Below are 111337 nucleotides of genomic sequence, written 5' to 3'. Positions count from 1 at the left end.
GTGTACGGCGCGCGCGAGCGTAGCGTCTACATGCCGAAGGGCGCGGACTGGTATGACTTCTACACCGGCGCGCTGCACAAGGGCGGCAGCACGGCCGTGATCAAAGCACCGGAAACGCGTATGCCGGTGCTGGTGAAAGCCGGTGCGATTCTGCCTATCGGCCCTGTGACGCAATACGTGGACGAGAAGCCGGATGCGCCGATCACGCTGTACGTGTACACCGGCGCCGATGGCAAATTCAGCCTGTACGAGGATGATGGCGTCAGCAATGGCTATCTGCGTGGGGAAGCCAGCCGCATCCCGTTGAGCTATAGCGACAAGACGGGCGTGGTCACCATCGGCGCGCGCGTGGGTGAGTACAAGGGCATGGTGGCCAAGCGCCAGTTCAAGGTGCGCTTCATCAAGCCGGGTGTGTCGAGCACTGACAATTTCGACGTGGCCGACAAGGTAGTCAGCTACGACGGCAAAGCGATCATGGTGACCAAATGAAGAAGCCTGCCGCATTGTTGTTGATGATGTTGGCCGGTATGGCCGCTGCTGCCGATACCCGTCATATCGTGGTGGATGCCGCCGCACCGACCACGCCACGCGACCGCTTTGCCGATCTGTCGGTCGGCTCGGATTATCCGGGTACGCTGATCCGCGACGACAGCTTGGCGCAGCTGAAGACTGCGAAGGACGAATTAGGCTTCCGCTACATACGCTTCCACGCCATCTTCCACGACGTGCTGGGCACCTACAAGGAGGTGGATGGCAAGCCGGTCTACGATTGGACGAAAATCGATTACCTGTATGACCGTTTGCTGAAGATGGGCGTGAAGCCTTTCGTGGAACTGGGCTTTACGCCGCTGGCGATGCGCAGCTCTGACCTGAGCATCTTCTACTGGAAAGGCAACACCTCACATCCTGATCCGAAGAAGTGGGCAGGACTGGTGGATGCCTTTGTGCGCCACGTGCAGGAGCGCTACGGCAAAGAGGAGGTGCGCACCTGGTTCTTCGAAGTGTGGAACGAACCGAATCTGGATGGCTTCTGGGAGAAGGCTGACCAGAAGGCCTACTTCGATTTGTACGATAACACCGCGCGCACCATCAAGGCGATTGATCCTGCGTTGCGCGTTGGCGGGCCTTCGACTGCTGGCGCGGCGTGGGTGCCGGAATTCCTGGCGCATGCCAAGGCTTCCGGTTCGGTGGTGGACTTTGTCACCACGCATACCTACGGCGTCGATGGCGGCTTCCTCGACGAAAATGGCAAGGACGATACCAAACTGTCTCCTTCGCCGGACGCCATCGTTGGCGACGTGCGCAAAGTGCGCAATGAGATGAAGGCTGCTGGCCATGGCGATATGCCGCTGTACTTCACCGAATGGAGCACCAGCTACACGCCGCGCGACCCGGTGCACGATTCCTACATCAGCGCGCCGTACATCTTGAGCAAGCTCAAAGCTACCGAAGGCATCGTGCAGGGCATGAGCTATTGGACTTACAGCGATTTGTTCGAGGAGCCGGGCCCACCGACCGCGCCGTTTGAAGGCGGTTTTGGCTTGATGAATCCACAGGGCATACGCAAGCCATCCTGGTTCGCTTACAAGTATCTGAATCAGCTGGGTGATGCGGCGATCAAGACGGCCGATGCGCAAAGCTATGCGGCCAAGGATGGCAGCGGCGTGCAGGTGTTGGCTTGGGACTTCCAGACGCCGAAGCAGGGCCGCAGCAATCGCGGCTTCTACACCACGGTGCAGCCGACGCGCGATGGTGCGCCGATCAGTGTGGATTTGAAGGGCTTCAAGCCTGGTGCTTATACAGTCAACGTTTATCGCACCGGCTTTGAGGCCAATGATGCGCATACGGCTTATCTGAAATTGGGATCGCCTAAGACCCTGACGCCGAGGGTAGTGGAGCGCTTGCAGGCCTTGACCATGGATAGACCGCAAACCAGCACGGTGCGCGTCCCTGCATCTGGTGCGGCTTCGGTAAAGGTGAAGATGCGCGTCAATGATGTGGTGCTAATTAAGATTATTCCTCAATGAAGCCATTGATTTTTGCGGCGGTGTTTATTGCCGCCAGTGCTTCTGCTTCACCGGATTTGACCTTGCGCTATTCGCAGCCTGCGCCGGATACGGCGGCGGGCTGGGAGAGGGAGGCGCTGCCTATCGGGAATGGCCGCATCGGTGCGATGATCTTTGGACAGTTGGCGCGCGAGCGCTTGCAGTTCAATGACATCACGCTGTGGACGGGCGACGATAAAGCAATGGGTGCGTATCAGCCGTTTGGCGATCTGTATATCAATCTGCCGGGGCATGAGCAAGGAACCACGGCGTATGCGCGCCAGCTGGACTTGGGGCGCAGTGTGCACACGGTGAGCTATACGCACAACGGCGTGAAGTTCAAGCGCGAGGCCTTAGCCAGTTATCCGGCGCAGGTGATTGCGGTACGGCTGACGGCGGATAAGCGCGGGCAGTACACCGGTTCGATAGAGCTGACCGATATGCACGGTGCGCAGATTCGCGCGCAGGATGGCAGCATTGTGGCGACTGGCGCGCTGCCGAATGCGATGCAGTATGCGAGCCAGGTGCAGGTGCTGAACGAGGGCGGCAAGCTGACGGTGGAGGGCAGCAAGATTACCTTCACCGGCGCGGACGCCATCACGCTCATCCTCGGCGCGGGCACCAGCTATGTCAACGATGCCGCCCGCCGCTTCGCCGGGGAGCCGCCGCTCCCTCGCGTCGCCGCGGAAGTCGCCGCCGTGAGCGCAGTGCAGCCGTCGGCCAGCGCCGAGCCAGGCGCAGACGTCGCGCGCGCGCCTGGCGCGTGGGCGTCGCTTCTTGCTGCCCATGAACGCGATTACGTTGCGCAGTTCAAGCGCGTCGCGGTGGACTTCGGCGCTGCGCCTGCCGCTCGCCGCGCGCTGACGACCGACAAGCGCATCGAGGCTTACACCGCTGAAGGTCTTGATCCCGAACTGGAAGCGCAGTTTTTCCAATTCGGCCGCTACCTGCTGATCTCCAGTTCACGCGGCTCGCTGCCCGCCAACCTGCAAGGCCTGTGGAACAATAGTCTCACGCCGCCGTGGAACTCGGACTACCACACCAACATCAACATTCAGATGAACTACTGGCCTGCCGAACCGGCCAACCTTTCCGAGCATGCAAAGCCGTTCTTCGACTTCGTGCAAGGCATGGCGCCGGTCTATCGCAAGCTGGTGGCTGACACTGCCGCCAAGGCCATCGCTGATCCATCCTCGGTGAAAATGTCGGCGCCCGACCTGAGCGGCGAAGCAGTGCAGCGCGAAGAAACCTTCGTCAGCAAATCCGGCAAGCCGGTACGCGGCTGGACGGTGCGTACCGAGTCGAATCCCTTCGGCGCCATGGGCTACGTGTGGAACAAGACCGGCAACGCATGGTACATGCAGCACTTCTGGGAACACTACGCGTACACACAGGACAAAGTCTTCCTGCGCACCGTGGCCTACCCGATGATGCGGGAGGCCGTCGCCTTCTGGGAAGACTACCTGAAAGAACTGCCGGACGGCCGCCTCGTCGCGCCACTCGGCTGGTCGCCAGAGCACGGCCCGATTGAAGATGGCGTCAGCTATGACCAGGAAATCATCTGGGACTTGTTCAACAATACCGTGGAAGCCGCCGACGCATTGGGCGATACCCAGTACCGCGACCGCATCGCCGCCATGCGCGACAAGCTGGCCACGCCGGGTATCGGCAGCTGGGGCCAACTGCTGGAATGGATGGAAGAGAAAAAAGACAAAGTGCTTGATACGCCGGGCGATACACACCGTCACGTGTCGCACCTGTTCGGCGTATTTCCTGGTCGCCAAATCTCGCCAACCAAGACGCCTGAACTGGCCGCCGCTGCGCGAAAATCGCTGGAAGCACGCGGCGATGCGGGCACCGGCTGGTCGATGGCGTGGAAGACTGCATACTGGGCGCGCCTGCTGGATGGCGATCACGCTTACAAAATGCTGCGCGGCCAACTCGCCAAGCCTGGTGCGCGCGCCGCCCAGCAAGCCAGCCAAGGCACGGAGAGTAACAACGCCGGCGGGACGTATCCGAACATGTTTGACGCCCACCCTCCGTTCCAAATCGATGGCAACTTCGGTGCGACGGCGGCCATCTGTGAAATGCTGCTGCAGTCGCAGACTGGTGAAATCCATCTGCTGCCTGCACTGCCGTCGGCATGGGGCAGCGGCTCGGTGCAAGGCTTGCGCGCACGCGGCGGCTACGAAGTTGATCTGAGCTGGGCCAACGGCAAGCTGACCTCCGCCACCATCCGCCGCACTGCGGGCGAGGGTGCAGGTAAGGTGCGTTACGGCGGCAAGGTGGTGCCGCTGAACTTGAAAATCGGCGAAAGCAAACAATTCGGAAGGAGTTTGTAATGCGTTGGCTGCTGAGTGCTTTCTTACTGGCGCTGAGCAGCCAGTGCCTTGCTGACCCAACGCAGATTCAATACCTGAGCGGCACCGATAAAGACCATCGCGTCGAGTGGGACTTTCAAGTTAACGGTGGCCGCAACGCCGGTGCGTGGAAGAAGATTCCGGTTCCATCCAATTGGGAGATGGAGGGCTTCGGCACCTACCGCTACTACAACGATTGGCAGAAAGATCCCGCGCCGGATAGCATGGGCGTGTATCGCCACCAGTTCAATGTGCCCGCCACGTGGCGCGGCAAACAGATTGAGATCGTATTCGGCGCGGCGATGACGGACACGCTGGTCAAGATCAACGGCCTGCCAGCAGGTCCGGTGCATCAGGGGGGCTTTTACGAATTCCGTTACGACGTCACGCGCTTGCTCAAGCCTGGCGAGAGCAATCAGCTGGAAGTGACGGTGAACCGTTACTCCGCCAACGAATCGGTCAACCGCGCCGAACGTAGCGCGGACTTCTGGCTATTCAGCGGCATCTATCGGCCGGTGTGGCTGGAGGCTAAGCCGCTTGCAAACATTGAGCGCATCAGCCTCGATGCACGACACACCGGTGAGTTTAATGCTGACGTTTTCCTCGCTGGCGAAAGAAACGGCAAGGTCAGTGCGCGCGTCACCACGCTATCCGGTGCGTCGCTGGGCAAGGAGATAAGCGCGGAGGTCGTCGACGGCAAGGTGCATTTGCGCGGACGTGTAGATCGCATCGTGCCATGGTCGGCGGAGAATCCGCAACGCTATCAAGTACGCTTCCAATTGCTCAATGGCGGCAAGACGGTTCACGAGGTGAGCAAGATCATCGGCTTTCGCACGATTGAGCTGCGGCCGCGTGACGGCGTCTACGTCAATGGCCGCAAGGTGCGCTTGAAAGGATCGAATCGCCACTCGATCTGGCCGACTTCCGGCCGCACTACCAGCAAAGCTCTTAGCTACCAAGACGCGAAGCTGATGAAGGAAATGAACATGAACGCGGTGCGCATGTCGCACTATCCGCCCGATCCTCATTTCCTCGACGTGGCTGATGAAGTAGGGCTGTACGTGATCGACGAGTTGACGGGCTGGCAGAAGGCTTACGATACGGACGTTTCTACTCCGCTGGTGAAAGAACTGGTGAAGCGAGACCAGCATCATCCATCGATTCTGTTTTGGGCCAATGGCAATGAGGGTGGCTTCAATCGCGACCTGGATCGCTTGTTCGCCAACTGGGATGTGCAGAAGCGGCCGGTGATTCATCCGTGGGAAAACTTTGGCGGCATCTATACTGCGCACTACCCAACCTATAACTGCTGCGCGACTTCGCTGTTCAACGGCCGCGATGTGTTTATGCCGACCGAGTTCCTGCATGGCTTGTACGATGGCGGCGCAGGTGCAAGCTTGAACGATTGGTGGAGAGCGATGCTGGCTAATCCGCTTAGTGCTGGCGGTTTTATTTGGGCCTTTGCCGATGAGGGCATTGTGCGCGATGACCGTGGCGGTGCCATTGACGTTGCAGGTAATCTCGCACCGGACGGCATCGTAGGGCCGTACCGCGAGAAGGAGGGCAGCTTCTTTGCAGTGAAGAAGATTTGGTCACCGGTGTATTTGCCGTTGTCGGAGATGGCATCGCTGCCGCCGAGCTTTGATGGTGCGATCACGCTGGAGAATCGGTATGACTTCAGCAACCTCAATCAGCTGAAATTCAGTTGGCAGCTGGTGCGCTTTGGCGCCGATGCTGGTCACACCGTTGTCGCCCAAGGAAGAGCCAAAGCGCCAGACGCCGCAGCCGGCATGCGTGGTGTCACCAGCATCGCTTTGCCACGTGATTGGAGCAAGCAGGATGCCTTGTACTTCACCGCGATCGACCGCGATGGCCGCGAGATCTATACGTGGTCGTGGATGATCGCCAGCCCGCAGCAAGTCGCAGAACGCATAGCCGTGGACGCAGCGGTCGCCAGCGGGCAGACCGCGCCAGCCACGCTGACTGAGCTGGCCGATAGCTATCGCCTGCGTGCCGGCGCACTGAGCGCCATCATCGACAAGTCCACCGGCTATCTGCGCGAACTGAAACAGGGCGACATCATCTCGCCACTGACCAACGGCCCGCGCCTCGTTGCCGGCAAGGCGGAACTCAAGCGCATACAGGCCGAACGTGATGGCAACGATGTCGTGGTATCCGCTGAATACACCGGTAACCTGCGCGAGGTGAAGTGGCGACTCAACGCAGCCGGCAAACTAAGCGTGAACTATGGCTACCAAATGGAAGGCAGTCGCTATGTCGACGCGCTTGGCGTCACCTTCGACTATCCTGAAAGCGAAGTGAAATCCATGCGCTGGCTGGGCCGCGGCCCTTACCGCGTATGGAAGAACCGCACGCAAGGCGTGGAGTTCGACGTCTGGCAGAAAGACTACAACGACACCGTCACCGGCTTGTCGTGGAACTACCCTGAATTCAAAGGCTTCCACGACAAGGTTTACTGGGCGACGCTGGTGACCAAGAACTTGCCGATCACGTTCATCAATCACGCCGACGACATCGCGCTGCGCGTGTTCACGCCGAAGGAAGCCAGCGGTGAAGGCTCCGAGCCGAAAGGAACGCATATGGATTTCCCGCCCGGCGACATCTCCTTTCTCAACGCGATCCTCCCGGTCGGCACCAAGTTCAATCCACCGGGAGAACTAGGGCCATCAGCCCAGCAAGCGCGTACGCCTAATCTGGGCATCTGGCTGGAGAACACCATCGACATCGTTATTGGAGAAGCCACTTCCGGTAGCGGCGCGTCAACACGCTAGCGCGAAACTGATCGGCAATCAGCGTCCACAAAGGACTGAAGCTGCCGCCGCTGCTGCCACCCGCGCCCAGCGTACGCATGCGACGCCGTACCAGCGCCATGGTGGCGATGCTGCCCAAGGTCTTGTCCTTCCAGTTGACCGGCGCCGCCGCCGCGTTCAATGCGTGGCCGCTGCGCCATTGCTGCGGCAGATCCGGTGCAACGGATAGCGCGGTGGCTATACCCACTACGGCCACGCCACTGGCCAGCACCTGTTCCGCAATCGCCGGACGGGTGATGCCGCCGGTAGTCATCACCGGCATCCGTGCAACGGCGGCCAGCGCCTGTGCGAATTCGAGGAAATAAGCTTCGCGCGCCAGCGTGCGGCCATCAGCCGTACGGCCTTGCATGGCAGGGCTTTCGTAGCTGCCGCCTGAGAGTTCGATCAGATCAACCGCTTGCTCATTCAACAGCAGCACCACTTGCCGTGCGTCGTCTTCCGAAAAACCGCCGCGCTGGAAGTCTGCGGAGTTGAGTTTGACCGCGACGCTAAATCCAGACGACACGCGTGCCCGCACCGCGCGCACCACCTCCAGCAGCAAGCGTGCACGGTTCTGCAAGCTACCGCCCCATTCGTCGTCACGGCGATTGGTCAGCGGCGACAGGAATTGCGACAGCAGATAACCATGCGCCGCATGTATCTGCACTCCGTTGAAGCCCGCTTGCTCGGCGGCGTAGGCGGTATCTGCAAAGCGCTGAATCACTTCTGCGATATTCGCCGCGCTCATGGCCACCGGCTGTGCAAACAACTTACTGTGCTTGCCCAGATCTAGCGCCACGGCCGATGGCGCCCACGCCAAGCCGCCCATATTCGCCATCACCTGACGGCCGGGATGATTAATCTGCATCCAAACTTGTGCGCCGTGCGAGCGCGCGGCTTGCGCCCACGCCTGGAACGGCGTAAGTGGCGTGCCAGCTTCCAGCGCAATGGTGCCGGGGCCAGTGAGCGCGCGGCGGTCGACCATGACGTTGCCGGTAATGAGCAAACCGGTGCCGCCTTCGGCCCAGCGCTGATACAAACGCTGAATGACGGCGCCCGGCAACTGGCCCGGTTCGGCCAGGCTTTCTTCCATGGCCGCCTTGGCGAGCCGGTTGGGCAGGGTGCTACCGTTCGGCAGCGTGAGTGACGTAAAGAGCATAGATATTCCCAAATTGGTAAAGGCGATAAGCTATGCTAGGATTAAAGTACACTTTAAGGTCAAGCAGAAAATGAAAATTGGCGAACTAGCCGAACGCACGGGCATTGCGGCGTCGGCGATCCGATACTACGAGCAGGCGGGCTTGATGCCCAAGGCGGAACGCGGCTCTAACGGCTATCGCGCGTACAGCGACACGGCGCTGGAGCGCATCAATTTGATTCAGATCGGGCAGAAGCTGGGCTTCACGCTGGAAGCGATACGTGCCGTGATGGCGCTGGAAGGCGACGCGCTGCACGAAGGCCTGATGAAGAACCTCGACGCGCGCTTGCAGGATATCGAGCAGATGATGCAAACCTTGGCCGAGCAGCGTGCATCGCTGCTCGAGACCAAGGCGAAAGTGCAGGCTACGTGGGAGCGGGGCGAGTGCCCGCATAGCCTTTAAGACAGTGTGACTTCCTCGCCGCTTACGAAGCTGGCGATCACCGGGTTGACGATATCGCCGTGCGTGATAGGCCCCATATGGGCGCAGCGTGCCTGCAGCGCGGTGGCGTTAGGCAGCGACTCGCCCAGCTGCTCTACCAAGAGGCGAGTGGAGCCGGGGCTACGCTCACCGGCCATTACCAATGCCGGCATGGTCAACATGGACAAATCTGCCAACGTTGCCTGTTCGCCCAGTAGCGCGTCGAAGTCCAGACGCACTTTGGCGATCTGCGCTACCATTTTGTCCTGCGCCGCTGGCGGTGCGGCGTCGAAAGCGCCGGCGCGGTTCCAGTAATCGATGAAGATGCGGGTGGCGTCGCGGTCGGAAGCGCTAGCGCGGATGCTGGCGACCACGTTGACGATTTCCTGCTTGGCCGGGTGCTGCTCCGGCAGCAGGTGGAAGGCCACCGGCTCGAACAGCGTGAGCGACAGCACCCGTTGCGGCATGCGGCGCGCCATGTGCAGTGCGCAAGCTCCCCCAAAGGAGTGACCTACCAGGTGAAACGCTTCGCCCGGCTCCAGCTCGGAGGCGACGGAGGCGATCACCGCGTCGACTTCGTGCGCCAGCGTGTGGGTATAGCCTTCGCCCGCTTCGGCAGGGAAGGGCGAGGCGCCGTAGCCCAGTAGATCGACAGGGATGCAGCGGTAGGCATCGCCCAGTTGCGCTTTCAGCGACGACCACTGGGACTTGGAGCTCATGGAGCTATGCAGCAGGACGACAGCAGGTTTCATTGCCAGCTAAAGTTAAAAAATTTGAAGCGCAGATTATACCGGGTTGTATGGTCTATACCACGCAACCCGCTTTTTCGCGCGGCATAGTAGCAACTGAGGAGTAAAGTAGAAGCTATGAATAATTCTAAAAAAATCGCCGGCTTGGCAGGTCTCGCCAGCGTTCTGTGGATGGGTTTAACCGCAGCGGTGGCCGCGAATCAGAAGCGGCTATTGTTCAACCCTCTGGGCAGCAAACGCGAGGTGCTCAAGCCTTATAGCAGCGGCCATCGCACCCGTCCTATCGTGGTGCGGGCCAAGGACGGTACGCGCCTGGCCGGCTGGCTGATGACGCCTCCGGTGGCCGGCCCGCATCCGGGCGTGGTCTATTTCGGCGGCCGTTCGGAGGAGGTGTCGTGGGTGGCGCGCGACGCCGGCAAGCTATTCCCCGGCATGGCGGTGCTGGCGGTGAACTACCGCGGCTACGGCGATTCCCATGGCGACCCGGCGGAAGAACATTTTGTCGATGATGGCCGCATGTTGTACGACTGGCTGAGCGAGCGCCATCACGTCGATCCTAAGCGCATCGCGGTGGTGGGCCGCAGCCTCGGTTCCGGCGTGGCGGTGCAGGTGGCGATGGAGCGCGATGCGAATTCCATCGTGCTGATTACGCCGTACGACTCCATCCTCGCCATCGCCAAGCGTAAGTTCAAGGCGATTCCGGTGGAGTATGTGCTCCAGCATAAATTTGAATCGATCAAGTACGCGCACCAGATCAAGGCGCCGACCTACGTGCTGCGCGCGGCGTTCGATGATATCGTGCCGCATTCGCATACCGATCTGCTGGTCGAAAAATTGGGGACGCTGCATGCGGATGAAATCGTGCCCGATTCCGACCACCTCAACATCCCCTATCTGGAGTCGACGCAAGCGCGCATTGCCAGTTTCCTTGCTAGCCGTTTCAGTGCTTAGACGACAGCTGGTGGTGCAGGCGGCGTAAGCCCAGCCACACGGCACCGATCACCAGCGGCACGGCGATGCCGGTCATCAGATCAGGATTGACCGGCGTGCCGCTTGCTTTCAGGGCTTTGCCGACGTAGCCCACCAGTCCCAGCGTGTAGTACGAAATCGCCGCGACCGACAGGCCTTCCACGGCTTGCTGCAAGCGCAGTTGCTGCGCTGCGCGCGCGTCCAGCGATTGCAGGATTTTGCGGTTCTGCTGTTCCTGCTCTATGCCGACGCGCGTGCGCAGCAGGTCGTTGGTGCGGGCGATACGTTTTGCCAGCGCTTCCTGCCGTTGTGCCACCGAGGTGCAGGTGTTCATCGCAGGTGCCAGGCGGCGGCCCATGAACTCCGCCAGTGTCGGCGTGCCGGGAATACGCACTTCGCGCAGTTCCTGTATGCGCGACTGCACCAGATTGAAATAAGCCTGCGAGGCCGCAAAGCGGTAGCTGTTGTTGACCGAGATTTTCTCCAGCTGCGCAGCGAGGCTGGTAATCCGGTGCAGCATGTCTTGATCACCGTTGGCGTTGTTCTTCACCAGCGTGGCGGTGAGGTCGGCCAGTTCGCTCTCGATACCGTTCAAGGCTGGCTGCGTGGCCTCGGCTTGCGGCAAGCCGAGTAGGGCCATCATGCGGTAGGTTTCGATTTCCAGCAGGCGGCCCGCCAGACGGCCCGGCTGGAATTCACGCAGGTGCTGGTCGCGCACCACGAAGCGGCTGAAGCCATCGGGATGGATCAGGAAGTCGGTCCACACTTCCGCATTGCCGCCGGTACTGCTTCCGACCAGCGATTTGCCCTGGTACAGATCGCGCAGGCTTGCTGCGAATTCGGCATCATCGTCGGCGGCTTTGCACAGCAGGACGTGGGCGGCGACGATGATTTTTCCATGCAGGCCGGCCAGCCATTCATGCGGCACATGCTGCACCGGCATGCGCTCAAACGCGGTGCGGCAATCCAGATCGGGATCGCCGCGTTCAACAAAGGTGTAGGTGGCGAACTCGGTGTGGCACTCCCACTTCAGCCGGAAACGGCCGAAGTCGTGGAAGAAGTAGCGCGCTTGCGGATGTGGCACCGCTACGCCGTAATGCATGCAAAGCTGCTCCAGAATCTGGTGCTGGCTGCTGCGATGATTCTGGCGCGAAGGCTGGTCCTGTTGCAGGTACAGGGCGAAATGGGTCAGGCTCTCGGGCGGCTGCAATTGCAGGAAGGGGCGAGAGTGGATTTCCGCCGATAGCGGCACCCGCATGGGGTGATTGAGCTTGGCGAAATCGGCGTTGGCGCGATAGGCGAGCGACATGAAACGTCCTTAGAACTAATTGAGGGAATCCGGTAACCACACCAGCAGATCGGTGACGCCGATATCGATGCCCGCTTGCGTTAGCAGCGTGCTGGCTTGTCCACGATGATGTGTTTGATGGTTGAAGAAGTGCAGCAGCACACCGCCGAAGTGCTTGCGGTACAAGTCACCGCGCATGCTGCGGTATTCGAGGTGATGCGCTAAATCGGCTTCCGTGATCTGCGGAATCCATGCCTTGATGATGGCGTCTAATTGTTCGCGGTAGGTGCGCAGGGTGGCGAGATCGTCGCCGAAGGAGTGCGTGAGACCGGTCGGCTGCGGCAGATCGCGCGCGGCCTGCAATGCAGGGAAGCTGGCAGGATGTGTGCTGAATCGCTTGAGCCAAATTGTATCCGCCGCCAGCAGGTGGCTCATGGTGCCGAGCAGCGAGCCAAAGAAGGCCTTGCGGTCGGCTGCCAGTTCGCCAGGCGATAGCTGGACTGCTGCGTCGTACAGCTTTTGATTCATATCGGCGTTGTAGCGCGCCAGCAGGGCGAAGTACTCAGGTGTGCTCATTCAGTCAGCTCAGGATTGCGGCAGGATTCGATTTCAGGAACATCTTGTCGTTGATCTTGGCCAGCGCTTGCGCGTTATCGGCTTTGTCGAGTTGCGACAGCAGATCGTAAGAATGCGCATTCCCCGACGGCGTGGTCTGGTCGTCTTTCAGCTTGCCCAGCGTGTATTTGAGCACGCGGCTGGATTGGTTCGCCTGCATATCCAGCGTGGCCTTGGTCAGTACGCCCTTGTCGTAAGTGACGCTGGTGGTGCTGTTGGCCGAGTCGTCGATCAAGTTGTACTTGTAGTTTTGCGACTGCGGCGACAGGTCGAGCGCCAATGCCGCATCCGCAGATACCGGCGAGTGATAAGCCGCCTTCAAGTGCGACTGCTGCTGTTGCGAGATGCTGCGATCCAGTTGCGAGTGGCCGCTGATAAAAGTCTTCTGCGACAGCTCGTAAGCAAAAGTGTCCTTCTCCGTAACGCGCGCCGGATTGGACGCCACCTCGGTCTGTGCGAACGATGCGCTGAAATCGGCCAGCCCGGTGGTCATGGCGCGATCGCGGTCGGTCAGCAGGATGCTGCGCTGTGGAACCGCTGGCGTGCCGTAATCGCTATTCATATCTTTGAACGCGTCTTTGAACATATCGACCATGGCGCCGTTGGCTTGGCCGCGCGCGCCGGCTTGATCGACTTGCTGCATGTAGTTGTTCAAGGCCTTGGCCTGCTGTTCCTTGCTGCCCCACGCCGCAGGCTGGGTCAGATCGACGTTGATCTTGGCGCTGCCCGCAGGGCCGGCGAAGCTGAGCGTGCGCTGCGTGCCATCGGCGTGGAATTCCAGTTGCTGCGTTTCTTTCGGATTGATCTTGATCTGGCCTTTCAAATCCACCGCTGACAAAGCGCTGTGATCGAACTGCGTCAGGCCGGATAGATCGATGCGCGGCGGATCTTCGGTCAGGCCATCAATCGATTTTTGGAACGCCTCGGCCAACTTGCCCAGCGCCTTGCGCTCGCTGTCATTGAGTTTGCCGTCGCTGTGCGCTTCGATGGCGATGCTGCTATCACCCGCATCCAGCTTCAATTCCACTTTCACGCCGCTGCGAGTGGTGATGGTCAGCGCGATCTGGTTGTCGCCCATGCCATGCTGCGAAACCTGCGACGGCGATACCAGCATGTCGTAAGTATTGGCCTGCACGCCGTTGGGCGCTTGCTGCACCGATTGCGAAAAATCTTCGCCGTCGTACGCTACCTGCTTCAATAGCTCGCCGCCGATATTCTTCAAGCGTCCGGCGAGCGCTTGCTCGTTGAAGTTCTGCGCCATCATGGTGGCGGCGGTGCTGCGCGTGCGGTTTTCCCACACCAGCGCTTTGGCCGGCGCTTCGCCGGACGCGCCGCCCAGCGATACCACGGTGGATGAGCCGCCGCCTGCCGCATTGGCCGCGCCGGAAGTGGACGTGTAGGCGCCGGCGGTCGCGGGATTGGCGACAGCCGGCGTAGCCCGGTTCAGAGAAGTGATGGTCGTCATAGACCCATTATAGGCCGGTTTTAGCGGTGCAGTCTCACCGGCGGCAGCACACGCGCCCGCAGCCAGTCGGCCAGCGTGTGCGCCAGCATCGGCACCGTGCCATGCAGCTGCAGCAGGTGCTTTTGATATAGGAGCCGATACAGCACGCTGGCCATTGGCCCGGCGACGCGATAGCGCTTGCCGCTCACTGGCCCGGTCAGTGCGCCGACTGCCGCTTGCTGGCCGAGAGAAATCAGCGAGCCGTAGTCGTGATAGCGGAAGTCCGGGCGCGGCGTGTCTTCTTTGCGCGCCAGCAGATCGGCCAGGAACATGGCTTGCTGATGCGCGACTTGCGCGCGCGGCGGCGCCGGGCCTTTGACCGGACAGACGTAGTTGGCGCAATCGCCCAGCGCGTAGATGCGGCCATCGTTGGACGAACGCAGGCTGGAATCCACCATGATCTTCCTCAGGTGATTCACGCTGAGGCTCAAGGTGGCGCACAGCGGCGGTGCTTCCACGCCGGCGGCCCACAAGGCCAAGTCGGCGGGATAGACCGTGCCCTCGGCATCGGTCACCGCATCGGCGCTGACGCTGGCGACGCTGGTGGAAGTCATTACGTTGATGCCGAGCGAGCGCAGATGGCGCGCTGCACGCTGCGCTTGCAGCGGATCGAGTTGCGGCAGCAGGTGCTGGCCGCGTTCAATCACGGTGATGCGGATGTCCTGCTCGGGATCGAGTTCGTGCACGCGATAAGCGGCCAGCGTGCGCGCGGTGTTGCTCAACTCCGCCGCCAGTTCCACGCCGGTCGCGCCGCCGCCGACGATCACTACGTTGACTGGTTTTTTCCGTTCGCCGGCGCGGATGCAGGTATCGAAGAAGCGGCGGCGGAAATCTTCTGCATCGGCTACGCTGTCCAGCGTCAGCGCGTATTCCTCTGCGCCGGGCACGCCGAAGAAATTGGTGACGGAGCCCAGCGCCAGTACCAGCTTATCGTAAGCGAGAACGCGGCAAGCGCCATCGCCGCCGTCGCGTGGCGACAGGGTGATGGTTTGATGCGCGCGGTCGAGGCACAGCATATCGCCCTGCACGAATTCAAAATCGTGATCGAGCGCTTGTGCGCTGAACGGCAGTTCGTTCACTTGCGGATCGCACTTGCCGGAAGCGACGGTGTGCAGCAACGGCTTCCAGAAGTGGCCGGGCCAGCGATCCACCAGCAGCACGCGTGCGCGCTTTGCTGCGCCTAGCGTATCTCCAAGACGGGTGGCGAGTTCGAGCCCGCCCGCACCGCCGCCGACGATGACGATGGTTTCCATGATGCGCCTCCTGTATGAGTTAAAAAAACTATGCCGCTCGATGCAGCCCCGGTGCGGGGCGCTGCTGATCCGGCGTGTAGGGGCTGGCCTGCAATTCGTGCAGGGCGTCGAAAGTGATGAATTGGCGCGGGCGCACCACGTCGCCGCCATACGGTGCGACGGAGACAGTCCACAGGCCCGCATCGGCCGCCACACGCAGTGCGGGAACGGCGGTGTCGATAGCGATGGCGTCGTGCGGCGCTGCGCCGATAGCATGCAGTGCGTGAGCATACGGGCCTGCGCCGGCAGTGCTGTCGAAATTAACGCCGCCCGCGACCACGCTGAACAAGCTATTCACATCGGCGCCGAAGTAGCGCTCCAGCAGCGCGGAGGCTGCGGGTGCAGGTAGATCGGTCAGGATGCAGATTTTGCAGCCGGCTGCAGTGGCGTCTTCAATCAGCGCCAGTGCAGCAGCTTGCGCTTGCGGCGGGCGCGCGAGGATCAGTTGATGGAATTGGCGATGCTTATCTTCCAGCAGTTTCGCCACGCGCTGCTTATTGCGCGACAGCGGCGGCATGGCGACAGCGGAGCCGATGGCGCGGGCGTAACCGTGGGTAACGGCGGCAGCGCGCAGCGCCGGCAAAGTCCAGCGCACCGACAGGCCGGCGTTGGCAAACGCTGCGTTGCAGGCTGCAAGGTGCAGCGCTTCGGTATCGAAAAGAACCCCGTCCAAACCCATGAAGATCACGTCTATGCTCATCTCATTCTCGCTCAACGATGTCAGATGATTATGAATATAGAGGTAGAATCTGCAAAAGAAAAATTAAAGATTTTGGATTATCGATAAGGATTGTTTATGTATCACGCGAGTTTTCGCCAGCTACAGTCGCTGGTCTTGGTTGCGCGGCACGAGAGCGTGTCGCGCGCGGCGGATGCCATGCATCTCACGCAGCCCGCAGTGTCGTTGCAAATCCGCACACTGGAGGAGATTGCGGGCATTGCGCTCACGCGTAAAGTGGGTCGCAATATCCAGCTGACGGCGGCGGGCGAGGTGATGGCCGAATTCTCGGAGCGCATCCTGCGCTTATGGGAGCAGGCCACCGACGAACTGGCGGCGCTGCAGGGCGTCACCTCCGGTACGTTGCGCATCGGCGCGGTGACCACGGCGGAGCACTTGCTGCCGCCGATGCTGGTGCCGTTCACGCTGGAGCGCCCGGACGTGCGCCTCAAGCTCCAGGTGGGCAACCGCACGGAGATCATCAACATGCTGGCGCGGCACGAGATTGAGCTGGCCATCATGGGCACGCCGCCGCGCGAATTGCGCACCAATGCGGCCAAGTTCGCGCGACACCCGATGGCGTTTGTGGCCAGTCCTTCGCATCCGCTGATGAAGAAGAAAAAACTCACCCTCAATGACGTGATGGCGGCCAACCTGCTGGTGCGTGAACGCGGTTCGGGTACGCGCACGGCAGTGGAGAAGCTGCTGCGTGAACAAGGCCACGCGGCGGAATTCGGCTCCGAGGTATCGAGCAACGAGGCGATCAAGCGCATGGTGTCGGCGGGCCTTGGCGTAGGCTTCCTGTCGGTGCACGCCTGCGGTCTGGAGTTCGAGACCGGCTTGCTGGCAACGCTGCCGATCGGCCCGGTGGAGGGCGACTGGCACATCATGCACCTGACCGATCAGCCGATTCCCAAGGTGGCGGCGGCGTTCCAGGATTTCGTGATCGAAAACGGCCAGGATTTGGTGGCGCGCGAGCTGGAAGGCTTCTACAAAAAGCTGGGTAAGCGTAAGCCGTACCGGTAAAGCGACCAATACAGTGGTGCTAACTGTTTGCTAAAGTGTACTGGTGTGTGCCAGTACACTTAGCCGTACAATGCAAGCACACACTCCACACACGGATCTGCCATGTCGCCCGAATTGCTGCTGCCACTTTGTACCTTTGCCGCCGTCAGCTCCATCACGCCCGGCCCGAACAACACCATGATTCTTGCCTCGGGCTTGAACTACGGCTTCGTGCGTTCGCTGCCGCATTTGTTCGGCATTACCTGCGGCTTCACCTTCATGATTTTTGCGACCGGCATGGGCTTGCATGTGGTGTTCGAACAGTTCCCGATGCTGCAAACCATCCTCAAATACGGCGGCGCGATCTATCTGCTTTGGCTGGCGTGGAAGCTGGCGCATGCGGCGCCGATGACTGGCGAGCAGGCCAGCCTGTCCAAGCCGATGGGCTTTTTCGGCGCGGCTGCGTTCCAGTGGATTAATCCGAAGGCGTGGGTGATGGCCTTGAGCGCTTTGACTACCTATCTGCCGCAGGGCTTCACCGTGCTGGATGCGGCCACGCTGGCTGGCATCTTTGGCGTGATCGGCGTGTTCTGCGTCGGCGCGTGGGCCATGTTCGGCGTGGCGATGCGCCGTGTACTGCAAGACCCGCGCTCGGTGCGCATCTTCAATATCGTGATGGCGCTGCTGCTAGTGGCAACGCTGTATCCGATGCTGGCCTAGTGACGGGAGTGCGGCAGTCGCAATGCGTGCAGGCGGTTGCGGATCGCGTTTAGATCGGCAGCTTGCGTAGCCTGCTGCGCTAATAGATAGCCGCGCGCGAATTGAATCGCGCCGGAAGATTGCGGATGCTGCTGCGCCAGTTCTTGCAGCAGATGATCCGCCACCGCCAGGTCATTATGCTGCCCCAGTTCTTCCTGCACTGCGGCCAGCGCTTTTAAATAGGTATGCGTGCCTTTGCTGCGATACAGCGCATGGAAGAACTCCAGCGCGTAGCGGCTACGCTTGGCGGCGATGCGGGTGCGGTGGGCGCTGGCGGCGTCGCTGTCGTTCATGCGGTTGGCGCGCTTGATCAAGGACTTGTGCAAATGTTGCAGGCTCTGACGCGAAAACTGCATGGCCGAGCCGTTAAGCAGCGGCGCGGTCTGCAGCATCCATGATCCCATGGTCAGCATCAAGCGCGTGTAGCGCGGCGACAGCAAGGCTTGCGCAGCCTCGCTCCGTTTGGCGTGAGCCGTTTGCAGCGCCAATGATTGCAGTTCCATTTGCGAGGCATCCACGCGCGCCAGTGTGGAGGAGACCAGTACGTCCCAGTCACGCGCCGCGCCCAGTTCCGCGCCTAGCCAGTTGATGTCCTCTTGCAGCGCGGGCGGGCAGGGCGCCACCGTGTCGAACAGCTTGAGGGCAGAGCGCAATCGACGCACGCCCACGCGCATCTGGTGCAGTGTTTCGGGATCGTGGCCGTCGATGACTGCTATTTCGTTGCGTTGGATTTGTTCCAGGCAGTTGCCTAGCACGGCGGGCAGCGCGTCGCTCAGCGGCGCATCCACTTCCAGTGCCAAAGCCTGCGCGCGGAACGGTGCGTTGCCGGTTTCGCGCACCAGCATATAGCCGCGCTGCGCTTTGTTGATATTGCTGATGCGGAGCGGGATGTCGTCCAGCAGTTGCAGCGCGAACGCGTACAGGCCTGCGGGATCGCCTTCCTTCAATTCCAGTTCAATTTCGTTGACCGGCACCTTGTGCGCTTTGCGTTCGATGTGGCCGACGTCCAGCACCACCTCGATGCGGTTGCCGCCGATTTCCACATCCCACGAGTGGCGCTGCACGTCTACCACGAACAGCGGTTCGAGGCGATCCTTTAACTCCGGCACGTCCAGCATGGATAGCCAATGTTCGTCATCACCTACCATCTTGCGCAGCTTGCCGAGACGCGGCCATGGGCGATCAACCGGGCCTTCCCACTCGTTGCGGCTATGCAGGCCGCTTTGCACGCTGCCGCCGGCCTTCATGGTTTGTATCCACTCGCCGTCCACCTTGCGCACGCGCAGGCCTGCGCCGTGACGCAGCAGATGCAGATCCGGCGTATCGAAATAACGCGCAGTCAGTTGCTGCACGCGCGCGGGCGTGTCCAGCAGCGGGTGATGCAGCAGCTTGTCGTTATCCTCGGGCGCGAGTAACAGTTTGAGTTCGACTTCCATAAGACCAGTGTAGGCAAAAGCGATGTAACGCGGCGCACGCCTTCAAGCGCCGCGCGGCAAGGTTTGCAGCAACTGCGCCCATGCCGGGATGGCGGCGCGCCAGAAAGCATCGATACTTTCCGCTTGCACATCAAGGCCGAGGAAGCGGGCCGCTGGCAGCATGGCTTTTTGCAACAGCTGTTGCGGATCGCTACCGTCGTCGAAGGCGATAGCGCCGGTTTGCTTGGACATCTTGTCGCCGGCTTCGTTCAGCACCACCGGCACGTGCAGGTAGCTCGGCTGCGGCAGGTTCAGCACCTGTTGCAGGTACAGCTGGCGCGGCGTGGAATCCAGCAGATCAACGCCGCGCACGATGTCGGTGATGCCTTGCGCGCCATCGTCCACCACCACCGCCAATTGATAGGCCCAGTAGCGGTCGGCGCGCACGATGATGAAATCGCCCACTTCGGCGGTCAGGTCTTGGCTGGTGTGGCCGAACCAGCGGTCTTCAAACGACAGCACGCAGTGCGGCGATTGCGGTACCTTCACGCGCAGCGCGCGGCCCACCTTTCCGGGCGCGAGGCCGTGGCGGCAGGTGCCCGGATAGATCAGCGCCTGATTCGGGCCGGCGGCTGCGTTCACTTGCGAATCGGCGATCTCGCGGCGCGAGCAGCCGCAGGGATAGACCAGGTCGCCCAATTGCTGCATCGCTTGTTCGTACAGCGCGTAGCGCCTGGTTTGCCACGTCACTTCGCCGTCCCACTGCATGCCGCAGCGCAGGAGCGAGGCGAGGATATGTTCATCGGCGCCGGCGACATTGCGCGCGCCGTCCACGTCTTCAATGCGCACCAGCCATTGGCCTTGGTGCACCTTGGCGTCGAGATAGCTGGCGATGGCGGCCACCAGCGAGCCGATATGCAGGGGGCCGGTGGGCGAAGGGGCGAAGCGGCCGATGTAGGGAGAACGAGCAGTCATGCCCGCATTTTCGCATACAATGCGGACGCGGAAATCCCGCAACGATTACTTACGCCCACAGGACATCATGAAAAAAATGACAAAATCCTTCGCTGCCTCCGTGCTGGCCATGAGCTTTGCGCTGGCATTCCCTGCTCACGCCGACGCCGGCAAGACCGCCGTGGTGCAGGAAGCGCCGCTGCGCGCGCACCTCGCCTTCCTCTCCAGCGACTTGCTGGAAGGCCGTGGCACCGGCCAGCGCGGCGGCGATTTGACTGTGGCGTATCTGGAATCGCAGGCGCTGGCCTTGGGACTGAAGCCCGGTAATGGCGACAGCTTCCGCCAGTCGGTGCAGATCGCCGGCGTGAAAACGCAGCCGGCCGAGAGCACGCTGAAACTGGAAGCGGGCGGCAAGGCGCTGGATATCGCATTTGGCAAGGATTGGGTGTTTGCGCCGGGCGATGCGACTGCGTCGCACAGCTTTAACGCGGAGCTGGTGTTTGCTGGTTACGGCATCACCGCGCCGGACGAGAAGTGGAATGACTTTAAAGGCGTCGACGTGAAGGGCAAGATCATCGTCGTGATGGTCAACGATCCGCAGCCGACGGCGGAGCAGCCTAGCCGCTTCAACGGCAAAGGTCTGACTTACTACGGCCGCTGGAGCTACAAGTTTGAAGAAGCGCAGCGCCAAGGCGCGGCTGGCGTGCTGCTGATTCACACCACGCCGACGGCATCGTATGGCTGGAGCGTGATTCAAAATAGCTGGGCTGGTGTAGAGCGCTTCCAATTGGCGGCTGGTACGCTGGGCACGCCGCTGCAAGGCTGGATCACTGACGATACCGCGCGTGCGCTGTTCACGGCCTCAGGTCAGGATCTGGATGCGTTGCGCGCAGCGGCGGAGAAGGCTGACTTCAAGCCAGTGCCGCTGGCGGCCAAGCTCAATGGCGAGATGAAAGCGGCGGTGCGCAAAGTGGAGCAATTCAACGTATCGGCCGTGGTGCCGGGTACCGATCCTAAGCTGAAGGACGAAGTGGTGATTTACAGCGCGCACTGGGATCACCTCGGCAAGCAAGGCGATAGTGGCGATACCATTTTCAACGGCGCGGTCGATAACGCCTCCGGTTCGGCAGCCTTGCTGGCGATGGCCGAGCAGGCGCGCCGCTTCCCGGCAAAGCGCAGCCAGATGTTCCTGTGGGTCGCAGCCGAAGAGCAGGGCTTGCTGGGTAGCGCGGCGTATGCTTCGTCGCCGCTGTGGCCATTGGCGAAAACGGCGGCCAACCTGAATCTGGATAGCCTGAACTTTGCCGGCGCCACGCGCGACATCGGCGCACAAGGCAGCGAGCGCACCGAGCTTGGCAAGCTGGCCGAGGCGGCAGCGAAAGGCATGGGCATGCAAGTGGCCGAAGCCAAGCCAGATCTGGCGGGCGGCTACTTCCGTAGCGACCACTTCAGCTTTGCCAAAAACGGCGTGCCGGCGTTCTCGATCACCTCGGGCCGCGACTACCTCAAGGACGCTGAAGCGGCCAAGGCCAAGATGGCGGCGTACGGCAAGCGCTACCACCAGGCCAGCGACGAATACGATCCGAGCTGGGACTTGGGCGGCATAGTGCAGATGGCGCAATACACGCTCAACCTCGGCCGCCTGATCGCCAACGGCGCCAAGCTGCCCGAATGGAAAGCCGGCGACGCCTTCGCTGTGCCGCGTAACTAAAAATTCGGGGTCAGTTCTGCCAATCGGACACGGGCTCTACCGTAGCGAACGCTACGGTAGAGCCCGTGTCCGATTGGCAGAACTGACCCCGGTTTTAATGGAAGCCGACGGTGATGGTGGTGCCAGTCAGGTCGATGCCTTTGATGGAGATGCTGCCGAAGCTGCTGCCCTCGGTGCCTTTGACGCGGATGTTGTTGAAGGCGATTTCGCCGATCGAGGACGGCAAGCTTAAGGTCAGGCTGCCGTCTTTGTTGACGGTCGCCGCTGCTTTGGTCGGATCGTAGACGACGTTTTTCATCGTGGTGTCCGCTTCGAGGAAGCCCAGCACCGGATTGAGCAACTTGCTCATCTCGCTCACCACTTCCAGGTTATTGCTCTTGGCGTGTTTGACGGCGTTGACCAGGTCGTCGCTCAGGCCCTGGGCGGCGGTGTCGCCCAGTTCCTCGTCGCTCAGTGCGCGCAGGGCGCGGTTGCTGATGGGCGCGCTGGCGGTCAGCGCGGCGGCGGGCAGGGCGCTCGCTGCGTAGGTTTCCAGTGGCGCTAATAACGAGGTGGCAATCGCCGCCGCCATCCGCAAACGGCGCTGTTTGCGCAGGGCGTTTTCAATGTGCTCTTGCGTGATCAGGTTCAGCTCGGCAAAGATGTCACCCAGCCGCTGGCCAGTCTTGCGTTGCAGTTCGATTGCACTGGCCAGCTGTTCTTCGGTAATCAGCTTCTGCTTGACCAGCAGCTGACCCAGCATCGATTTATTTTGATTGCTCGATAGCCATCCCATCTTGTTCTCCTTTATGCCGATTTACGCGGCGTCGGCGCTTGCAGCACGTCCGGCCCCGGCCCTTCCTGATGCGCCAGGTGCTGGATGTCCGACGGCGCCATGCCGAACCAGCGCTTGCACGCCCGGTAGAACGCGCTTGGCTCCGAGAAGCCCAGCTGGAAGCTCAGCATTTTCAGCGAGAGTTCGCCCGCGCTCAGCGATTGCCGCGCCAGCTCGCGCCGGGTGTCGTCGACCAGGTTGGTGAAGCTGGTGCCTTCTTCCGCCAGCCGGCGCTGCAAAGTGCGCTCGCTCATCATCATTTGCGCGGCGACGTCGTCGCGGTGCGGCGGGCCTTTCGGCAGCAGGCTGGCCAGCAAGGCTTGCACTTTGGCGCTGAAGGTCGGCGGTTGCGCCGCCGCCAGCGTTGCTAGTACGCGCTCGCCGCCGCCATCCACCAAAGGCGGTGTGGCTGGCAGGGCCGCCACCAGGTCGGTGTCGGAAAATTCCATCACGTTGTGTGGCATGTTGAAGCGTACCGGGCAGCCGAAGGTCTCTTCATAGACGTGCGCATTGGCCGGCGCCGGGAAGGCGTATTCGACCACCACCGGCGCGATGTCGTCGCGTCCGGCCGCACAGCGCAGGGACCGCAGCAGCACGCACCAGACGAAGTCGTAGCGCTGCTGCGGCACTTCGCGCCGCGCACCGGGCAGCACCAGGCCGACGCGCGTGTGGCCGTGGCAGCGCTCGATCGAGCTTTGCACGGTCGGCGATACCAGCATGATGTGACCCATCACGCCGAGCCAGCCGAGCCGGTGCGGCGCCGAGATTTTCAGCCCGATCAGCGGGTCGCCCGATTGCTGCACCAGCAACTCCCACAGGTGGCTTAGTTTGTCGGACAGCGTGAGCGCGTCGCAAGCGATGCCGTCGCCTTCGTCCAGGCCGGCCTGCGCGAACAGCGCTTCTGCTTGCACGCCGGATTGCGCCAGGCGCGATTTCACGCCGCGCACCAAATGCAGGGCGGAAGAGTACGTCATGGCGTGACCGCGGTACGCAAACGCAGGCCGATTTTTTCTTTCAGGCCTTGCAGCTTGGGATCGATCACGGCGCGGGTGTCGGCCGCCACGCCTTCGCCCAGGGTCTTTTGCATTTCCGGCAGCATGGCTTCAAATTTTTTCTTCACCGGCGATTCGAGGATGGCGATCAATTGCTTGAGTTCTTCCTCGCTGTAGCGCTCGGCCAGCAGCGGAGCGATGGTGGTCGGAATCAGCTTGTCGGCGCTGGCGCGGGTGATCGGCGTGGCGTCGGCCATGAAGGCCTTGGCTTCGCCGACGATGTCGTTCATGGCGGCGTCGCGCTTCTCCGGCGCGGCGCGGCCTTGCAGCATGGCGCGCGCCTGTTGCACCGCGTCGGCCACCGGCACTTGCAGCATCGATTGGCCGATGGTGTCGATGTTCCACAGTTTGAGAACCTGGTCGACCAGCGCTTGCTTGGCCGGCGAAACCGGCGCGGCCGCGTGCGCGCTCAGGCAGGCTGCGCTTAAGGCCAGCAGCATCAGGCCGTGTTTTGCTTTTGTCATTTGTGCTCCTCCAAGTAAATCAGAAACGCTTGTTCAATTCAAAGCCGAAGTAGCGGACGTGGATATCGCCGCCGACATTCTGTCCCGCGTACGGGTTGTAGATGATGTTGAGGAAGGTGTTGCAGTTCATATTGCAGCTGGTGTTGGCCGGCGCGTAGAACTTGCCGGTCATGTAGGAACCAGTGACGTTGATGTCGGTGTTCTTGTCGAGCTTGTAGCCGATGCCGAGACTGCGCAGCTTGGTGTCCGGCAGCGGCGCCAGCAAGTCGATTTTGTCGGCCGGGATCGAGGTCTTGCGCGGCTCGTAGCCGATCCGTACCGCCAGCTTGTCGAGCGGATTGAGCTGCACACCGTAGGCAAAGTTGACCACGCTCTTGTAGCCGCGCGGGATGATCAGCTTGCCCGAATCCGGAATGCCGTACAGGCGCGCCACTTCCAGCAGCTTGACGCTCTGGTCGAACTGGAAGCGCAGCGCGTCCCAATCGCTCCAGCGCGCGTAGCTGGCGTCGACGTTGAGCTGGATGTATTTGATCGGCTTGAGTTTCACGCCCACCTGCAAGTGCGCAGGGAAGGGAATGGTGGCGCTCATATTGCCTTTTTGCTCGGCCGGGATCGAGGATGGGAAGCCCAGCACTGCGCCCGCAATCGGCCCCAGCAAGCTGGCGTTCATGCCGCGCACGAAGTTGCGCAGCATCGGCTCGGCTTTGAATACATAGGTGCCGGTGTAGTGGGTCTTGGAGCCGCTTTGGAATACCGCACCCAGCGCAAACTTGGGTGATGGTTCCCACAGCACGCCGAGGTTGATGGTCGGGTCGAACGGCGCGGTCAGTTCCAGCCGCATATTGGCGGCTTTCTTGAATGGACTGACCATGCCATCCTTGCCGCCACCGCACACGCCAAAGCCGAACACGTCGATGATGTTGCCACCATCTTCCGGGCACCAGCCTTTTTGCAGTTGGCCGAATACACCCAGCAACTCGTTCGGGAAGCGCATATTGGTGTCGACCACGAAGGCCGCGTGCGCAATCGGCACCGACACGCCAAAGCGCAGCGTCTCCGAATATTTGTAGCCGACCGACGGCGCCGCGTACACCAGCCGCTGGATTTGCTGTTGCCGTCCTTGATATTGGCCGGGATCGTTGGGATCGGTGGTGCGATCGAGACTCATGGCTTGCGACATATAGCTGTCGGTGGCAAACGTCCATGGCGAACCGGGCTTGTTCCACGACATGCCGATGCCGGGCACGGCCACCGCCGGCAAGCGCCAACCGGGCATGCCGTAGCCGGGCACGTACATGACCTGTCTGACCGGCCCGGTCGAGGTGTTGGACAGTGGGTCGTCGCGCCAGCCGCCGACGTCAAAGCCGTCGCCCGGCGTGAAGCGGGCGCTGGTGCGGATCGAAGCGACGAAGTTGTGGATGCTCTCGCTATCGCCCTCCAGCCGCGCCAGTCCGGCCGGGTTGAAGTGGATCGAAGCGATCCCTGGCGGGTCGGCAGTCACCGCGTTCCCCATCGCCATCGCAACCACGCTGGTAGTGAGGTTTTCAGTCAGCGCAGCGTGCGCCGGCACGCTGAGCGTGCTAGCCACGGCGGCAGCGATAAGGAGGCGGCGCATCATTAGAAGATCAACGGCAAGTTCATGCCCACGATCAGGTTAGGCGAGTCCGGCGTCAAGCCGATGCCGACCGAGAAGTTGACCGTGGTCTTGGGCGACACACGGTAGCCGAGGCCCATGTTGAGGATGCCCGAGGTTTGCATATGGGTCTTGGCTTCCAGTCCATCGGCAAAGCGCAGCTTGGAACCGGCCGAGATCGCTTCCTGGAAGGAGATGGTGGTGGAAATGCCGTACGACAGCGCGTACGCAAAGCCCAGGCCAAAGCCGACGCTCGGCCCCGGCGCCACGCGCGTCAAGATGCGCGAGCCGTTGACTTGCCACAGGTCTTTAGCCGGCAGGCTGGCGGTGAAGTTCACCGAGCCGAACAGCGCGACCGGGTCGACGATCTTGTTGACGTTGAGGCCGACCGTGGCGGCGCCGACGCCGCTGCCGGTCGCTTCGCCGCTGCCGGCAATGATCTTGAACGGGCTGCGGCCGGTCGGCAGGCGCACGTTGCCGGTGACGGTCAGGCCGGGCTGGTCGCGGCGCGCCTCGAACGGCTGCCAGCGCGCGCCGATGCCGATATCGCCGATCGAGTTGGACATGCCGCTGCGCGCCGCGGTGTCGGCATAGCGCGAGATCAGCGGCAGGGTGATGTTGGCGGTCAGGTTGTCGCGCACGCCGTAGTCGGCAGAGAACGAGTTGGTCACCGTGTGCGAGTTGTTGTTCTCGATGTTGAACAGGGTGGCGCTGCCGTTGCCGATGTCGGTCACGATGCGGTCTTCGCCGATGTAGTTGTAGCTGAGGTCGTACGTGACCGACAGCTGGTTGCGGCGGATCAGGGTGTATTGCTTGTCCACTGCCGTCAGGGTTTGCTTGAGCAGGGCGCTTTGATCGCCTTCGCCTTCTTTCTTGGCCAGCGCGTCGCGCGCGGCGTCAGCGGTGGCGGGCTGGCTGGCTTGTTGCGCCAGCACCGGGGCGGCGGCAAACGCGATGGCTACGGCAAGGGGTATGGTGCGTAACATCATGGGGACTTCCTTGTGAGAGGGGGATTAGTTGTGGCGCATCCAGGTGCCGGCTGCGCCCGAGTTGGTGGCGCGCATCAGCAGCTGGGCGGCATTGCTGAGCGGGTCTTGCCGCCCTTTGCCGGTGACGCGATCCATGTCGACCACGCCCAGTTCGAGATCGGTCAGCGCCAGCTGGCGCACCGGCTGCTGGCCCTTGGCCGGCGAGATGATGAACAAGGTGTTCTTGTCCCACCAGCGGGCGAACTCTTCGACCGAGAACACGATGTTGCCGGCCGACGGATCGGCAATGTAGACCACGCCGTCGCGGATGCCGCGCAGTACCACGAAGTGCTTGGAGCCGGCGTAGTCGATCGGCACGATGGCCGGCTCGTCGAGCGTCATCAAGTCCTTGATCTCGGCCTTGAAGCCGGCGCCGGACAAGCCCATGGAGCCGACGTAGCGCTTCATGTCCAGCAGCGAGAAACCGCGCCGCTCGATGATCTTGTCCTTCTCGCCTTTTTCCAGCATGCCTTCCATGGCTTGCTGCTCGTTGACCATCACGCCGAGGTGGTAGTTGAGGATGGTCACCAGCGCGGCCGAGCCGCAGCTGTAGTCGAACGCCTGCCGCACGATGTGCTTGTACTTGAGCTCGGAAAACGGCTCCAGCTTGACCGATTGCACGTAGGTGCCGCCCCCGCCCAGCAGGGTCTGCGGCATTTCGTACTGGTCCTTGGGACGGTCTTGCGGTTCGTGCCGCGACATGGCGCCGGCGCCGCCGATGAGGGCGGCGAGCACACCTAGAAGCAGGGCCAGCATGGCTCAGTGCTCGCGCGTTGCACGCAGGCGCGCGCGATAATTCAGGTGGTGGAAGGTCCGGTGCAAAGCTTTGGCGTGTGCTCCGCCCCGAGGCGTCGGGCGCCCCAATGCTGGTGTCATGGTGTCTCCAATATTCTTAATTCGAACGGTCGTGCTTTATTTAAGCGACAACTCGTCTTTTCATTTTTGTAAGTTATTAACGCATGCTTTTCCGCGCTGCCGCACCTGATTTTTTAGAAATGTGCTTCTAGGTTTTGTCGTGAAACCTATGCTAAGGCAGGCGACAAAAGTGCAACACGCTGTTCACTCTGGATGGCTCTCAGGGCCAAGTTGTTGGCCTTCGCGGTCAGCGCAACAAGCTAGACCCGTCGCGTAGCCGACTCATATGATTAATTTAATTAATATTCAAATATTAAGATTTTCACGCGGGGCGTGACCCAGATAAAAATTTTCATACAACCGGAGATAACAAATGCAAATCATCAAAACCGCAATCGCTGCCGCACTGGCAACCGTGGCGTTCTCGGCATCGGCCATGACCCCGATTCAGGACGCAGAGCTGAGCACCGTCAGCGGCCAGGACGGCGTGTCGATCGCTGCTAACCTGAACATCAAGATCGATTCCTTCGTCTATACCGACACCGACGCGCTCGACGCTAACGGCCTGGGCGGCGGCTCGGTGTCGTTCAACGGCATCAAGGTCAACGGCCTGATCGCTGCCAACATCGACATCCTGTCGAAAGCCTCGTTCCTGCAAGCGGCCGGCGCGGCCGGCGTGACCAACCCAGGCACGTTTTACAACCCAGCCACCGGCGGTGATGTCGTTCAGATCGCTATCCCTGCGAGCGTGGTAGCCGATGGCCACTACCTGAACGTGTCGGTCGACGCGATCAAGATGGGCAACAACGCTGCCTCGTTCGGTTCGGTCGCGATGAACCAGATCGACATGCGCGGCACCACCGTGTGGATCTTCGCCCACTAATCGGCTCGGCTCCTCAGGCCTGTAGCTTGGCCTGATGAGTCATGGACGGTACAAGCTGCGGGATCATAAACTGGTTCCGCAGTATCAAAAAAACACACACCGCTGCAAAACTATTAAAACCATCAACGGAGACGATCACATGCAATTCATCAAAACCGCAGCTGCTGCAGCACTGGCAACCCTGGCCTTCTCGGCATCGGCCATGACCCCAATTCAAGACGCAGAGCTGAGCACTGTCAGCGGCCAGGACGGCGTGTCGATCGCTGCCAACCTGAACATCAAAATCAACTCCTTCACCTACACCGACACCGACGCGCTGGACGCCAACGGTCTGGGTGGCGGTTCGGTATCGTTCAACGGCATCAAGGTCAACGGCCTGATCGCTGCGAACATCGACATCCTGTCGAAGAACTCGTTCCTGGCTGCGGCTACCGCTGCCGGCGTGACCAACCCAGGCACCTTCTACAATCCAACCACCGGCGGCGACGTGGTGCAGATCGCCATCCCATCGACCGTCGTGGCTGACGGCCACTACCTGAACGTGTCGGTAGACGCGATCAAGATGGGCAACAACGCTGCCTCGTTCGGCTCGGTCGCCATGAACCAGATCGATATGCGCGGTACCACCGTGTGGATCTTCGCTCACTAATCAGTTGAGCGGCGGCGGTTGCGCACGGGCCAACCCCAGCAACTGCCGCTCCCTATCTCATGACTTCTACATTACTGCGCCGGCTGGTGCTGGTCGCGGCGCTGCTGTGCGGCATGCACGCGGCGTCGGCACAGATGCAGCCTATGAGCGAGGACGAGCTATCGGCCGTCAACGGCCAGGGCTTGGTCACCATGACCAACAGCAGCTTGAACGGCTTCGACTTCAGCAAGATCGCGCTGGACGCGGACATCACGCTGAGCGCCAACCTGCGCAATATACGGCTGGGCGAGTACGCCTACGCCGCCCGCAACGGCAGCGGCGCCGATCTCGATATCCCGCTGCTGCAATTCGGCCGCAGCGATGGCACCGACGCGCAGCGCGTGGTGCAGATCAGTAATCCCTATTTTGAATTCGTCTACAAGAATGCGGCCGATGGCGCCTCGCGCGAGGCGATCGGCATGCGTTTTGGCTTTGAATCGATCAGCGGCGATATTGGTTTGCGGATTACGACTTTGTCCGGCTCGATGCAGGTGACCGGCACGGCGGCCGATGGCAGCACCATCGTACTCGACTCGCGCACTGACGGCGGCGGCAAGCGCTGGGATGGCGCGTGCACGGCGCCTTGCCTGACCCTGTCGCAATTGGGCGGCGTGACGGCAGGCGATGCCAGTGGCGGTAGCCGCGACTTCTGGATTTCGCTGTTGAAGACGGCGGTGCAATTCCCAACCACCAACGGCGCGCCGGCCAACGACACGGCGCAAGCAGGCATGTGGCTGAACTGGCGCGATAAATTGCAGGCGCTCGCCACCAACGGCGTCGCGCCGCCTAATTTGCCGAAGGGCCGCTGATGCGAGGCGCGCTGATGGTGGGCTTGCTGTTGTTCATGTCGGCCGCTTCGGCGATGGAACCGATGAGCGACAGTGCCTTGTCCTCGGTGCGCGGACGTGATGGCGTCAGCTTTGATCTGAACGGCTTTGCCATGAGCGGCGATGCGCGTGTCAGCTACACCACGCCGGTCGGCAGCAGCTTGTACGTGGAAAAATTTCATGCTTCGCGCAGCGATAATCCGCTGCCGTTTTCCGATCCGTATCGCCTCGATATTTTGCCGTCGGCACCGGGACTGGCGGATTACATTAAGATCGCTTTCCCGACCAACATCAATGGCGATCAGCGCTGGCAGCTGGCGTACGACTGGGGCGTGGGCGCGAATGGCGTGGTGCGCGAGCAGGGCAGTGTGGTGGTCAAGGATTTGGTGTTTTATGGCGGCGGCTTGCAGTTCACCACGCCACAGGTCAATGACGGCATTGCGTTTGGCGCGGCGCTGAAAATGGATATTGGCCAACTGTCGTTCCAGCCGCGCGGGCGCGATGATGCGACCGAGGCGATGGTGATGAGTGGCGTACACATTGCCGGCGTGGATGGCAATCCGTGGGTGATTGCGCATGTGGCGGCGCAGCCGGCCGTGATCAATGCGCTTAATGATGAGAACGGGCCGCGTCTGCACATCGGCATTGATTGGCCGGATGCGCGTTATGGCAATGGGCAGGCGTCGGCGGGCAGCATCGTGGTTGATAATATTTCGTTCGTGAGTCCGGGGCAGCCGACGGTGGATCTCGGTTCGTCGCGGATTGGATCGGTGCAGATCCAGTACCTCGATATCAAGTTCAAGCAATGATGAAGCGCGCGCTGATTTTATTGCTGATGGCGGGCGCGGCGCATGGTGGCGAGCTAAAGCCGCTGGACGACAAGGAATTGTCGCAGGTGAGCGGCGGCGACGGCATCAGCTTTGCCGCGCACGTGGTGCTGAATGATCCGACGCTGGTGGGGGCGGTGAGCGATAGCCGCTTGTCGCTGGGCTTCAGTGGTGGTGGGCAGAATCGCTACATCGTGTTCAAGAATGTGCGCGGGACGGTGGATATGTTTGCCGTCAGCCTCGGCGTGCAGACGCGCACCGATGGCGGCGGCGACTACATCGCCATCGGGCTGCCGGGCTATGTGCACTACACCAATCTCGGCTTTGAATCGCTGAGCGTGCAGAACGATCCCACCGCGCCGGTGACCAACAGCCTAGGCAGCCTCAACATCAACGGCACGGTTTCGCTACAAGGCCAAGTCCGCTTTTGGGGGCACTGATCGCGATGGCCAGCGCCCCCGAACTCGGCGCGTTTTGATAACGCCTGCTTACCCCGCACGGCGAGCCAAGGGTCAGACCCCGTACGGGGTCTGACCCTACGGTTTGCGGGGTTCAGTAGCAAACACACACAATGCGATCAGCGGAAACGCGAGTCCTGTCCAGAGTACCCCCGTCCAGCCGTGGGCCGCAAACATCCAGCCGCCTAACGATGAACCTATCGCACCACCCATGAAGAACAGCGCCATGTACAGGCCATTCAAGCGGCTACGGATTTCCGGCGGCAGCGCGAAGATGGCGCGCTGGCCCGTCACCAGGTTGGCCGACACGCCCATGTCCAAAATAATCGAAGTCAGCACCAGCACGCCCAAGTCCACCAGGCGGCTGCCATGAATCGCCAGCGGCAGCGCAAACGCCAGCGCTCCCAGCGACAGCGCGATCACGGTAGTCGAACGGCTCTTGCCCTGATCCGCGCGATGGCCTGCAATCGGCGACGCAATCGCCCCCGCCACACCCACCAGCGCAAAGATCGCCACACCAGTCTGGCTGATCTGGAAATACGGCCCGGTCAACTCCAGCGACACGCAAGTCCAGAACAAGCTGAACGCCCCAAACATGCACGCCTGATAAGCCGCGCGGCGACGCAGGATCGGCGTGGTTTTCAGCAGATGCCACATCGAACCGAGCAGCTCGAAGTAGTGCATGCCGCCTTCCGGCTGGCGCTTCGGCAGCTTGGCCCGCAGCAGCAAGGCCAGCGCCGCCGTGGTGATGGCCGACAGCACGAAGATCGCATGCCAGCCAAACGCATCGGCCACAAGGCTGGACACTGGCCGCGCCAGCATGATGCCCATCAGCAGGCCGCTCATTACTTTGCCTACGGTCTTGCCGCGCGTCTCCGGCTTCGACAAGTGCGCCGCGAACGGAACCACGATCTGCGCCGCCACCGAGCCAAGGCCGATGCACAGCGCCGCAAACAGGAACAGGTTGGCGCTGCTGGTCATCGAGGCCGCCAGCAAGGCCACCGCCGTGGTCAGCAGGGCCGTCACGATCAGGCGGCGGTTCTCCAGCAAGTCCCCGAGCGGCACGATGAACAGCAGGCCGATGCAGTAGCCGATCTGCGTCAGCGTGACGATCAAACCAGCCGCGCCGGGATCAAGGCCGGTGGCTTTGCTGATCGGGCCGATCAGCGTTTGTGCGTAATACAGGTTGGCGACGATCAGGCCGGTCGCAATGGCAAACAGCCAGACCATGCCGGGCGTAATGTCGTGCTTGTTGTGCTCCATTGATTACAGCCCCGCCTGTTCACGGGCCAGCGACTGGCGTACTTCGGCGGTAATTTCGTACGAACGCAGGCGCTGCGCGTGTGCATAGATTTGCGAGGTAATCATCAGCTCATCGGCGCCGGTGCGGGCGATGAAGTCCTGGATCTGCTTGCTCACCGTGTCCGCCGCGCCGATGGCGGTGCAGGACAACACGGAGTCCAGCATCGCCCGTTCCGGCAGGCCCAGCGATTCGAGGTAGCCGGCTTTCGGCGGCGGCAGTTGCGACGGCCGGCCGGTGCGCAGGTTGACGAAGGCTTGCTGCATGGAGGTGGCGCGGAAATGCGCTTCTTCATTGGTATCGGCGGCAAACACGTTGAAGCCGAGCATGACGTAAGGCTTGCTCAGCTGCGCCGACGGCTGGAAGTTGGCGCGGTACAGCGACAGCGCCTGCATCATCATCTGCGGCGCAAAGTGCGAGGCGAATGCGAACGGCAGGCCGAGGTGCGCTGCCAGTTGCGCGCCGAAGGTGCTGGAGCCAAGTATCCACATCGGCACTTTCGCGCCTTTGCCCGGCACGGCCAGCACGCGCTGGCGCGGATTGTCGGACATGTAGTCTTGCAGTTCCAGCACGTCCTGCGGGAAGGCGTCGGCGTCCGACTCAAGATTGCGGCGCAGGGCGCGCGCGGTGGTGTGGTCGGAACCGGGCGCGCGGCCGAGGCCGAGGTCGATACGGCCTGGGAACAGCGCCTCCAGCGTGCCGAATTGTTCGGCAATCACCAGCGGCGAGTGGTTCGGCAGCATGATGCCGCCGGCGCCGACGCGGATGGTGCTGGTGCCGCCGGCCACGTGGGCCATGACCACTGCCGTGGCCGCGCTGGCAATGCCGGGCATGCCGTGGTGTTCGGCCAGCCAGTAGCGCTGGTAACCCCAGCGTTCGCCGTGTTGCGCCAAGTCCAGCGTGTTGCGGAACGAGGCGGAAGGATTGCTGCCTTCGGCAATCGGGGAGAGGTCAAGTATGGAAAATGGAATCATGGTGCTACCTAATCTGAAGTGGACTAACAAGCCCATTGAAAGAGTGTGGGTATAATCTTTCTTAATGGATAGAGAAGCATACACAGATTGGCTCAAGCGTGCTGGCGGCGCCCTGGTTTGCGCCGCCGCTGCCTTGAATGCAGTCGCGGCGCCGCTGGTCGTGCTCGTCGATACGGGCACGGAAATGCCGATGGCCGCTTTCCGCGATGGCCAGATCGTCGAGGGTATACACAAAGACGTGGGCGAGGCGCTAGCTAGTAAATTGGGCCGCGAGGCCAGCTTTCTGCTGCTGCCGCGCAAGCGCATCGCGATGGCGCTGGAATCGGGGCAGGCGGACGTGGTGTGCTTGTATCTGCCGCCGTGGTTGCCGGGGCAATTTCAATGGTCGCGCGGCTTTTTCCCCGTGTCCGAGGTGGTGGTGACCGATACCTCGGTGCCGCAGCCGAATAAACTCAGTGATTTAAATGGCCAGCCCGTGGCGACAGTATTGGGTTATTACTATCCCGAATTGGAGAAAGCCATGGGCAAGGGTTTTGTGCGCGATGATGGCCATTCGTCATCGGGTAATTTGCGCAAATTGGCGGCCGGCCGTTTGCATCATGCTATCACCCAGAAAAACACGCTTGATTATTATCTCAAGGTTGGCGAGAAACTATCGATATATCCGCCGCTGGTGGTGAAAACTTATAAAGCCCAGTGCGCCGTCTCGCCGCAAGGCCGGGTACGCCTGGTCGAGGTAAATAAAGCAATCGATCAGATGATTAAAGACGGAAGTGTGAGCAAAATACTCAGTAATTATCAAAGTCGCCTTAAATAATGTTTTATTTTGCCGACGGTTTTCAAAAATACTTTCTGACCGGCCATAATCCTGATTTACCATTGGAAACTCCCAATGTAAATCTCCGATCCAATGGCCCGCGCTCTTTTCCTCGCTTTGCTGCTGGCGTTCAGCCAGACCGTTTATGCCGCCGGCCAGTTGTACCGCGTGACGCATGAGGGTAAAACCAGTTATCTCTATGGCACTATTCACGTCGGACGCGACGGCACCTATCCGCTCGATGCGGTGGCGGCGCGGGCGCTGCTCGATTCCAAGGCGCTGGTGATCGAACTCGATATCCGTGAAGACAAGGCCTTCCAGCTGGCGTTGACCCGCCACGCGCGCTACCCGGAAGGCGACTCGGTGCAAAAACATTTGACGCCGGCCACGCTCGCCAAGATGGAACAGGCGCTGGCGCGCGCCAACATTCCGCTGGCATCGGTGCAGCACTACAAGCCGTGGCTGATAGCCAATCTGCTGGTGGGCGCGGAACTCGACCTGCACGGCTACCAGCGCAGCCAGGCGGTGGAGTACGCGCTGCTGGCCGCCGCGCAAAAACAGGACAAGACGGTGCGCGAGTTGGAGAGCGCTGATTATCAGCTGGGCTTGTTCGATAGCCTGGACGAGCGCCAGCAAGAGCAGTACCTGCTCGAAAATCTGGCCGACCTAGCCGACGGCGACTCCCTGAAAAAATCACAGGCCTTGATCGATGCCTGGAGCGCCGCCGACGGCGCGCGCATCAACGCGGCGTGGCAATCCGCTACCAGCGGCGACAGCGTCAGCGCTGGATTCATGAGCCGCGTCTTGCTCGGCAAGCGCAATCCCGAGATGGCCGCCAACATCGAGCGCATCATGCAGCAAGACCAAGTGGCTTTTGTCGGTGTCGGCATGCTGCACCTGGTCGGTGATGACGGCTTGCCGCAATTGCTTAAGCGGCGCGGCTACCAGGTCGAACAGCTGTACTAATAAAACTGCACCGTGCTGTTGCTGTAGCGGACGCGGTCACCGATCTTGTAGCTGGGCTCGGATTCCACCACCACAACTTGGGTGCTGCCGTCATCGAGCCGCATCGTGATGCGGTAGACCTTGTCGGTTGGCATGCCGCCGGCCGCCGCCGCGCCGAGCATGCCCACGCCCACGTCCTGCCGCTGCAATTGATCAATCGCCTGTACCACGCCGACGCCGGCTTGCGCCGAGCTTGGTGCCGGCATGGGCGCTGAAGCCGCCATTGGCGCAGGCGCCGGGCCGGTCATGTCATTGCCGGTGGTGCTAGCGGATTTGTTCATCCTGTCCGCGCAGGCCGCCATGGAGAGGGCACACAGCGCCATGGCACACAGAGTCATCTTCTTCATTTTCGCCTCCCTAAATAGTGTGAGAGGCGCGCGGCGGAACTTCGTTCCCTTACCTATGGCTTGGATTGATATACATCAATTGAAACATGCTACCTACACGCAATAATTGTCGAGTATCACTTTAAAGGACATCGATATGTTGACACGCGTGACAGACACTATTATCGAAGAGTTAATTGCCGCCACGTGCAAGGACGCGCGCAGCCGGCACTTTCTTCTTCATGCACTGCACGGCTTGGTTCGCGTGGCCAAGGCCGAACAACTCCAGGAAATGCGGCAAGACGTGGCGCTCGCCACGCGCGATCTCAATCTGCCGGAAGGATGCGATAGCGACTCCACAGAGCCCACATAAAGGCCGACGCCAGCACTGCCGCGTTGCAATCGACCAGCCAATCCGATACCGCGCCATGGCGGTAGGGGAAGAAGCTTTGCACCACCTCGTCCAGCGCGCCCATCAGCGCGATGGTGAGCACGGCCTTGACTGCGCGCAGCCCAAGTCCGCCGTGGCTGCCGGTGTAAATCAGGAAGGCCAGCCCAGCGTAGGCAATCGAATGCAGGATGACGCCGGTGGCGACCTGGCCGATATCCTGGCGCGCACCGGGGATCGAGCCGAGCACGAGAATCAGCAGGTACAGCACGATGGCAGTCCAGTAGCGCAGGCGGGCGTGGGAAGAGGTAAGGAGCAGTTGTTTGAGCATGGGGCAGACAATACCATGCACCGCAAGAGAAGGGGAGTGGCGCGCCGATTCCCGGCGCGCCTAGTCTTCAGTCATGCCTATCGGTTGCATGTACTTAAGATGTAGCCAGTATAGGCAGCGTTTGTTACGGCGTTATGACAGCGGGCAAAAAAAAGCCCGCTGACTTGAGCGGGCTTAAAACTATTTTCTTGGAGGAGAATAGTGGAGACAGGTGTAATTATGCTGCGTCGCCAGATATGTGTCTAATTGTTGTTTCAGATACCAGACATCAGGTTTAAGCATAACTCCGCACTCATCGGTTGACATCGAGCGTTTGCTTGGCTAAATTAGTTAACACGTTAACGAATTTGGAGCGGCGTTCAATGGAACAGTTCGACATCCCGGTAGCAGCAGGCGCGCTCGGCGCCACCTTGTGGCAAGCGCAGTCGCCGCGCGCGGTGGTGCTGCTGCATCCGGCTACGGCCGTCACGCAGGGTTACTACCAGGCGTTTGCCACGTATCTGCACGGTCTCGGTCTGCACGTGCTGACCTACGACTATCGCGGCACCGGCCGTTCGCGCAACGGATCGTTGCGCGACTGCGCGGTGTCGATGGCCGATTGGATGGAGGAGGACGTCGGCGCGGTGACGCGCTGGGCTGCCGCGCGCTTCCCCGATCTGCCACTGCTGGCGGTGGGCCACAGCGTCGGCGGCCATGCGATTGCGCTGTCCTCGGCCACGCCGCAGTTGCGGGCGGCGGTCATCATCGCGGCGCACGCCGGTGTGACGCGCACCATCACCGGCACGCTGGAGCGTTTGCGCGTGTGGGCGGTGATGCGCTTGCTGGCGCCGCTGCTGTGCCGCGTGTTCGGCTACATGCCGGGGCGACGTCTCGGGTTGGGCGAGGATTTGCCAGGGCCGGTGATGCTGCAATGGAGCCGCTGGACGACGCTGCCGCATTACTTCTACGACGATCCGGCCATGGACGCCAAACGGCGCGTGGCGCGGGTGGATTTGCCGCTGCTGGTGCTGGGCTTTGAGGATGATCCGTGGGCCAATCGCCGCGCCATGGATTTATTGCTGCATCCGCTGGTGAATGCGCGCATCGAGCGCCGTCATGTGACGCCGCGCGAAGCGGGCTTGCCGGCCATCGGCCACATGGGCTTCTTCCGCAAGCGCAGCGCGGATGCGCTGTGGCCGCAGGTCGGCAACTGGCTGCTGGGGGCGGCATGAGCAGTGCGCCGCCGCGGTTTGGATTTTTGCTGAACCGCGCCTATCGCGGCTTGCAGCGCTGGGTGGAGACGCGTCCGCACGCGTGGGAGGGGATTAGTTCGGCGCAGGTGGGCTTGCTGTTCTTCCTGGAGTCCACGCCCAACGCCAAGATCGGCGAGATCGCCGAGGCGCTGCACGTAGCGCCGGCCGCCGTCACCAATCTCTCCAAGCGCATGCAGGCGGGCGGCTTGATCGAGCGCACCGGCGACGTCAGCGACGGCCGCGCCACGCGCTTGCGCCTGACGTCCGACGGCGAACGCGCCAGCCGCCAATCGCGCCGCCTGCTCGATCAGCTGAACGGCCACCTCAAGTCCGGCTTCACCGAAGCGGAACTGGCCGTGGTGGCGCGCTGGCTGGAACAGGTGGCGGCGCTGTCCGACGATTAGTTGACCGGCACCGTGTAGTTCAGCGCCAGGCGGCCGCCGTCGACGTACAGGGTTTGGCCGGTCATGTAGCTGGCGTCGTCGCTGGCGAGGAAGGCGGCAATCGAGGCCACTTCTTCCGGCTCGCCGCAGCGGCCCATCGGCGTGCGCGACAAAATGGTGTGGCGCGACTCCGGGCTCGACATCACGGCTTGCTTGGCCAGTTCGGTCAAGATGGTGCCGGGGCCGATGCCGTTGACGCGGATGCCGTGCGACACCAGATTCAGCGACATCACCTTGGTCAGCTGGTTGATCGCGCCTTTCGACACCACGTACGGCACCTGGTTCGGAATCGCCAGTTCGGCGTTCACGCTGGACATATTGATGATAGCACCGCTCTGCTGCTTGACCATCTCACGCGCCACTGCTTGGCCGCACAGGAACATGGACTTCAGGTTGATGCGCATCACGCGGTCGAAATCTTCCTCGCAGACGTCGAGGAAATTGGCGGCGTGGGTGACGCCGGCGTTATTGATCAGGATATCGATGCGGCTGAAGGCGGCAAGGGTGGCGGCCACCATGGCGTTAACATCGGCCTTCTGGCTGACATCAGCGGCGAAAAAGCGGGCTTGATCGCCCAGCTTGGCGGCGGCTTCGGCGCCCTCCGGCTTGATGTCCACCAGCATGACCTTGGCGCCTTCGTTAATCAAGCGCTGGGCGCAGGCCAGCCCGATGCCTTGGGTGGCGCCGGTCACGATCGCGACTTTTTGGGATAATTTCATGGGAGTGAGCTTTCTTTGGTGGTGAACCCAAATTTTAACAGCCCCCCGTGGGCGGGTTACAATAGAGGGTTTGCAATTTTCTTTAGGGGGCCGTCGTGACTTTTATTAACAAATTATCCGCCGCCTGGACGGCCAACGACTCCCTGTTGTGCGTCGGCCTGGATCCAGATATGGCCAAGCTGCCGGCCCAGTTCCAGAACGACCCGCAAGGCATTTATCACTTCTGCCGCGAGATCATCGACGCGACCGCCGACCTGGCGTGCTCGTTCAAGCCGCAGATCGCCTACTTTGCCGCGCTGAGCGCGGAAGACCAGTTGCAGAAAATCTGCGATTACGTGCGCGAGAATTATCCCCACATTCCGCTGATTATGGATGCCAAGCGTGGCGACATCGGCGCGACGGCGCGCCAGTATGCGCGTGAATCGTACGACCGCTATGGCGCGGATGCGGTGACCGTCAACCCGTACATGGGCTTTGATTCGGTTGAGCCGTACATGGAGTGGAGCGATCGCGGCGTGATTATTCTGTGCCGCACCTCGAATGCGGGCGGCTCGGACTTGCAGTTCCTGGATGTGGGCGGCAAGCCGCTGTACCAGCACGTGGCGCAGTTGGTGGCGCAGAAGTGGAACAAAACCGGACAGTGCGCGCTGGTGGTTGGTGCGACTTTCCCGGAAGAGTTGGCGCAGGTACGTGCGATTGTCGGCGAGATGCCGCTGCTGGTGCCTGGCATCGGCGCGCAAGGTGGCGATATTGCGGCGACCGTGAAATCGGGCCGCACCGCGAGCGGCGCCGGCATGATGATCAACTCCTCGCGCGCGATTTTGTACGCGACCCCAACGGCGGGGGAAGACTTCGCGATGGCCGCGCGGCGCGTCGCGTTAGAAACCCGGGACGCTATCAACCAATATCGCGCCTAACACCCCGCAGCCCGCATGCCGGGGTCTGACCCCGTACGGGGTCAGACCCCTTTTTGCCTAGGGTTACTGCGCGGGAGCGACTAGTTCAGCGTATTCATACAGCTCGCCGAGGATTTGTTCGGCGCGCTCGTCTGCATACTGCTGCAACTCGTCGATCTTCGCAAAGTAATCGTCAATAGTACGCGCACCGCCAGCACCCTCATACAAGCGCGAGGCGCGATGCTGCTCCCAATGCTCCATCTCGGTTTCCGACAAGGTCTCCGGGAAGTTGCGCGCGCGGTAGCGGAACAGCAGCTCCGCCAAACGCCCGTCGCTGAACGACGGCGACGCCACCGCCAAGCGCGCCGGCGACTCGCGCCGCAGCGTGTCGAGCAAGCGCCGGTCTTCCTTGCTGATGAAGCCGTTGTACAAATCCTCATCCACATCCAGCGGCTCGCCAGCCGGACGGTAGAACACTTCTTCCCACACTTTGCTCAGATCCGGCCCAGCCGCAGCAATCGCCGCGTGCGCCTTGCCCTGCTCGATATCCATGCCCCACTTGGCCGCCATGGCCGGCGACAAAGTCTTCAGATTCGACACCAGCATCGGCGATTTATTCAGATGAATACTCTTCACCGGCAAGCGCGTCACGCCTTCCGGCAGCGCATCTGAGCGGGTGAAAATGCGCATGCGAATGGTGTCCGCATCCAGTGTGAACAGCTCGCTCGGATCGTAAGTGCAATCCCAAACGATGACTTCATTCTTGTTGGTCGGATGCGTACCCAGGGGATACACCAGCGCGATGCAGCCGCGCTCGGCCGGGAACATGCCGCTCACGTGCAGGAACGGCTGGCGCAGGTTGGCCGCGAGGTGCATGCCGATTTCGTCCGCCACGCGATCCTTCTTGTGCAGCGCGAAGCAGAAGTCGAACAGTTTGGGCTGATGCTGCTTGATCAAGCGCGCCAAGGCGATGGTGGCGCGCACGTCCGACAGTGCATCGTGCGCGGACTCGTGCAGCAGGCCGTTGGCCTTGGCCAAATCTTCCAGCTTGAAGCTCGGCTTGCCGTCTTCCTTGACCGGCCAGTTGATGCCCTCCGGCCGCAGCGCGTAAGTCATGCGCACCACGTCCAGCAGATCCCAGCGGCCGCATTGGTTTTGCCACTCGCGCGCGTACGGATCGATCAGGTTGCGCCAGAACATGAAGCGGGTGATCTCGTCATCGAAGCGGATGGTGTTGTAGCCGACGCCGATGGTGCCCGGCTGCGAGAAGGCCTGCTCGATGGTGGCCGCAAACTGGTGCTCGGCCACGCCCCATTCAAGGCACTGCTGCGGCGTGATGCCGGTAATCAGGCAAGATTGCGGATCCGGCAGGAAATCATTGGCCGGCTTGCAATACAGCATGATCGGATCGCCGATTTCGTTGAGGTCGGCGTCAGTGCGGATCGCGGCGAATTGCGCCGGGCGGTCGCGGCGCGCCACCGCGCCGAAAGTTTCGTAGTCGTGCCAGAGGAAAGTCTGATTGGTCATAGGTGCTACAGTTATTTTAAATTCTGCCGATAATTCCAGCGTGTTCAATGAGGAGCAATATTATGGCTACTCCAGTTTCCGTTACGTCGGGCAGCACGGCCACGCCGGTTCAGTCGCGCGACGATAAACCCGTATCGGCAGCCGCCAAGGCCAAAGCCGATCTCAATGTGTCTATCGTACAAGCTTCCTTGACGGTATCGTTAAATTCTTCGAACGAACCGCTGTCGGTGGTGCTGAAAACCGCGCTGACCGGCATTAACGAGGCGCTCAAGGACGATTTCGGCGATAACGCCATCCAGAACGCCGTCTCGCAGGATAATACGCCGGAGGGCACGGCTGGCCGCATTGTATCGCTGTCCACGGCATTTTACGAAGCCTATAAGCAGCAGCATCCCGGCGAGGATGAGACCGAAACGCTGAATAATTTCATCGGCACGCTGAAAAAGGGCGTTGACCAGGGCTTCAAGGAAGCGCGCGATGTGTTGCAGAGCTTGAAGGTGCTGAATGGCGATATCGCCAGTAATATCGACAAGACCTACGACCTGGTGCAGCAGGGCTATGCCGATTTCATCGCCGCCCATCAGCCTAAGCCGCGGGAAGAAGAGGCGGCTCAGGCCGCGACCTGATTGCGGCCGTTTTCCTTGGCGCGGTAGAGCGCCGCATCGGCGGCCTGGATCAAGTCCTGCTCGCTTTGCTGCGGCTGCAAGACTGCCACGCCGAACGAGGCGGTAATGTGCGGCAGCGGCTGGCGCATGTCGCCGAACACTTTCGCTTGCCGCATGCGTTCGCACAGGCGCTCGGCCACCGACACCGCGACCTTGTCGCTGGTATCGGGCAGCAGCACCATCATTTCCTCGCCGCCGTAGCGCACCGCAAAATCGGTGGGGCGCAGCGCGCCGCTCAGCACCTGCGCGGCCGCGCGCAGCGCTTCGTCGCCGGCCACGTGGCCGTGGCTGTCGTTGAATTTTTTAAAGTGATCGAGATCGATCATGATCAGCGCCAGCGGCGCGTTGGAGCCGTGCGCGGTGGCAACCATGGTCGGCAGCAGGTCGTTCAGCCAGGCGCGGTTGTACAAGCCGGTCAGGCCGTCGATCATTGATAGCTGGCGGTAGAACTCGCCCAGCTTCTGGCGGCGGCGCAACTGGGCATTGGCGGCGCGGATGCGGAACGACAGCAGGCGCAGCAGATTACGCGCCAACACGTTCGATTCATCGATCAACTGCCACACGAGGTCGGCCTCGACCACCAGCACTTCGCTTTGCTCCAGCGCGGTGATGTGGGCCAGGTTGGTTTCTTCATCCAGCACCGATTGCTCGCCCACGCTTTCACCGGGCAGGATTTTGCTGACCGTGCCGTCGGCCATGCCGGTGCGGGTATCATTGGTGACCGACAGCGCGCCGCGCAGCAAGATGTACAGGCGCGCGCGGCCCGATTCGGCCACGGCTTCGTCGGCTTCCACCTGCATGATAGGGCAGTGCGCCAGCATTTTGGCGACGGCGGCGTCATCGTCGGAATTGCGCAGCAGTTGTAAATCGCTGATCCGGTAGCTCGATAAGCCAAAGGTGCTGATTTGTTTCATGCAAGAAGAATATAGCTGGTTCAATATTGGACATATTGTTGCACACATGAGTCGAGGAGTGCTTCAATACCGGCATCACAACATCACCGGAAACAACATGGCTTACATAGACGCGCTGGGCGCCGAGCACCAACCCGATCCAAACGCGCGCATCGTCTCGCTGGTGCCGTCGATTACCGAGCTGCTGTGCGACCTTGGCCTCAGTGGGCAGGTGGTAGGGCGCACCGGCTTTTGCATCCATCCGTGGGACGTGGTGCAAACCATACCCAAGGTGGGCGGCACCAAGGATGTGAACCTGGAAAAAATCCGCGCGCTGGCGCCGACCCACGTGGTGCTGAATATCGACGAGAACGAAAAGCCGACCGCCGATGCGCTGGCCGAGTTCGTGCCCAATCTGGTGGTGACGCATCCGCTACGCCCGCGCGACAATCTCGACCTGGCGCGCTTGATGGGCGGGGTGTTCTGCCGCGAGCAGCAGGCAACCGAATGGTGCGCCGCGTTTGAGACCGAGTACGCGCTGCTGCAAGCCGCGCCGAAAGGGCCGCAGCAAACCATGCTGTACTGCGTGTGGCAAGACCCGTGGATGACGATTTCGCAGGACACCTACATCGCCCGCATGCTGGAAGAAATTGGCTGGAGCGTGCCGGATCTGGGCGAGTCGCGCTACCCGGAGTTCCGCTGGTCTTCGGAGTTGATTAACGGCATAGACGGCGTGCTGCTATCGAGCGAACCGTATCGCTTTACCGAGGCGCACGCGGATGTGCTGGAACGCCAAATTGGCAAGCCGGTGCTGCTGGTCGATGGGGAAATGATGTCGTGGTATGGCAGCCGTTCGCTGCAAGGCTTGAAGTACTTGCGGGAGCTGACGCAAAGATAGGCGCCGGCTCCCGTTGCGGAATTATTCTTCGTCCGCGTCGGCCACTACAGCGGCCGATACTAAGCCAGCGCCGGCGGCGTGGCGCTTGTTATCGTGCAGCTTGCCGACCGCACTATCGACCGCGCGCTTCAGCTTATCGGTCGCGCCGCTGATGGCTTGATGCAGCGTGGCCGCATGGTCGCTGACGGCAATTGGTTGAAGTCCGTTAAGGCGGGCTTCCATCAGGCAGCGATTGTCGCCGTCGGCCGACTTCTGGCCAAGGTTATCGCTGAGATGGACTTCGACGCGGGTGATTTGCTCGCCGAAGCGGTGGAGGGCATTGCTCACGACAGTCTGCACGTGTTCGTCGAGACCAGAATGACGTTCGATGGTTTTGTCAGTGTTAATTTGGATTTGCATACGCTTGCTCCTGTTGTTGGACTGCGTGACCATCTTACTCCTTCCGAGCTTAAGTGAACGTTAAATATCTAACCGGCAAGGCCACGGCTGCCGTCGACGTTCAAGAGTTGGTATCGCGCCGGCGATTCTTCCAACGCATTGCTCTGCTTGAGCTGAGCAAGCAGCAAGTCCAAATCTGCGTAATTGAATTGTGCGCACCAGCGCGCCATCTTGGCTAGGCTGCGTACAAATTCTGCAGGCTGGTTTTGCCGGGTGAGCACGCGCACGCAGTCGATATATTGCGGGTGAAATAAAGTCGGGATGATGATACGGTGCAGTCCGACGCGAGATAGTTCAGCATTCATCACCAGCCGCGAGAGCCGGCCGTTACCATCGTCAAAAGGATGGATTTCTGAGATCAGAAAAGCATAGAAAATGGCGCGCGCAAATCCTTCTGGGATGGACAGTGCAATGCGCGATCCTCCCTCAATGGTACCGCGCACATGGGAAGGCTTTACGAATTCAGTCGTGCCCGCGTAGTTCGATTGGCTTTTAATGGTGCCCGGATGTGCCTCGGGCCGCATGCGCAGCATCTGCCCGTGCCACTCGCTCAAGCCTGGTAGAAAGTCGTCGCCTGCAACTGGTGGACTGTGCCTGTATGGTACTTCGACCGCGAGGCGGAATACGCCCAGAATGTCGTGAGAATCTTTGGGGCGGCTCTCCACAATCTTGTTATGGATGACAATGTCGCGGGCATCTTCAATGGCGAACTTGGTGCCCTCCACGAAGTTGGAGAAGTAGGATTCAATGAACGCCGCGTGGTGTCTTGATGGCCCGCGTGGAATGGTGTCTTCAATGCGTGGCAGTGTTGCAGCGCGCAGGTAATCGGCGAGTAGATTGAAGCGTTCAATGCGCTCTTTGTCCACGGGCTTGCCAATGGCGACTTGAATCCCCTCTGGGGTTTTGAGTTCTCCGCGCTGATGCGTGCCTAGTAGCTCTCCGATGAGACGGCGCAAGGTCGCCGCCTCCGCTTCGAGTCTCAAGCTTTGCGTCAGGACCACAGCTTCGTCGCGGATGGCGTTCAGCGCGTGTTCGCCGGATGAGTTTAACGTTGTGATGAGGCGATGCTCAACCTCCTCTTGTCCTGCGCGAATCGAAGATTTCCGGCCCAAATTTTCGAGTAAGCCGCGGGTGCGGCCAGAGTAGTGTAGGCCGGATTGACTGAGTGGCATGTCACCGGCAAGAAAGCCGGCGCCATTGCGAATTTCGATGGTGAGGCCTGGAAGTGTGACTTTTCGCCGAGTCAAAGTGGGATGCGAAATAACCAGCATGCCATCTTTGGGGCCGCCGAAGAGTGCGCTCTTGTGTGAAACCACGCCGCCTGACGCTACCACGCCCGCCACTTTCGCCCAATGTGACCGAACGCGGCGCTCAATACTTGGTGCGCCGCCTTCAGCGTTGACGTACAGACCCTTGTAAATCCTGACGAAAACGCCGTGCTTTGCTTGTCGCTCAAGACGTTTGCGATCGGCGACCGTGAGCTGCGCCGCAATGTAGACATCTTCCCATGGTGCGGCCTTTAGACTGTTGCCTAGCTGGGATTTGGAGAGGGTGTTCATATGGCGGCGATGTCGTTTTCCCTCTCAATTTTGGCACAAAAGGTCGGTCAATGTCGTTTACGTTCGCAGTATTTGGTGTTTTTGTCGTTTTCTCTCGCGGAATTGCGTCTGTCGTTTAGGCTCGCATTTTCCGGTCAAATATTGGCGGAATGTCGTTTTCATTCGCGGAATGGAGCTATTTTGTCGTTTTCGCTCGCATTTTTCTAGCCGTTGAGAAGGGATGCGGCGATGTTGATCGACAGGCCCAGGATAGCCAGGTTGTAGAAGAAGCACAGTACCGACTGGCCCAGCACCACTTGCCGCAGGCGGCGGTTGCGCACGGCGACGTCCGAGGTTTGCACCGCCACGCTGATGGTGAACGAGAAGTACAGGAAGTCCCAGTAGTTCGGCGCCAGGTCGCCATCAGGAAAGCCGAGCGGCTTGTCGTCGCTGTCGTCGATGTAGTACAGGTGGGCATAGTGCGAGCAGAACATGACGCCGACCATGAACCACGAGCCGATCAAGGTCGCCACGCTCAGGGCGTAGCGCTGCAGCAAATCATCCGACGGCTTGCCCGCCGCCAGCTGCGAGATGATGGCCACCAGGCTGAGCATCACCGCCAGCGACAGCACGGCCAGGATCACCGGCCCGCGCTCATCCTGGCGGCAGGCGGCGCGCTTGATGTCGTGGTGGTCGGCTTGCGCCATCATCCACGCCATGGTGGCGAGGTAAGTCCACACCAGCACGTTCCAGCACGCCAGCAATTGCTTCTGCCACGGCCACGTCTCCGGCACGATCAGGCTGGCCGCCACGCCCAGCACGATCGCGGTGCTCAGGTGCGGGCGGCTGTGGATGATGGCGGGCAGGCGGAAACTCATTTCTTGTCCTCGTGCGGGAAGCGGTCCATGCGCGATAGTACCGGGAACAGCACGGTCCAGGCGCCGACTACGGCCAAGGTTGCCGCGCCGCCGAACAGGATCGCGCGCGTCAGGCCCAGCCAGCCGGCGGTGATGCCCGATTCAAACTCGCCCAATTCGTTGGAGGCGCCGATGAACACCGAGTTGACCGCGCTGACGCGGCCGCGAATTTCATCCGGCGTTTCGTATTGCACCAGCAGGTGGCGCACGTAGACGCTGATCATGTCGCCAGCGCCCATCAGGAACAAGGCCGCCAGCGCGATAACGAAGCTGGTGGTGGCGCCAAGCACGATGGTGCAGACGCCAAACACGGCCACGCCGCCCAGCATCCACGCACCGACGCGGCGGGTAATCGGGAAGAAGGCCAGTGCAATTGAACACAGTGCCGCACCCACGCCCGGCATGGTGCGCAGCGCGCCAAGGCCGCTCGGGCCGACGTGCAGCACGTCATGCGCCAGCGCCGGCAGCAGGGCGGTGGCGCCGCCGAACAGCACCGCGAACAGGTCGAGCGAAATCGCGCCCAGCACGATCTTGCGCGACCAGACGAAGCGCAAGCCTTCCAGCACTGTATGCCACGAGGCCGGGCCGCTGGCGCTGGGCTGCTTGACCGATTTCACCAGCGACATCATTACCACCGCCGCCAGCAGCAGCGCCGAGGAAATCATATAAACCGTTTTCGGCCCGGCCAGGTAGAACAGTCCGCCCAGCGTCGGGCCCAGAATCACGGCCACGTGGAAGCTGGAAGAACTCAGCGCCACCGCTTTGCTGAAGCTTTCCTGCGGCACCAGGTTGACCAGGATGGCTTGCGTGGCCGGCCCCATGAAGGCACGCGCGCTGCCATACACCACCAGCACCGCAAACACCGGCCACACGGCGCTCAGCCCGGTGTAAGTGAAGGCCAGCAGCATCAGGCCGCACAGCAGTTGCGCGCCGAGCGCGAGGGCGATCAGGGTGCGGCGGTCATAGCGGTCGGCGACGTGGCCGGCGATCAGGATCAGGGCAAGGAAGGGCAGGAACTGCGCGAGGCCGATCAGGCCAAGGTCGAACAGGTTGTGCGTCATCGAATAGACTTGCCAGCCGATGGCGACGTTTTGCATTTGCACGGCCAGGGTGGCCAGCGTTCGAGCGGAGAGGTAGAGGGTGAAGTTGCGGTGGCGTAGGACGCTGAAACCGTTGCGTGAATTACTGTCGGACATTGGTGCTTTCGGGAGCAGAGCCTTTGGGACTCTGCATCCCGAAAGGCCCGTGGGATGAATTTGTTAGGCGTTGATGTCGGCCTCGGTGGTGAAGGCGTCCGCGTAGAACTCTTCATCCGGCAAACCGCATTGGGCGGCGAAATCTTTCTTGGCCGATTCCACCATAATCGGTGCGCCGCAAGCGTAGACCTGGTAGCCCGACATATCCGGCAAGTCGGCCATCACGGCCTGGTGCACGAAGCCGGTACGGCCGCTCCAGTTATCTTCGTCCTGTGCGTTGGAAATCACCGGTACATACTTGAAGTTCGGCAGGGTAGCTGCCCACTCGCGGCACAGCGCATCCATGTACAAGTCCTGTGGACGGCGGCCGCCCCAGTACAAGGTCATTGGACGTTCCGAGCCTTGCGCGCGCATGTGTTCGACGATGGCCTTGATCGGCGCAAAGCCGGTACCGGAGGCCAGCAGTACCATCGGCTTGTCGGAATCTTCGCGCACGAAGAAGGTGCCCATCGGGCCTTCGAAGCGCAGGATGTCGCGCTCTTTCATGGTGGTGAACACCTGGTCGGTGAACAGGCCGCCCGGCATGTGGCGGATGTGCAGCGCCAGCGGCTGGTCTTGATCGGGCGGCGTGGCGATGCTGTAGCTGCGGCGCTTGCCGTCGCGCAGCATGAATTCGATGTACTGGCCGGCGCGGAATTTCAGCGTCTCGTTGGCCGGCAGCTGCAGCGTAATGACGATCACGTCCGAGGCGACTTTTTCCAGCGTCGATACGCGCGACGGCATTTTGCGGATAGGATAGTCATCGCTGCCCGCCACTTCGCGCGCTTCGATCACCAGATCGCCCTGCGTGGTGGCGCAGCACAGCAGCGAGTAGCCGGCCGCTTCTTCGTCCTTGGTCAGGGCGCGTTCCTGGTGCGGCTTGTGGCTGACCGAGCCGGAAATCACCTTGCCCTTGCAGGAGCTGCAAGCGCCGTTTTTGCAGCCGTAAGGCAGGCCGACGCCGGCGCGCATGGCGGCGGCCAGGATGGTTTCGTCTGCCTCGCAGCTGAATTGATGGCCACTAGGCTGTACAGTTATCTGAAACGTCATACAATCTTTCTGATGAAAAACTTCAAAATTCAACAATTCCGTCGGCCGCGCGTGCTGATCGTCGGCTGCGGCGATGTCGGCATGCGCCTGTTGCCGCTGCTGACGCCGCATTTCCGCGTGTTTGCCACCACCAGCCAGCCGGAACGCCGCGCCGAACTGCGGGCCGCCGGCGCCGTGCCGCTGGTGGCCAACCTCGATGATCCAGCCAGTTTGCGCCGCCTGGCCGGGCTGGCGCCGTGGGTCGTCCACCTGGCGCCGCCGCCTGCCGAAGGCGTGCTGGACAGCCGCACGCGCAATTTGACCGCCATTTTACCCGAGCAAGGACGCTTGGTTTATATCAGCACCACCGGTGTCTACGGCGATTGCGGCGGCGCCTTGTTCGATGAGAGCCGCCCGGTGGCGCCGCGCAACGCCCGCGCGCTGCGCCGGGTCGATGCCGAGCGTACCTTGCGGCGCTGGGCGCAGCGCAGCGGGGCGGCGCTGTCGGTGCTGCGGGTGCCGGGGATTTACGCCGGCGACCGCTTGCCGATCAAGCGTTTGCAGCAGGGCACGCCGGCCCTGATCGAGGCCGATGACGTCTACACCAACCACATCCACGCCGACGATTTGGCCGCCATCATTGTCCGTGCGCTGTTATGTGCGCTACCGAACCGTACCTACCATGCGGTGGATGACAGCGAGATGAAGATGGCGGAGTATTTCGATGCGGTGGCGGACGCCTTCCAGCTGCCGCGCCCGCCACGCCTCCCGCGCGCCGAGTTGCAGCAGGTGGTGACGCCGGCCCTGTTGTCGTTTATGTCGGAGTCGCGCCGCCTGAAGAACGGCCGCATCAAGCGCGAATTGGGCGTGCGGCTACGTTATCCGACCGTGGCGGTCGCCTTGCAATGTAAAGATATGTAAAGAATTAACGAAAATTAAGCTAGTGCAATGTTATCGTGGGTTTTATGTGACAAACTTATAAGTTGACGCGTTTGACGCATATCAAAGAACGCGTCGCGTGATACGATATTGTTAGCCATCTTCCAATAAGGAGTGCGCGCATGGTAGCCAGTTTGCAGCCAACCAAGGAGCAAGTCCGCGCCTACATGCACCAGCGACAGCGTGAGTTTTGTCACCGGCCGCCTCCCATGCCGGAGGAAATCCGCCGCCAGTTGGGCTGGCATTACAGCGCCGGCTATCCCGAACACTTCTCCACCACCTCCTTGTTTTTCCCGGGCAGCATCGCGCAATTGGCCACGCTGATGGCGGTTGAATGGTGCTTCCTCGCAGCTGGAGTCCGTCGTCCGAGCTGATCTTTACATGGTTTGATACTTTTTTTTACAACAAAGTTCGCCATAGCATAAAAAAAGGGGTTAGAATCTATCCAATAATCACTCTTATTGGATAAGTGTCGTTTTTTTTCCAAAAGCGGCAGTGACCTACTACCTACCATGTCTCTCAAAGAAATTACCGCGTCGCCTACGTACAACCCAAACCGCGTGCTGGACGCCATCATTGAAAAACTGCAACTGAAAAACGATGCAGCGCTGTCGCGCGCGCTGGAAGTGGCCCCACCGGTCATCTCCAAGATCCGCCACAACACGCTGCCTATCGGCGCCACCATCCTGATCCGCATGCACGAAATCAGCGATTTCAGCATCCGCGAACTGCGTGAAATGATGGCCTCGTAATTTCAGGCACAGCAATAGAAAACGGCGCGCACCGCAAGGTGACGCGCCGTTTTTGTTGGGCGGTTCGGCTCAGGCCGAGGTGCTGATGGTGGTGCCGATGCGCTGGCCGCTGGTGTTGACCGTCGGGGCGACGGCAGCCTGCGGCGGAGGTGGCGGCGGCGGTTGTTCAATGCGTTCGGCTGGCTTGTCCACCGCCTTGACTTGCTCCGGCTGGCGGGCGGGGATAGCTTGCTGGACGGCGGTGCTGCTGCTCGGGGCGACGGTATTGACGGCCATGATGTACTCCCATCTTCTACTCTAGACCACCGAGTATGCCACTTTTTTGAGCATGCCGCCGTTTTTTTATGCGGTCAGGCGCGGACGCTGCTGATAAAAGCTCGACTGTTGCGCAGCGATGATGGCCGCCTCGGCCTGTGCCGCGCTGGCGCCGACCACGCCGGAATGCGCCACTTGCGCGCCCACCACGCCCGAATGCGCGAACTTGGCGCCGACCACGCCAGAATGGGCAAACTGCGCGCCGATCACGCCCGAGTGGGCAAACTGCGCGCCCACCAGGCCGGAATGGGCAAACGACACCGCCGCCACGCCCGAGTGGGCGGTATCGGCCTGCGCGGCTTTGCGCACGTAATCTTCGCCAAAAGTATCTTCATACAGCTGTTTCATGCGCAGGCCGACGCGGATGTGGGCCGCCTCGTCATCCTCGCCGCGCAGGCCGATGTACGGGAAGTGGTGCAGGAAGTGGCCGAACACGGCGTCGCAATCGGCCGCGTATTTCATGGTGTCGAGAATGTGGTAATGCCAGAAGGTGTCCACGTCCACCAGCGGTGCGGTCTGCTCGTTCGGGAATTTTTTCATCAGGATCAGGAAGCGGCGGTATTCGAACTCCACCGCGTTGGCGCGCTCCAGCGTCCAGCCTTCGCCGGACTCCTGGTGCATCAGTTTGACTTTGATCGGTTCCAGGTCGAGAGCGGCGATGGCGTGCAGGTCTTGGGCATTCATCAAATTCTCCTTTGGTTGTGACACGGGTTGAGAAAAAGCAGCGAACGGCTTTAATTTTGCCCGTAGGAGACAGATGTTCCTTGATGTTAATCAATGTTTGGTGGAAATCTACAGCGCGAAGTCCATGGCCCGGGACGGCGCCTCGCGCGCGGCGCGGGCGCCGACCGGCACCGTGATGGCCACCGTGGTGCCGCCATTGGGACTGGCGCTGATTGAGCAGGTGCCGCCCAGCAGGCTGATGCGCTCCTCGATGCCGACCAGCCCGAACGAGCCGGCCTTGTTGCGGCTGGCGTCGGGCAGGCCGATGCCGTTGTCGCTGATGGTCATGCTCAGTACGCTTTCAATCTGGCGCAAGTCCACCCGCACCAGGCTGGCGTGGGCGTGCTGCTGGATATTGCTCAGCGATTCTTGCAGCACGCGGAAGAAGGCGGTGGCGCAGTGGTCGTCGACGCGGATCTCGGTCTGATGGTCGATCAGCTCGCACACCATGCCCGAGCGCGCGCGGAACTGGGCGATCTGCCATTCCACCGCCGCGTTGAGGCCGAGGTCGAGTACGGTCGGACGCAAGTCGTTGATGATGTGGCGCACGCTCTTGATGGTGCTGTCGATTTGCACCAGCGTGCGCTCGGCGCGCGCGTGCAGGCGCGGGTGGCGGTGGCGGGTGCGTGTGCACAGCATGTCGACGTCGATGCGCAGCACCAGCAGATTCTGGCCGAGGTCATCATGGATTTCGCGCGCAATGCGCTTGCGTTCCTCCTCCTTGATTTGATCCGAGTGCGCCGCCAGCCGGCGCAGCTTGTGGTGCGACTGTTGCAGCCGCGCCTGGCTGGTGCGCAGCTCGCGCGTCATTTCCTTGGCCATTTTCACGGCCCGCATGCGCGACGAGGACAGCGTGTGGAACAGCAGGAAGAACATCAGCGAGCCGCTGAAGCCGCACACCATGGCCAGCCACGGCAGCCAGGTGTCGAAGCGGCTGTACCAGCTGACCTTGGGCGCGCTGAAGTGGGCGTGCCAGTGGCGGCTGTTGAAGTCGATCGGCAGCTCGACGCTGAACAGCTCGGCGGGCCGCAGCGCCGGGCTGTCAGGCTTGCTGTCAAACAGCTTCACCTCGGCGCGCGGGCCGGCATGGTCGCCGCCGTCGTACAGCACCAGGCGGGCGTCGCGTACCTGCATTTGCTCCAGCGCCGCTTGCACCAGGCGCGGCACGCTAAAGCCGATGCCGACCGAGCCCACGTAAGCGGCGCGGCGCTGCGCCACCGTGCCGGTCGGCATGCCGGGACGGTAGATCGGCAAGCGCAGCGCCAGCCCCGCGCCCAGCGGCTGGTGGGCGCTGTCGATCGGCGTGCCGGAGGCGCTCAGCTCGCCGCTGTCGCGGCCCTGCGCCAGCGCCCGCGCCACTGGCGCGCGGTAGCCGATGTCGCGGCCGATTTTCTCGCCGAACTCGGGCAGCGGCTCGATCATGGTCAGCACCCAGTACTCGGCGCGTTGCCCGGGCGGCGAGATCAGCATGGCCTCCGGGTAGCCAAGCGCGGTGTCGTCGCGCAGGCTGTGCTCGAAGGCGGTGCGGCCGTCGTGCGTCACGTACTGGGCGTAGTTGATGTTGTCCAGCGCCGGGAACTGGCGCTCGATGTTGAGGCCGCTAACGTAGCGGTGGAAGCCGGCACGGTCGACCTGGTCGGCGGCGTTGAAAAAGCTGGCGGTGCCGCGCAGCACGTCGGTGTAGGCGTTGATGCGCGAGTTGATGTTGTACTGCGCGTTCTGCGCTTGGTGCAGGAAGCGCTCGCCAGCGTCGTACTCGATGGTCTTGGAGGCCGCCAGGTGGAACAGCCCGCCGATCCCCAGCGACAGCAACACCCCCGCCCACCATGCCGGGCGGGACGACGAGAACAGTTGTTTTGCTCCGAAGAATGCCGCCACCACCTGTCCCTTGAACACTCCATAGTTTTTTGACTATAGGAAATAACAGTTCGCCGAGTCAAGAAATTTTGTTGAAAAGACATTTGTCCTATACGAACTGTTAATAAAAAACGGCACCCGCAGGCGCCGTTTTCAAGGAAAGCAGGGTGGGGCTTACTTGGCTGGGCCCCAGCTGTCTTTCAGGGTGACGATGCGGTTGAACACCGGCTTGCCTGGCTGCGAATCGACGCGGTCGGCAACGAAGTAGCCGTGGCGCTCGAACTGGTAGCGCTGGTCGGCCTGCGCCGCAGTCATGCCCGGTTCCAGGTAGGCCGTGACCACTTCCTTGGCGTTCGGGTTCAGCAGGGAGAGGAAGTCCTTGCCGCCGGCGTCCGGCTGGGCGTCGGTGAACAGGCGGTCGTACAGGCGCACTTCGGCTTCCAGTGCTGCAGCGGCCGACACCCAGTGGATGTTGCCCTTGACCTTGTAGTTGTCCGAACCCGGCGTGCCGGACTTGGAATCTTCAAAGTACTTCACGTGCACGGCGATGACCTTGCCGTTTTCATCCTTGTCGTAGCCGGTGCACTCGGTCACGTAGCCGTGGCGCAGGCGCACGCGGCTGCCCGGGTTGTCGCCGATCGGCGGGTAGTAGCGGAAGTAGCCCTTGCTTGGCGCTTCCATGAAGTCTTCTTCTTCAATCCACAGCTCGCGCGAGATCGGGAAGGTGCGCACGCCCATTTCCGGGTGGTGCGGGTGTACCGGCGAGGTGCACTCTTCGGTCTGGCCTTCCGGGTAGTTGTCGATGATCAGTTTCAGCGGGCGCAGCACGGCGGTGGCGCGCGGCGCTTTTGGATCCAGGTCTTCGCGCACGCAGCCTTCCAGTGTGCTCATGTCGATCCAGCCGTCGGCCTTGGTCACGCCGATGCGTTCGCAGAACAGCTTGATCGCTTCCGGCGTGTAGCCGCGGCGGCGCAGGCCGACGATGGTTGGCATGCGCGGATCGTCCCAGCCGTCGACGATTTTCTCTTCCACCAGCTGGCGCAGCTTGCGCTTGGAGGTCACCACGTAGGTCAGGTTCAGGCGCGAGAATTCGTACTGGCGCGGCACCGGCAGCTTGAAGAAACCGCCTTTCGACAGGGTTTCCAGCAGCCAGTCGTAGAACGGGCGGTGGTCCTGGAATTCCAGCGTGCAGATCGAGTGGGTGATGTTTTCCAGCGCGTCCGAGATCGGGTGCGTGTAGTCGTACATCGGGTAGATGCACCAGGCGTCGCCGGTGCGCACATGGTGGGCGTGGCGGATGCGGTAGATGGCCGGGTCGCGCATATTCATGTTCGGCGAGGCCATGGCGTCTTCGCTGATCTTGGCGCGCAGGATGTGCTCGCCGTCGGCGTACTTGCCGGCCTTCATGTCGCGGAACAGTTGCAGCGATTCGGCCGCAGGACGGTTGCGGAACGGCGAGTTGGTGCCCGGCGTGCTGAAGTTGCCGCGGTTGGCCGCCATGTCGTCGGCCGACTGGCTGTCGACGTAGGCGTAGCCTTGCTCGATCAGGTACTCGGCCATCTGGTACAGCTGCTCGAAGTAGTCCGAAGCATAGTGCAGGTGGTGCTCGACGCCGCCGCCCGCTGCCGGGTAGTCGTAGTCAAAGCCCAGCCATTTCACGCTGTCGATGATGGTGTCGACGTATTCCTGCTCTTCCTTGGCCGGGTTGGTGTCGTCGAAACGCAGGTTGCAGCGCCCTTGATAATCGCGCGCCAGCCCAAAATTGAGGCAGATCGACTTGGCGTGGCCGACGTGCAGGTAGCCGTTCGGCTCTGGCGGGAAGCGGGTGATCACGCTCGGCATGCCGTCGCGGACGTGGGTGCCGGCCGCCAGATCGTGTTCGACGATGGCGCGCAGGAAATTGGATGGTAGTGCTGGCGCTGGGCTGTTTTTATCGTTGCTCATCTGAAAGTTGGCTGTGCAAAAGTTCTATGTTGCTGCATTTTACCGTATCCCCAGTGGGGATACTGCGGCGCGGTATAATGATCGATTAATTTGCGATTTATTTGCAGCGCAACATAGCCCGGAGTTTCCAAAATGGAAAATTATTACAACACACTGGGTATCGCGCCTAACGCCACGGAAGACGAGATCAAAAAGGTCTACCGCTCGCTGGCCATGCGTTTCCACCCTGACCGCAATCCGGCGCCCGGCGCCGATGCCCGTTTCAAGGCCGTGACCAAGGCCTACGAGGTCTTGTCGGACCCGGCCAAGCGCGAGGAATACAACCAGAGCCTCAACCACCGCATCATCATCGATGCGGAGGCGGAAGCCTATCAGCTGTGGCGTTCGGTCTTCGCCCTGCATGGCACCACGCTGCCGGCTGCGTGAACCAACCTGTTTTAAGAAAGTAAGCAATGAGAAAAGTACACCCGGAATTCGCCTATCAATCGCGCGAGCTGGAAGGCCAGATCGAGGGCATCCTGGGCGATCCGCCGGATCGCAAGAATTACCAGCGCATGGTTGACGCGCTGGTTGGTGAATACGCCGACGGCGGCGGCATTGAAGACGTGAACATGCTGGCCTTCGCGCTGGTCGATCACATCGAGTTCAACAACCCGAAAGGCCTGCTGGCCGAAGCCGAAGACTACGAGTTCGGCGACGCCGCGCGCGTGTTCGCCATGGCCTCGTGCAAGGGTGACGAGCCGGCCCGCATGTACGAGGCGATTGCCGAGAGCATGCCGGATCTGGCGCGCCAGGCCATCATCACCGCCTTCCTGCACAAGAATCCGCGCAAGTGGGATGATGACGACCAGTCGCTGGAACAACTGTCGGCCAACGACGACGGCGACGATATCGAAGACGAAGATGCGGCCAGCGACGACTTCGCGCAAATGTTCGACCAGGATGGAGAATAAGCATGTCCGATGACAGCAAAAGCAATCTGCCAGCATTAAGCAAGCAAGTCACGGAACTGGTGCTGGCCGGCTCGCTGAGCCACGCCGAGCAAGCCTTTGCCGAAGCCGCCGACCAGTTCGGCGACCTGGCGGTGGTGGAAGTGCTCAACAACATTCCGCCGCAAGTGACGGCGCTGCACATGGCCGGTTTCGACGGCGGCAAGATGTCGCTGGCGACCCTGCTGGTGCCGCCGAAAGCATGGGCCGACAGCCTGGCCTTCATCGCCGCCACCTGGCCGGACGACCAGATCGAGGACGATCCAGAGCGCATCGCCGAGTCGCTGTTCGCGCACATCCACGGCGTGGTGTTCTCGACCGACGACGAAGACCGCCGCAACGAGCTGCTGGCTGCCGCCTCGGCCACCGATCATGGCTCGACCGCGTTTGCGATTTTGTTCTCGATGGCGCCGAAGGAAATCCTCGAAGTGGCCGGCGAGATCATCTCGAAAGGCCCGTACCTGACCGGCCAGACCACCTCCGACAACGACATCGTGCCGCTGGCGATCGCCTTGGCGCAAGCGTCGGAAGACGGCTGGGACCGCGCGCTGTTCGAGCTGTTCCCGGAATTCCGCCACAGCGCCGATTTGGCCGACGCCGAGTACGACGATGACCCGGACGCCGAGCCGACCATCCTGCAGCGCTCGACCAAGGAACTGCTGTACCGCCTGCGCAAGCAAGTACCGTCCACGCGCGCCGCGAAAACCTCGCGCCGCTCGGTCGGCACCAACATCTTCTCGTGATGGGCGGAGCATCGATGCTGCCAGCAATCGTAGTAGAAACCCTGCCGCGCCTGACGCGCGCGATCCAGCAACTGGCCCAGCATCCAGACGATGATGCCGCCTACACGCTCGCGGATGAACTGACCGGCATCACCGCTATGGTGGCCGAGAAGTTCACCAACGACCGCACGGCGGAAGGCATCCAGAAGGCGCTGCAGCTGACCACTGGCTGCGTGTCGCTGGGCCTCGATCACGCGCTGCCGGACGAGGATGACCTGGCCGCGCTGGACTTGCTGATCGACGAGGGCGCGGAACACGCGTTCCAGATCGGCTTCCGCATGATCAAGGAATTGTCGACCTTGCCGGAAGATGCGCTGGTCGGCGAGTACGATACCGATCCGGTGTACGCGGCACGCCGCCTGCGCGACAAGTTTGTCGATATCTGCCAGACCGATCCGAACCAGAACTGGGACGGCACGGCGCGCTACGCGGTGCAGTTCAAGCAGCGCAAGGAAGTGCAGGCGGTGGTGCGCTTGGCCAACTGGCTGCGCCGCCACAATACCGAAGGCCCGGTCAGCGATGCCGACCTCAACGCGGAAGGCGTGATTGCGCTGGCCATCATTTTTGCGGTGGAAGGCGGCGGCATGATCGTGGCGCGTACCGGCCAGAAGGAGTTCGAGCGTTTCGTCAAAGCGGTGCGCAAGAACAAGCCGGATTACGAGGCAGGCTGGGCAGCGCTGCTGGCCAAGGTGCCGGTGCAGCATCATCCGGTGCTGCTGGAGCGGATTGAAAGCTATCGCCAGCACTGCACGGTGCTGCACAACATCAAGGGCCGCACGGCGATGAAAACGCTGTTCGCGGAACTGGAAAACTACGCCGGCTCCGAACTGGACGCGGATTACTCCTGAGTCCCTGCGGCCTCCGTTGCCACGGCAACGAAGGCCGCTACTAAAGGCGATATCGCATCTTTGCGCTTGGCCAGATACAGCGCGGTCGTGGCCGAGGCATCGGCCATCGGGCGATAGCACACCTCGCTCATGCGGATGATGTCGAAGGAACTCGGCAGCACCGACACGCCGCAACCGGCGGCCACCAGGCCAATGATGGTGGACGCTTCTCCCGCCTCCATCGCAATCGTCGGCTTGAAGCCGGCTTCCCGGCACAAGCGGTTAATCTGCGGGTGAATGCCGGTGCCGGCGCTCTCCGGGTACATCACCAGCGGCTCGCCTTGCAAATCATTGATGGCGATGCTTTCCTTCTGCGCCAGCGGATGGCGGATCGGCAGCACCATCACCAGCGGATCGCGCCGCAGTACCGTCATCTCCACCGCTTCCGGCAAGGTCAACTCCGGCGGGCGCACCAGTCCCAAGTCCAATTCACGCGCCGCCAGCGATTCAATCTGGCCGACGGTCGACATCTCCTGCAAGGTCAGCTGCACGCCCGGATAGCGCTGGCGGTAGCGGTTGATCACGGCCGCAAACAGCGGCGTCAGCGGCGTCGAAAAAGTGAAGCCGACGCGCAGTTCGCCCGCCTCGCCACGTTCGGCCCGGCGCGCGGTCTGCATCGCCTGTTCGGACAAGGCCAGCACGCGGCGCGCATCCTCAAGGAACAGCTTGCCTGCCTCCGTCAGCCGCACCCAGCGCTTGCTGCGTTCCAGCAACTGAGCGCCCACTTCGGCTTCGAGCTGCTGAATCTGGTGACTGAGCGGTGGCTGGCCGATGTGCAATCGCTCGGCCGCGCGGGTAAAGCTTAACTCCTCGGCAACGGCAACGAAGTAGCGCAGGTGGCGTAATTCCATTATCTTTAGAAAGTATGACTGACGGTTTAAATATATATTGGACAGCTTAATGTGGCAATCCTAAGATGCGTCATCGTACCTCGCAGGAACTGCCAGCCATGTTAGCCGCCACCGCTCCACGTATCGCCCTCGGCAGCCCCGAATTCAAACGCAGCAACCGCGCCATGTTCTTTGGCGGCTTCTCGGCCTTCGCACTGCTGTACTGCGTGCAGCCGCTGATGCCGCTGTTGTCGCACGAGTTTGCCTTGAGCGCGGCGCAGAGCAGCATGGTGCTATCGATCTCGACCGGCGCGCTGGCCGTGTCGCTGCTGGCCTCCAGCGCCGTTTCCGAGCGGCTGGGCCGCAAGCCGCTGATGGTGGCGGCGATGGCCATTGCCGCCGTCATGACCTTGCTGTGCGCCTTCGCCCACAACTATCCGCAACTGCTGGTAATGCGCGCCTTGCTGGGCGTGGCGCTGGGCGGCATGCCGGCCATTGCCATGGCCTACCTCGGCGAGGAAATCGAACCGCAGTCGCTGGGCTTGTCGATGGGCTTGTACATCAGCGGCAGCGCGTTTGGCGGCATGGCGGGGCGGGTGATGACTTCGGTGCTCAGCGATCACTACTCGTGGCGGCTGGCGCTGGGCATGGTTGGCGTGGCCGGGATTGCGGCGGCGGTGGAGTTCTGGCGCAGCTTGCCGGACTCGCGCCACTTCGCACCGGCACACGGCGGCTGGCGCTCGCTGCCGTCCGGCTTCAAGTTGCACCTGTCGGATGCGGGCTTGCCGTGGCTGTTCGTGCTGGCCTTCCTGCTGATGGGCGCGTTTGTCAGCCTGTACAACTACATCGCCTATCGCTTGCTGGGCGGGCCGTTCACGCTGAGCCAGAGCCTGGTAGGCGCGGTGTCGTTCTTCTACCTGCTGGGGATTTACAGCTCGGTGTGGGCGGGCAAGCTGGCCGACCGCTACGGCCGCCGCAACGTGCTGTGGCTGATGGCCGTGATCATGTTCAGCGGCTTGCTGCTGACCTTGTCGAACTGGCTGCCGCTGATTCTGCTGGGCGTGGCAGTGTGCACTTACGGCTTCTTCGCGACCCACTCGGTGGCCAGCAGCTGGGTAGGGCGGCGCGCCACCAGCAACAAGGCGCTGGCCTCGGCCTTGTACCTGTTCTTCTACTACCTCGGTTCCAGCGTGATCGGCTCGGCCACGGGCGTGATGTGGGGCCGCGCCGGCTGGCCCGGTGTGGTGGCGGTGCTGGCCGTTGCGCTGGTGCTGGCGCTGCTGGTCGCGCTGCGCCTGCGCTCGCTGGCGCCGCTGGGACAGGCCGAAAAATAAGTGCACGCGGGCTGATCTACATCAGTGCCGCGCTTGATTGCTGCAACTGCTGAGGCGTGCGCTGGTCGAATCCACATTTATGGAGGAGACCATCATGTTGCACATCAACGATATCCAGCACCGGTTTTATTTTGTTGAGCGCGCGGTCAGGCTGGCTGCGCAAGCTGCGTCGGCGGAACCGCAACTGCCGCGCGAATTGCGCGACTGCCTGGAGCGGCTCGACAAGCACACCGACAATGCGCGCGAGGTCTTGCAAACCCTGGACGAACTGCGCATCCGCCGCCTGATCAATGACATGGACGTGTTGGCCGAACGCGCCAAGCGCATCTGCGACTACATCCCGACCCTCTCCGCACAAATCAAGAGCGCCGTCACCCACATGCGCAGCCAAATGCAGGAACTCAAGCGCGATATGAGTGTCTAACCGGAGTTGAAAAATCATGGATCATAAAAAAACTATGTTCAGTCAACTCATCCGTTTGGCGTATAGCCTGGTTTTCTTCATTGCATTTACCGCAGTAGCTGTTGTTGCGGACTTGCTTTCGGAAGGAATACGTCAGTTGGGCGTCGCCGATTTCACCTATTACTTGGTGGCACTGACTGCGCGCGTCTTGCTCGTGCTGGATGTGCTGCTATTCCTCTATGCCGCGTTTTTTTCGGCTTGGGACTTCTTGAAAGGACAAACGGAATGAACCACGATGCGAAAATCAAAGAGGAAAGTTACGCGAAGCGTATGTTTAAGGAGAGCTTGCGTTTCTATTTTGCGCCGCTGACGGGCGCGGTGCGTGGTGCTATCCGTGCCGTCAGGGCGGAAATGCGGCGCGCTGACCGTGAGCGCGCGCGGTTGCGACGCTAGCGCTCACTGTTGGCTACTTACAGCACGCCCTTCGCGCGGAGGGCTGCTATTTGTTGGTCGGTGCGGCCGAGGAGGTTGCGCAGGACGGTGTCGGTGTGTTGGCCGAGCAGGGGCGGGGCGACGGCGTTGTCGGTTGGCGTGGCCGACATGCGCATCGGGCTGCGGACTAGCTTGGTCGTGCCGGCCGTTGGATGCGGCACTTCCATCACGATGCCGCGCGCTTCCACTTGCGGGTTCTTGTAGACGTCATCGAGGTTGTTGATCGGGCCGCATGGCACGCCGACTTCTTCCAGCTTATTGATCCAGAAATCGCGCGGCTGTTGCAGCACCATCTCGGCCAGCAGTGGCACCAGCTCGTCGCGATTCTGCACGCGCAACGGGTTGGTGGCATAGCGCTCGTGGAAGGCGAGCTCAGGACGGCCACCCGCTTCCACAAACTTTTGATATTGCCCATCATTGCCCGTGGCGACGATGATGTAGCTATCCGCGCACTGGAAGGTTTGGTACGGCACGATGTTCGGATGGGCATTGCCCCAGCGCTTGGGAATCTTGCCGCTGTTGAGGTAGTTGCTGCCGGCGTTCGCCAGCATCGCCACCTGTACGTCCAGCAAAGCCATATCGATGTACTGGCCTTCACCGCTGCGGTCGCGGTGCGTCAGCGCGGCGAGGATGGCGATGGTGGCGTACATGCCGGTCATCAAATCAGTCAGCGCCACGCCGGCTTTTTGTGGACCGCCGCCCGGCAGGTCGTCGCGCTCGCCGGTCACCGACATCAGGCCGCCCATTCCTTGGATCAGGAAGTCATAGCCGGCGCGGTGCGCGTACGGGCCGTCCTGGCCAAAACCGGTCACCGAACAGTAGACCAGGTCCGGCTTGATTGCCTTCAGCGAGTCGTAATCGAGGCCGTAGCGTTTCAGCTGGCCGACCTTGTAATTCTCCAGTACCACGTCGCTGTGCTTGACCAGCTCGCGCAGCAGCTCCTGGCCTTCGGCGCTGGCGATGTCCACCGTCACCGACTGCTTGCCGCGATTGGCGGACAGGTAGTAGGCCGCCTCGGTCGTGTTGTTGCCGTCGGCATCACGCGCATACGGCGGGCCCCAGGCGCGGGTATCGTCGCCGCTGCCCGGACGTTCGATCTTGATCACTTCCGCACCGAGGTCGGCCAGATTCTGCGAGCACCACGGCCCTGCCAGTACGCGGCTCAGGTCGAGCACGCGGATATGGCCTAGCGCTTTTTGAGCTGTCATGGATGTTTTACCTTTTGAGCAATTTAGTCCGCTAGTGTGGCGGCGCGTCATTTTTTTTGCAAGTCGGCCGCCACCGCTTGTGCGGCCCGCCAGCGCTGCACCGGCGACGGGTAATCGGCCTTGCTGCGGCGCGGGCTATCGCTGGCGCGCATCATCTTGCGGAAGTAGCCCGATAGCCGTTCGGCCGGCCAGCCTGCGCGCCACGCCAGGCGCAAGCCCTCGAGGTCGGCTTCTTCTTCCTGCGCGTAATTGGTCTCGGCCAGCTTGCCCATCAAAGTACGGTCGTGATCGACCGCGTATTCGAGTTCAATGAACGGCCGTTGCAGCCATGCCGGTTCCATCCGGATCGCAGCCTCGTATTCCTTCAGATTGTGATGCAGGGTGGCGTGCTCGATCTCGTGCGCCAGTAGCATGGCCAACTCGTCGTCGTTTAACTGCAAGCGCTCGACATAGGCCTTGCTGACGAGGATTTTGCCGCCCGCCATGCAGTCGGCGTTTTGATCGGGATCGTCGGTGGTGTGGACTTCCCATGCCCACGCCGCCGTCTCGGGGTAATCGCGCCGCGCTTGCGCGACCAGCACCTCGGCAATGGCGCGCACGCGGGCGGTGAAGCGTTCGTCGCGGTCGATGATGCGTTCGGCTAGCCGGCCGGCGTACAGCACGGCGGCGCGCGCCATCACCTCGTCCTGTATCGGCGCTGCCGCATCCGCCATCGGCGCGGCTAGTAGCAAGAGTACGATTCGTGATAACGTTGCTATCCTTGCCATAACAACCTCCGAGGCGTCGCCATGTGGCCTTACCCTAAAATTGTTGCACATCGCGGCGGCGGTACGCTGGCGCCGGAAAACACCGTGGCCGGCCTGCGTGCCGGCCTGGCTTACGGCTTCCGCGCCGTCGAGTTCGACGTGATGCTGTCGCGCGACGGCATCGGCATGGTGGTGCACGACCCGGAATTGGGCCGCACCGTGGCCGGGCAGGGCAGCGTGGCGCAAACCGACGCCGCCGCGCTGGCCGCGCTCGACGCCGGCAGCTGGTTCAGCCCGGAATTCCGTGGCGAGCCGGTACCGTTCTACACCCAGTTCATCGATTATTGCAAGGCGCAGCGCATCTGGATGAATGTGGAAATCAAGCCGGCCGACGGTTTTGAGGCCGCCACCGGCGCCTGGGTCGCCAAAATCACCCGCGACAATTACGCCGCCGAACTGGCCGCCGGCGACCCGGCCGGCTACCCGCTGCTGTCCTCATTCAGCTTTGCGGCCCTGGCCGCCGCCCGCGACAGCGCGCCTGAAGTGCCGCGCGGCTACCTGCTGGACACCATCCCCGCCGACTGGCAGCAGCAGGCCAAGGCGCTGGACGCGGTTGCCATCCACACCAACCACAAGCACTTGACGCCCGCGCTGGCGGCCCAAATTAAAGAGGGCGGCTATGGCCTGTTTTGCTATACCGTCAACGATCCGGCGCGGGGCAGGGAAATCTTGTCATGGGGCGTGGACGGCTTCTGCACCGACCGCATAGATTTGATCGGCCCGTCCTTCGATATATAATCAATCCTTTGCATTTGCCAGTTACCACTAGCTCACGACATGAAATCATCTGAAATTCGCGACAAATTCCTTAAATTCTTTGAATCCAAAGGTCACACGATTGTTCGTTCCAGCTCGCTGGTGCCTGGCAATGACCCGACTCTGCTGCTGACCAATAGCGGCATGGTGCAGTTCAAGGACGTGTTCACCGGTACCGATAGCCGCCCGTACAGCCGCGCCACCTCGGTGCAGCGCTGCGTGCGCGCCGGCGGTAAGCACAACGACCTGGAAAACGTCGGCTACACCGCGCGTCACCACACCTTCTTCGAAATGCTGGGTAACTTCAGCTTCGGCGACTATTTCAAGCGCGACGCCATCAACTTCGCCTGGGAACTGCTGACCAAGGTCTACATGCTGCCAGCCGAAAAGCTGACCGTGACCGTGTACCAGGAAGACGACGAAGCCTACGATATCTGGGCTAACGAAGTGGGCGTGCCGAAAGAGCGCATCATCCGCATCGGCGACAACAAGGGCGCGCGCTACGCGTCGGACAACTTCTGGCAGATGGCTGACACCGGCCCATGCGGCCCATGCACCGAGATCTTCTACGACCACGGCGCCGACATCTGGGGCGGCCCTCCAGGCTCGCCGGAAGAAGACGGCGACCGCTTCATCGAAATCTGGAATCTGGTGTTCATGCAGTTCAACCGCGACGAAGCTGGCGTGCTGCACAAGCTGCCGAAGCAGTCGGTGGACACCGGCATGGGCATGGAACGCCTGGCCGCCGTGCTGCAGCACGTGCACTCGAACTACGAGATCGACCTGTTCCAGGCCCTGATCAAAGCCGCTGCGCGCGAAACCGGCGCCACCGACCTGGAAAACAAATCGCTGCGCGTGATCGCCGACCACATCCGCTCGGCCGCGTTCATGATTGTTGACGGCGTGATTCCAGGCAGCGAAGGCCGTGCTTACGTCCTGCGCCGCATCATCCGCCGCGCGCTGCGTCACGGCCACAAGCTGGGCCAGACCAAGCCATTCTTCTACAAGCTGGTGGCCGACCTGGCGATCGAGATGGGCTCCGCCTATCCAGAGCTGGAAGAAGCCAAGGACAACGTCGCCAAGATGCTGAAGGCGGAAGAAGAGCGCTTCGGCGAAACGCTGGAAACCGGCATGAAAGTGCTGGAAGCCCAGCTGGCGAAGGACGGCACCCGCATCGACGGCGCGACCGCCTTCACCCTGTACGAAACCTATGGCTTCCCGCCAGACCTGACCGCCGACATCTGCCGCGAGCGCAATATCGGCTTCGACCAGGAAGGCTACGACGCCGCCCTGAAGGAAAGCCAGGAGCTGTCGCGCAAGGGCGGCAAGTCGGTGAAGGACGCCAAGGTTGAGTACACGGGCGAGAAAAACAAATTCGTCGGCTACGACAGCCTGAACTTCGACAGCAAGGTTATCGCGCTGTACTCGGCAGGTTCGCCGGTACAGGAACTGAAAGCCGGCCAGTCGGGCATCGTGGTGCTGGACACCACCCCGTTCTACGCCGAGTCGGGCGGCCAGGTGGGCGACCAGGGCGTGATCGCTACCGCCGCTGCGCAGTTCAGCGTCGGCGACACCCTGAAGATTCAAGCCGACGTGTTCGGCCACCACGGCGTGCTGGAAAGCGGCTCGCTGAAAGTGGGCGACGCCGTCAGCGCCAAGGTGGATGAAGCCAAGCGCGGCCGCACCATCCGCAACCACTCGGCCACCCACCTGATGCATAAGGCCCTGCGCGAAGTGCTGGGTTCGCACGTGGCGCAGAAGGGCTCGCTGGTTGATCCAGACAAGGCCCGTTTCGACTTCAGCCACAACGCGCCGATGACCGCTGCGGAAATCGCCCAAGTGGAAGCCATCGTCAACCGCGAGATCCTGCAAAACCACGCGACCCAGCAGCACCACATGTCGTTCGACGACGCGGTCAAGCATGGCGCCATGGCGCTGTTCGGCGAGAAGTACGGCGACGAGGTGCGCGTGATGGACATCGGTTCGTCGAAAGAGCTGTGCGGCGGCGTGCACGTCAACCGCACCGGCGACATCGGCCTGTTCAAGATCGTCTCGGAAGGCGGCGTTGCTGCTGGTATCCGCCGCGTGGAAGCCGTGACCGGCGAAGGCGCGCTGGCGCTGGTGCAAGGCATGGCCCGCAAGCTGAATGAAGCGGCGGCTGCACTGAAGTCCAACCCGGACGAGCTGACCGTCAAGATCGGCGCCGTGCAAGACCAGGTGAAATCGCTGGAGAAGGAACTGGCGGCACTGAAGTCCAAGCTGGCCGCAGGGCAGGGCGACGAGCTGGCGGGCCAGGCAGTCGACGTCAAAGGCATCAAGGTGCTGGCAGCCACGCTGGACGGCGCCGACGTGACCGCGCTGCGCGAAACCATGGACAAGCTGAAAGACAAGCTGAAGACCGCCGCCATCGTGCTGGCATCAGTCAATGACGGCAAAGTCAGCCTGATCGCCGGCGTCACTGCAGACAGCACTTCCAAGGTCAAAGCAGGCGAGCTGGTGAACTTCGTTGCCCAACAAGTGGGCGGCAAAGGCGGCGGACGCCCTGATATGGCGCAAGCCGGCGGCACCGATCCGTCCGGCCTGGCCGGCGCCCTGGCCGCAGTTTCGGCATGGGTAGGCGAGCGCGTATAAAGCAACAAAATCAGCTGTAAAGCTGTGTTAATGCGGCCTGCGTGCGGTCTGGTGACCATGCGCAGGCCGTTGTCGTTCCGGGGTTACTGTTGTATACTTTCCAGTTCCCGTTGCAAACTTGCAACGTACAACGAACTATTTTGGTGCAGCGCGTCATCCGCCCCGAAAAGGAGTAGTATGACGACACACCTAACCAAAAGAGCGGGTTCTCGATGAGCGACACGATACTTGAAAACGAAATCATGGAATTTCAAAAGGAACTGGACGCACGCGGCCTCAATTGCCCGTTGCCTATCCTGAAGGCCAAAAAAGCACTGGCCGAGCTGCAAAGTGGCGAGGTGCTGCGTATCATGGCCACGGACCCGGGTTCGGTGCGCGATTTCCAGGCGTTCTGCAAACAAACCGGCAACGCCCTGTTGTCGCACGTCCAGATCGGCCGCGAGTTTGTCTTTTTGATGCAGCGCAAATAACAGCCGCTGTATTTTTCCTTCTAGAAGTTCGTCTGAAAGATTTTATTTTTAGACGATTTCTACTAGCGAAAAAACGCACGATCGTGCTTAAAATTCTTGTGGCGGCTAGATTTCTCATATAATCTAGCCCACATTGTTAGTCCCGAATTCCTATTTTTCCCAAAGGCACAGCTATGAAAGTCTTGGTACCCGTCAAACGTGTAGTCGACTATAACGTCAAGGTGCGCGTGAAGTCCGATAACACCGGCGTCGATATCGCTAACGTCAAAATGTCGATGAACCCGTTCGACGAGATCGCGGTTGAAGAAGCGACCCGCCTGAAAGAAGCTGGCAAAGTAAGCGAAGTGGTGGCCGTGTCCGCCGGCGTCACCCAATGCCAGGAAACCCTGCGTACCGCGATGGCCATCGGCGCCGACCGCGGCATCCTGGTGGAAACCGCTACCGAACTGGAACCGCTGGCTGTCGCCAAGCTGCTGAAAGCGCTGGCTGACAAAGAGCAACCGCAACTGATCATCCTCGGCAAGCAAGCGATCGACGACGACTCCAACCAGACCGGCCAGATGCTGGCTGCGCTGCTGGGCTGGCCGCAAGCGACCTTCGCCTCGAAAGTGGTGCTGGAAGACGGCAAAGTCACCGTGACCCGCGAAGTGGACGGCGGCCTGGAAACCCTGGCGCTGACCCTGCCGGCCATCGTCACCACCGACCTGCGCCTGAACGAGCCGCGCTACGTGACCCTGCCGAACATCATGAAAGCGAAGAAAAAGCCGCTGGACGTGACCAAGCCGGAAGACCTGGGCGTGGACGTTACCCCGCGCCTGAAGACCGTCAAGGTTGCCGAGCCAGCGAAGCGCTCGGCCGGTATCAAAGTGCCTGACGCCGCTACCCTGGTCGCAAAACTGCGCACCGAAGCTAAAGTTATCTAAAGGAATCCGAAAATGGTCGCATTAGTTATCGCAGAACACGACAACGCCAGCCTGAAGGCAAGCACCCTGCACACCGTCACCGCTGCCGCCCAGTGCGGTGGTGATGTGCACGTACTGGTGGCTGGCTCGAACGCCGGCGCCGCTGCTGCCGCTGCCGCGCAAATCGCCGGCGTGTCGAAAGTGCTGGTCGCCGAAGGCGCGCACTTCGCTGACGGCCTGGCAGAGAACGTGGCTGAACAAGTGCTGGCAGTGGCCGGCGCCTACAGCCACATCCTGGCGCCAGCAACCGCCTATGGCAAAAACATCCTGCCACGCGTCGCAGCCAAGCTGGACGTAGCGCAGATTTCGGAAATCACCAAGGTTGATTCGCCGGACACCTTCGAGCGTCCTATTTACGCTGGTAACGCCATCGCTACCGTGCAGTCGGGCGACAAGGTCAAAGTCATCACCGTGCGTTCGACCGGCTTCGACGCTGCTGCCGCTACCGGCGGTTCGGCTGCAACCGAGACCGTGGCTGCCGTTGCCGATTCGGGCAAATCGGCCTTCGTCGGCCGTGAAGTGGCCAAGTCGGATCGTCCAGAACTGACCGCTGCCAAGATCATCGTGTCCGGTGGCCGCGGCATGGGTTCGGGCGAAGCCTTCAAGATCCTGGAACCGCTGGCAGACAAGCTGAACGCCGCCATGGGCGCATCGCGCGCTGCGGTGGACGCGGGCTACGTGCCGAACGACTGGCAAGTTGGCCAGACCGGCAAGATCGTTGCGCCTAACCTGTACATCGCCGTCGGTATCTCGGGCGCGATCCAGCACTTGGCCGGCATGAAAGATTCGAAGACCATCGTTGCGATCAACAAAGATCCAGAAGCGCCGATCTTCTCCGTTGCCGACTACGGCATCGTTGGCGACCTGTTCGAAGTTGTGCCACAACTGGTTGCTGAGCTGGGCTAAACCCGCACAAAGCACCTCTCAGGCCACGCTGATCCGGGATGCCGGGTTGCCGTGGCCTTTTTCTTGGAGACATAAGATGCCATATCAAGCACCGATCAAAGACATGCTGTTCGTGATGAACGAACTGGCCAACCTGCAAGCCGTGAGCCAACTGCCGGGCTGCGAAGACGCAACGCCGGAAACCGCCGAAGCGGTACTGGAAGAAAGCGCGAAATTCGTCGCCGGCGAAATCGCCCCGCTGAACCACGCAGGCGACAAGGAGCCAAGCTACTGGACTAAGGACGGCGTCATCACCACCAAGGGCTTCAAGGAAGCCTTCCGCCAATTCGCCGACGCCGGCTGGCAAGGCCTGCAACACCCGGTGGAATTCGGCGGCCAGGGCTTGCCCAAGCTGGTCGGCACGCCATGCGTGGAGATGCTGCACGGCGCCAACCTGTCGTTCGCGCTGTGCCCGCTGCTGTCGGACGGCGCGATTGAAGCGCTGCTGACCGCCGGCAGCGAAGAGCAAAAAGCCACCTACCTGGAACCGCTGGTGACCGGCAAATGGACTGGCACCATGAATCTGACCGAGCCGCAAGCCGGTTCCGATCTGGCCGCCGTGCGCACCCGCGCCGAGCCGCAGGGCGACGGCACCTACAAAATCTTCGGCACCAAGATCTTCATCACCTACGGCGACCACGACATGACCGAGAACATCGTTCACTTGGTGCTGGCGCGTACGCCGGATGCACCGGCGGGCGTGAAGGGGATCTCGCTGTTCATCGTGCCGAAGTTCCTGGTGAATAAAGACGGCTCGCTGGGCGCGCGCAACGATGCGCACTGCGTATCGATCGAGCACAAGCTGGGCATCAAGGCCTCGCCAACCGCCGTGCTGCAATTCGGCGACAACGGCGGCGCCATTGGCACGCTGGTGGGCGAAGAGAATCGCGGCCTGGAATATATGTTCATCATGATGAACGCGGCGCGCTTTGGCGTGGGCATGCAGGGTATTGGCTTGTCGGAGCATGCTTATCAACACGCGCTGGCTTACGCCAAAGACCGCGTGCAGTCGCGTGACCTGAATGGTTCGCCGGCCGGTGTCGCCATCATCAATCACCCGGACGTGCGCCGCCTGCTGATGAATATGCGTTCGCAGACCGAGGCCGCGCGCGCGCTGGCCTACGTTGGCGCCTCGCTGTACGACGCGGCCCACCACAGCGCCGATGCCGAAGTGCGCGCGCAGAATCAGGCGGTGTACGAGTACTTGGTGCCGGTCATCAAGGGCTGGTCGACCGAGCTGTCGCAAGACGTGGCCCGCGACGGCGTGCAGATTCACGGCGGCACGGGCTTCATCGAAGAAACCGGCGCGGCGCAGCACTATCGCGATGCCAAGATCCTGACCATCTACGAAGGCACGACCGCAATTCAGGCCAATGACCTGATCGGCCGCAAGACCGTGCGCGATGCGGGCAAGGTGGCCAAGGCTTTGATCGCGCAAGTGCGCGCGACTGAAGCGGAGCTGGCCAAGCTGGAAGGTGCTGACTTCGCGGCGATCCGCAAACACCTGTCGCAAGGTGCGGCGGATCTGGAAGCGGTGGTGGACTACGTGGTAGCCAACATCAAGGCCGACATCAAGGGCGTGTTCTCGGGCAGCGTGCCGTATCTGAAACTGGCCGGCATTGTGCTGGGCGGCTGGCAGATGGCGCGCGCGGCGCTGATCTCGCAGCAGAAGCTGAGTGCCGGCGACGGCGACGCCAGCTTCTACAAGGCCAAGATTGCAACCACGCGTTTCTTCGCTGAGCACTTCCTGACCCAGTCCCCGGGCATCCGCACCTCGATTATCGAGGGCAGTGCAGGCGTGCTGGCGCTGGATATCGAGCAATTCTAAAAAAGTTGAATCCGATGCGGATTACGGTGCGTACAAGCTGGACATTCTCTTGGAGAGCCCAGCATGAAACCTATCGTAATCCACACCGCCACCACTGCCGACCGTAAGGCTTACGCCGTCAAGCGCATGAATGACGCTGCCCAGCGCCTGCTCCATGCCGAGACTGCGGCCGATGAAATCAAGGCCGGCCAGTGGGTGCTGGCCTGGGCTGTGGCGGCCGGCGCCCGCCCGTCGCCGCGCTCAGCGGCTGGGAGCTTGGAGTCTTTCGTGGCGCTTAACCTGCATTGAGGTCGAGGATCGCCTGATAGACGCGGATCGGTTCCTCGGCGATGCGGTTCAGCACGTAGAGGAAATGCTCCTGCCCGAACACCGCGTATTCGCGCGTCGGGAAGCCCTGCGCCTGCAGCGCATCGATTTGCTCGGTGCCAAGGCCGATCAGCGATTCGAATTCAAACCAGCGTGGATCGATGCGCTCTTGCACGATCAAGCTGCTGAGGTTGGCCTGGATGCTGCGGTCGTGGGTGGCGATTGAGCACTTGTGGCCGCTCAGCAGCAGCTCTTGCGCGTAGCGGCGGTAGGCGGTCGCCAGCTCAGGGCTGTTGCGGGCGTAAGCTACGCCTTCAGGTTCGAGGAAGGCGCCTTTCACCAGCCGGATGCGGCCCGGCAGCTTCATCAGCGCCGGCAAGTCCTGCGCCGAGCGGTGGCGCTTGGCCGGCACGGTGATGCCGACGTTGCGCAGGTCGTCTTCCTTATGCAGGCGGGTGTAGGTGGCATAGATGTCGTCGGCACGGTCTATGCCTTCCATCGAAATCATCACCTCGCGGTTGATTTCGGCGGCGGCCAGCGCGATGCGGCGGGCGTTGCGATAACCTAGTTCGCTGTCCACCAGCGAGCCCACATGCGACAGATCGAACGAGATCGAGCAATTCAGATTGCGCTCACCGATGGCCTTTACCAGCTCCAGGAACACCTCTGTCTCGGCCATGGCAAACGCCTCGTCGCGCACGCTTTCGCCCATGTACTCGGCCGATGCAGCATGGCCGCGCGCGATGATCTGCTCAACGCGCTGCAAAGCCTCGCCTACCGTCTGTCCGGCCACATAGCGCTGCGACACCTTGTGCATGTACGGTCGCAGCATGGGATCGTTGCAGAATTTCTGTTTGGCCGTCTCGTCCAGCGCCAGCGCGCGCAACGCGCCTGCTGCCTGGTCTACCAGTGCTTGCCATTCGGTGGGGAAGGTGGGTGCTGTCATGTCATCCTTATTTGCGGACGATGGTGTCCTTGTGGTTCTGGACGCGGTCGCCCGTGAGTAGTTGCGGGTCGTGGTCGAAGACGAAGGAGGCCTGGCGGCCGTCGTCGTACTTCACGTGCACTGTCCACTGTTTGCTTGATTTGGCTTTCTCTTCGATCTTCTTGCCGGCGTAGGCGCCGCCGGCTGCGCCGGCGATGGTGGCCAGCTGGCGGCCATGGCCGCTGCCGACTTGATTGCCGAGCAGGGCGCCGGCGACGCCGCCGCCGATCACGCCCAGGGCGCTGCTTTCGCCGGCTTTTTCACCAACCACGATTTGCGTCACTTTGCCGCAGTCCTGGCATTTTGCAGGCTTGGCTTTTTCCGCCTGCGCGGTGCTGGACAGGGCGGCCAGCAGCAGGGCGGTAATGATGGTGGAACGGTTGGACATGGTAGTTCTCCTGATTAACCGTAAGCCCCACCAGTGTACAGCAAGTCAAACAGGCGTGAGATGGTGGCAATCAAACCGCCCGAGCCGATCATCATGCTGGCCACCAGCACCACGGCCACCGGCCATTGCGTGTCCGATTGCGTGCCCGAGCCGGCATTGTGGCGGGCGTCCCACTTTTCGTCCGGCGTCAGCCCCATCACCAGCGCTTCGAGGAAGCCGGCCAGCGCCGACAGGATGATGGGCAGCAGCTTGTAGAAGGCATCGGCCTGCGGCGCCCCCAGCGCCACCAGCAGGGCGGCGGGCAGGGCGGCCAGGTGAGCCCACAGCCACGGGTCGCGCGGGCCGCCCAGGTACAGCCGTTGCAGCCCGAGGCCGCCAAATAAAAACGCCAGCAAGGCGGCAATTGTCTTGTTTTTGTGACGCGTCTGATGCAAAACAGTCATGGTTGTTCAGCAAAATAGTCTGTGAGCCACCAGTATCAGGCATAATACGGCCCCCGGCACGCCTTTTTTGCAGGCAAAGCTATTGCCCCAAGTGCCGGAACAAGGGATAATCTTTGATTACCCCAACATGCCCAATTATTTCATTAACGCTTGCTGCCTCGCGGCAAAGCTTGCTATAATTTGCGGCTTTTTCCGTCCTAGCACAAATTTTTTGGAAATATTATGGTCGTTATTCGTTTAGCTCGTGGTGGTGCCAAGAAGCGCCCTTTCTTCAACATCGTTGCAACCGATTCGCGTAATCGTCGCGATGGCCGTTTCATCGAGCGCATTGGTTTCTACAACCCAATGGCTTCGGGTGCTGAAGTTGGTCTGCGCATCACTGAAGATCGTCTGGCTCACTGGCAATCCGTCGGCGCACAACTGTCGCCAACCGTTGCTCGTCTGGTAGCCCAGAACAAAAAAGCAGCCTAAGTCTGGTTACTGGTTTGACCGATAAGAATGCATCCGGGGTGCAAGTCCCCGACGATCTGGCACAGGTAGGCTTTGTCTTCGGTGCTTATGGCGTTGCTGGCTGGGTCAGGATTCGTCCTTTCTCGGAAGATGCGGATGCACTCCTCAAGGTCAAAACCTGGTGGCTCGATAAACCGGCGTTGCGCGATGTGGACGTCCAGCAGGTCAAACTGCATGGCGGCGATGTCGTAGCGCGCTTGGTTGGCGTGACTGACCGGAACGTTGCTGAAGCGCTCAAGGGCGCCGCAGTTTTCATTCCGCAAAGCCGCTTCCCGGTCTTGACCGATGATGAGTTTTACTGGGCCGAGCTGATCGGTCTGGAAGTAGAGAATCTGCAAGGTGAGCACCTGGGTAAGGTGGCTGACATGATGAGCAATGGTCCGCAGTCGATCTTGCGCATCGTCCCCGCAGAAGTTGAGGCGCAAGAGCGCCTGATCCCATTTGTGGACGCGTACATCAACAAGGTGGACAAGGAAGCAAAAAAGATCATCGTCGACTGGGGCCTTGATTACTAAGCGCAATACATTGAGGGCGGTTCGCCATGCAATTTGATGTCGTAACCCTGTTCCCGGAAATGTTTGCCGCAATTACGCAGTCGGGCGTGACCCGGCGTGCGTTTGAACAGAATAAATGTGGCCTGTCGCTGTGGAATCCGCGTGATTTCACCACCGACAATCACCGCACCGTGGATGACCGCCCGTATGGCGGCGGCCCCGGCATGGTGATGCTGGCCAAGCCGCTGGAAGCGACGCTCAATGCAGCCAAGCAGCGCCAGGTCGATGCCGGCCTGCCAACGCCGCGCGTGCTGTTCATGTCGCCACAGGGCAAGCAGTTGACGCATGAACGCGTGATGCAGCTGAAGCAGGAACCCGGTCTGGTGATTCTGTGCGGCCGCTACGAAGCAGTAGACCAGCGCTTGCTTGATCGTTGCGTGGATGAAGAAATCAGCCTTGGCGATTTCGTGCTGTCCGGCGGCGAGCTGCCGGCCATGGCCTTGATGGATGCGGTGATCCGCCTGATTCCCGGCGTATTGAACACCGGCGCCTCGGCCATTGAAGACAGCTTCTTCAACGGCTTGCTCGATTCGCCGCACTACACGCGGCCTCAAACGTATGAAGGTGTGGGCGTGCCGCCGGTACTGATGGGCGGCAACCACGCCGAGATTGAAAAATGGCGCCGCCAGCGCATGCTGGAAGCGACCGCGCGCAAGCGACCGGATTTGCTCGTCAAGGCACGTGAAGCAGGATTGCTGACCAAGCGTGATGAGCAATTTTTGGCAGGCCTCTGAGCCTGTCTGTTATAACCCCATCCTCTACTGGGCATATTAAAAGCGCGCCAGCACGATGGTTTATGGAGTCATTAAGATGAACCTGATTCAACAACTCGAGCAAGAAGAAATCGCTCGCCTGGGCAAAAACATTCCTGATTTTGCACCTGGCGATACCGTAGTCGTGAACGTGAACGTAGTCGAAGGCACCCGCAAGCGCGCCCAGGCTTACGAAGGCGTTGTTATCTCCCGTCGTAACCGTGGCCTGAACTCGAACTTCATCGTTCGTAAGATCTCGTCCGGCGAAGGCGTTGAGCGTACCTTCCAGCTGTTCTCGCCGCTGATCGCTTCGATCGAAGTGAAACGCCGCGGTGACGTACGTCGCGCTAAGCTGTACTACCTGCGTGATCGTTCGGGTAAATCGGCACGTATCAAAGAAAAACTGCCAAACCGTCGCCCAGCGGCGAAAGCAGCCGTTTAATATCGGTTGTGTTTGGAGAAAGGGGCGCCTGCGGGCGTCCTTTTTTTTTCGAGGAGCACACTTGGCACAACCACTATTCGACCCCCAGCAGCTGCCTGTTGACGCCATCGCCGGCGAGCCTGCCGTCGAGCCTGAGCGCCTGAGCGCCGCGTGGCTGCGCAGCCGCTTTGCCGCGCCGCCCGCCGCGTGGACGCCCGAAGAAAGAGAGCGCGTGATCCCGGGCCGCGACGACCGCCCGCCCACGCCAGCCTCGGTGCTGGTGCCGCTGGTGCTGCGCCCGGCCGGCCTGACGGTGCTGCTAACCCAGCGCAACGCCAATCTGACCGACCACGCCGGCCAGATCAGCTTCCCCGGCGGCCGCGCCGAAGATTACGATGCTGACACCACCGACACCGCGCTGCGCGAATCGGAGGAGGAGATCGGCCTCGCGCGCCATCACGTCGAAGTGCTGGGCGCCTTGCCGAACTATCTGACCGGCACTGGTTATTGCGTGACGCCAGTCGTCGGGCTGGTGCAGCCGCCGTTTGAAGTCACCGCCGATCCGTCCGAAGTGGCCGCGATTTTCGAAGTGCCGCTGGCCTTCCTGATGGACGGCGCCAACCACCAGCGCCTGTCGGTGGACTTGCCGGGCGGCCGCCGCAGCTTCTACGCCATGCCTTACGAGGGCTATTACATCTGGGGCGCGACGGCCGGCATGCTCCGTAATCTGTTCCATTTCTTGCGCGCGGAGTGAGAACTAGGCTATCGTAACGACCATTAAGGCAGGACGACTCTAAGGATATACATGACTTTTCTTTCCATCTTATGCGCGCTGTTGATCGAGCAGATGAAACCGCTGCGCGCAGACAATCCGATCTACGCCGAAATCAAGCGCCTGGCGTTGCGGATGGAGACCTGGTTCAACGCCGGCCACTCGACCCACGGCCGCATGGGCTGGTTCCTGATGATGGGCATCCTGGTGGTGCCGACCGCGGTGATTTACTGGGTGCTGCGCCACTACGAGCTGACCTACGCCGCCTTTGCGTGGAACGTGGTGATCGTCTACATGACGCTGGGCTTCCGCCATTACAGCCACTATTTCACCTCGATCCAATTGGCGCTGAACGCCGGCGACGAAGCCGCCGCGCGCGCCTTGCTGGCCGAGTGGACGCGCCTCGACACGGTCGGCATGGAAGCGTCCGAAATCACCCGCATCGCGGTCGAGAAATCGCTGATCACCACGCACCGCAATGTGTTCGGCGTGTTCTTCTGGTTCCTGATGCCGGCCGGCCCGGCCTGCGCCGTGATGTACCGCGTGTCCGAGCATCTGGCGCGCGCGTGGAACGAGCCTGAGCACATGCGCAACGAGGCCTTCGGCCAGTTCGCCGCGCGCGCGTTTTACTGGATCGACTGGATCCCGGTGCGCCTGACCGCCGTGGCGTTTGCCGTGGTCGGTAACTTTGAAGATGCAATCTACGCGTGGCGTAATTTTGCCCACCGCTGGTCGAACGAAGCGATCGGCATCATCCTGTCGGCCGGCGGCGGCGCCATGGGCGTGCGCCTCGGCTCGCCGGTGGAAAACGCCGTCAAGGCCCAATTCGTCGATGCCACCACGGTCGATATCGAGGTCGAACCGGACGTGATGCCGGGCGACGAGCCGAATATCCGCTCCCTGCAGAGCACGGTTGGCCTGGTCTGGCGTGCACTGTTGTTGTGGATGATGCTGTTGTTGCTGTTGTCGAGCGCTGTTTGGTTCGGTGGATAGCCTTAACGGGTTACAATAGCGGTATTGCCGTGGTGCAGGGCGAGCATTTCCTGCACCAAAGTGGTATCTCCCTTGAAAATGACGTTGAATATCAAGGGCTTACTTATTTAGGTCTTCTATAAGATATAATACGTAAGATTCTTACCCCCTCTACGCAGAAGCAACCGCGCCTATGTCCGTTCAAAAACCGGCAGAACAGCAAGATTCGTTCTTCATCCTTGGCCAAACCAGCAATGGCAGGCAGTTCCGTCCCAGCGACTGGGCTGAGCGCCTGTGCGGGGTGATGGCGTGCTTCAAGCCGGAAGGCTCGGGCGGCGGCCGCGATTCCCACTTGCAGTTCTCGCCGTACGTGACGCCGACCGTGGTCAATGGCGTGAAATCCGTGGTGGTCAACGGCAAGCTGCGCGCGCTGGAGCCGATGGCCTATCACTTCGTGCTGTCCTTCGCCAAGGACAACGACCTGCAGGTGGTCGACGCCTGCCTGGTTCCTGAAAAGAATTAATTCTCACTTAATTTTCTGTTAAGTATCTGTTCACCGTAGCGCGGTGGGCGTATGCTGCGTGTTCCATCTTTTTTCGCGAGAGAACATGAACACCAGCCGCCTGAAACATGCCGCCGCCGCCAGCCTCCTGCTGTGCGGGATGTCCTTTGTCGCTACCGGGTCTGCATGGGCCGCAGCTGCGCTGCCAGCCGGCGTGGTCAAAGGGCCGTCGGTCGAAGGCATTACCGAGTACCGGTTGCCGAACGGCCTGAAAGTGCTGCTGTTCCCGGACGCTTCCAAACCTACCGTCACCGTCAACGTCACCTACTTGGTCGGCTCGCGCCACGAGAACTACGGCGAGACAGGCATGGCGCACTTGCTGGAACACATGGTGTTCAAAGGCTCGCCGAAAAATAAAGCCATTCCGAAGGAATTCGCTGCTCGCGGCATGGAGTTCAACGGCACCACCTCCAACGACCGCACTAACTACTACGAAGTATTCCAGGCCAGCCCGGAGAACCTGAAATGGGCGCTGGAGATGGAAGCCGACCGCATGGTCAACTCCTTCATCGCGCGCAAGGATCTCGACTCGGAGATGACCGTGGTGCGCAACGAGTACGAGTCCGGCGAGAATAATCCGTTCGGCGTGCTGCTCAAGCGCATGCAGAGCATCGCCTACGATTGGCATTCGTATGGCCGCTCCACCATCGGCAACCGCAGCGACATCGAGAACGTCAAGATCGAGAACCTGCAAGCGTTCTACCGCACTTACTACCAGCCCGATAACGCGGTGCTGCTGGTGGCCGGTAAATTTGACCCGGCGCAAACGCTGGCGTGGATCAGCAAGTCCTTCGGCAAGATCCCAAAACCAAAGCGCGTGCTGCCGCCATTCTGGACGGTCGAGCCGACGCAGGATGGTGAGCGCAGCTTCACCGTGCGCCGCAAGGGCGACGTGCAGATCGTCGCGCTGGGCTACAAGATTCCAAGCGCGCTGCAAGGCGATAGCGATGCGCTGAGCTTCATGTCGCAAATCCTCGGCGACGAGCCGACCGGCCGCCTGCACAAGCAGCTGGTGGAAAGCGGCAAGGCCGCGCAGGTGTTCAGCTTTGGCATGACCGGTTACGCGCCGGGCCTGCAAATCATTGGCGCCGTGGTCAAATCGGGCGAGCCGCTGGAGCCGGTGCGCGCTGCGCTGACCGAAGCCGTCGAGAGCTTCGCAAAGACGCCGCCGACCGAAGAAGAGATGGAACGCACCCGCCGCAACTTCGCCAACTACATCGAGAAATCGCTCAACGATCCGCAGCGCGTGGGCGTGACCTTGTCGGAAGAGGTGGCGCTTGGCGATTGGCGCTTGCTGTTCCTCGGCCGCGACAAACTGCCGGGCATCACCTCGCAGCAAGTGGCCGATGTGGCGGCGCGCTACCTGAAGCGCGACAACCGCGTGGTCGGTGAGTTCATCCCGGAAGACACGCCGCAACGCGCCGACATTCCTGCCGCGCCGAGCGTGGCCGAGGTGATGAAGGACTTCAAGGGCAAGGACAGCGTGCTGACCTCGGAGGTGTTCGATCCGAGCCAGGACAACATCAACGCCCGCACCGAGATCAAGCAAATCGGCGGCCTGAAAGTGGCGCTGCTGCCGAAGAAAAACCGCGGCGAAACCGTGGCCGTGAATCTCGCGCTGGGCTGGGGCGATGAGAAAAACCTGGTCAACACCGCCGTGGTCAGCGCCATCACCAACGAGATGCTCACGCGCGGCACCAGCAAGTACACACGCGAGCAGTTGGCTGACGCCTTCTCCAAGCTGAAGATCACTGGCTCGCCGTACAACTTCGAGACCACCGGCCCGAATCTGGATGCGGCGCTGCGCCTGGTGGCACACGTGCTGAAAGACGCCAGCTTCCCGCAGGCCGAATTTGAACAACTGCGCCAGCAGTGGATCGTCGGCCTGGAGTACTCGCGCAGCGAGCCGCAAGTGCTGGCCAACGAAGCCATCGAGCAGCACTTCAACCACTACCCGAAAGGCGACATCCGTAACTCGCTGACCGTGGCCGAGCGCCTGGAAGCAGTGAAGGCGCTGAAGCTGGAAGACGTGATTGCCTTCCACCGCAACTTCTACGGCGCCAATCACGGCCAGCTGGCGATCGTCGGTGACTTTGACAAGACAGCCATCAGCAAGACCATCGACGAAAGCTTCACTGGCTGGAACAGCAAGGCGTCGTATGGAAAAGTCCTGAACACCAACGTGGACAAGGCGCCGTTGCAGGCGTCGCTGAATGCGCCGGACAAGGAGAACGGCTCCTACGCCGCGCGCTTGCCGCTGGATCTGAACGTCAACGATGCCGACTATGCGGCGCTGGATCTGGCCAACTACATCTTCGGCGGCGGTGCGCTGAAATCGCGCCTGATGGATCGGATTCGCCAGAAGGACGGCTTGTCGTATGGCGGCGGTAGCGGTGTCTCTGCGGGCGATGAAGACCGTGCCGGCAACTTCGGCATGGGCGCGATCGCCGCGCCGCAGAACCTGAAGAAACTGCAAGCGGCCATCCTCGAAGAACTGGAGCGCGCGCGCAAGGACGGCTTCACGCAAGCGGAATTGGACGGCGCCAAATCGGGCCTGCTGCAACAGCGCTTGCAAAACCGCGCCAAAGACAACGTGGTGGCCGCAGGCTGGAACCGTAACCTGTACTTGAATCGTACCTACGCGTGGAGCAAAGAGTACGAAGCCAAGCTGAAAGCAGCCACGCTGGCGCAAGTCAATGCGGCTTTCCGCAAGCACATTGACCCAGCCAAACTGTCGGTGGTGATCGCGGGCGACGAAGCCAAGGCCGCCGCCGCAGCCGCCGCGCCGAAGAAGCCTTAAAACTTCGGCAGGCGATCCAGCGTAATCACGCGCGGGTCGTTATAGATCTTGCGCTTGCCGCGTCGCCGGATGCTTCGTGCAGCGGACGCCATTCAGGGAAAAGACTCCCCATCGTGCATCCTCGCAGCCGAGCTAGCTATTACGGGCGTTTTTGAGGACGCCTTGCTTGTGGGCGGGCAGGTGGGCGGACGGATCTTGCGTCGGATCGAAGACGTAGTGCTGGAAGATCGCGCCCCATGCGGCGCGGACTTCTGGTGGCTGGTGTTTCATCGCTTTCAGCGTGGCGACCAGGGCGTCGAAGGTGGTGCCTGCGTCGTCGGCTGGCTGTTCGTTTTTCCACCAGTAGTTGACCATCATGTTCAATGGACCGGTGGATTGGACGTGGTGCCACCACAGCGTCGGGATGTAGAGCGCATCGCCGGGAAGCAGGTCGGCGATCAATGCGGCCTTCTGGGCTTCTTTAAAGCGCGGGTGCAGCGCGTAATCGGGATCGCGGAAGTTGACCATGCTGATAGGCGTAGGCGTCGGCGCGAAGTCCAGTGGGCCGATGTAGAGATTGTCCACCTGCTCGGGCGGGAACAGCGTGAAGCGGCGCTTGCCGCTCACCACGCACGCCAAATTGTATGACTCGTCAAAATGCGCCGGCGTGGTGATGGTGTTGCCTAGCCAGAGGCGCGGCTTCACTGACGGCGGTAGCGCCGGCGCCAAATTCTCCAGCGCGAAGCGCGGCATGCAGTCGTCGATCAAGGCGCTTTGCACCGCCACCGACGGCGGCGCATCAAACTGCGAGTAGCGCGCCAGCTGCTCGATTACACGCGCCACAGGCACCTTGTTGCGCACAAAGTTGAAGCCGTCCATATCGGGCTTGTAGAACAGCCGTCCACCTTCGGCCGGCGGGGTCATCACCGCATCGACTTCAAACCCGGTGGCGAAATTCAGCACGTAATGGCACAGCGCCTCCGGCGATTGCAGCGCCTTCTGCACCGCCGGCCAATGCCGCACGAAGCCGCGCAAGATGGCGGGACGATAGCTGCCCGCTACCTCGCTAAAAAAACGGGCCGGATCGAGGTCGTAGTATTCAGTAGGCGTGTTCATGAAACGTATGATGGCATAAAAAGGGGGGGGCAATATAAGAACTGGTTGGCGCCACCCTTCGCAACCCTGAACAGCACCCCGAACGAAAGGGTCTGACCCCGTACGGGGTCAGACCCTGGCCGCAGCGGTGTGCGGGTTGGGTTGGTGCCGCGCGCTTTTAAAGCGGCAAGCAACGTCAACCCCGCCGTGCATAAAAAAGCCCGCCAGGGCCGGGGCAGCCGAGGCGGGCACAGACTACACAATGAAGACGATTAGTATTTCACGTGCAGACCAGCGTAGTACTGCGCGCCGTTAGCATAGAAACGTGCCGGTTGATCCTTGTTGTAGATGTAGTTCTTCAGGATCGGGTTGTTCAAGTTCTGACCACTGATCGTCAAGGTGATGTTCTTGTTGATGTTGTAGTTGAACGAAGCCGACAACGTGCCGGTCGCAGCCTGGTACAGCGGCGTGCCGCGGTCTTGCGCTGCCAGGAAGTCCGAACGCCATGCGTAGCTCACGCGGGCATTGAACTTGTCGTTTTCGAAGTACAGGCCGCCGTTGGCGGTGGTCTTCGAAGCGCCCAGCATGTCGCATGGATCGCCCGAGGTTGCGGTTTGCATCGCAGGGCAAGCACCGAAGTCCAGGTGCGAGTCGGCCAGCGTGACGTTACCGTCGATACCCCAGCCGCCGCCTACCGGTACTTGCGCGTTCAGCTCAAGACCTTTGACCTTGGCGCCAACGTTGATCGGCGAGGTGATCGAGTAGGTCGCGAACACTGGCTTCTTCTGCTCTTGCGAAGCGCGGGTGTCGATGAAGGTGCCGGTGCTGACGCCGTAGCCCACGTAGTCTTTCAGGTCCATGATGAAGACACCGGCCGACAGCAGGGCGCGCGGTGCGAAGTACCATTGCAGCGTTGCGTCCAGGTTGTTCGACTTGACTGGCTTCAGGTGCGAGTTACCGCCGTTACCGGTGTGGGTTTCGTCGGTCAGCAGCACTGCGCCGCCCAATGCGCCGTAGTCAGGACGGGTCATGGTGCGCGACACGCCAACACGCGCCACCAGATCCGAGCGCAGGTCGAACTTCAAGTTCAGGCTAGGCAGCGGGATGGTGGTGTTGTTGTCGATGGCAGTCTTCTTGACGAAACCGCCCCATGGATACGCAGGCAGCGTTTCGCCGGCGGGCTGGTTCGGCAGGATCTGGTAGCCGTTCGAGGTGCCTTCGGTACGAACCAGGCGCACGCCGACGTTACCGCTCCAGCCTTCGCCTTCCAGTTCACCCTGGACGTAGATCGCCTTGGTCTTCTCGGTCAGGTCGAACATGTCCTGGTAGTAGGTGCGGCTGATGTCGCGGTTCGAGTGCAGGTCGCCCCATGCGTTCAAGATGCCAGGATCGAGCATCCAGACGTTTTTAGGGAAGTCGCCACCCAGATCGTTACCGAAGTTGCCAGGGTAGGTGGTGCCGTTCCATGCCGGGTTGGTGCTGGTGCCGCCGACGTCGGTGTTAGACCAGTTAGGGCCCTGCGCCACTTCGAAGTTGGAGCGGGTGTGGTGCGTAGCACGCGCGCCGAATTTGATTTCACGCAGCGGGCCTGCGTCCAGCGAGAAGGCCGCGTCGATCTGGCCATAGCTCTCTTTGTCGTCGGTCGATGCCGGCGATACGCCGAACACCCAGTCCAGCGGGGTACCGGTGAACTTCGATACGTCGATGTTCGGGAACTTGACGGTGGCCGGGGAGCCCATGCCGTTCAACTGGTAGCTGGCGCCCGAGTTGTTGACGTCACCTTCAAACACGCCCTGGCTTGGAGTGACGCCTTTGCCCTTGGTGGTACCGGCTTTGGCGGTCAGGGTCAGTCGGTCGGTTGGACGCCATTTGCCGTCCAGGTCGAAGAACTCGGTCTGGGCGTAAGCGCCTTCACGCACGATGTTGTCGACGATACCGTAGCGCAGTGGTGCAGCGGCGGTGCCCTTGTTGGTGAACGATGCCGACACCAGCGTGCCGTTGCGGATTACATAGCCTGGATCAGGCGCTACGCCGGAACCCAGCATGCCCGAGCCATTCATGTCGGTCATGTAGTTGGTGTTGTAGTTCGACGCGTCCATCTTCGAGCGGAAGTAGGTCGCTTCCAGCGACAGGTCGCGGCTAGGCTTGAATTGCAGGTCGATCAAACCGCCTTTACGCTTGCGCTCTTGCTGGAACAGCGAGGAGCCGATCAGGCGCGGGAACCAGACGTTGGCCAGGTCAGGATTGGTTTTAACGGCGGCGTTGGTCGGTGCAACCTGAGTCCACTGCAGCAGCTCCTGGCCATCGCGGCGCAGCGAGCGTTTTTCCGAGAAGCCTTGCACCATCAGGCCCAGCGTGCCGGCTTCGTTCTTCCAGTTGAACAGGCCACTGAATTGTGGATCGGTTTTTTCCGGCAGGGTGGCGTACACCGCTTGCACGGTCGCTTCCAGCGAGATCGGATTCTTGAAGTCCAGCGGGTGTCGGGTCTTGATGTCGATCGAGCCGCTCGAACCACCTTCGATTTGATCAGCGGTTGGCGATTTGTGCACGATCACCTGGCCGACGATCTCCGACGGCAGCAGCGAGTACGACGCCGAACGGCCCACGGCGCCGCCCACTTGATCCAGCACGAACCAGTCGCCCGACGATACGGCGTGGCCGTTGATCAGGGTCTGGGTCAGCGACGGCGCGGTGCCGCGCATCGACACGCGGTCGTTTTCGTCGAAGCCGCCCGAGCCTGCGCCCGAGGTGGAGATGTTCACGCCCGGCACGCGCTGCAGCGAGTCGGCCACGTTCTTGTCAGGCATCTTGCCCACGTCTTCCGCAGTGATGACGTCGACGTTGGCCGACGCATTGCGCTTCACCGACAGCGACTGCTGCAGCGAACCGCGGATACCGCTCACGATGACGGTCTCCGGCTCTTTCTCGGTTGCGGCCTGTTGCGCGTAGGCGTTCATCGAGACGCTCAGCGTCAGGATCGCAGCCGCAGTGGCGATAGGCGTTAGTTTGGACATCTTGATGTTATTCGAATTGTGATTCATGTTCCCTCCCGTTGATGAAGGCTCCGCCGAGCCAACCGATTGTTGATGTGCTTCTTTTTAGATCACGTTCAAAACCAATCCAACGCCAATATACCCGCGTTTTAATACCAGATCACTACCACTTTAAAATTCTTTTTTGTTATGTTGTATGTAGCCGACAAAGTATCTTTTCGACAACCTTGTAAGACCGGATGGATGGTGGTATGGCAAGCGGGTGTGCGTGTATGCAACACGAGGAAAGCCTTTACCTAAAGGCGTTATGCGTTTTCATAGAATTTTTTTGTAGGCATTGCGTCAACGCTGGATTTGTGGTGGTCTTTTTTTGGTATTATCCTCGAACAAACTGACAGGAGAGGTCTTCATCGTTATGGAAAGCGATCAAATGACACCACTGGTACACATCCGGCAGCACCTCAATGAGACCAGTAACCTACCCCTGTATCAACGCTTGCAGCGCGCCTTGCGCTCTTCAATCGAGCACCATGTCCTCAAGCCGGAGGATGCTTTGCCGGCCGAACGCCAGTTGGCGGCCGACTTGGAAATCTCGCGCATCACGGTGCGCAAGGCGATCGACGGCCTGGTGGCCGAGGGCGTGCTGGTGCGCCGGCCCGGCTCCGGTAACTTCATCAACACTCGCATTGAAAAGAACTTCTCCAAGCTGACGTCCTTTTCCGAGGACATGAAGGCACGCGGGCGCACGCCGCGCAGCGTGTGGCTCAAGCGCTCGGAAGGCACGGTCACGCCGGACGAGGCGATGCGCTTGCGATTGAGTCCCGGCTCCAAGGTGTATCGCTTCAACCGCATGCGCTATGCCGACGATGTGCCGATGTGCCTTGAATACGCGACCATCGTCGCTTCCTGTTTGCCGTCGCTGGACGCGGTGGATATCTCGATGTACGACGCGCTGGAAAAAGCCGGCAACCGGCCGGTACGCGCCTTACAGCGCTTGTCGGCGCTGCTGCTCAACGCGGAACAGGCCATGCTGCTGCAAGCGAAAGAAGGCGATGCGGGATTGGCGGTCGAGCGTCTCGGCTTTTTGCGCGACGGGCGCGCGGTGGAATTTTGCCGCTCTTACTTCCGTGGCGATATGTATGACTTTGTGGCGGAACTGAATGCGAGCTAAATTAATTCCCTTGGTGGCCGCGCTGGCGGTGTCGCCGGCGATGGCGTCTGAAGTGGTGGGCTACTATCCCGGCTGGAAGCACGAGTCCTTCCCAGTGGCGTCGGTCGATGCGTCCAGGCTGACCATGGCGCTGTATGCCTTCGTTGACCTGTGCTGGGACGGCAAGCATGGCAATCCCGAGCCCTCGGTGAACTACGTGGCGGCCTGCCAGGAGCCGCTCAACGGCGCGCTGGCGTGGCGCGATGAAGCGGCCGACGGCGCCAATCTGCGTGCACTGGTGGCGCTGAAAAAACAGCATCCGCAATTCAAGGTGGTGATCTCGGTCGGCGGGTGGGACTGGTCGAACCGCTTCTCCAACGTGGCCGCATCGGCGCCGGCGCGCGCTAACTTTATCGCATCGTCGCTGAAGACGGTGCGCAAGTACGGGCTGGATGGCGTCGATCTCGATTGGGAATACCCGGGCGAAGCCGGCGTGCCTTGCGTGGCGGGCGAAGTTTGCGCGCGGCCGGAAGACCGGCAGAACTTCATCACCTGGGTACGCGAACTGCGCGCGGCTTTCGACGCGGCGGGCAAGCAGGATGGCAAGCATTACACCATCACCATCGCGGCCGGCGCCAACGGCAACTACGTCGGCGACGGCGCGTGGGTGAAGGAGCTGGCGCGCAGTCTCGACTGGATCAACATCATGGCCTATGACTACCATATGCCGTGGGAGAAGAATACCGGCCATCACTCGGCCTTGTACGCCGATCCTAAAGACCCTGTGACGGCCAATGGCTTCTACGCATCGCGTTCGGTGCAGCGCTACCTGGGCGCGGGCGTGGCGGCGGATAAGCTGGTGCTGGGCGTGCCGTTCTATGGCTACGGCTGGAAGGGCTGCGCGGCGGGGCCGGATGGCGATGGGCAGTATCAGGCTTGCGCCGGCGGCGTTAGCGATGGCATCAACGGCGGCAACTCGTACGGCTACGCGCAGCTACAGGGCAAGGGCAAGCGTTACTGGAATGCGGCTGCGAGTGCGCCGTACCTGTACAACGCGGAAAACGGCGTGTGGATCACGTATGAGGATCCGCAGTCGCTAAAAGAGAAGGTCCGCTATATCAAGCAGCAGAAACTGCGCGGCGCCATGTTCTGGGAACTGAGCGCCGACGACAGCGAGCATCACTTGTTGCGCACCTTGTGGGACGGGATGAAGTAAAAAAAGCCAGCTCGAAAGCTGGCTTTAATTTGATTACTTGGCTTCAGCAGCGGCGATCTTCGGGCCGGTCTGGTACATGATCCAGTAGCGGGCCAGGTCGGCGCGTGGATCGGTGCCGGTTGCCAGAGGCTTCAGCACTTCAACCGATTCATCCTTCTTGCCTGCCATCGCCAGGGCGTAACCCAGGCGCAGCTTGGCATCTTCAGGATTCTTCGACACGCCTTTAGCGATACCTTGCTTCATCAGGTCGATGCCCTTGTCGAACTGGCCCAGGGTCACGTAGTTGTAGCCCAGGTTGACCAGGCCAACGCCGTCTTTCGACTTCTGTGCAGGAGCGATGCCGCTGTCGATGTTTTTCGCATCGTCAGCTGCGCCCTTGTTGGCGCTGTCGCGGATTTTTTGCAGGGCGGCTTTGTCCTTGCCGGCTGGGATACCGCTTGGATAGCCCTTGTCCATGGCGATCTTCGCTTCGGTGAAGAAGCCGGCCAGCACCGACAATTCGGCTTGTTCGGCGTAGTCTTCAGGCTCCATCTTCGACGGCACGGTAACGGCCTTCAGGCGCACCAGATCCAGATCCAGGCGGTTGTTGTAGGTTTTCTTGCCGCGGGTGCGGTTCAGCAGATCGTTCCAGTAGTCTTCGGTCGGGTAGTAGCGGGTCAGCTCTTCCACGGCTTGCAGATACAGTTCGGTGTCCTTGGTCTTGATGCCGACGTTACCCAGCAGGTTCAGGGTCTCCTTGGCTGGCGCCACGCCGGTCTGCTTGGCGGCTTCGATATCCTTCAGCACTTCGGTCTTGGTGGTGGCGAAGTCGTTCTTCAGGAAGTACGAGCGAATGATGTACGGGCGCTGCTTGGCCTTGTCGCCCGACTCCACGCCGTAACGCTCGAACCACTTGATGGCGTTGTCGTAGTCTTTCAGGGAGCTGTAGTAGATGCTGGAGATAGCATCGATGAAGCGCAGCTTGTTTTCCTTCGGTACGTGAGGCGAGTCAATCAGCACGGTCAATGCTTCGATCGTCAGCTGATTGTTGTTCGTCGCTTGACCCAGTTGCACGCGCAGCTGGTTCAGGATGAAGGTCTCGTACGAGGTCAGGTTAGGCAGGGCCGCAGCCTGGTCGATGCGGCTTTGGAATTCGGTGTAGTTCTTCGCGTCCAGCATTGGACGGGTTTGTGCTGGATCCACCAGCTTGTACATCTCTGGACGGATGGTGTCTTTCGGAGCTTCCGGCGCTTTCTTTTCTTCAGCCGCGTGGACTGGGGCCATGCCAACGATGGCAGGAGCGGCGTTCAGGCCAATGGCGGCCAAGAGCAGGCTGATACGAGCAAGACGGGAATGGGACATGGTTATCCTTTAATTCAAACTGTGGGATGTAAACCCGCGTATTGTTACACAAAATCAGCCGGAACTCCGAATTCAAATGTGCTGCGGTGCACGAGGCAGGGCGCGGCCTTCGGAGTTGAAAAGCAGGCAACGGGAGGGCGGCAGAAACACGCTGGCGTGGCTGCCGGCGTGCAGCGGCGCCGCTTCTGCGGCCTGCTTCACAGCGATCATCTCGGGCAGCCCGTTCAAGGTCGTGTAGACGATGGAGAGGTCACCCAGGTACTCAACGTGGCCGACGCCCACTTGGATGACATTCTCTTCATGCTGCGCTGCGGCGATGGAGAGGTGCTCGGCGCGCACGCCGAGAGTGACCTGGTCGCCGGTTTGCGGCCCGGCCGCTGCATCCACGGTGACCACGGCGCCGCCGGTCAGGCGAACTGACACGCTGCCGCCGCCGGCGGCGACAATCTCGCCGGGGATGAAATTCATCTTCGGCGTGCCGAGGAAGCCGGCCACGAACAGGTTGGCCGGGGCGTTATACAGTTCTTGCGGCGTGCCTACCTGCTCGATGCGGCCGCCGTTGAAGACCACGATGCGCTGGCCCAGTGTCATCGCCTCCACCTGATCGTGGGTCACATAGATCATGGTGGTTTTCAGTTCGCTGTGCAGGCGGCTAAGCTCTACGCGCATCTGCACGCGCAGGCTCGCGTCCAGATTGGATAGCGGCTCGTCGAACAGGAACACCTCCGGCTTGCGCACGATGGCGCGGCCGATCGCCACGCGCTGGCGCTGGCCGCCGGACAGCTCTTTCGGTTTGCGCTTGAGCAGCGGGGCGATTTGCAGGATGCCGGCCGCGCGTTCCACCGCCGCTTGCACCTCGGCCGGTTTGTGGCCGGCCAGTTTGAGTGCAAACGCCATGTTCTCGTACACCGTCATGTGCGGGTACAGCGCATAGGACTGGAACACCATGGCCAGCTTGCGCTGCGCCGGTGCGATGTCGTTGGCCAGTGTGCCGCCGATATGCAGCGTGCCGTCGCTGATGGTTTCAAGGCCTGCGATCATGCGCAGCAAGGTGGACTTGCCGCAGCCGGAAGGGCCGACGAAGACCATGAATTCACCGTCGGCGATATCAAGGTCGATGCCGTGGATGACCGGCGTTTTATCGTAATGCTTGACGATGTTCTTGAGACTAACGCTGGCCATGCGCTTACACCGCCTGTTCCAGCGGCGCTGGCTGTGCTTCTTCCTTCTGCTGCGGACGTGCAGTCATCGGAATCAGCTGCGACAGCACCGCCACCGGAATCGCCGACAACATGACCCAGATGAAGAAGTGCTGGTAGCCCAAGGCGATCTGGATGTCGCCGCTGAATAGCTTGAACAGCACAAAGCCCAGCTGCATGATGCCGGTAGCGAAAGCATAGTGTGCGGTTTGATATTTACCCGGCGCGACCACCTGCATCATGTACAAGATCAAGCCGACGAAGCCGAAGCCGTAGCCGAACATCTCCACGCTCAGCGCCGCGCCGATAATGGACAAGTCGGTCGGCTGGAAGTAGGACAGCAGGTAAAACGCGATGTTCGGCAGATTGACCGCGAGGATCAGCCACAGGATGGCGCGCTTGAGGCTCAGCCACGAGGTGAAGTAGCCGCCGGCGATGGAACCGACCAGGAACGCCACGGTGCCTACGGTGCCATACACCGCGCCCACTTCGGCGGTGCTCAGGCCAAGGCCGCCGAGGTGGCGTGCTTCGCGCAGGAACAGCGGGCCGATGGACTGCACCTGCGCCTCGCCTGCGCGGAACAGAATGATGAAAACGATCGAGACCCAGATACCCGGTTTCTTGAAGAACTCCACGATCACTTCGCGCAGGGTGCGGGCGATGCTGGCGGCGTTAGTGCCTGCGGCGATTTCGTTCTTTGCCAGTGGCAGCGCCCAGCCGTTGTACAGGCCAAGCGCAATCATCATCGCGCCGAGTATGCAGAAGCAGATGGTCCATGCCGGCACCACGCCCAGCGTCTTCTCGAAGTGGCCGGCCAACAGCAGCAGCGCACCGGTGGTGAAGAACTTGGCGGCGTTGAAGAAGGTGCCGGTCCAGCCGGCGTATTGCGCCTGGCCTTTTTCATCCAGGCTGGTGATGTACAAGCCGTCGCACGCAATGTCGTGGGTGGCGGCGGAAATGCCGACCAGTGCAAGCATCGCCATGCTGGCGGCAAACCAGAACGGCGCTTGCAGCGCCAGCGCTACGCCGCCGAGGCATAAGCCGCCGAATACCTGGAAGAAGGTGACCACCAGCTTTTTGCTCGGCGCCAGTTCAAGGAAGGGGCTCCACAGCGGTTTAAACACCCACGCAAAACCGATCAAGGCAGTCCAGTGATTCAGTTCGTCGTTCGGCACGCCCATGCTCTTCAGCATTTGGTTGGCGACGATGGCGACAGCGAAGAAGGGCAGGCCTTGGGCGAGGTACAAGGTCGGTACCCAGAGCTTCGGATTGCGGATGGTGGCTTTCATGTGGAGTCTCCCGTGTTTTCTTTATTTAAAGCCCGCTACCGGTGCGTTGCCGGTAGCTTGTAGTTCGCCGGACAGCCATGCATTGATGGCGTTCAGCGCTGGCTGGGCAAAGCCGTAGGTCATCAACGCTGGTGCGGTGATGTCTAGTGCCTGATATGGATTCCACAGCGCGAGGTGCAGGTCTGGACGCCACGTGTCGCGAGCGTGCTGGCCGTAGCGCAGGCGCGAGGTGGAGGCCAGCATGGTGAAGCGGCCGTCTTGCGGCAGTGCGTTCCAGTCGAAGGTGTCGGCGTCGGCGAATGTGACCAGTTCAACGTCGTACAGCTTGCGCAGCGAGTCGGCTACCACGGCGGCCGGCACGCCGGCTTCGGAGACGCCGTCGCTCACCACATCCTGGCGCGCGACCAGGCGTACCTTGGCGCCAGCTGCCGGACGTTGTGGTGCGCCGTACGCGGTCAGGCTGCGGCGCCAGCCTTCGGCCATGATCTCACGGTCGGCCGCATCTTCCTTGTACGAGCGCGGTTTGCATGGATAGGCTTTCGCCAGCGACGACAGGCGGTCGAGGCGAGTGTCGATTGCGGCCTGCGACAGTTCACCCGAGGCGATGGCGGCGGCGATGGCGTCCAGCGTTTCGTTTTGCGTTTCGGTGGTGCCCAGCGCCATGACCATATCGGCGCCTGCGGTCAGTGCGCGCACGGCGGCATTGCCAACCCCGTAGCGGCCGGCGATGGCGTGCATGTCCATGCCGTCGGTGATGATGATGCCTTTGTACTGCCACTCTTCGCGCAGCAGGTCGTTGAGGATGCGGCGCGACATCGTCGCTGGATTCTCGGGATCGAGCGTTGGGTAGACGATGTGCGCGGTCATCATGGCCGGCGCTGCGCCGGAAGCAATGCGGAATGGCGCCAGTTCGAGGCGGTCCAGTTCTTCGACCGGCTTGTTCACGGTCGGCAGGTCGCGGTGCGAATCAACGTTGGTGTCGCCGTGGCCGGGGAAGTGCTTGACGCAGCAGGCCACGCCTTCCGCATGGCTGCCGGCCATCCACGACATTGCCAGTTCGGCGGCGCGTTTCGGCTCTGCGCCGAAAGAGCGTTCCGCGATCACTGGATTGTGCGGGTTGTTGTTCAAGTCCAGCACCGGCGCGAAGTTCCAGTTGAAGCCCAGCGCCTTGACCGCGCGCGCCACGGCAGCGCCGGTGCGGTAGGCGAGGTCGGTGTCGTCGGCAGCGCCGAGGCCCATGGCGGCGGGTGGCGCAGGCACCCAGGTGGAGCGCACCACGGCGCCGCCTTCCTGGTCGATGGCGATCAGCGATTCCGGGCCCATTACGGCGCGCAGGTCGGCGGTCAGCTTGGCCAGCTGCTCGGAGTCGGTCATATTCCCGCGGAACAGGCAAACGGCGCGGATGCTGTTCGCTTTCAGGAAGTCCGCAGTGGCCGCATCCAGCACGGTGCCGGGGAAGCGGATCATAATCAGTTGGCCGGCGATTTTGCGTAATTCGTTTTGAGTTGTCATTTCACTGCTCCCTCCATGCCGCGCATGAAGAATCGTTGAGTAAATAAGAAGGCTGCCAGCGTGGGCAGAATGGTCAGCACTGTCCCGGCGGCGATCACGCGCGTGCTGCTGCCGAAGGTGCCGCGCAAATACAGCACGCCCACCGACAGCGGGAATTCGTCCGGCTTGCTCATCACGATCGAAGGCCAGATATATTCGTTCCATGCTTCCACCGCCGTCAGGATGCCGACCGTGGCCAGCCACGGCGCGATCAGCGGCAACATGATTTTACTGAAGATGATCCACTCGGAAGCGCCATCCACGCGGGCGGCGTCGATCAAGTCTTGCGGCACTTCTTCAAAAGCTTGTTTCAGCAGCAGGATGGCGACGGCGTTGACCACGTTGGGCAAGATCACGCCGGCGTAGGTGTCGACGAGGCTCAGTTTCGTCACGGTGATGAAGTTGACCAGGAAGTTGACTTCCGACGGCAGCACCAGCGTGGCGAGGATCAAGCCGAATACCAGCTTGCGGCCCTTGAACTGCATGCGCGCCAGCGGATACGCGGCGGCGGAGCACAGCAGCAGCTTCCAGAACACGGTGCAGGCGGCGATGAAGACCGAGTTGCGGAAGAACGCCCACATCGGCAGCGTGTTGAATACTTCGGCGAAGTTGGCCAGCGACGGCGCCTTGGGCCAGAAGGTCGGCGGGTAGGCGAAGATGTTGCCTTCGGTGGAGAGCGCGGTTACCAGCGTCCACCAGAAAGGGAACACGCACACCACGGCAATGGCGCACAGCAGCAGGTAGTGGGTGATCGTCTTCATCGGTGCTTAGGTTTAATCCAGCGCAGGCACAGTAAGGCGATGCCGACGCAGAAGATGGAGACGACGAAGCTGGCGGCCAAGGCGCGCGGCAGTTTCAAATGTTTGAGGCCTTGATCGTAAGCGTAGTACAAGCCGGTGAAGGTGGAGTTCATAGGGCCGCCTTGCGTCAGCACGTCCACTTCTTGATAGGCTTTGAGTGCGGCCAGCACGGATAGAATGGAGCAGACCATAATGGTTGGTCGCAGCATCGGCACGGTGATTTTCCAGAATCGCTGCCAGCGATTGGCGCCATCGAGAATCGCTGCTTCCTGCATGTCGGCTGGGACGGCTTGCAGCGCGGCGAGGTACATCACCATGTACCAGCCAAGGCCGCGCCATAGCGTGACGAACATGATCGCGAACAGGGCGATGGTGTCGTTGGACAGCCAGCCCACCGGGGCGTTAATCAGCTGGAGCGTTTGAAGGACGTAATTGAGCGTTCCCTGTTCGTGGAACATGAAGCCCCACATGATGCCAACCACGGAGACGGTGGTCACCACCGGCACGTAGAAGGCGGCGCGGAAGTAGCGGATGCCGGGCAGCTTGTTGTTCACTAAAACTGCAAGGCTCAATGCGCCGATTTGCACGAAGGGCACCATCAGCAAAAACAGCAGCGAGTTTTTCAGGCCGGTGACGAACATCTCGTTGTCGAAGATGTAGCGGAAATTATCGAGGCCGACCCAGTGCGTTTCGCGTATCAGGCTGTAGTCGGTGAAGGCCAGCAGCGAACCGAAAGCCACGGGCCAGAACGAGAACACGGCCAGCAGTGTGAGTGCGGGCGCGAGGAACAGCCATGCGGCGAGATTGCGGTTCATCTCAGTGGCTCCGCTGCGCGGCGAGTTTCTTGTTCCAGATGGCGACCGCTTGATCCAGCGCCTGCTTGATGTCTTGCTTGCCGGTGACGCCGGCTTCCACTGCCTTAACGAGGTAGCGGCGCAACTCGTCGTAGTCGGTGATGCCGGCCACGTACAGCGTGTGCGAGTGCGGCATCGACACCGCGCCCGCAGCGACGGCCTTTTCTGCGGCGCCGGCTTTCGGTGGCACGGTGGTGAAGAATGGATCGTTGGCCGCTTGCGCCATCGCCGGATAGACGCTGGCTTGCTTGGCGAAGGCCAGTTGATTGGCGTCGTTGGTCAAGTAGCGCGCGAATTTGCCGACCGCTGGCAGCAACTTGGCGTCGACATTTTTCGGCACGGCGAAATGAATCAGCCAGCCGCCATCGGCAATCCCGGTTGGGCCTAGCGGCGCGGGTGCGACGTCGGTGATGGCGTAGATGTCCTTGGCGTCGCTCTCGATGCGCTTTACTGCGGTGGGTGGGGCGAGCAGCATGCCGAGACGGCCGCCCTTGTAGGCGTCAATCGCGGCGGGGAAGTTATCTTCGGCGAACAGCGCGTCTTTCAGCAGGCCGCCGGCCTTGTAGGTTTCGGCCAGCTTGCGGATTAAGGCGACGTGGCCGGGTGAGTTGAATACGGCTTTGCCTTTGCTGATGACGGGCAGGCCTTGCTGCATCATCAGGCCATCGATCTTGGACAGGGCAGGGCACAGGCCTGCCTTGCCGGTGCGCGCGGCGATCTGGCGCGCGAACAGCAGTTGTTCATCTAGATCACGTGGTGCGTGCGGAATGCCAGCCGCTTTGAAGATCTGCGTGTTGTAGGCGATGACGGCGACGTTGCTGTACATCGGGAAGCCGTAGGTCTTGCCGTTGAAGGTCAGGTCTTCCAAGGTGCTGGCGAGATAGCGCGGGCGGGCGTCGGCGAGTAATGTGTCGACAGGGGCGAGCAAGCCGTCGCGCGCGAATTCGTCGGCCCATGGCACGTTGAGATTGACCAGCGCGGGCGGCGTGCCCGCGACGATGCGCGTCACCAGTTTGGTTTGGATGATATCCCAGGGGAAGTCCACCCATTCGACCCGCACGCCCGGATTCGCAGCTTCGTAGTTCTTCACCAGCTTCTCGTAGTAAGGCGTGAACTTTGGCTTCATGCTGAAAGTCCAGAACTCGATGGTTTGCGGGGCTGCGCTTGCAGGGTTTGCTAGCAGGGCGGCTAGAGCCAGCAACCACCCCGCACGGCGGCGAACCGGGGTCTGACCCCGTACGGGGTCAGACCCCCCAAGCTTGCGGGGGCTGCGCGGCTCAATCACGGTTTTAGTTCGTTTTCGTGACTTTGCTCAGGTGGCGCGGCTGGTCCGGGTTCAGACCACGCGCGGCCGACAGTTCTGCCGCCATTTTGTAGAACGCTTGAATCGCCACAATCGGATCCAGATCCGGCGTCGCCGCTACCGGCAAGGTCAAATCGCGTTCCGCCACATCAGCAGGAGCCGCCAGCAGCACGTTTGCACCACGGCCGCGCATCTCGGAAGCCAGTTGCAGCAAGCTTGCCTGCGTAGGGCCGCGCGTCGCGAAGATCACCAGCGGGTAGCCTTCTTCGATCAGCGCCATCGGGCCGTGCTTGATCTCCGCGCCGCTGAATGCTTCCGCTTGCAGCGCCGAGGTTTCTTTAAACTTCAGCGACGCTTCCAGCGCCACCGGGAAGCTGATGCCGCGCCCCACCACCATGATGTTACGCGCAGGCGTCAGCACCTCAACCGCCTTCGACCAGTCTTCAGTGGTCGCCGCGCGCAGCGATTCCGGCAGCGCCTCCAAACCGGCCAGCAGCTCAGGATCATTCTGCCAAGCCGCCACCAGGCGCGCACCAGCCACCAGGCTGGTGATGAAGCTCTTGGTCGCAGCCACGCTTTGCTCTTTACCAGCGCGCAGCGGCATCGCAAATTCCGCAGCCTTGGCCAGCGGCGATTCAATATCGTTGACCAGTGCAATGGTGGTCGCGCCGCCGTCGCGGAAGTAGCGGATCGGCTCCACCACGTCCGGGCTCTGGCCCGATTGCGAGATCGAGATCGCCAGCGTGTCACGCGTAATCAGCGGCGATTTATTCAAGGTCACCAGCGACATCGGCAGCGACGCCACCACGCGGCCCAGGCGGGCCATGATCAGGTAAGCCACGTAGGCACAAGCGTGATCCGAGCTGCCGCGCGCGATGGTCAGGGCGGTCGAGAAGGAAGTGCTCCTCAATTTGCGGCCCAGCTCCGCGTATTGATCGCCGTCGTTGGCCAGTTGCAGGGCTACGCAATCAGCGGCGGACAGGGCTTCTTTCAACATCATTGAGGTCACAACAATTCTCCTTCGATATAGACGGCTTTGAGGTTCAGGTCACGGTCGAGCACCACGAAGTCGGCAAACGCGCCGGGAGCCAGACGGCCCCGCTCTGAGAGGCCGAGATAATCGGCCGCATACGTTGAGACCCGTGCCGAGGCATCCGCCAGATCGAGGCCGAGTCCGACCAAGTTGCGCAGCGCTTGGTCCATGGTGAGGGTACTGCCGGCCAGCGTGCCATCGGGCAGGCGCACGCCGCCCATGCACTTCATGACTTTGTGACGGCCCAGCATATACTCGCCGTCCGGCATGCCGGTGGCGGAAGTTGAATCGGTGACGCAATAAACATTCGGGATGCAGCGCAGCGCCGTGCGGATCGCACCGGGATGAACGTGCAGCAGATCAGGAATCAGTTCAGCGTAGGTGCCGTGCGCGAGCGCCGCGCCGACCATGCCGGGCTCGCGGTGATGCAGGCCGGGCATGGCGTTGAACAAGTGCGTGAAGCTGCGCGCGCCTTGCTTCAATGCGGCCACGCCGTCTTCATAGGTGCCCAGCGTATGGCCGATCTGCACGCGCATGCCGGCGTCCGACAATTCTTTGACCAGTTCCTGGTGGCCGGCGATTTCCGGCGCGACGGTAATCACCCGCAGCGGCGCCAGTTCTTCCAATTTTTCGACATCGGCCAGCTTGGCCGAACGCGCGTACGGCGGCTGTGCACCGAGCTTGCCGGAGTTGATGAACGGGCCTTCCAGGTGCGCGCCTAGCACGCGCGCTTCGCCGCTGCGGCGCTCTGCCGCTGCCGCGCCGATGCCGCGCAGTGCGATATCGATGTCTTCCGGCGGCGCGGTCATGGTGGTGGCCAGCATGCTGGTGGTGCCGTGTTTGGCGTGCACCGCTGCGATGGTGCGCACGGCGTCGCCGCCTTCCATCACGTCTCGGCCGCCGCCACCGTGCACGTGCAGGTCGATAAAGCCAGGCAGGATATAGACTTCTTCATTGAGCGCAGGATCGGCGCTGCTGCCGATGATGGCAGAAATGCGATCGTCGAAATTGATTTCACCGTGGATCCAGCCGGACGGTGTCAGGATATTGCCTTTGATTGCATCGCTCATCTGCGCGACTCCGCTACGAATTCATAATAATCACTGCGGCAGAACGAGTGGGTCAGTTCCACTGCTGCGCCGTTGTCGAGATAACTAACGCGGGTGATGTGCAGCATCGCAGCACCCGCAGGGATATTGGCCAAACGTGCCTGTTCTTCGCTGGCGTTGACGGCGCGGATATGCTGCAGCGCGCGCATCGGGATGGTGCCGTTGGCTTCAAGGTAGCCGTACAGCGAATCGTTCACGCTGTGCGGATTCGGCATGTACTGCGCCGGAATGGTGGTGGTTTCAATCGCCATCACCACGTCATCGGCGGTGCGCAGGCGCTTCAGGCGTGCTACCGGCATATTCGGCGAGAGACCCAACGACAGCAGCTCCACCGGCGAGGCGATGCCGATGTCGCGTTGCAGCCAGCGCGAGCCTGCCGTGAAGCCGCGCTCACGCAGCTCTTCGGAGAAGCTGGTCAAGCGCGATAAGGGCTGCTCCAGTTTCGGCGTGATGTACGTGCCGGAGCCGCGCTTGCGGGTCAGCATGCCGCGCTCGCACAGCATGTCGATGGCTTTGCGCGCCGTCACGCGCGAGATGTTGAGCATGTCCGACAGCACGCGCTCGGACGGCAATGCCTCGTTGGCGCGCCAATCGCCACCGGCGATACCATCCGACAGCTTGTTCGCCAGCTGCATGTACAGCGGCGTATCGCTGTCGGGATCGGGCGTGAAGTCGCTCAACTGGGCTAGCACAGGCCTACTCCTTGATGCGCGTTTGGATTAAGCGCAGGGCGCCGGCTGCCGAGTCGCCGTGCGGATTGACGATGCGCTTCAACATGGACACCGGCAGGTAAGGCCGCAGCGGCGCAGCGAGGCCGCCGCACAGGGCGATCGGCAGCGTGCCGCTGGCGTCGAGCGCATTCGCCATCAGTTCTACCTCGCGGCCGGCGTTCAGCAGAATGGCGCGCGCAGTGTCGTTGCAATCGCCGTGCTGCAGAACGATGCGCGCCAGTTGCGCGTAGTTGGTTTGCGTGGCTTGCGCCAGCCAGTTCTGGATTGCGTTGCGCGGTTCAGCCGTACCTCCGCCGCAAGCGTTGGCGACATCGGTGGCAAAGGCGTTGGCCGGCATGCGGCCATCCAGCACTTGCTGCACATGGTTGATCGCGCGCAGTCCCATCCACGCACCGCTGGCTTCATCGCCGGCCGGGAAGCCCCAGCCGCCAACTTCCACGTGGCGGCCATCGGTCAATTTGATTTCGCCAACGCTGCCGGTGCCGAGCGCGATGATGGCGCCGGGCTGGCCTTGGTGTGCGCCGAGCACGGTGGTATGGCCGTCGCTTTCCAGCGCGACGTGCGCGTAGCCGGGATTGGCGGCAACGAATTCAGCGGCCCATTGCCGGTTGTGCACGCCGGCCAGGCCGAGGCCGATGGCGATGCGGGATTTGTCGGGGAAGTCCAGTCCGGCAGCGCGGAAGGCTTGCGCGGCGGCGTCTTCAACGGCGGCCCAGGCTTTGGCGATGCCATGCATCAGGCCCGATGGGCCGGCAGCGCCTTCGGCGATTTCCGTACCGTCGGCGCGCGCCAGCCGCACCCGGGTGCCACTGCCGCCGCCGTCAACGCCGATGAAAAATTCGATCATGTCTACCTGAGAAAGCTAATGCCGGGATGCCCGCGATGAAGGGCACTATAGGGTTGGCAAACCAGCTTGTCAACAGGTATTTAACTGGTATTAGAAAATATTAAAGTGGACTGGCGTTGTTGTCTTGGAATCGTTTTCTAAGTGATTGTATTTGTTGAGTAAATTCAAATTCTGCGGCGGCTCGTCCAGTGTGGCATTTGCATGCCACTTTGGACGGGTTCCCACTTTTTCAACGGTGATAAGTGACCATTTGAGCGCGGCTCATATCACCCTTCTCGGACAGCGCCACCACCGCGTTGCCGGGGCCGTGCACGGTGATATCGGTCTGGCGCGTGCACAGCTTGCGGGCGTCAAGGTCGCCCGGGCCGCTGACTTGCGCGCTCAGCACGGCTGCGTTGCCGGACAAGATCATATTGCCGGGGCCGCTAAGGCGCGCGCGCACGCTTTGCGCTTCCAGTCCGCGCACGGTCAGGTCGCCGGAGCCGTGCACTTCGGCGTCAAGCTTCTTGATGTGGCCGGCGATGCAGGCTTCGCCGGGGCCGTGCAGCGAGGCGCTGGCCGCTTCGGCGCTGAGGCTGCACGCTTCGAGGTCGCCCGAACCATGCACTTCGGCGCGGATTTCCTTGGCGCTGCCGCGCAGCATCACTGAGCCGGGGCCATGCAGGGCGGCGCTGACGCGGCCGGCGTGGATGTCGTTGATGTCGAGGTCGCCCGAGCCGCTGACCACCAGGTTGAGGTCTTGCGTCACGCTGCTGGCGCTGACGTCGCCGGGGCCGCTCATCTGTAAGTTAAGGTTGCCGGCCGACAGGCTGCGCAAGTCGAGGTCGCCGCTGCCGTTGGCGGTCACGCTGAGGTCGCCCACTTTGCCGCTGGCGTGCAGGTCGCCGGGGCCGTCCGACACCAAGCTCAGCTGCTTGCCCTGGAATTGCTGCAAGTCGACGTCGCCGCTGCCGGCGTTGCGCAGACTTTTCAGATTGGCGGCGGGGATGCGCACGGTCAGCGGCTTGCTGTTCTTGCCCCAGCCGAAATTGAGCGTCCAGCCTTTTTGCTTGCGCGGCTGGCGCACGGTCAGGGTGTCGTTCTCGACCACGGTTTCAATTTCGGCAAACTGGCGGCGCGGGCCGGAGATTTCAATCGCGTTGCCGGCCTGCGCGGTCACGATCACCTGGAACGGGCCGATGATGTTGAGGTTGCTGAACGGCGCCACTGTGCGCGTTTCGCTACCATAGGTATCGTCCTGTTTATTGTTGTCGGCGGCGCCGGCCACGGAGGCGGCCAGTAGCAGGGTGGTAGCCAGCGCGGCATGTTGGAGCGTGTGTTTCATGGTCGGTCTCGGTATGGGTAGTGGCGAGAACTGGACGATATGACAAAACGCTGCCGCCGTCGCACGCCATGGGACGGACGCGCGGAAGCGTGGGATAAGCTGCAAAAAACCGGGGCTGAGCCGCAGTTCAACTTTGGCGTTGTGCGGCCGTTACTGTTTGTGTGGCCCCAGTTCGGCCGTAATGTCATAATGGACGCATCAAGCCCGGGCGCACCTAGCCTGCGCGGGGCGTAAGGAGCGCACATGATCAAATACATGGGAACTAAAAGTACCAGCGACGGTGGTGTGCTGTATGTTTTTTTGATTAACGGCTTGCAAAAGGAAATCAGGGAGCATGCCTTGAAACAATACCCAGGCTGCTACGAGGCACTGCCACCGACGGCCAAGGCGCGCATCAGCGCCAACCGCGCGTGGTTGTCGAAAACGTAATGCGCACTTGCATTGCCTGGATCGGTGCGGCCTTGGCGCTTGCATGCGGCACGGCGGCGGCACAGGCGCCGACCACCTTCGGCACCATCATCGGTAACGGCCTGCTGTGCCGCGATCACACCGATAACATTTACTACTACAACTACCTGCTCAAGCACTTCGGCGCGGCGTACAAGCACGAGGGCGGGGCGTTCTGGTTCCGCACGGCCGGCGCGTCGCTGTGGGGCACCACCATTTCCGAGGTGATGGTCAGCGACGATACCAGCACCTATATTTTTGTCGGTGCGGTAGCCGAGGCGACGCCGGAGAATCTGGAGAAGGCCATCATCCAGCAGGTCGGCACGCACTACACGGTGATCGATACTTCTGCCTATCCGGTGCGCGAGGCCAAGCCGGCCAGCCGCATCGTGTATTTCGATACCAAGTCCAAGATTTACTGCGCCAAGTACAAGCCGCTGCCGCCGGTGCAGCCGCCTCCGGTGCGACAGCGGCTAAAATAGCCTGTCGCGCATTTACTAGGCTTTCATGTACACGCACTTTTTCAATCTGAAGCAATCGCCGTTTTCCATTGCACCTGATCCGCGCTATCTGTTCATGAGCGAGCGTCATCGCGAGGCGCTGGCGCACCTGTTGTATGGCATCGGCAGCGGCGGTGGCTTCGTGCTGCTGACCGGCGAGATCGGCGCGGGCAAGACCACGGTGTGCCGCTGCTTCATGGAGCAGATTCCCGAGAACTGCAAGCTCGGCTACATCTTCAATCCCAAGCTGTCGGTGGAGGAGTTGCTGCTGTCGATCTGCGACGAGTTCGGGATTGCGTTGCCGCCGCAGCCGGCGGGCGCGGTCAGCGTGAAGGGCTACGTGGATGCGATCAATGCCTACCTGCTGGCCAGCCACGCGCAGGCGCGCAACAACGTGCTGATTATCGACGAGGCGCAGAACTTGTCGGCCGAGGTGCTGGAGCAGCTGCGCTTGCTGACCAATCTGGAGACCAGCGAGCGTAAGCTGTTGCAGATTATTTTGATCGGCCAGCCGGAGTTGCGCGAGATGCTGGCGCGGCCGGAGCTGGAGCAGTTGGCGCAGCGTGTGATTGCGCGCTATCACCTCGGCTCGCTGTCGGAGGAGGAGACCGGTACGTACATCGAGCACCGGCTGGCGGTGGCGGGCGCGACGGCGATTGCGCCATTCCCGCGCAAGCTGATGGGTTTGGTGCACAAGCTGACCAAGGGCGTGCCGCGCCGGATCAACCTGCTGTGCGACCGGGCCTTGCTGGGGGCATACGTAGAGAACCAGCCGCAGGTCACGCGGACGATTTTGAAACGCGCCGCCAGCGAGGTGTTTGCCGGCGCGGAAGGCGCGGCCGAGCAGGGCGCGCGCAACGCAACTGGTGCAGCCGCGCGCTGGCCATTGGTGGCCGCAGGCCTGCTGGGCGGCGTGGTGATCAGCGCATTAGCGTGGCAACTGGCGTCACGCGAAGCCAAGCCTATCGTCGCCAACGCGCAAGCCGCCGTAGCGGCCAAGCCGGCGCCGACTCCATCGCCCGAGCCCGCTGTGGCCGTCCTGCCGCAGCCCGGCCGGGATAGTGCTGCGGCTTTGCGTCAACTCGCTGGGCTGTGGGGATTGACGCTGATGGAGGGCGAGCCTTGCTCGGCCGCTGCGCGTGCCAATTTGCGCTGCCTGCAAGCCAAGGGCGGCATCGAGGATTTGCGGATGCTCGACCGTCCCGCCATGCTCAAGCTGCACGACGATCCAACAGCACCGAATTACGTCCTGCTGACCGCGCTTGACGCCGGCGCCGCCACCATCGTCACGCCCGGCGGCAAACCGCAAACGCTCTCGGTGGAGGCGCTCTCTGCCCGCTACGACGGCGAATTCACCACCTACTGGCGCGCCCCGCGTGCATGGCGCGACGAAGTGCGCAGCGGCGATCGCGGCCCGGACGTGGACTGGCTGGCCAAGCGCCTCTCGCAAATCTACGACCTGAAAAAGCCGCAGGAAAACCAGCCGCTCGACGCCGCATTGCGCCAGCGTCTCACCGAGTTCCAGGCCGCGCAGGATTTGAAAGCGGACGGCGTCGCCGGCCCGAAAACCTTCATCCGCCTGTACCAGCTGGGCGGCGTGCAGGAGCCGCGCTTGAAGTGATTACAGCGCGCGGCCGTCGTAGTGATTCACCGGGATGGCCGCAAGATCAATCTCCTCAATGCAGCGCAGATTGACCACCGCCACCGCGTCGCCATTGGGCGCGAGTCCTTCGCCAAACGGATGGATGCCGCAGTTGGCGCAAAAGTGGTGCTTGATCACGTGCTTGTTGAACAGATAGGTGCTAAGGTTTTCTGTCGGCGTCAGCAGGCGCAGCTGCGCGCGCGGGATGAACCACATCAGCGTCCCTTTGCGCTGGCACATCGAGCAATTGCAGGAAAGTGCGGCGCCAATTTCGCCCTCCGCTTCAAATTTGATTTGGCCGCAATGGCAGCTTCCGGTGTATTTCATGTCACGTCTCCAATAGTTGATCCAGCTTGGTGAAGAATAGTGTCCAGCCGCGTTCGTGGTTATCGCGTCCCTGCTGGTCGAAGAAGCGGTCGTGCACAAAGCTCAGTTCGGTGCCGCCGTTCGCTGGCGTCAGCGTGATGGTGATGCGCGAGACGCGCTCCGGCGTGCTGTGAAAGGCCCAGCTAAACACCAGCCGGCTCGGCGGCGTGACTTCCTGATACTCGCCGCCGACCTCGTTGGCCGTGCCGTCGGGCGAGTTGAAACGGATGCGGTAGCGGCCGCCCGGACGAACATCGAGTTCGGCCTGGGTGGCGGCGCCGAACCAGTGGCTTAGCGCTTGCGGGTCGGTCCACGCGGCCCAGACGCGCTCGGCGCTGACGGGGTAGTGGCGGGTGATGCGGACTTCGGTGGCTTGCATGCAGTCTCCTCCTGGTGATAAAGAAAGCGCCCCAGTGCATCGAGCTGGCCGTTCCAGAAGCGCTCGTAGTGGGCGATCCATTGCGCCGCTTCCTGCATTGGCGCGGCTTCCAGTGCGCAGCGCACCACGCGGCCTTCCTTGGAGCGCGCAATGAGCCCGGCGGCCTCCAGCACCGCGAGGTGCTTCATGAAACCGGGCAGCGACATGCTGTGCTGCTGGGCCAGTTCGGTCACGCTGCAAGCGCCGGCGTCGAGCTGCAGCAGCACGTGGCGGCGGGTGCTGTCGGCCAGGGCGGCAAACACGAGATCGAGTTGGGTGTCGTTATACTTAACCATTTGGTATAGTATTGGCGTGGCGTGCGGCTTTGTCAAGCACTGCGCATGCGTTAAGATAGGGCGGTCTCTATCTCGGTTACCTCTATGTCTTATATTTTGGAAGCGCTGAAGAAGGCGCAGGCGGAACGCCAGCTGGGCAGCGCACCGACCTTGCACGCGCCGAGTTTGCGGGCGACGGATACGGCCTCGCCGGCAGCGCGCTTCAGTAAGCCTTTGCTGTTATCGGTGGTGGGCATGGCGGCGCTGATCGGCGTGCTGCTGGTGCTGGTGTTGCGCGCGCCGTCTGCGCCCACAGATGCGCCGGCGCCGGCTGTCGCGGCCGCGCCGCCAGCGGCACGGCCGGCGGCAAGCCAGCCACCGGCGCCGACCCCGTTGCCGGCGCCGGTGGCTGATCTGCCGCCGTCTGTCGCTAACCTGGCACGCAACTCGGCGCCAGAGGCGCGTCCGCAGCAACAATCGCAGCCTGTTGTGGCGCCTGCTCCGGCAGTGGCGGCCACGCCCGTCAAGCCGGCCGCCGCGCCCGAGGAGCCGGTGGTCAACCTGCGCGATCTGCCTGAGCCGATCCAGCGCTCGATCCCGCCGGTGACCGTGGGCGGCTACATCTATTCCAAAAACGCCGCTGACCGGCTATTGCTGGTCGATAAAATCCTGCGCCACGAAGGCGAGGAGGTCGCTCCCGGCCTGCTACTGGAAAAACTCCAGCCGAAAGAGGCTGTTTTCAACTTCAAAGGTTACCGTTACCGCGTCCCGTACTGAACTGTAATGCTCGTGTAATGAAAACATGATATTTTTCTATCATTGTGAACTCTGCAAGGGAAATATCATGAAGCATTTGAAGTTCCTGCCATTCCTGATCGCCGCCGCTTCCTACATGCCGCGCGCCCACGCCGCCGAGGCCGTGCCGGTTGCCGAGCCGAGCGGCCTGAGCGTGCTGCTGGTTCTGCTCGGCCTGCTCGCCTTGTCGCTCGGCGGCGGTGCGCGCGCCACCACCATCAAGCCGGAACAACACTAAGCCACCTGCTGCACCATCAAATGTTGCTGCGTATAATGCGTGGCATCAACATGAGGTGGTGAAGGGCAGGCAATGCAACAAATTCTCGGGGTAGTCGGCACCTCCGGCAGCGGCAAGACCACGCTGCTGGAATACTTGCTGGGGCAACTGGCGGGGCAGGGCGTCAAAGTCAACGTCATCAAGCACAGCCACCACGATTTGCAATTCGAACCGCAGCACAAGGACAGCGCGCGCCTGCGCGCCGCCGGCGCGGCCGAGGTGATGGTGGCGTCGCCGTTCCGCTACGCCATCATCCACGAGCTGCGCGGTGCGCCCGAGCCGTCGCTGGACGAGCAGCTGGCGCGCCTGTCGCCAGCGGATTTGACTTTGCTCGAAGGCTTCAAGTCCTATCCGATCGACAAGCTGGAAGTCTACCGCGTGGAGGCCGGCCGCGCGCCGCTGTACCCGCACGACGAGCACGTGGTCGCGGTGGCGGCCGACCATCCGCGCCCGGATGGCTTGCGCGCCAGCGTCACGTGGCTGGATTTGAACCAGCCGCAGCAGGTGCTTGCCTGGCTGCTCACGCATCTGAAAAAAAATTCAGACAACGGCTAAAGTTACTTGCGGATCGGCCGTAAACAGGGTGATAGCCATAATTGGAGGGCCCCATGGACGTTACCGGAATTGCTCAGACCGCAACGACGATTGCCGATACCGGCACCAAACAAGCCGTCGGTATTGCCGTACTGAAAAAAGCTCAGGACATCCAGGCGTCCAGCGCATCCGCCTTGATCGAGGCGATTCCGCCGGTGCCTAATCTGCCGCCTCACCTCGGCAACAATATCAACACCAAAGCTTAACCCGCGCGGCCTGTCCTGCGCCGCGACGTTCCCTTCTGCGCAGCACGCGCTGCGCGGTGCCTTCGTGCACACCCAACCTTCCCACGATGAGACAGGTGCGAACTAGCGTTATTGCTGGTACGCTGCGGATGTTTTTCCCTTTTTACTTTGGAGACCACAATGAATAAACGTCAAGCCCTGATCGCCGCCGCCCTCGCCACCGTGTGCGCCACCCAAGCCGCTACCGTGGCCGCCGCTGAAGAAAAAGAAAAATGCTACGGCGTGGCCAAGGCCGGTCAGAACGATTGCGGCACTGCTGCCCACTCGTGCTCGGGCCAGGCCAAGACTGACAATGCGCCGGATGAGTGGGTCATGGTGCCGAAGGGCACGTGCGAAAAGGCCGGCGGCAAAACCACGCCACCGAAAAAGTAATTGCTGCCTAACGGAGCCGCGACCATGGCGCTTGGTGTCGGCGTTGGCCTGCGGGCTCCGCATTACAAGCAATTTTTAGCACAGCAGCCGCGCGTGGCGTGGCTGGAAGTGCATAGCGAGAATTATCTCGATCGCGCCGGCTGGGACTGGCACGTGTTGCAGCAATTGCGGCGCGATTATCCCGTGAGTTTGCATGGCGTCGGGCTGGGGCTCGGTTCGGCGCGCGGCTTTTCCGAAGAGCACTTGCGGCGCGTGCGCGCGCTGGTGCGCGAGATCGAGCCGGTGCTGGTGTCCGAACACTTGTGCTGGGGCGCGGTGGCAGATCGGCAGCTCAATGATTTGCTGCCGCTGACCCTGGATCGGGCCGCGCTGGATCTGATGAGCGCGCGCGTGGGCAAGGTGCAGGACGTGCTGGGCCGGCAGCTGTTGCTGGAGAATGTGTCGACCTACTTGCGTTTCAATGCGGATGCCATGAGCGAGGCGGAATTCATGGCGGCGCTGGCGGCGCGCACCGGCTGCGGGCTGCTGCTGGACATCAATAACCTGTACGTCAATCAATGTAACCACGGCGAAGATGCGCTGGCGGCCATTGCGGCAATTGCGCCGGGCATGGTGGGCGAGCTGCATTTGGCCGGGCACCTGGTGACGCCGGAAGCGCTGATCGATCATCACGGCGCCCGTGTCGCCGAGCCGGTGTGGCGCTTGTACGAGGCCGCGCTAGCCCGCTTCGGTGCGCTGCCCACGCTGATCGAGTGGGATACGGATATTCCACCGCTAGAAGTGCTGCTGGCAGAAGCCGATAAAGCCAAGACGCTGCACGCCCGTGCCGCCCAGCCGGCGCCGCTCGCCGTGCCGCCCGTACCGTCGGCCGCGTTCCTCGGCGAAGGCGAGGGCGAGCGAGAGGGCGCTTCGATGCTGGCGGCGGGGCAGCAGCTGTTTGCAGGTGCGCTGTTCGACGCGCAGCTTGCGCCTCAGGTGCTGGCGCTGTGCGTGGCCGACCACGCCGAGCATCGCTACGCCCTCTATCGAGGCAATCTCACCACCACCTGGACCAAGACGCTGGCAGCCGCCTACCCAATCCTGCTGGCGCTGGTGGGCGAAGAATTCTTCGCAGGTCTCGCGCGTGCCTACGGCCGCGCCCACCCATCCGATAACGCCGACCTGAACCGCTTCGGCGCACACTTCAACACCTTCTTGCGCGACTTCCCGCACGTCGCCGACTATCCCTACCTGCCCGACGTGGCCGCACTGGAATGGCAGCTGCACCGCGCCCACTACGCGCCGTCGGCACCCGCGCTGAGCGCACAGCAGCTCGCCACCATCCCGCCCGAGCAAATCGAAGCCGCCACCTTCCAGCTGCATCCGGCAACGCAGCTGTTCGCCTCGGAGCTCGCCGTGGTGCCACTCTGGTTGGCTCACCAGCCCGGCCGCAACACCGCCTTCCCCGATAACATGGCAAACCCAAGCCACGCCATCATCGTGCGCCCGCAATGGCAAGCCGACGTGCAGCCACTGAGCGCCGCAAGCCATGCCGCACTGAGTGTGTTATCGAGGGGAGGGAATTTCGGCGCCGCGCTGGACGCGGCCTTTGAACAGGACGAAGACTTCGACGTGGCCGCCAATCTGCAACACTGGCTGGCGCACGCGATACTGGTGGAATCAGGGCTCGCGCCGGAAAGCGCGTAGCACGCGGGCCTCGCCGGTCAAATCGCGGTGCAAGCGGCTGGCGATGGCCGTCAACTCGATCATGCGGTCAATCTGCATATCCTCGAAGCGCGCCAGCTCCTCGGTGGCGCTTGCCAGGGCTTGGGCCAGCTTGTCGCGTGCGGCCTGGTACAGCGCGCCATGGTACTGGTCGGTATTCTTGAGCAGTTCTTCCGCGTTTTCAATCACCTGGCGCAAATCGTCCAGCAATCGCTCTTGGGTAGGGCTGCCTGGTTCAGGACTGTCCATGACGTCCACCTTGTTAAAATTAAGCCACTATAGCCGGGCCGGCGCGCGCCAGTTTGCGCATGCGCAAAAGCCCTTCCTTGCAGCTTAGGACGCAATTTCCTTAATGCAAGAAAAATTACGCGTTGACCACGGTAATTTGCACGTCGCCCAGAGTTACTTTCTGGCCGGCGCGAATTTTTGCGGTCTTGCGCAACTCTTGCTTGCCGTCGACTTTGACGTCGCCGCTAGCCACGATTTGCTTGCCGGCGCCGCCGCTGTCGCACAGTCCTGCCAGCTTCAGGAGCTGGTTCAGCTCTACAAATTCGCCATTTAATTCGAAACTTACTTTCTGCATTTTATCCTCTGTTGCCATGATGTGAAATCGGCTGTCGCTCTGCCTTTAGCTAGTGTAGCGACATTCCGACAGCCGCGCAGTTTACCTCATCACCGAAGAGTAATTTGGATTGCTAGAGGGCAAAGGAACGACTATGCTGAATTAACTGCTGTAATATTAAGCAGGGGGCAACAAAACCGCAGCGAGTTGCATCATGAACAAGCTAATTCCGGCATTGGCGACACTGTTCTTGCTAGGAACAGAGGCCGTCGCATCCGACCCGTTTGCGTCACCGCAAACATCCCCATGGTTTGACAGGCGTGCCACAGCGGCCCTGCTGTTTGAGTCAGCGGATCGACAGGCGGCGCTCGGCGATTCGCTGTTGAGCGAGCCCGCGCAACGCTACGCGGCGTTTGCAGGAGCGGGGAGTACCACGCGGCTGCGCTTCGGCAGGCTGCCCGCCAATCTTTCGCTGGTTGATCCGCTCGGCCCCATGCTCAACGAGCACAGCAAGCGCTTCCTCAGCAGCGCGGAATTTGAAAAGAAAATGGGACGCGGCACCAGTATTGTCACCTTCGGTATCCTGCGTGAAGCGGGCGGTGCACCCAGTACGCAGCACAGCCTGTCAATGATGTTGAACGCGCGGCCAACCACCGCCTTTACTTCGCTCTCGCTAGGTTACGCGCTGACGCCGAATAGTTCGCTGATAAGCTTGCTGTCGTACGGCCGCACCGAGGGCATAGGCGCGCCGGACAGCTTGTTGTCGCAAGTGTCGTCGGTGCGCACGATGGCCTACAGTGTTGGCTACGTGCGCCGGCAAGTGTTTACCAGCAACGACCGCTTTACGTTCACCCTGTCGATTCCGGCCAAGGTGCGCACCGGTTCGCTCGATTACAGCAGCACCGCGCCGCTGGCGGTCGATCCCGCCACCGCCGCGCTGGGCGCGCCGACCATCAACTTGCGCCCAACGGCAACCGAGCGCGATCTGGAGCTTGGCTATACGCAGCTGTACGGCCGCGACGGCAACAAAGGCCGCGTGACTGGCGCGCTGATGTGGCGCGTCAATCCCGGGCACGATGCCGCCGCCAAGCCTGACTTGCTGATGGGCGTGCGCTACTCGTACGGCTTTTAGCCGCAGTTAGCCGCAATTAACCTTTGGCGCCGGGCTTGGTCATGTCCAGTGGCACAATCCACTGGCTGAACTGCTCGGCCGTCACATAGCCCAGCGCCAGTGCCGCCTCTTGCAGCGTGGTGCCTTCGTGCTGCGCCTTCTTGGCGATGGAGGCCGCCTTGTCGTAGCCGATGTGCGGTGCCAGCGCGGTGACCAGCATCAGCGAGCGCTCCATCAACTCCGCAATACGATCCTTGTTCGGCTCGATGCCATGCACGCAGTGTTCCTCGAAGCTGCGCATGCCGTCGGCCAGCAGGCGCGCGCTTTGCAGGAAGTTGTGGGCGATCATCGGCTTGTAGACGTTGAGCTCGAAGTTGCCGGAGGCGCCGCCCATGGTGATCGCCACGTCGTTGCCGAACACCTGGCAGGCCAGCATGGTCAGCGCCTCGCACTGGGTCGGGTTGACCTTGCCCGGCATGATGGAGCTGCCCGGTTCGTTTTCAGGAATGGTGATTTCACCGAGGCCGGAGCGCGGGCCGGAGGCCATCCAGCGCACATCGTTGGCGATTTTCATCAGCGCGGCGGCCAGCGTTTTCAGCGCGCCGTGGGCGGAGAGCAGGGCGTCGTGGCCGGCCAGCGCGGCGAATTTGTTGTCGGCGGTTTTGAACGGCAGGTGCAGCGCGTGTTCCAGCTCCGCCGCGATGCGGGTTGCGTATTCCGGGTGTGCGTTGAGACCGGTGCCGACGGCGGTGCCGCCGGCCGCCAGTTGCAGCACACCGGGCAGGGCTGCCTTGATGGCGTGCTCGGCAAAGTCGAGGTGGGCGACGTAACCGGAGAATTCCTGGCCCAGGGTCAGCGGCGTGGCGTCTTGCAAGTGGGTGCGGCCGATTTTGACGATGTCGGCAAAGGCTTCGGCCTTGGCGTGCAGGCTGTCGCGCAGTTGCTTGATCGCCGGCAGTACGTTATTGGCCAGGGCCAGCGCGGCGGCCACGTGAATCGCGGTAGGGAAGATGTCGTTCGACGACTGGCCTTTGTTGACGTCGTCGTTCGGGTGCAGCATGCGGCGCTCGCCGCGGACGCCGCCCATCAACTCGGAGCCGCGGTTGGCCAGCACTTCGTTCATATTCATGTTGGACTGGGTGCCGGAGCCGGTTTGCCACACGGCCAGCGGGAACTCGGTCGGGTGCTTGTCGGCCAGCACCTCGTCGGCGGCCTGGGTGATGGCGATGGCTTTCGGGCCGTCCAGCAGGCCGAGGTCGAGGTTGACGCGGGCGGCGGCGCGCTTGACGCTGGCCAGCGCGTGCACCAGTTCGACCGGCATTTTTTCGGTGGAGATGCGGAAGTGTTCGAGGGAGCGCTGGGTCTGTGCGCCCCACAACTGGGCGTCGGGGACGTCGATCGGGCCAAAACTATCGCGTTCGCTACGGGTGCTCATGGGCGATCCTTTGTGAGGGATGAGATAAATGAGTGTAGCGCAGTTTGGAAAAATTAACCGGGGGCTACAAAACCGGAAAAATCGGCCGTTATAGCTGTTACACTTTAGAAATTCTCGCCTGACCGCGACCGATAAGATGATGCAGTACAAGCACTTAACCACTTCGATTTGCCTATTGGCCTTGGCTGGCGCCGCGCAGGCGGCCGAGCTGGGCGACGTCGCGCCGCGCTCGTATATTGGCCAGCCGCTGGCGGTCGATATCGATCTGGTGTCGTTGACGCCCGAGGAAGCGGCGAATTTGCCGGTGCGTTTGGCGCAGGCGGACGTGTATCGCGGTGCGAATGTGAGCATGAATCCGGCGCTGTCTTCGGTGCGCATGCAGGTCGAACGGCGCGGGGCGCGGCAGATTTTGCATGTCACCACCACTCGTGCGGTGGAGGCCGACTACGTGCACCTGTACGTGGAGCTGGGCGCGCCGGGCAAGTCCGAGGTGCGCCTGGCAACTGTGTGGCTGCAGCATGATCCGAATCCGCCGCCACCGCCGCAGCC

116 protein-coding genes (2 of these 116 running past the window's edge) are annotated in these 111337 nt (G+C 61.6%); 59 read left to right on the top strand and 57 right to left on the bottom strand.

Translation table 11 applies throughout. From position 1 onward, the window contains the following. The 4 genes in view from GTP45_RS01965 to GTP45_RS01950 are tightly spaced (each overlapping or abutting the next) and all read left to right on the top strand, a layout consistent with a single transcriptional unit that may run on beyond the window. Positions 1–489: the 3' portion of a glycoside hydrolase family 31 protein gene (locus GTP45_RS01965; RefSeq protein ID WP_161012197.1), read on the top strand. The gene continues 2385 nt to the left of window position 1, outside the view; only the last 489 of its 2874 coding nucleotides appear in the window; its start codon lies off the left edge, out of view; it ends in the stop codon at positions 487–489. Further along, entirely contained in the window at positions 486–2027 is a 1542-nt protein-coding gene (locus GTP45_RS01960) for a GH39 family glycosyl hydrolase (RefSeq protein WP_161012196.1), read from the top strand. The genes GTP45_RS01965 and GTP45_RS01960 overlap by 4 nt, the downstream gene beginning before the upstream one ends. Continuing rightward, the gene (locus GTP45_RS01955) at positions 2024–4387 is read left to right on the top strand and encodes a glycoside hydrolase family 95 protein (protein ID WP_161012195.1); all 2364 of its coding nucleotides are present in this window, start codon (positions 2024–2026) and stop codon (positions 4385–4387) included. Before GTP45_RS01960 ends, GTP45_RS01955 begins: the two co-directional genes overlap by 4 nt. After that, on the top strand, positions 4387–7197 hold the full coding sequence (locus GTP45_RS01950; RefSeq protein ID WP_161012194.1) for a glycoside hydrolase family 2 TIM barrel-domain containing protein: 2811 nt from the start codon (positions 4387–4389) through the stop codon (positions 7195–7197). The genes GTP45_RS01955 and GTP45_RS01950 overlap by 1 nt, the downstream gene beginning before the upstream one ends. Here the strand turns inward: GTP45_RS01950 and GTP45_RS01945 are convergent. Then, positions 7154–8374 carry an NADH:flavin oxidoreductase/NADH oxidase family protein gene (locus GTP45_RS01945; RefSeq protein WP_161012193.1) on the bottom strand — a complete coding sequence of 407 codons (1221 nt, stop codon included), beginning with the start codon at positions 8372–8374 and terminating at the stop codon, positions 7154–7156. The two genes, GTP45_RS01950 and GTP45_RS01945, sit on opposite strands and share 44 nt — an antisense overlap. A 70-nt stretch (positions 8375–8444) precedes the next feature. Between GTP45_RS01945 and GTP45_RS01940 the strand changes: the two genes are divergently transcribed. Then, positions 8445–8816, top strand: a complete 372-nt coding sequence (locus tag GTP45_RS01940; protein ID WP_161012192.1) for a MerR family transcriptional regulator — start codon at positions 8445–8447, stop codon at positions 8814–8816. Here GTP45_RS01940 and GTP45_RS01935 read toward each other — a convergent pair. Continuing rightward, positions 8813–9586: an alpha/beta fold hydrolase gene (locus tag GTP45_RS01935; RefSeq protein WP_161012191.1), complete on the bottom strand. Its 774-nt coding sequence runs from the start codon at positions 9584–9586 to the stop codon at positions 8813–8815. The two genes, GTP45_RS01940 and GTP45_RS01935, sit on opposite strands and share 4 nt — an antisense overlap. 114 nt (positions 9587–9700) lie before the next feature. On the opposite strand from GTP45_RS01935, the gene GTP45_RS01930 reads away from it, so the two are divergent. Continuing rightward, positions 9701–10534 carry an alpha/beta hydrolase gene (locus tag GTP45_RS01930; protein ID WP_161012190.1) on the top strand — a complete coding sequence of 278 codons (834 nt, stop codon included), beginning with the start codon at positions 9701–9703 and terminating at the stop codon, positions 10532–10534. On the opposite strand, the gene GTP45_RS01925 is transcribed toward GTP45_RS01930, so the two are convergent. The 5 genes from GTP45_RS01925 to GTP45_RS01905 are packed head-to-tail and all read right to left on the bottom strand — an operon-like array spanning position 10524 to position 15951. After that, the gene (locus GTP45_RS01925) at positions 10524–11861 is read right to left on the bottom strand and encodes a DUF3422 family protein (RefSeq protein WP_161012189.1); all 1338 of its coding nucleotides are present in this window, start codon (positions 11859–11861) and stop codon (positions 10524–10526) included. The genes GTP45_RS01930 and GTP45_RS01925 overlap by 11 nt on opposite strands. A 15-nt stretch (positions 11862–11876) precedes the next feature. Further along, positions 11877–12416: a DinB family protein gene (locus tag GTP45_RS01920; RefSeq protein WP_161012188.1), complete on the bottom strand. Its 540-nt coding sequence runs from the start codon at positions 12414–12416 to the stop codon at positions 11877–11879. Positions 12417–12420: 4 nt separating this feature from the next. Then, complete coding sequence (locus GTP45_RS01915; protein ID WP_161012187.1) at positions 12421–13920, bottom strand: hypothetical protein; 1500 nt, start codon at positions 13918–13920, stop codon at positions 12421–12423. A gap of 20 nt (positions 13921–13940) precedes the next feature. Further along, the gene (locus tag GTP45_RS01910) at positions 13941–15212 is read right to left on the bottom strand and encodes an NAD(P)/FAD-dependent oxidoreductase (RefSeq protein ID WP_161012186.1); all 1272 of its coding nucleotides are present in this window, start codon (positions 15210–15212) and stop codon (positions 13941–13943) included. Between the two features lie 28 nt (positions 15213–15240). Continuing rightward, on the bottom strand, positions 15241–15951 hold the full coding sequence (locus GTP45_RS01905) for an HAD family hydrolase (RefSeq protein WP_161012185.1): 711 nt from the start codon (positions 15949–15951) through the stop codon (positions 15241–15243). 96 nt (positions 15952–16047) lie between these two features. Between GTP45_RS01905 and GTP45_RS01900 the strand changes: the two genes are divergently transcribed. Both GTP45_RS01900 and GTP45_RS01895 read left to right on the top strand, forming a co-directional pair. Continuing rightward, positions 16048–16995: a LysR family transcriptional regulator gene (locus GTP45_RS01900; protein ID WP_161012184.1), complete on the top strand. Its 948-nt coding sequence runs from the start codon at positions 16048–16050 to the stop codon at positions 16993–16995. 102 nt (positions 16996–17097) lie between these two features. Then, positions 17098–17694, top strand: a complete 597-nt coding sequence (locus GTP45_RS01895) for a LysE family translocator (RefSeq protein WP_161012183.1) — start codon at positions 17098–17100, stop codon at positions 17692–17694. Here the strand turns inward: GTP45_RS01895 and GTP45_RS01890 are convergent. Next, a complete protein-coding gene (locus GTP45_RS01890; protein ID WP_161012182.1) occupies positions 17691–19169 on the bottom strand; it encodes a CYTH and CHAD domain-containing protein in 1479 nt (492 codons plus the stop codon). The genes GTP45_RS01895 and GTP45_RS01890 overlap by 4 nt on opposite strands. A gap of 42 nt (positions 19170–19211) precedes the next feature. Next, on the bottom strand, positions 19212–20123 hold the full coding sequence (gene gluQRS, locus GTP45_RS01885; RefSeq protein WP_161012181.1) for a tRNA glutamyl-Q(34) synthetase GluQRS: 912 nt from the start codon (positions 20121–20123) through the stop codon (positions 19212–19214). 67 nt (positions 20124–20190) lie between these two features. Between gluQRS and GTP45_RS01880 the strand changes: the two genes are divergently transcribed. Next, positions 20191–21813, top strand: coding sequence for a M28 family peptidase (locus GTP45_RS01880; protein WP_161012180.1), 1623 nt, complete (start codon positions 20191–20193; stop codon positions 21811–21813). A 94-nt stretch (positions 21814–21907) separates the two neighbouring features. Here GTP45_RS01880 and GTP45_RS01875 read toward each other — a convergent pair whose 3' ends face one another. The 6 genes from GTP45_RS01875 to GTP45_RS01850 are packed head-to-tail and all read right to left on the bottom strand — an operon-like array spanning position 21908 to position 27560. Next, positions 21908–22588: a cyclic di-GMP-binding domain-containing protein, MshE-related gene (locus GTP45_RS01875; RefSeq protein ID WP_161012179.1), complete on the bottom strand. Its 681-nt coding sequence runs from the start codon at positions 22586–22588 to the stop codon at positions 21908–21910. 11 nt (positions 22589–22599) lie between these two features. Continuing rightward, on the bottom strand, positions 22600–23601 hold the full coding sequence (locus GTP45_RS01870; RefSeq protein ID WP_161012178.1) for an AraC family transcriptional regulator: 1002 nt from the start codon (positions 23599–23601) through the stop codon (positions 22600–22602). Beyond that, positions 23598–24143 (bottom strand): DUF2059 domain-containing protein, encoded by a 546-nt coding sequence (locus GTP45_RS01865; protein ID WP_161012177.1) that lies wholly within the window; start codon positions 24141–24143, stop codon positions 23598–23600. The genes GTP45_RS01870 and GTP45_RS01865 overlap by 4 nt, the downstream gene beginning before the upstream one ends. Before the next feature lie 19 nt (positions 24144–24162). Further along, the gene (locus tag GTP45_RS01860) at positions 24163–25761 is read right to left on the bottom strand and encodes an OmpP1/FadL family transporter (RefSeq protein WP_161012176.1); all 1599 of its coding nucleotides are present in this window, start codon (positions 25759–25761) and stop codon (positions 24163–24165) included. Beyond that, positions 25761–26765, bottom strand: coding sequence for a transporter (locus GTP45_RS01855; RefSeq protein WP_161012175.1), 1005 nt, complete (start codon positions 26763–26765; stop codon positions 25761–25763). The genes GTP45_RS01860 and GTP45_RS01855 overlap by 1 nt, the downstream gene beginning before the upstream one ends. A 24-nt stretch (positions 26766–26789) precedes the next feature. Continuing rightward, positions 26790–27560, bottom strand: coding sequence for a C39 family peptidase (locus GTP45_RS01850; RefSeq protein WP_161012174.1), 771 nt, complete (start codon positions 27558–27560; stop codon positions 26790–26792). A gap of 472 nt (positions 27561–28032) precedes the next feature. Here GTP45_RS01850 and GTP45_RS01845 point away from each other — a divergent pair, with 472 nt between their 5' ends. The 5 genes from GTP45_RS01845 (at position 28033) to GTP45_RS01825 (ending at position 31324) form a co-directional block, all read left to right on the top strand. After that, entirely contained in the window at positions 28033–28542 is a 510-nt protein-coding gene (locus GTP45_RS01845; protein WP_161012173.1) for a DUF6160 family protein, read from the top strand. Between the two features lie 139 nt (positions 28543–28681). Then, the gene (locus GTP45_RS01840) at positions 28682–29191 is read left to right on the top strand and encodes a DUF6160 family protein (protein ID WP_161012172.1); all 510 of its coding nucleotides are present in this window, start codon (positions 28682–28684) and stop codon (positions 29189–29191) included. A 59-nt stretch (positions 29192–29250) separates the two neighbouring features. Then, complete coding sequence (locus tag GTP45_RS01835; protein ID WP_161012171.1) at positions 29251–30039, top strand: hypothetical protein; 789 nt, start codon at positions 29251–29253, stop codon at positions 30037–30039. Next, entirely contained in the window at positions 30039–30866 is an 828-nt protein-coding gene (locus GTP45_RS01830) for a DUF6160 family protein (RefSeq protein ID WP_161012170.1), read from the top strand. The genes GTP45_RS01835 and GTP45_RS01830 overlap by 1 nt, the downstream gene beginning before the upstream one ends. Then, positions 30863–31324 carry a bacteriocin gene (locus GTP45_RS01825; RefSeq protein WP_229258297.1) on the top strand — a complete coding sequence of 154 codons (462 nt, stop codon included), beginning with the start codon at positions 30863–30865 and terminating at the stop codon, positions 31322–31324. The genes GTP45_RS01830 and GTP45_RS01825 overlap by 4 nt, the downstream gene beginning before the upstream one ends. A 96-nt stretch (positions 31325–31420) precedes the next feature. Here the strand turns inward: GTP45_RS01825 and GTP45_RS01820 are convergent, their stop codons facing one another. Both GTP45_RS01820 and GTP45_RS01815 read right to left on the bottom strand, forming a co-directional pair. Then, a complete protein-coding gene (locus GTP45_RS01820) occupies positions 31421–32572 on the bottom strand; it encodes an MFS transporter (protein WP_161012687.1) in 1152 nt (383 codons plus the stop codon). 36 nt (positions 32573–32608) lie between these two features. After that, entirely contained in the window at positions 32609–33616 is a 1008-nt protein-coding gene (locus GTP45_RS01815) for an LLM class flavin-dependent oxidoreductase (RefSeq protein ID WP_161012169.1), read from the bottom strand. A gap of 64 nt (positions 33617–33680) precedes the next feature. Here GTP45_RS01815 and GTP45_RS01810 point away from each other — a divergent pair, with 64 nt between their 5' ends. Further along, positions 33681–34433, top strand: coding sequence for a substrate-binding periplasmic protein (locus GTP45_RS01810; RefSeq protein ID WP_161012168.1), 753 nt, complete (start codon positions 33681–33683; stop codon positions 34431–34433). 93 nt (positions 34434–34526) lie between these two features. Beyond that, the gene (locus GTP45_RS01805; RefSeq protein WP_161012167.1) at positions 34527–35399 is read left to right on the top strand and encodes a TraB/GumN family protein; all 873 of its coding nucleotides are present in this window, start codon (positions 34527–34529) and stop codon (positions 35397–35399) included. Here GTP45_RS01805 and GTP45_RS01800 read toward each other — a convergent pair. Both GTP45_RS01800 and GTP45_RS01795 read right to left on the bottom strand, forming a co-directional pair. Next, positions 35396–35785, bottom strand: a complete 390-nt coding sequence (locus tag GTP45_RS01800) for a hypothetical protein (protein ID WP_161012166.1) — start codon at positions 35783–35785, stop codon at positions 35396–35398. The two genes, GTP45_RS01805 and GTP45_RS01800, sit on opposite strands and share 4 nt — an antisense overlap. Before the next feature lie 305 nt (positions 35786–36090). Continuing rightward, positions 36091–36483, bottom strand: coding sequence for a VanZ family protein (locus tag GTP45_RS01795; protein ID WP_161012165.1), 393 nt, complete (start codon positions 36481–36483; stop codon positions 36091–36093). Positions 36484–36845: 362 nt separating this feature from the next. Between GTP45_RS01795 and GTP45_RS01790 the strand changes: the two genes are divergently transcribed. Then, positions 36846–37694, top strand: coding sequence for an alpha/beta hydrolase family protein (locus tag GTP45_RS01790; RefSeq protein ID WP_161012164.1), 849 nt, complete (start codon positions 36846–36848; stop codon positions 37692–37694). Further along, entirely contained in the window at positions 37691–38119 is a 429-nt protein-coding gene (locus GTP45_RS01785) for a MarR family winged helix-turn-helix transcriptional regulator (RefSeq protein ID WP_161012163.1), read from the top strand. The genes GTP45_RS01790 and GTP45_RS01785 overlap by 4 nt, the downstream gene beginning before the upstream one ends. Here the strand turns inward: GTP45_RS01785 and GTP45_RS01780 are convergent. Next, on the bottom strand, positions 38116–38877 hold the full coding sequence (locus tag GTP45_RS01780) for an SDR family NAD(P)-dependent oxidoreductase (RefSeq protein ID WP_161012162.1): 762 nt from the start codon (positions 38875–38877) through the stop codon (positions 38116–38118). The genes GTP45_RS01785 and GTP45_RS01780 overlap by 4 nt on opposite strands. Positions 38878–38972: 95 nt before the next feature. Between GTP45_RS01780 and pyrF the strand changes: the two genes are divergently transcribed. Next, entirely contained in the window at positions 38973–39794 is an 822-nt protein-coding gene (gene pyrF / locus GTP45_RS01775) for an orotidine-5'-phosphate decarboxylase (RefSeq protein WP_161012161.1), read from the top strand. A 63-nt stretch (positions 39795–39857) separates the two neighbouring features. On the opposite strand, the gene sbcB is transcribed toward pyrF, so the two are convergent. After that, positions 39858–41300: an exodeoxyribonuclease I gene (sbcB, locus tag GTP45_RS01770; RefSeq protein WP_161012160.1), complete on the bottom strand. Its 1443-nt coding sequence runs from the start codon at positions 41298–41300 to the stop codon at positions 39858–39860. A gap of 62 nt (positions 41301–41362) precedes the next feature. Here sbcB and GTP45_RS01765 point away from each other — a divergent pair, with 62 nt between their 5' ends. Then, entirely contained in the window at positions 41363–41926 is a 564-nt protein-coding gene (locus tag GTP45_RS01765; RefSeq protein ID WP_161012159.1) for a DUF5610 domain-containing protein, read from the top strand. On the opposite strand, the gene GTP45_RS01760 is transcribed toward GTP45_RS01765, so the two are convergent. Beyond that, positions 41911–42879 (bottom strand): GGDEF domain-containing protein, encoded by a 969-nt coding sequence (locus tag GTP45_RS01760; protein ID WP_161012158.1) that lies wholly within the window; start codon positions 42877–42879, stop codon positions 41911–41913. The genes GTP45_RS01765 and GTP45_RS01760 overlap by 16 nt on opposite strands. A gap of 97 nt (positions 42880–42976) precedes the next feature. Between GTP45_RS01760 and GTP45_RS01755 the strand changes: the two genes are divergently transcribed. Beyond that, complete coding sequence (locus GTP45_RS01755) at positions 42977–43756, top strand: helical backbone metal receptor (protein ID WP_161012157.1); 780 nt, start codon at positions 42977–42979, stop codon at positions 43754–43756. Positions 43757–43777: 21 nt separating this feature from the next. Here the strand turns inward: GTP45_RS01755 and GTP45_RS01750 are convergent, their stop codons facing one another. The 5 genes from GTP45_RS01750 to GTP45_RS01730 form a co-directional block, all read right to left on the bottom strand. After that, positions 43778–44155 carry an HPF/RaiA family ribosome-associated protein gene (locus GTP45_RS01750; RefSeq protein ID WP_161012156.1) on the bottom strand — a complete coding sequence of 126 codons (378 nt, stop codon included), beginning with the start codon at positions 44153–44155 and terminating at the stop codon, positions 43778–43780. A gap of 68 nt (positions 44156–44223) precedes the next feature. Continuing rightward, a complete protein-coding gene (locus tag GTP45_RS01745; protein WP_217363281.1) occupies positions 44224–45753 on the bottom strand; it encodes a Fic family protein in 1530 nt (509 codons plus the stop codon). 203 nt (positions 45754–45956) lie between these two features. Then, positions 45957–46610 (bottom strand): DUF1345 domain-containing protein, encoded by a 654-nt coding sequence (locus tag GTP45_RS01740; RefSeq protein WP_161012155.1) that lies wholly within the window; start codon positions 46608–46610, stop codon positions 45957–45959. Next, positions 46607–47845 carry an MFS transporter gene (locus GTP45_RS01735; RefSeq protein WP_161012154.1) on the bottom strand — a complete coding sequence of 413 codons (1239 nt, stop codon included), beginning with the start codon at positions 47843–47845 and terminating at the stop codon, positions 46607–46609. Before GTP45_RS01735 ends, GTP45_RS01740 begins: the two co-directional genes overlap by 4 nt. 63 nt (positions 47846–47908) lie before the next feature. Further along, positions 47909–48934, bottom strand: coding sequence for a CDP-6-deoxy-delta-3,4-glucoseen reductase (locus tag GTP45_RS01730; RefSeq protein WP_161012153.1), 1026 nt, complete (start codon positions 48932–48934; stop codon positions 47909–47911). A gap of 12 nt (positions 48935–48946) precedes the next feature. Here GTP45_RS01730 and GTP45_RS01725 point away from each other — a divergent pair, with 12 nt between their 5' ends. From GTP45_RS01725 to GTP45_RS01715, 3 genes are all read left to right on the top strand, one after another. Beyond that, entirely contained in the window at positions 48947–49834 is an 888-nt protein-coding gene (locus GTP45_RS01725) for an SDR family oxidoreductase (protein WP_161012152.1), read from the top strand. Positions 49835–49974: 140 nt separating this feature from the next. Then, entirely contained in the window at positions 49975–50226 is a 252-nt protein-coding gene (locus GTP45_RS01720) for a hypothetical protein (RefSeq protein WP_161012151.1), read from the top strand. Positions 50227–50364: 138 nt separating this feature from the next. After that, positions 50365–50604, top strand: a complete 240-nt coding sequence (locus GTP45_RS01715) for a hypothetical protein (RefSeq protein ID WP_092278423.1) — start codon at positions 50365–50367, stop codon at positions 50602–50604. Between the two features lie 69 nt (positions 50605–50673). On the opposite strand, the gene GTP45_RS01710 is transcribed toward GTP45_RS01715, so the two are convergent. The 4 genes from GTP45_RS01710 to GTP45_RS01695 form a co-directional block, all read right to left on the bottom strand. Beyond that, positions 50674–50880, bottom strand: coding sequence for a hypothetical protein (locus GTP45_RS01710; protein ID WP_161012150.1), 207 nt, complete (start codon positions 50878–50880; stop codon positions 50674–50676). Positions 50881–50946: 66 nt separating this feature from the next. After that, positions 50947–51603, bottom strand: a complete 657-nt coding sequence (locus tag GTP45_RS01705; protein ID WP_161012149.1) for a glycine-rich domain-containing protein — start codon at positions 51601–51603, stop codon at positions 50947–50949. 108 nt (positions 51604–51711) lie between these two features. Continuing rightward, on the bottom strand, positions 51712–53538 hold the full coding sequence (locus GTP45_RS01700) for a CHASE domain-containing protein (RefSeq protein WP_371874402.1): 1827 nt from the start codon (positions 53536–53538) through the stop codon (positions 51712–51714). Positions 53539–53673: 135 nt separating this feature from the next. Then, positions 53674–55443, bottom strand: a complete 1770-nt coding sequence (locus tag GTP45_RS01695; protein WP_161012148.1) for a glutamine--tRNA ligase/YqeY domain fusion protein — start codon at positions 55441–55443, stop codon at positions 53674–53676. A 132-nt stretch (positions 55444–55575) separates the two neighbouring features. Between GTP45_RS01695 and GTP45_RS01690 the strand changes: the two genes are divergently transcribed. Genes GTP45_RS01690 through GTP45_RS01675 form a run of 4 tightly spaced genes read left to right on the top strand, consistent with a single transcriptional unit; the run spans position 55576 to position 58062 of the window. Continuing rightward, positions 55576–55869 carry a DnaJ domain-containing protein gene (locus tag GTP45_RS01690; RefSeq protein ID WP_092278413.1) on the top strand — a complete coding sequence of 98 codons (294 nt, stop codon included), beginning with the start codon at positions 55576–55578 and terminating at the stop codon, positions 55867–55869. Positions 55870–55895: 26 nt separating this feature from the next. Then, positions 55896–56396 (top strand): hypothetical protein, encoded by a 501-nt coding sequence (locus GTP45_RS01685; RefSeq protein ID WP_161012147.1) that lies wholly within the window; start codon positions 55896–55898, stop codon positions 56394–56396. A gap of 2 nt (positions 56397–56398) precedes the next feature. Continuing rightward, a complete protein-coding gene (locus GTP45_RS01680) occupies positions 56399–57175 on the top strand; it encodes a hypothetical protein (RefSeq protein ID WP_161012146.1) in 777 nt (258 codons plus the stop codon). Between the two features lie 14 nt (positions 57176–57189). Then, entirely contained in the window at positions 57190–58062 is an 873-nt protein-coding gene (locus tag GTP45_RS01675) for a hypothetical protein (protein ID WP_161012145.1), read from the top strand. On the opposite strand, the gene GTP45_RS01670 is transcribed toward GTP45_RS01675, so the two are convergent. Continuing rightward, complete coding sequence (locus GTP45_RS01670) at positions 58053–58952, bottom strand: LysR substrate-binding domain-containing protein (protein ID WP_161012144.1); 900 nt, start codon at positions 58950–58952, stop codon at positions 58053–58055. The two genes, GTP45_RS01675 and GTP45_RS01670, sit on opposite strands and share 10 nt — an antisense overlap. Before the next feature lie 65 nt (positions 58953–59017). On the opposite strand from GTP45_RS01670, the gene GTP45_RS01665 reads away from it, so the two are divergent. From GTP45_RS01665 to GTP45_RS27915, 4 genes are all read left to right on the top strand, one after another. Beyond that, positions 59018–60265 (top strand): MFS transporter, encoded by a 1248-nt coding sequence (locus tag GTP45_RS01665; protein ID WP_161012143.1) that lies wholly within the window; start codon positions 59018–59020, stop codon positions 60263–60265. Between the two features lie 94 nt (positions 60266–60359). Beyond that, positions 60360–60689, top strand: a complete 330-nt coding sequence (locus tag GTP45_RS01660; protein WP_161012142.1) for a hypothetical protein — start codon at positions 60360–60362, stop codon at positions 60687–60689. Between the two features lie 16 nt (positions 60690–60705). Beyond that, positions 60706–60957 carry a hypothetical protein gene (locus tag GTP45_RS01655; protein WP_161012141.1) on the top strand — a complete coding sequence of 84 codons (252 nt, stop codon included), beginning with the start codon at positions 60706–60708 and terminating at the stop codon, positions 60955–60957. Then, entirely contained in the window at positions 60954–61121 is a 168-nt protein-coding gene (locus GTP45_RS27915) for a hypothetical protein (protein WP_166454505.1), read from the top strand. The genes GTP45_RS01655 and GTP45_RS27915 overlap by 4 nt, the downstream gene beginning before the upstream one ends. A 17-nt stretch (positions 61122–61138) precedes the next feature. On the opposite strand, the gene GTP45_RS01650 is transcribed toward GTP45_RS27915, so the two are convergent. Both GTP45_RS01650 and GTP45_RS01645 read right to left on the bottom strand, forming a co-directional pair. Next, a complete protein-coding gene (locus GTP45_RS01650) occupies positions 61139–62368 on the bottom strand; it encodes a CaiB/BaiF CoA transferase family protein (RefSeq protein WP_161012140.1) in 1230 nt (409 codons plus the stop codon). Positions 62369–62415: 47 nt separating this feature from the next. Then, a complete protein-coding gene (locus GTP45_RS01645; protein WP_161012139.1) occupies positions 62416–63099 on the bottom strand; it encodes a M48 family metalloprotease in 684 nt (227 codons plus the stop codon). Positions 63100–63156: 57 nt separating this feature from the next. Here GTP45_RS01645 and ugpQ point away from each other — a divergent pair, with 57 nt between their 5' ends. From ugpQ to GTP45_RS01610, 7 genes are all read left to right on the top strand, one after another. Continuing rightward, on the top strand, positions 63157–63912 hold the full coding sequence (ugpQ, locus tag GTP45_RS01640) for a glycerophosphodiester phosphodiesterase (protein WP_161012138.1): 756 nt from the start codon (positions 63157–63159) through the stop codon (positions 63910–63912). 39 nt (positions 63913–63951) lie between these two features. Beyond that, a complete protein-coding gene (gene alaS / locus GTP45_RS01635; RefSeq protein WP_161012137.1) occupies positions 63952–66561 on the top strand; it encodes an alanine--tRNA ligase in 2610 nt (869 codons plus the stop codon). A gap of 242 nt (positions 66562–66803) precedes the next feature. Then, the gene (locus GTP45_RS01630) at positions 66804–67031 is read left to right on the top strand and encodes a sulfurtransferase TusA family protein (RefSeq protein ID WP_092279519.1); all 228 of its coding nucleotides are present in this window, start codon (positions 66804–66806) and stop codon (positions 67029–67031) included. 173 nt (positions 67032–67204) lie between these two features. Beyond that, a complete protein-coding gene (locus GTP45_RS01625) occupies positions 67205–67954 on the top strand; it encodes an electron transfer flavoprotein subunit beta/FixA family protein (RefSeq protein WP_161012136.1) in 750 nt (249 codons plus the stop codon). A gap of 12 nt (positions 67955–67966) precedes the next feature. Further along, positions 67967–68899, top strand: a complete 933-nt coding sequence (locus tag GTP45_RS01620; protein ID WP_161012135.1) for an electron transfer flavoprotein subunit alpha/FixB family protein — start codon at positions 67967–67969, stop codon at positions 68897–68899. Between the two features lie 76 nt (positions 68900–68975). Continuing rightward, positions 68976–70766, top strand: coding sequence for an acyl-CoA dehydrogenase (locus tag GTP45_RS01615; protein ID WP_161012134.1), 1791 nt, complete (start codon positions 68976–68978; stop codon positions 70764–70766). A 63-nt stretch (positions 70767–70829) separates the two neighbouring features. Then, a complete protein-coding gene (locus tag GTP45_RS01610; protein ID WP_161012133.1) occupies positions 70830–71054 on the top strand; it encodes a hypothetical protein in 225 nt (74 codons plus the stop codon). On the opposite strand, the gene GTP45_RS01605 is transcribed toward GTP45_RS01610, so the two are convergent. Genes GTP45_RS01605 through GTP45_RS01595 form a run of 3 tightly spaced genes read right to left on the bottom strand, consistent with a single transcriptional unit; the run spans position 71041 to position 72888 of the window. Further along, on the bottom strand, positions 71041–72018 hold the full coding sequence (locus tag GTP45_RS01605; protein ID WP_161012132.1) for a proline dehydrogenase family protein: 978 nt from the start codon (positions 72016–72018) through the stop codon (positions 71041–71043). The two genes, GTP45_RS01610 and GTP45_RS01605, sit on opposite strands and share 14 nt — an antisense overlap. 7 nt (positions 72019–72025) lie before the next feature. Continuing rightward, the gene (locus tag GTP45_RS01600; RefSeq protein ID WP_161012131.1) at positions 72026–72445 is read right to left on the bottom strand and encodes a glycine zipper 2TM domain-containing protein; all 420 of its coding nucleotides are present in this window, start codon (positions 72443–72445) and stop codon (positions 72026–72028) included. A gap of 14 nt (positions 72446–72459) precedes the next feature. Then, positions 72460–72888, bottom strand: coding sequence for an NINE protein (locus tag GTP45_RS01595; protein WP_161012130.1), 429 nt, complete (start codon positions 72886–72888; stop codon positions 72460–72462). 222 nt (positions 72889–73110) lie between these two features. Here GTP45_RS01595 and rpsP point away from each other — a divergent pair, with 222 nt between their 5' ends. The 8 genes from rpsP (at position 73111) to GTP45_RS01555 (ending at position 80231) form a co-directional block, all read left to right on the top strand. After that, complete coding sequence (rpsP, locus tag GTP45_RS01590; RefSeq protein ID WP_155463635.1) at positions 73111–73359, top strand: 30S ribosomal protein S16; 249 nt, start codon at positions 73111–73113, stop codon at positions 73357–73359. A gap of 14 nt (positions 73360–73373) precedes the next feature. Then, positions 73374–73913 carry a ribosome maturation factor RimM gene (gene rimM, locus GTP45_RS01585; protein WP_161012129.1) on the top strand — a complete coding sequence of 180 codons (540 nt, stop codon included), beginning with the start codon at positions 73374–73376 and terminating at the stop codon, positions 73911–73913. A 26-nt stretch (positions 73914–73939) separates the two neighbouring features. Then, complete coding sequence (gene trmD / locus GTP45_RS01580) at positions 73940–74686, top strand: tRNA (guanosine(37)-N1)-methyltransferase TrmD (protein ID WP_161012128.1); 747 nt, start codon at positions 73940–73942, stop codon at positions 74684–74686. A 76-nt stretch (positions 74687–74762) separates the two neighbouring features. Continuing rightward, a complete protein-coding gene (gene rplS, locus GTP45_RS01575; protein ID WP_092278364.1) occupies positions 74763–75146 on the top strand; it encodes a 50S ribosomal protein L19 in 384 nt (127 codons plus the stop codon). 61 nt (positions 75147–75207) lie between these two features. Next, the gene (locus GTP45_RS01570; RefSeq protein ID WP_161012127.1) at positions 75208–75879 is read left to right on the top strand and encodes a CoA pyrophosphatase; all 672 of its coding nucleotides are present in this window, start codon (positions 75208–75210) and stop codon (positions 75877–75879) included. Positions 75880–75930: 51 nt separating this feature from the next. Beyond that, entirely contained in the window at positions 75931–76890 is a 960-nt protein-coding gene (locus tag GTP45_RS01565) for a CobD/CbiB family protein (protein WP_161012126.1), read from the top strand. 172 nt (positions 76891–77062) lie between these two features. Continuing rightward, a complete protein-coding gene (locus GTP45_RS01560) occupies positions 77063–77392 on the top strand; it encodes a DUF3579 domain-containing protein (RefSeq protein ID WP_155463641.1) in 330 nt (109 codons plus the stop codon). Between the two features lie 85 nt (positions 77393–77477). Beyond that, positions 77478–80231 (top strand): M16 family metallopeptidase, encoded by a 2754-nt coding sequence (locus GTP45_RS01555; RefSeq protein ID WP_161012125.1) that lies wholly within the window; start codon positions 77478–77480, stop codon positions 80229–80231. Between the two features lie 132 nt (positions 80232–80363). On the opposite strand, the gene GTP45_RS01550 is transcribed toward GTP45_RS01555, so the two are convergent. Next, positions 80364–81326 carry a cupin-like domain-containing protein gene (locus tag GTP45_RS01550; RefSeq protein WP_161012124.1) on the bottom strand — a complete coding sequence of 321 codons (963 nt, stop codon included), beginning with the start codon at positions 81324–81326 and terminating at the stop codon, positions 80364–80366. A 251-nt stretch (positions 81327–81577) separates the two neighbouring features. Then, a complete protein-coding gene (locus GTP45_RS01545) occupies positions 81578–84346 on the bottom strand; it encodes a TonB-dependent receptor (RefSeq protein ID WP_229258296.1) in 2769 nt (922 codons plus the stop codon). Between the two features lie 382 nt (positions 84347–84728). On the opposite strand from GTP45_RS01545, the gene GTP45_RS01540 reads away from it, so the two are divergent. Both GTP45_RS01540 and GTP45_RS01535 read left to right on the top strand, forming a co-directional pair. Further along, complete coding sequence (locus GTP45_RS01540) at positions 84729–85469, top strand: GntR family transcriptional regulator (RefSeq protein ID WP_166454504.1); 741 nt, start codon at positions 84729–84731, stop codon at positions 85467–85469. After that, a complete protein-coding gene (locus GTP45_RS01535) occupies positions 85459–86664 on the top strand; it encodes a glycoside hydrolase family 18 protein (RefSeq protein WP_161012122.1) in 1206 nt (401 codons plus the stop codon). The genes GTP45_RS01540 and GTP45_RS01535 overlap by 11 nt, the downstream gene beginning before the upstream one ends. A 33-nt stretch (positions 86665–86697) precedes the next feature. On the opposite strand, the gene GTP45_RS01530 is transcribed toward GTP45_RS01535, so the two are convergent. From GTP45_RS01530 to GTP45_RS01475, 12 genes are all read right to left on the bottom strand, one after another. After that, positions 86698–88005 (bottom strand): tetratricopeptide repeat protein, encoded by a 1308-nt coding sequence (locus tag GTP45_RS01530; protein ID WP_161012121.1) that lies wholly within the window; start codon positions 88003–88005, stop codon positions 86698–86700. 72 nt (positions 88006–88077) lie between these two features. Further along, positions 88078–89187 carry an ABC transporter ATP-binding protein gene (locus GTP45_RS01525; RefSeq protein ID WP_161012120.1) on the bottom strand — a complete coding sequence of 370 codons (1110 nt, stop codon included), beginning with the start codon at positions 89185–89187 and terminating at the stop codon, positions 88078–88080. 4 nt (positions 89188–89191) lie between these two features. Continuing rightward, positions 89192–90493, bottom strand: a complete 1302-nt coding sequence (locus GTP45_RS01520) for an MFS transporter (RefSeq protein ID WP_161012119.1) — start codon at positions 90491–90493, stop codon at positions 89192–89194. Between the two features lie 21 nt (positions 90494–90514). After that, positions 90515–92005, bottom strand: a complete 1491-nt coding sequence (gene nagZ, locus GTP45_RS01515; RefSeq protein WP_161012118.1) for a beta-N-acetylhexosaminidase — start codon at positions 92003–92005, stop codon at positions 90515–90517. Then, complete coding sequence (locus GTP45_RS01510) at positions 92002–92805, bottom strand: carbohydrate ABC transporter permease (RefSeq protein ID WP_161012117.1); 804 nt, start codon at positions 92803–92805, stop codon at positions 92002–92004. Before GTP45_RS01510 ends, nagZ begins: the two co-directional genes overlap by 4 nt. Beyond that, positions 92802–93659: a carbohydrate ABC transporter permease gene (locus GTP45_RS01505; RefSeq protein WP_161012116.1), complete on the bottom strand. Its 858-nt coding sequence runs from the start codon at positions 93657–93659 to the stop codon at positions 92802–92804. Before GTP45_RS01505 ends, GTP45_RS01510 begins: the two co-directional genes overlap by 4 nt. A gap of 1 nt (position 93660) precedes the next feature. Continuing rightward, on the bottom strand, positions 93661–94824 hold the full coding sequence (locus GTP45_RS01500; protein WP_229258295.1) for an ABC transporter substrate-binding protein: 1164 nt from the start codon (positions 94822–94824) through the stop codon (positions 93661–93663). A 163-nt stretch (positions 94825–94987) separates the two neighbouring features. Next, positions 94988–96001: an SIS domain-containing protein gene (locus tag GTP45_RS01495; protein WP_161012682.1), complete on the bottom strand. Its 1014-nt coding sequence runs from the start codon at positions 95999–96001 to the stop codon at positions 94988–94990. Positions 96002–96006: 5 nt separating this feature from the next. Further along, positions 96007–97104 carry an N-acetylglucosamine-6-phosphate deacetylase gene (gene nagA, locus GTP45_RS01490; protein ID WP_161012115.1) on the bottom strand — a complete coding sequence of 366 codons (1098 nt, stop codon included), beginning with the start codon at positions 97102–97104 and terminating at the stop codon, positions 96007–96009. Next, the gene (locus GTP45_RS01485) at positions 97101–97835 is read right to left on the bottom strand and encodes a GntR family transcriptional regulator (RefSeq protein WP_161012114.1); all 735 of its coding nucleotides are present in this window, start codon (positions 97833–97835) and stop codon (positions 97101–97103) included. The genes nagA and GTP45_RS01485 overlap by 4 nt, the downstream gene beginning before the upstream one ends. A gap of 4 nt (positions 97836–97839) precedes the next feature. Beyond that, on the bottom strand, positions 97840–98721 hold the full coding sequence (locus GTP45_RS01480; RefSeq protein WP_161012113.1) for a glucosamine kinase nucleotide-binding domain-containing protein: 882 nt from the start codon (positions 98719–98721) through the stop codon (positions 97840–97842). Positions 98722–98950: 229 nt separating this feature from the next. Beyond that, positions 98951–100045: a GIN domain-containing protein gene (locus GTP45_RS01475; RefSeq protein WP_161012112.1), complete on the bottom strand. Its 1095-nt coding sequence runs from the start codon at positions 100043–100045 to the stop codon at positions 98951–98953. Positions 100046–100473: 428 nt separating this feature from the next. On the opposite strand from GTP45_RS01475, the gene GTP45_RS01465 reads away from it, so the two are divergent. Beyond that, on the top strand, positions 100474–100974 hold the full coding sequence (locus tag GTP45_RS01465; RefSeq protein WP_166454503.1) for a hypothetical protein: 501 nt from the start codon (positions 100474–100476) through the stop codon (positions 100972–100974). Between the two features lie 25 nt (positions 100975–100999). Then, positions 101000–102613 (top strand): AAA family ATPase, encoded by a 1614-nt coding sequence (locus tag GTP45_RS01460; protein ID WP_161012110.1) that lies wholly within the window; start codon positions 101000–101002, stop codon positions 102611–102613. Here the strand turns inward: GTP45_RS01460 and GTP45_RS01455 are convergent, their stop codons facing one another. Genes GTP45_RS01455 through GTP45_RS01445 form a run of 3 tightly spaced genes read right to left on the bottom strand, consistent with a single transcriptional unit; the run spans position 102614 to position 103714 of the window. Then, positions 102614–102961, bottom strand: coding sequence for a GFA family protein (locus tag GTP45_RS01455; protein ID WP_161012109.1), 348 nt, complete (start codon positions 102959–102961; stop codon positions 102614–102616). It lies immediately after the preceding gene. 1 nt (position 102962) lies between these two features. Further along, entirely contained in the window at positions 102963–103379 is a 417-nt protein-coding gene (locus GTP45_RS01450) for an SRPBCC family protein (RefSeq protein WP_161012108.1), read from the bottom strand. Next, positions 103292–103714, bottom strand: a complete 423-nt coding sequence (locus tag GTP45_RS01445) for an ArsR/SmtB family transcription factor (RefSeq protein ID WP_161012107.1) — start codon at positions 103712–103714, stop codon at positions 103292–103294. Before GTP45_RS01445 ends, GTP45_RS01450 begins: the two co-directional genes overlap by 88 nt. Positions 103715–103798: 84 nt before the next feature. On the opposite strand from GTP45_RS01445, the gene GTP45_RS01440 reads away from it, so the two are divergent. The 6 genes from GTP45_RS01440 to bufB all read left to right on the top strand — a co-directional run bounded on the left by GTP45_RS01440 (position 103799) and on the right by bufB (position 107662). Beyond that, positions 103799–104470 (top strand): general secretion pathway protein GspB, encoded by a 672-nt coding sequence (locus GTP45_RS01440; RefSeq protein WP_161012106.1) that lies wholly within the window; start codon positions 103799–103801, stop codon positions 104468–104470. Positions 104471–104537: 67 nt separating this feature from the next. Then, positions 104538–104726: a hypothetical protein gene (locus GTP45_RS01435; protein ID WP_161012105.1), complete on the top strand. Its 189-nt coding sequence runs from the start codon at positions 104538–104540 to the stop codon at positions 104724–104726. A gap of 72 nt (positions 104727–104798) precedes the next feature. Next, positions 104799–105320 carry a molybdopterin-guanine dinucleotide biosynthesis protein B gene (gene mobB / locus GTP45_RS01430; RefSeq protein ID WP_161012104.1) on the top strand — a complete coding sequence of 174 codons (522 nt, stop codon included), beginning with the start codon at positions 104799–104801 and terminating at the stop codon, positions 105318–105320. Between the two features lie 53 nt (positions 105321–105373). Beyond that, complete coding sequence (locus tag GTP45_RS01425; RefSeq protein WP_161012103.1) at positions 105374–105565, top strand: YjfB family protein; 192 nt, start codon at positions 105374–105376, stop codon at positions 105563–105565. A gap of 159 nt (positions 105566–105724) precedes the next feature. Further along, entirely contained in the window at positions 105725–105976 is a 252-nt protein-coding gene (locus tag GTP45_RS01420) for a BufA1 family periplasmic bufferin-type metallophore (RefSeq protein ID WP_161012102.1), read from the top strand. Positions 105977–106000: 24 nt separating this feature from the next. Beyond that, positions 106001–107662, top strand: a complete 1662-nt coding sequence (gene bufB, locus GTP45_RS01415; protein WP_161012101.1) for an MNIO family bufferin maturase — start codon at positions 106001–106003, stop codon at positions 107660–107662. Here the strand turns inward: bufB and GTP45_RS01410 are convergent. Both GTP45_RS01410 and GTP45_RS01405 read right to left on the bottom strand, forming a co-directional pair. Beyond that, positions 107636–107929 carry a DUF883 domain-containing protein gene (locus tag GTP45_RS01410; RefSeq protein ID WP_161012100.1) on the bottom strand — a complete coding sequence of 98 codons (294 nt, stop codon included), beginning with the start codon at positions 107927–107929 and terminating at the stop codon, positions 107636–107638. The genes bufB and GTP45_RS01410 overlap by 27 nt on opposite strands. A gap of 115 nt (positions 107930–108044) precedes the next feature. Continuing rightward, positions 108045–108263 (bottom strand): RNA-binding S4 domain-containing protein, encoded by a 219-nt coding sequence (locus tag GTP45_RS01405; protein WP_161012099.1) that lies wholly within the window; start codon positions 108261–108263, stop codon positions 108045–108047. 193 nt (positions 108264–108456) lie between these two features. Between GTP45_RS01405 and GTP45_RS01400 the strand changes: the two genes are divergently transcribed. After that, positions 108457–109374 (top strand): hypothetical protein, encoded by a 918-nt coding sequence (locus GTP45_RS01400; protein ID WP_161012098.1) that lies wholly within the window; start codon positions 108457–108459, stop codon positions 109372–109374. A gap of 16 nt (positions 109375–109390) precedes the next feature. Here the strand turns inward: GTP45_RS01400 and fumC are convergent, their stop codons facing one another. Next, positions 109391–110788: a class II fumarate hydratase gene (fumC, locus tag GTP45_RS01395; protein ID WP_161012097.1), complete on the bottom strand. Its 1398-nt coding sequence runs from the start codon at positions 110786–110788 to the stop codon at positions 109391–109393. Positions 110789–110924: 136 nt separating this feature from the next. Here fumC and GTP45_RS01390 point away from each other — a divergent pair, with 136 nt between their 5' ends. Continuing rightward, a protein-coding gene (locus GTP45_RS01390; protein WP_161012096.1) for a type IV pilus assembly protein FimV crosses the window boundary here: on the top strand, positions 110925–111337 show its beginning. It continues 1300 nt past the right edge of the window; only the first 413 of its 1713 coding nucleotides appear in the window; its start codon is at positions 110925–110927; its stop codon lies off the right edge, out of view.

The organism is Duganella rivi (assembly GCF_009857435.1).
GTDB classification, from domain to species: Bacteria; Pseudomonadota; Gammaproteobacteria; order Burkholderiales; family Burkholderiaceae_D; genus Rugamonas; species Rugamonas rivi.
The sequence above is the reverse complement of the archived record's forward strand: the minus strand, read 5'-3'. Positions and strand labels throughout refer to the sequence as shown.

Bases quoted from the DNA above. Each gene is read 5' to 3' on its own strand.
- GTP45_RS01960 (WP_161012196.1), top strand. From the start codon at position 486: ATGAAGAAGCCTGCCGCATTGTTGTTGATGATGTTGGCCGGTATGGCC.
- GTP45_RS01955 (WP_161012195.1), top strand. From the start codon at position 2,024: ATGAAGCCATTGATTTTTGCGGCGGTGTTTATTGCCGCCAGTGCTTCT.
- GTP45_RS01950 (WP_161012194.1), top strand. From the start codon at position 4,387: ATGCGTTGGCTGCTGAGTGCTTTCTTACTGGCGCTGAGCAGCCAGTGC.
- GTP45_RS01945 (WP_161012193.1), bottom strand. From the start codon at position 8,374: ATGCTCTTTACGTCACTCACGCTGCCGAACGGTAGCACCCTGCCCAAC.
- GTP45_RS01940 (WP_161012192.1), top strand. From the start codon at position 8,445: ATGAAAATTGGCGAACTAGCCGAACGCACGGGCATTGCGGCGTCGGCG.
- GTP45_RS01935 (WP_161012191.1), bottom strand. From the start codon at position 9,586: ATGAAACCTGCTGTCGTCCTGCTGCATAGCTCCATGAGCTCCAAGTCC.
- GTP45_RS01930 (WP_161012190.1), top strand. From the start codon at position 9,701: ATGAATAATTCTAAAAAAATCGCCGGCTTGGCAGGTCTCGCCAGCGTT.
- GTP45_RS01925 (WP_161012189.1), bottom strand. From the start codon at position 11,861: ATGTCGCTCGCCTATCGCGCCAACGCCGATTTCGCCAAGCTCAATCAC.
- GTP45_RS01920 (WP_161012188.1), bottom strand. From the start codon at position 12,416: ATGAGCACACCTGAGTACTTCGCCCTGCTGGCGCGCTACAACGCCGAT.
- GTP45_RS01915 (WP_161012187.1), bottom strand. From the start codon at position 13,920: ATGACGACCATCACTTCTCTGAACCGGGCTACGCCGGCTGTCGCCAAT.
- GTP45_RS01910 (WP_161012186.1), bottom strand. From the start codon at position 15,212: ATGGAAACCATCGTCATCGTCGGCGGCGGTGCGGGCGGGCTCGAACTC.
- GTP45_RS01905 (WP_161012185.1), bottom strand. From the start codon at position 15,951: ATGAGCATAGACGTGATCTTCATGGGTTTGGACGGGGTTCTTTTCGAT.
- GTP45_RS01900 (WP_161012184.1), top strand. From the start codon at position 16,048: ATGTATCACGCGAGTTTTCGCCAGCTACAGTCGCTGGTCTTGGTTGCG.
- GTP45_RS01895 (WP_161012183.1), top strand. From the start codon at position 17,098: ATGTCGCCCGAATTGCTGCTGCCACTTTGTACCTTTGCCGCCGTCAGC.
- GTP45_RS01890 (WP_161012182.1), bottom strand. From the start codon at position 19,169: ATGGAAGTCGAACTCAAACTGTTACTCGCGCCCGAGGATAACGACAAG.
- gluQRS (WP_161012181.1), bottom strand. From the start codon at position 20,123: ATGACTGCTCGTTCTCCCTACATCGGCCGCTTCGCCCCTTCGCCCACC.
- GTP45_RS01880 (WP_161012180.1), top strand. From the start codon at position 20,191: ATGAAAAAAATGACAAAATCCTTCGCTGCCTCCGTGCTGGCCATGAGC.
- GTP45_RS01875 (WP_161012179.1), bottom strand. From the start codon at position 22,588: ATGGGATGGCTATCGAGCAATCAAAATAAATCGATGCTGGGTCAGCTG.
- GTP45_RS01870 (WP_161012178.1), bottom strand. From the start codon at position 23,601: ATGACGTACTCTTCCGCCCTGCATTTGGTGCGCGGCGTGAAATCGCGC.
- GTP45_RS01865 (WP_161012177.1), bottom strand. From the start codon at position 24,143: ATGACAAAAGCAAAACACGGCCTGATGCTGCTGGCCTTAAGCGCAGCC.
- GTP45_RS01860 (WP_161012176.1), bottom strand. From the start codon at position 25,761: ATGATGCGCCGCCTCCTTATCGCTGCCGCCGTGGCTAGCACGCTCAGC.
- GTP45_RS01855 (WP_161012175.1), bottom strand. From the start codon at position 26,765: ATGATGTTACGCACCATACCCCTTGCCGTAGCCATCGCGTTTGCCGCC.
- GTP45_RS01850 (WP_161012174.1), bottom strand. From the start codon at position 27,560: ATGCTGGCCCTGCTTCTAGGTGTGCTCGCCGCCCTCATCGGCGGCGCC.
- GTP45_RS01845 (WP_161012173.1), top strand. From the start codon at position 28,033: ATGCAAATCATCAAAACCGCAATCGCTGCCGCACTGGCAACCGTGGCG.
- GTP45_RS01840 (WP_161012172.1), top strand. From the start codon at position 28,682: ATGCAATTCATCAAAACCGCAGCTGCTGCAGCACTGGCAACCCTGGCC.
- GTP45_RS01835 (WP_161012171.1), top strand. From the start codon at position 29,251: ATGACTTCTACATTACTGCGCCGGCTGGTGCTGGTCGCGGCGCTGCTG.
- GTP45_RS01830 (WP_161012170.1), top strand. From the start codon at position 30,039: ATGCGAGGCGCGCTGATGGTGGGCTTGCTGTTGTTCATGTCGGCCGCT.
- GTP45_RS01825 (WP_229258297.1), top strand. From the start codon at position 30,863: ATGATGAAGCGCGCGCTGATTTTATTGCTGATGGCGGGCGCGGCGCAT.
- GTP45_RS01820 (WP_161012687.1), bottom strand. From the start codon at position 32,572: ATGGTCTGGCTGTTTGCCATTGCGACCGGCCTGATCGTCGCCAACCTG.
- GTP45_RS01815 (WP_161012169.1), bottom strand. From the start codon at position 33,616: ATGATTCCATTTTCCATACTTGACCTCTCCCCGATTGCCGAAGGCAGC.
- GTP45_RS01810 (WP_161012168.1), top strand. From the start codon at position 33,681: ATGGATAGAGAAGCATACACAGATTGGCTCAAGCGTGCTGGCGGCGCC.
- GTP45_RS01805 (WP_161012167.1), top strand. From the start codon at position 34,527: ATGGCCCGCGCTCTTTTCCTCGCTTTGCTGCTGGCGTTCAGCCAGACC.
- GTP45_RS01800 (WP_161012166.1), bottom strand. From the start codon at position 35,785: ATGAAGAAGATGACTCTGTGTGCCATGGCGCTGTGTGCCCTCTCCATG.
- GTP45_RS01795 (WP_161012165.1), bottom strand. From the start codon at position 36,483: ATGCTCAAACAACTGCTCCTTACCTCTTCCCACGCCCGCCTGCGCTAC.
- GTP45_RS01790 (WP_161012164.1), top strand. From the start codon at position 36,846: ATGGAACAGTTCGACATCCCGGTAGCAGCAGGCGCGCTCGGCGCCACC.
- GTP45_RS01785 (WP_161012163.1), top strand. From the start codon at position 37,691: ATGAGCAGTGCGCCGCCGCGGTTTGGATTTTTGCTGAACCGCGCCTAT.
- GTP45_RS01780 (WP_161012162.1), bottom strand. From the start codon at position 38,877: ATGAAATTATCCCAAAAAGTCGCGATCGTGACCGGCGCCACCCAAGGC.
- sbcB (WP_161012160.1), bottom strand. From the start codon at position 41,300: ATGACCAATCAGACTTTCCTCTGGCACGACTACGAAACTTTCGGCGCG.
- GTP45_RS01765 (WP_161012159.1), top strand. From the start codon at position 41,363: ATGGCTACTCCAGTTTCCGTTACGTCGGGCAGCACGGCCACGCCGGTT.
- GTP45_RS01760 (WP_161012158.1), bottom strand. From the start codon at position 42,879: ATGAAACAAATCAGCACCTTTGGCTTATCGAGCTACCGGATCAGCGAT.
- GTP45_RS01755 (WP_161012157.1), top strand. From the start codon at position 42,977: ATGGCTTACATAGACGCGCTGGGCGCCGAGCACCAACCCGATCCAAAC.
- GTP45_RS01750 (WP_161012156.1), bottom strand. From the start codon at position 44,155: ATGCAAATCCAAATTAACACTGACAAAACCATCGAACGTCATTCTGGT.
- GTP45_RS01745 (WP_217363281.1), bottom strand. From the start codon at position 45,753: ATGAACACCCTCTCCAAATCCCAGCTAGGCAACAGTCTAAAGGCCGCA.
- GTP45_RS01740 (WP_161012155.1), bottom strand. From the start codon at position 46,610: ATGAGTTTCCGCCTGCCCGCCATCATCCACAGCCGCCCGCACCTGAGC.
- GTP45_RS01735 (WP_161012154.1), bottom strand. From the start codon at position 47,845: ATGTCCGACAGTAATTCACGCAACGGTTTCAGCGTCCTACGCCACCGC.
- GTP45_RS01730 (WP_161012153.1), bottom strand. From the start codon at position 48,934: ATGACGTTTCAGATAACTGTACAGCCTAGTGGCCATCAATTCAGCTGC.
- GTP45_RS01725 (WP_161012152.1), top strand. From the start codon at position 48,947: ATGAAAAACTTCAAAATTCAACAATTCCGTCGGCCGCGCGTGCTGATC.
- GTP45_RS01720 (WP_161012151.1), top strand. From the start codon at position 49,975: ATGGTAGCCAGTTTGCAGCCAACCAAGGAGCAAGTCCGCGCCTACATG.
- GTP45_RS01715 (WP_092278423.1), top strand. From the start codon at position 50,365: ATGTCTCTCAAAGAAATTACCGCGTCGCCTACGTACAACCCAAACCGC.
- GTP45_RS01710 (WP_161012150.1), bottom strand. From the start codon at position 50,880: ATGGCCGTCAATACCGTCGCCCCGAGCAGCAGCACCGCCGTCCAGCAA.
- GTP45_RS01705 (WP_161012149.1), bottom strand. From the start codon at position 51,603: ATGAATGCCCAAGACCTGCACGCCATCGCCGCTCTCGACCTGGAACCG.
- GTP45_RS01695 (WP_161012148.1), bottom strand. From the start codon at position 55,443: ATGAGCAACGATAAAAACAGCCCAGCGCCAGCACTACCATCCAATTTC.
- GTP45_RS01690 (WP_092278413.1), top strand. From the start codon at position 55,576: ATGGAAAATTATTACAACACACTGGGTATCGCGCCTAACGCCACGGAA.
- GTP45_RS01685 (WP_161012147.1), top strand. From the start codon at position 55,896: ATGAGAAAAGTACACCCGGAATTCGCCTATCAATCGCGCGAGCTGGAA.
- GTP45_RS01680 (WP_161012146.1), top strand. From the start codon at position 56,399: ATGTCCGATGACAGCAAAAGCAATCTGCCAGCATTAAGCAAGCAAGTC.
- GTP45_RS01675 (WP_161012145.1), top strand. From the start codon at position 57,190: ATGCTGCCAGCAATCGTAGTAGAAACCCTGCCGCGCCTGACGCGCGCG.
- GTP45_RS01670 (WP_161012144.1), bottom strand. From the start codon at position 58,952: ATGGAATTACGCCACCTGCGCTACTTCGTTGCCGTTGCCGAGGAGTTA.
- GTP45_RS01665 (WP_161012143.1), top strand. From the start codon at position 59,018: ATGCGTCATCGTACCTCGCAGGAACTGCCAGCCATGTTAGCCGCCACC.
- GTP45_RS01660 (WP_161012142.1), top strand. From the start codon at position 60,360: ATGTTGCACATCAACGATATCCAGCACCGGTTTTATTTTGTTGAGCGC.
- GTP45_RS01655 (WP_161012141.1), top strand. From the start codon at position 60,706: ATGGATCATAAAAAAACTATGTTCAGTCAACTCATCCGTTTGGCGTAT.
- GTP45_RS27915 (WP_166454505.1), top strand. From the start codon at position 60,954: ATGAACCACGATGCGAAAATCAAAGAGGAAAGTTACGCGAAGCGTATG.
- GTP45_RS01650 (WP_161012140.1), bottom strand. From the start codon at position 62,368: ATGACAGCTCAAAAAGCGCTAGGCCATATCCGCGTGCTCGACCTGAGC.
- ugpQ (WP_161012138.1), top strand. From the start codon at position 63,157: ATGTGGCCTTACCCTAAAATTGTTGCACATCGCGGCGGCGGTACGCTG.
- alaS (WP_161012137.1), top strand. From the start codon at position 63,952: ATGAAATCATCTGAAATTCGCGACAAATTCCTTAAATTCTTTGAATCC.
- GTP45_RS01630 (WP_092279519.1), top strand. From the start codon at position 66,804: ATGGAATTTCAAAAGGAACTGGACGCACGCGGCCTCAATTGCCCGTTG.
- GTP45_RS01625 (WP_161012136.1), top strand. From the start codon at position 67,205: ATGAAAGTCTTGGTACCCGTCAAACGTGTAGTCGACTATAACGTCAAG.
- GTP45_RS01620 (WP_161012135.1), top strand. From the start codon at position 67,967: ATGGTCGCATTAGTTATCGCAGAACACGACAACGCCAGCCTGAAGGCA.
- GTP45_RS01615 (WP_161012134.1), top strand. From the start codon at position 68,976: ATGCCATATCAAGCACCGATCAAAGACATGCTGTTCGTGATGAACGAA.
- GTP45_RS01610 (WP_161012133.1), top strand. From the start codon at position 70,830: ATGAAACCTATCGTAATCCACACCGCCACCACTGCCGACCGTAAGGCT.
- GTP45_RS01605 (WP_161012132.1), bottom strand. From the start codon at position 72,018: ATGACAGCACCCACCTTCCCCACCGAATGGCAAGCACTGGTAGACCAG.
- GTP45_RS01600 (WP_161012131.1), bottom strand. From the start codon at position 72,445: ATGTCCAACCGTTCCACCATCATTACCGCCCTGCTGCTGGCCGCCCTG.
- GTP45_RS01595 (WP_161012130.1), bottom strand. From the start codon at position 72,888: ATGACTGTTTTGCATCAGACGCGTCACAAAAACAAGACAATTGCCGCC.
- rpsP (WP_155463635.1), top strand. From the start codon at position 73,111: ATGGTCGTTATTCGTTTAGCTCGTGGTGGTGCCAAGAAGCGCCCTTTC.
- trmD (WP_161012128.1), top strand. From the start codon at position 73,940: ATGCAATTTGATGTCGTAACCCTGTTCCCGGAAATGTTTGCCGCAATT.
- rplS (WP_092278364.1), top strand. From the start codon at position 74,763: ATGAACCTGATTCAACAACTCGAGCAAGAAGAAATCGCTCGCCTGGGC.
- GTP45_RS01565 (WP_161012126.1), top strand. From the start codon at position 75,931: ATGACTTTTCTTTCCATCTTATGCGCGCTGTTGATCGAGCAGATGAAA.
- GTP45_RS01560 (WP_155463641.1), top strand. From the start codon at position 77,063: ATGTCCGTTCAAAAACCGGCAGAACAGCAAGATTCGTTCTTCATCCTT.
- GTP45_RS01555 (WP_161012125.1), top strand. From the start codon at position 77,478: ATGAACACCAGCCGCCTGAAACATGCCGCCGCCGCCAGCCTCCTGCTG.
- GTP45_RS01550 (WP_161012124.1), bottom strand. From the start codon at position 81,326: ATGAACACGCCTACTGAATACTACGACCTCGATCCGGCCCGTTTTTTT.
- GTP45_RS01545 (WP_229258296.1), bottom strand. From the start codon at position 84,346: ATGAATCACAATTCGAATAACATCAAGATGTCCAAACTAACGCCTATC.
- GTP45_RS01540 (WP_166454504.1), top strand. From the start codon at position 84,729: ATGACACCACTGGTACACATCCGGCAGCACCTCAATGAGACCAGTAAC.
- GTP45_RS01535 (WP_161012122.1), top strand. From the start codon at position 85,459: ATGCGAGCTAAATTAATTCCCTTGGTGGCCGCGCTGGCGGTGTCGCCG.
- GTP45_RS01530 (WP_161012121.1), bottom strand. From the start codon at position 88,005: ATGTCCCATTCCCGTCTTGCTCGTATCAGCCTGCTCTTGGCCGCCATT.
- GTP45_RS01525 (WP_161012120.1), bottom strand. From the start codon at position 89,187: ATGGCCAGCGTTAGTCTCAAGAACATCGTCAAGCATTACGATAAAACG.
- GTP45_RS01520 (WP_161012119.1), bottom strand. From the start codon at position 90,493: ATGAAAGCCACCATCCGCAATCCGAAGCTCTGGGTACCGACCTTGTAC.
- nagZ (WP_161012118.1), bottom strand. From the start codon at position 92,005: ATGACAACTCAAAACGAATTACGCAAAATCGCCGGCCAACTGATTATG.
- GTP45_RS01510 (WP_161012117.1), bottom strand. From the start codon at position 92,805: ATGAAGACGATCACCCACTACCTGCTGCTGTGCGCCATTGCCGTGGTG.
- GTP45_RS01505 (WP_161012116.1), bottom strand. From the start codon at position 93,659: ATGAACCGCAATCTCGCCGCATGGCTGTTCCTCGCGCCCGCACTCACA.
- GTP45_RS01500 (WP_229258295.1), bottom strand. From the start codon at position 94,824: ATGAAGCCAAAGTTCACGCCTTACTACGAGAAGCTGGTGAAGAACTAC.
- GTP45_RS01495 (WP_161012682.1), bottom strand. From the start codon at position 96,001: ATGATGTTGAAAGAAGCCCTGTCCGCCGCTGATTGCGTAGCCCTGCAA.
- nagA (WP_161012115.1), bottom strand. From the start codon at position 97,104: ATGAGCGATGCAATCAAAGGCAATATCCTGACACCGTCCGGCTGGATC.
- GTP45_RS01480 (WP_161012113.1), bottom strand. From the start codon at position 98,721: ATGATCGAATTTTTCATCGGCGTTGACGGCGGCGGCAGTGGCACCCGG.
- GTP45_RS01475 (WP_161012112.1), bottom strand. From the start codon at position 100,045: ATGAAACACACGCTCCAACATGCCGCGCTGGCTACCACCCTGCTACTG.
- GTP45_RS01465 (WP_166454503.1), top strand. From the start codon at position 100,474: ATGCGCACTTGCATTGCCTGGATCGGTGCGGCCTTGGCGCTTGCATGC.
- GTP45_RS01460 (WP_161012110.1), top strand. From the start codon at position 101,000: ATGTACACGCACTTTTTCAATCTGAAGCAATCGCCGTTTTCCATTGCA.
- GTP45_RS01455 (WP_161012109.1), bottom strand. From the start codon at position 102,961: ATGAAATACACCGGAAGCTGCCATTGCGGCCAAATCAAATTTGAAGCG.
- GTP45_RS01450 (WP_161012108.1), bottom strand. From the start codon at position 103,379: ATGCAAGCCACCGAAGTCCGCATCACCCGCCACTACCCCGTCAGCGCC.
- GTP45_RS01445 (WP_161012107.1), bottom strand. From the start codon at position 103,714: ATGGTTAAGTATAACGACACCCAACTCGATCTCGTGTTTGCCGCCCTG.
- GTP45_RS01440 (WP_161012106.1), top strand. From the start codon at position 103,799: ATGTCTTATATTTTGGAAGCGCTGAAGAAGGCGCAGGCGGAACGCCAG.
- GTP45_RS01435 (WP_161012105.1), top strand. From the start codon at position 104,538: ATGAAGCATTTGAAGTTCCTGCCATTCCTGATCGCCGCCGCTTCCTAC.
- mobB (WP_161012104.1), top strand. From the start codon at position 104,799: ATGCAACAAATTCTCGGGGTAGTCGGCACCTCCGGCAGCGGCAAGACC.
- GTP45_RS01425 (WP_161012103.1), top strand. From the start codon at position 105,374: ATGGACGTTACCGGAATTGCTCAGACCGCAACGACGATTGCCGATACC.
- GTP45_RS01420 (WP_161012102.1), top strand. From the start codon at position 105,725: ATGAATAAACGTCAAGCCCTGATCGCCGCCGCCCTCGCCACCGTGTGC.
- bufB (WP_161012101.1), top strand. From the start codon at position 106,001: ATGGCGCTTGGTGTCGGCGTTGGCCTGCGGGCTCCGCATTACAAGCAA.
- GTP45_RS01410 (WP_161012100.1), bottom strand. From the start codon at position 107,929: ATGGACAGTCCTGAACCAGGCAGCCCTACCCAAGAGCGATTGCTGGAC.
- GTP45_RS01405 (WP_161012099.1), bottom strand. From the start codon at position 108,263: ATGCAGAAAGTAAGTTTCGAATTAAATGGCGAATTTGTAGAGCTGAAC.
- GTP45_RS01400 (WP_161012098.1), top strand. From the start codon at position 108,457: ATGAACAAGCTAATTCCGGCATTGGCGACACTGTTCTTGCTAGGAACA.
- fumC (WP_161012097.1), bottom strand. From the start codon at position 110,788: ATGAGCACCCGTAGCGAACGCGATAGTTTTGGCCCGATCGACGTCCCC.